The sequence below is a fragment of the Agromyces mediolanus genome (assembly GCF_014648575.1).
Classification (GTDB): domain Bacteria; phylum Actinomycetota; class Actinomycetes; order Actinomycetales; family Microbacteriaceae; genus Agromyces; species Agromyces mediolanus.
This window is the reverse complement of sequence record NZ_BMRJ01000005.1, coordinates 22,457-113,070: the sequence shown is the minus strand read 5'-3', so window position 1 is coordinate 113,070 and position 90,614 is coordinate 22,457. Positions and strand designations below refer to the sequence as shown.

General features: G+C 71.6%; 82 protein-coding genes, 3 tRNA genes, 1 other RNA gene and 1 pseudogene. 48 read left to right on the top strand and 39 right to left on the bottom strand.

Annotated features, from left to right (window positions below; translation table 11 throughout):
• Positions 1 to 47: 47 nt before the first annotated feature.
• Positions 48 to 716: a trimeric intracellular cation channel family protein gene (locus IEY71_RS16485; RefSeq protein WP_189086527.1), complete on the bottom strand. Its 669-nt coding sequence runs from the start codon at positions 714 to 716 to the stop codon at positions 48 to 50.
• A 98-nt stretch (positions 717 to 814) separates the two neighbouring features.
• Here IEY71_RS16485 and recO point away from each other — a divergent pair, with 98 nt between their 5' ends.
• Positions 815 to 1,612, top strand: a complete 798-nt coding sequence (gene recO / locus IEY71_RS16480) for a DNA repair protein RecO (RefSeq protein ID WP_189086467.1) — start codon at positions 815 to 817, stop codon at positions 1,610 to 1,612.
• The gene (locus tag IEY71_RS16475) at positions 1,609 to 2,415 is read left to right on the top strand and encodes an isoprenyl transferase (protein WP_189086466.1); all 807 of its coding nucleotides are present in this window, start codon (positions 1,609 to 1,611) and stop codon (positions 2,413 to 2,415) included. Before recO ends, IEY71_RS16475 begins: the two co-directional genes overlap by 4 nt.
• Positions 2,416 to 2,440: 25 nt before the next feature.
• Here the strand turns inward: IEY71_RS16475 and IEY71_RS16470 are convergent, their stop codons facing one another.
• The 7 genes from IEY71_RS16470 to IEY71_RS16440 all read right to left on the bottom strand — a co-directional run bounded on the left by IEY71_RS16470 (position 2,441) and on the right by IEY71_RS16440 (position 10,844).
• Positions 2,441 to 5,722, bottom strand: coding sequence for a DUF7824 domain-containing protein (locus IEY71_RS16470; protein WP_189086465.1), 3,282 nt, complete (start codon positions 5,720 to 5,722; stop codon positions 2,441 to 2,443).
• Positions 5,719 to 7,059, bottom strand: a complete 1,341-nt coding sequence (locus IEY71_RS16465; RefSeq protein ID WP_189086464.1) for an SWIM zinc finger family protein — start codon at positions 7,057 to 7,059, stop codon at positions 5,719 to 5,721. The genes IEY71_RS16470 and IEY71_RS16465 overlap by 4 nt, the downstream gene beginning before the upstream one ends.
• Positions 7,060 to 7,080: 21 nt before the next feature.
• A complete protein-coding gene (locus IEY71_RS16460) occupies positions 7,081 to 8,835 on the bottom strand; it encodes an ABC1 kinase family protein (RefSeq protein WP_189086463.1) in 1,755 nt (584 codons plus the stop codon).
• A gap of 4 nt (positions 8,836 to 8,839) precedes the next feature.
• Positions 8,840 to 9,403, bottom strand: coding sequence for a PadR family transcriptional regulator (locus IEY71_RS16455; RefSeq protein ID WP_189086462.1), 564 nt, complete (start codon positions 9,401 to 9,403; stop codon positions 8,840 to 8,842).
• 73 nt (positions 9,404 to 9,476) lie between these two features.
• Positions 9,477 to 9,644, bottom strand: a complete 168-nt coding sequence (locus IEY71_RS16450) for a hypothetical protein (protein ID WP_189086461.1) — start codon at positions 9,642 to 9,644, stop codon at positions 9,477 to 9,479.
• Complete coding sequence (locus IEY71_RS16445) at positions 9,641 to 10,306, bottom strand: DsbA family oxidoreductase (RefSeq protein WP_189086460.1); 666 nt, start codon at positions 10,304 to 10,306, stop codon at positions 9,641 to 9,643. Before IEY71_RS16445 ends, IEY71_RS16450 begins: the two co-directional genes overlap by 4 nt.
• A 55-nt stretch (positions 10,307 to 10,361) precedes the next feature.
• Positions 10,362 to 10,844 carry an aminoacyl-tRNA deacylase gene (locus IEY71_RS16440; RefSeq protein WP_189086459.1) on the bottom strand — a complete coding sequence of 161 codons (483 nt, stop codon included), beginning with the start codon at positions 10,842 to 10,844 and terminating at the stop codon, positions 10,362 to 10,364.
• 91 nt (positions 10,845 to 10,935) lie between these two features.
• On the opposite strand from IEY71_RS16440, the gene dusB reads away from it, so the two are divergent.
• From dusB to IEY71_RS16385, 11 genes are all read left to right on the top strand, one after another.
• Positions 10,936 to 12,105, top strand: coding sequence for a tRNA dihydrouridine synthase DusB (gene dusB / locus IEY71_RS16435; protein ID WP_189086458.1), 1,170 nt, complete (start codon positions 10,936 to 10,938; stop codon positions 12,103 to 12,105).
• Positions 12,106 to 12,152: 47 nt separating this feature from the next.
• Entirely contained in the window at positions 12,153 to 13,415 is a 1,263-nt protein-coding gene (locus tag IEY71_RS16430; protein ID WP_189086526.1) for a deoxyguanosinetriphosphate triphosphohydrolase, read from the top strand.
• A gap of 62 nt (positions 13,416 to 13,477) precedes the next feature.
• Complete coding sequence (gene dnaG / locus IEY71_RS16425) at positions 13,478 to 15,367, top strand: DNA primase (RefSeq protein WP_189086457.1); 1,890 nt, start codon at positions 13,478 to 13,480, stop codon at positions 15,365 to 15,367.
• A 201-nt stretch (positions 15,368 to 15,568) separates the two neighbouring features.
• Positions 15,569 to 17,203, top strand: coding sequence for an ABC transporter substrate-binding protein (locus tag IEY71_RS16420; protein ID WP_189086456.1), 1,635 nt, complete (start codon positions 15,569 to 15,571; stop codon positions 17,201 to 17,203).
• Between the two features lie 96 nt (positions 17,204 to 17,299).
• Positions 17,300 to 18,391, top strand: a complete 1,092-nt coding sequence (locus tag IEY71_RS16415) for an ABC transporter permease (protein WP_189086455.1) — start codon at positions 17,300 to 17,302, stop codon at positions 18,389 to 18,391.
• Position 18,392: 1 nt separating this feature from the next.
• Positions 18,393 to 19,478, top strand: a complete 1,086-nt coding sequence (locus IEY71_RS16410) for an ABC transporter permease (protein WP_189086454.1) — start codon at positions 18,393 to 18,395, stop codon at positions 19,476 to 19,478.
• On the top strand, positions 19,475 to 21,163 hold the full coding sequence (locus IEY71_RS16405; RefSeq protein ID WP_189086453.1) for an ABC transporter ATP-binding protein: 1,689 nt from the start codon (positions 19,475 to 19,477) through the stop codon (positions 21,161 to 21,163). Before IEY71_RS16410 ends, IEY71_RS16405 begins: the two co-directional genes overlap by 4 nt.
• 2 nt (positions 21,164 to 21,165) lie before the next feature.
• Positions 21,166 to 22,020, top strand: coding sequence for an ATP-binding cassette domain-containing protein (locus tag IEY71_RS16400; protein ID WP_189086452.1), 855 nt, complete (start codon positions 21,166 to 21,168; stop codon positions 22,018 to 22,020).
• Positions 22,017 to 23,036, top strand: coding sequence for an NAD(P)-dependent oxidoreductase (locus IEY71_RS16395; RefSeq protein ID WP_189086451.1), 1,020 nt, complete (start codon positions 22,017 to 22,019; stop codon positions 23,034 to 23,036). Before IEY71_RS16400 ends, IEY71_RS16395 begins: the two co-directional genes overlap by 4 nt.
• A 69-nt stretch (positions 23,037 to 23,105) precedes the next feature.
• Positions 23,106 to 23,178 (top strand) — tRNA-Asn (locus IEY71_RS16390).
• A gap of 113 nt (positions 23,179 to 23,291) precedes the next feature.
• Positions 23,292 to 23,459, top strand: coding sequence for a hypothetical protein (locus IEY71_RS16385; protein ID WP_189086450.1), 168 nt, complete (start codon positions 23,292 to 23,294; stop codon positions 23,457 to 23,459).
• Between the two features lie 64 nt (positions 23,460 to 23,523).
• Here IEY71_RS16385 and IEY71_RS16380 read toward each other — a convergent pair whose 3' ends face one another.
• From IEY71_RS16380 to IEY71_RS16355, 6 genes are all read right to left on the bottom strand, one after another.
• On the bottom strand, positions 23,524 to 24,060 hold the full coding sequence (locus IEY71_RS16380) for a gluconokinase (protein ID WP_308426166.1): 537 nt from the start codon (positions 24,058 to 24,060) through the stop codon (positions 23,524 to 23,526).
• A gap of 88 nt (positions 24,061 to 24,148) precedes the next feature.
• Positions 24,149 to 25,789, bottom strand: coding sequence for an amidohydrolase (locus IEY71_RS16375; protein ID WP_189086449.1), 1,641 nt, complete (start codon positions 25,787 to 25,789; stop codon positions 24,149 to 24,151).
• Between the two features lie 22 nt (positions 25,790 to 25,811).
• Positions 25,812 to 26,663, bottom strand: a complete 852-nt coding sequence (locus IEY71_RS16370) for an ABC transporter permease (RefSeq protein ID WP_189086448.1) — start codon at positions 26,661 to 26,663, stop codon at positions 25,812 to 25,814.
• Positions 26,660 to 27,616, bottom strand: coding sequence for an ABC transporter permease (locus tag IEY71_RS16365; protein WP_189086447.1), 957 nt, complete (start codon positions 27,614 to 27,616; stop codon positions 26,660 to 26,662). Before IEY71_RS16365 ends, IEY71_RS16370 begins: the two co-directional genes overlap by 4 nt.
• A gap of 5 nt (positions 27,617 to 27,621) precedes the next feature.
• The gene (locus IEY71_RS16360) at positions 27,622 to 28,773 is read right to left on the bottom strand and encodes a polyamine ABC transporter substrate-binding protein (protein ID WP_189086446.1); all 1,152 of its coding nucleotides are present in this window, start codon (positions 28,771 to 28,773) and stop codon (positions 27,622 to 27,624) included.
• Between the two features lie 20 nt (positions 28,774 to 28,793).
• Positions 28,794 to 29,885 carry an ABC transporter ATP-binding protein gene (locus IEY71_RS16355; protein ID WP_189086445.1) on the bottom strand — a complete coding sequence of 364 codons (1,092 nt, stop codon included), beginning with the start codon at positions 29,883 to 29,885 and terminating at the stop codon, positions 28,794 to 28,796.
• A gap of 164 nt (positions 29,886 to 30,049) precedes the next feature.
• Here IEY71_RS16355 and IEY71_RS16350 point away from each other — a divergent pair, with 164 nt between their 5' ends.
• Positions 30,050 to 30,778: a FadR/GntR family transcriptional regulator gene (locus IEY71_RS16350; RefSeq protein ID WP_189086444.1), complete on the top strand. Its 729-nt coding sequence runs from the start codon at positions 30,050 to 30,052 to the stop codon at positions 30,776 to 30,778.
• Positions 30,779 to 30,806: 28 nt separating this feature from the next.
• Here IEY71_RS16350 and IEY71_RS16345 read toward each other — a convergent pair whose 3' ends face one another.
• The gene (locus IEY71_RS16345; protein ID WP_189086443.1) at positions 30,807 to 31,796 is read right to left on the bottom strand and encodes a LacI family DNA-binding transcriptional regulator; all 990 of its coding nucleotides are present in this window, start codon (positions 31,794 to 31,796) and stop codon (positions 30,807 to 30,809) included.
• A gap of 157 nt (positions 31,797 to 31,953) precedes the next feature.
• Between IEY71_RS16345 and IEY71_RS16340 the strand changes: the two genes are divergently transcribed.
• The 12 genes from IEY71_RS16340 (at position 31,954) to IEY71_RS16285 (ending at position 43,723) form a co-directional block, all read left to right on the top strand.
• Positions 31,954 to 33,627, top strand: coding sequence for an amidohydrolase (locus tag IEY71_RS16340; RefSeq protein ID WP_229781811.1), 1,674 nt, complete (start codon positions 31,954 to 31,956; stop codon positions 33,625 to 33,627).
• Positions 33,628 to 33,686: 59 nt separating this feature from the next.
• Positions 33,687 to 34,601: an ABC transporter substrate-binding protein gene (locus IEY71_RS16335; protein ID WP_189086442.1), complete on the top strand. Its 915-nt coding sequence runs from the start codon at positions 33,687 to 33,689 to the stop codon at positions 34,599 to 34,601.
• A 5-nt stretch (positions 34,602 to 34,606) separates the two neighbouring features.
• Positions 34,607 to 35,632, top strand: coding sequence for an amino acid ABC transporter permease (locus tag IEY71_RS16330; protein WP_189086441.1), 1,026 nt, complete (start codon positions 34,607 to 34,609; stop codon positions 35,630 to 35,632).
• Entirely contained in the window at positions 35,629 to 36,393 is a 765-nt protein-coding gene (locus IEY71_RS16325) for an amino acid ABC transporter ATP-binding protein (protein ID WP_189086440.1), read from the top strand. The genes IEY71_RS16330 and IEY71_RS16325 overlap by 4 nt, the downstream gene beginning before the upstream one ends.
• Positions 36,394 to 36,634: 241 nt before the next feature.
• Positions 36,635 to 37,681, top strand: coding sequence for an ABC transporter substrate-binding protein (locus IEY71_RS16320; RefSeq protein WP_189086439.1), 1,047 nt, complete (start codon positions 36,635 to 36,637; stop codon positions 37,679 to 37,681).
• Entirely contained in the window at positions 37,678 to 38,448 is a 771-nt protein-coding gene (locus IEY71_RS16315; protein ID WP_189086438.1) for an ABC transporter ATP-binding protein, read from the top strand. Before IEY71_RS16320 ends, IEY71_RS16315 begins: the two co-directional genes overlap by 4 nt.
• Complete coding sequence (locus tag IEY71_RS16310; RefSeq protein ID WP_189086437.1) at positions 38,445 to 39,326, top strand: ABC transporter permease; 882 nt, start codon at positions 38,445 to 38,447, stop codon at positions 39,324 to 39,326. Before IEY71_RS16315 ends, IEY71_RS16310 begins: the two co-directional genes overlap by 4 nt.
• Positions 39,327 to 39,337: 11 nt before the next feature.
• Positions 39,338 to 40,342: an Ldh family oxidoreductase gene (locus tag IEY71_RS16305; RefSeq protein WP_189086436.1), complete on the top strand. Its 1,005-nt coding sequence runs from the start codon at positions 39,338 to 39,340 to the stop codon at positions 40,340 to 40,342.
• Positions 40,339 to 41,670: an acyl-CoA thioesterase/bile acid-CoA:amino acid N-acyltransferase family protein gene (locus IEY71_RS16300; RefSeq protein ID WP_189086435.1), complete on the top strand. Its 1,332-nt coding sequence runs from the start codon at positions 40,339 to 40,341 to the stop codon at positions 41,668 to 41,670. The genes IEY71_RS16305 and IEY71_RS16300 overlap by 4 nt, the downstream gene beginning before the upstream one ends.
• 63 nt (positions 41,671 to 41,733) lie before the next feature.
• On the top strand, positions 41,734 to 42,615 hold the full coding sequence (locus IEY71_RS16295; protein ID WP_189086434.1) for a DUF1684 domain-containing protein: 882 nt from the start codon (positions 41,734 to 41,736) through the stop codon (positions 42,613 to 42,615).
• A 59-nt stretch (positions 42,616 to 42,674) separates the two neighbouring features.
• Entirely contained in the window at positions 42,675 to 43,421 is a 747-nt protein-coding gene (locus IEY71_RS16290) for an AzlC family ABC transporter permease (RefSeq protein ID WP_189086433.1), read from the top strand.
• Positions 43,418 to 43,723: an AzlD domain-containing protein gene (locus IEY71_RS16285; protein ID WP_189086432.1), complete on the top strand. Its 306-nt coding sequence runs from the start codon at positions 43,418 to 43,420 to the stop codon at positions 43,721 to 43,723. Before IEY71_RS16290 ends, IEY71_RS16285 begins: the two co-directional genes overlap by 4 nt.
• Positions 43,724 to 43,726: 3 nt before the next feature.
• Here IEY71_RS16285 and def read toward each other — a convergent pair whose 3' ends face one another.
• Positions 43,727 to 44,293 (bottom strand): peptide deformylase, encoded by a 567-nt coding sequence (def, locus tag IEY71_RS16280; RefSeq protein ID WP_189086431.1) that lies wholly within the window; start codon positions 44,291 to 44,293, stop codon positions 43,727 to 43,729.
• Between the two features lie 41 nt (positions 44,294 to 44,334).
• On the opposite strand from def, the gene IEY71_RS16275 reads away from it, so the two are divergent.
• The 4 genes from IEY71_RS16275 (at position 44,335) to IEY71_RS16260 (ending at position 47,156) form a co-directional block, all read left to right on the top strand.
• Entirely contained in the window at positions 44,335 to 45,252 is a 918-nt protein-coding gene (locus IEY71_RS16275; protein WP_229781810.1) for a DMT family transporter, read from the top strand.
• A gap of 159 nt (positions 45,253 to 45,411) precedes the next feature.
• Entirely contained in the window at positions 45,412 to 46,662 is a 1,251-nt protein-coding gene (locus IEY71_RS16270; protein ID WP_229781809.1) for a glycosyltransferase, read from the top strand.
• A 9-nt stretch (positions 46,663 to 46,671) separates the two neighbouring features.
• Positions 46,672 to 46,745: transfer RNA gene (locus tag IEY71_RS16265), tRNA-Ile, on the top strand.
• Between the two features lie 60 nt (positions 46,746 to 46,805).
• Positions 46,806 to 47,156 (top strand): metallopeptidase family protein, encoded by a 351-nt coding sequence (locus tag IEY71_RS16260; RefSeq protein WP_189086430.1) that lies wholly within the window; start codon positions 46,806 to 46,808, stop codon positions 47,154 to 47,156.
• A gap of 83 nt (positions 47,157 to 47,239) precedes the next feature.
• Here the strand turns inward: IEY71_RS16260 and IEY71_RS16255 are convergent, their stop codons facing one another.
• Both IEY71_RS16255 and IEY71_RS16250 read right to left on the bottom strand, forming a co-directional pair.
• Entirely contained in the window at positions 47,240 to 48,703 is a 1,464-nt protein-coding gene (locus IEY71_RS16255) for a flotillin family protein (protein ID WP_189086429.1), read from the bottom strand.
• Between the two features lie 86 nt (positions 48,704 to 48,789).
• Entirely contained in the window at positions 48,790 to 49,260 is a 471-nt protein-coding gene (locus IEY71_RS16250; RefSeq protein ID WP_189086428.1) for an NfeD family protein, read from the bottom strand.
• A gap of 108 nt (positions 49,261 to 49,368) precedes the next feature.
• On the opposite strand from IEY71_RS16250, the gene IEY71_RS16245 reads away from it, so the two are divergent.
• Positions 49,369 to 49,686, top strand: a complete 318-nt coding sequence (locus tag IEY71_RS16245; RefSeq protein ID WP_189086427.1) for a hypothetical protein — start codon at positions 49,369 to 49,371, stop codon at positions 49,684 to 49,686.
• 62 nt (positions 49,687 to 49,748) lie between these two features.
• Here the strand turns inward: IEY71_RS16245 and IEY71_RS16240 are convergent, their stop codons facing one another.
• Positions 49,749 to 50,516 carry a putative endonuclease domain-containing protein gene (locus IEY71_RS16240; protein WP_189086426.1) on the bottom strand — a complete coding sequence of 256 codons (768 nt, stop codon included), beginning with the start codon at positions 50,514 to 50,516 and terminating at the stop codon, positions 49,749 to 49,751.
• A gap of 37 nt (positions 50,517 to 50,553) precedes the next feature.
• Here IEY71_RS16240 and IEY71_RS16235 point away from each other — a divergent pair, with 37 nt between their 5' ends.
• Positions 50,554 to 52,356 (top strand): bifunctional 3'-5' exonuclease/DNA polymerase, encoded by a 1,803-nt coding sequence (locus IEY71_RS16235; RefSeq protein WP_189086425.1) that lies wholly within the window; start codon positions 50,554 to 50,556, stop codon positions 52,354 to 52,356.
• Here IEY71_RS16235 and IEY71_RS16230 read toward each other — a convergent pair.
• Entirely contained in the window at positions 52,335 to 52,952 is a 618-nt protein-coding gene (locus tag IEY71_RS16230; RefSeq protein WP_189086424.1) for a PadR family transcriptional regulator, read from the bottom strand. The two genes, IEY71_RS16235 and IEY71_RS16230, sit on opposite strands and share 22 nt — an antisense overlap.
• 220 nt (positions 52,953 to 53,172) lie before the next feature.
• Here IEY71_RS16230 and IEY71_RS16225 point away from each other — a divergent pair, with 220 nt between their 5' ends.
• Positions 53,173 to 53,694 carry a DUF3145 domain-containing protein gene (locus IEY71_RS16225; RefSeq protein ID WP_189086423.1) on the top strand — a complete coding sequence of 174 codons (522 nt, stop codon included), beginning with the start codon at positions 53,173 to 53,175 and terminating at the stop codon, positions 53,692 to 53,694.
• Positions 53,695 to 53,841: 147 nt separating this feature from the next.
• Here the strand turns inward: IEY71_RS16225 and IEY71_RS16220 are convergent, their stop codons facing one another.
• The 6 genes from IEY71_RS16220 to aceE all read right to left on the bottom strand — a co-directional run bounded on the left by IEY71_RS16220 (position 53,842) and on the right by aceE (position 61,503).
• Entirely contained in the window at positions 53,842 to 55,077 is a 1,236-nt protein-coding gene (locus IEY71_RS16220; RefSeq protein ID WP_189086422.1) for a beta-ketoacyl-[acyl-carrier-protein] synthase family protein, read from the bottom strand.
• 76 nt (positions 55,078 to 55,153) lie between these two features.
• A complete protein-coding gene (locus IEY71_RS16215; RefSeq protein ID WP_189086421.1) occupies positions 55,154 to 55,402 on the bottom strand; it encodes an acyl carrier protein in 249 nt (82 codons plus the stop codon).
• 67 nt (positions 55,403 to 55,469) lie between these two features.
• Positions 55,470 to 56,474, bottom strand: a complete 1,005-nt coding sequence (locus IEY71_RS16210; RefSeq protein WP_189086420.1) for a beta-ketoacyl-ACP synthase III — start codon at positions 56,472 to 56,474, stop codon at positions 55,470 to 55,472.
• Positions 56,475 to 56,515: 41 nt separating this feature from the next.
• Positions 56,516 to 57,439: an ACP S-malonyltransferase gene (locus IEY71_RS16205; protein WP_189086419.1), complete on the bottom strand. Its 924-nt coding sequence runs from the start codon at positions 57,437 to 57,439 to the stop codon at positions 56,516 to 56,518.
• A gap of 106 nt (positions 57,440 to 57,545) precedes the next feature.
• A complete protein-coding gene (locus IEY71_RS16200) occupies positions 57,546 to 58,763 on the bottom strand; it encodes a PucR family transcriptional regulator (RefSeq protein WP_229781807.1) in 1,218 nt (405 codons plus the stop codon).
• 13 nt (positions 58,764 to 58,776) lie between these two features.
• A complete protein-coding gene (aceE, locus tag IEY71_RS16195; RefSeq protein ID WP_189086417.1) occupies positions 58,777 to 61,503 on the bottom strand; it encodes a pyruvate dehydrogenase (acetyl-transferring), homodimeric type in 2,727 nt (908 codons plus the stop codon).
• A 159-nt stretch (positions 61,504 to 61,662) separates the two neighbouring features.
• Between aceE and IEY71_RS16190 the strand changes: the two genes are divergently transcribed.
• Complete coding sequence (locus IEY71_RS16190; protein WP_189086416.1) at positions 61,663 to 62,121, top strand: peroxiredoxin; 459 nt, start codon at positions 61,663 to 61,665, stop codon at positions 62,119 to 62,121.
• Between the two features lie 31 nt (positions 62,122 to 62,152).
• Here the strand turns inward: IEY71_RS16190 and IEY71_RS16185 are convergent, their stop codons facing one another.
• On the bottom strand, positions 62,153 to 62,887 hold the full coding sequence (locus tag IEY71_RS16185) for a hypothetical protein (protein ID WP_189086415.1): 735 nt from the start codon (positions 62,885 to 62,887) through the stop codon (positions 62,153 to 62,155).
• A 65-nt stretch (positions 62,888 to 62,952) separates the two neighbouring features.
• Between IEY71_RS16185 and IEY71_RS16180 the strand changes: the two genes are divergently transcribed.
• Positions 62,953 to 63,025, top strand: a tRNA-Val gene (locus IEY71_RS16180).
• Here the strand turns inward: IEY71_RS16180 and IEY71_RS16175 are convergent.
• Positions 62,985 to 63,470, bottom strand: a complete 486-nt coding sequence (locus IEY71_RS16175) for a winged helix-turn-helix transcriptional regulator (protein WP_189086521.1) — start codon at positions 63,468 to 63,470, stop codon at positions 62,985 to 62,987. The genes IEY71_RS16180 and IEY71_RS16175 overlap by 41 nt on opposite strands.
• 453 nt (positions 63,471 to 63,923) lie before the next feature.
• Here IEY71_RS16175 and IEY71_RS16170 point away from each other — a divergent pair, with 453 nt between their 5' ends.
• The 5 genes from IEY71_RS16170 to rnpB all read left to right on the top strand — a co-directional run bounded on the left by IEY71_RS16170 (position 63,924) and on the right by rnpB (position 69,002).
• Positions 63,924 to 65,618 (top strand): DUF262 domain-containing protein, encoded by a 1,695-nt coding sequence (locus IEY71_RS16170; RefSeq protein ID WP_189086414.1) that lies wholly within the window; start codon positions 63,924 to 63,926, stop codon positions 65,616 to 65,618.
• Complete coding sequence (locus tag IEY71_RS16165) at positions 65,615 to 66,829, top strand: type II toxin-antitoxin system HipA family toxin (protein ID WP_189086413.1); 1,215 nt, start codon at positions 65,615 to 65,617, stop codon at positions 66,827 to 66,829. Before IEY71_RS16170 ends, IEY71_RS16165 begins: the two co-directional genes overlap by 4 nt.
• Positions 66,830 to 66,971: 142 nt before the next feature.
• On the top strand, positions 66,972 to 67,790 hold the full coding sequence (locus IEY71_RS16160) for a Nif3-like dinuclear metal center hexameric protein (protein ID WP_189086412.1): 819 nt from the start codon (positions 66,972 to 66,974) through the stop codon (positions 67,788 to 67,790).
• A gap of 43 nt (positions 67,791 to 67,833) precedes the next feature.
• Positions 67,834 to 68,571: a zinc ribbon domain-containing protein gene (locus IEY71_RS16155; RefSeq protein WP_189086411.1), complete on the top strand. Its 738-nt coding sequence runs from the start codon at positions 67,834 to 67,836 to the stop codon at positions 68,569 to 68,571.
• Between the two features lie 55 nt (positions 68,572 to 68,626).
• Positions 68,627 to 69,002, top strand: an RNA gene (gene rnpB / locus IEY71_RS16150) — RNase P RNA component class A.
• 37 nt (positions 69,003 to 69,039) lie between these two features.
• On the opposite strand, the gene ppgK is transcribed toward rnpB, so the two are convergent.
• Positions 69,040 to 69,792, bottom strand: coding sequence for a polyphosphate--glucose phosphotransferase (gene ppgK, locus IEY71_RS16145; RefSeq protein ID WP_189086410.1), 753 nt, complete (start codon positions 69,790 to 69,792; stop codon positions 69,040 to 69,042).
• Between the two features lie 30 nt (positions 69,793 to 69,822).
• Positions 69,823 to 70,686: a type I methionyl aminopeptidase gene (gene map, locus IEY71_RS16140; protein ID WP_189086409.1), complete on the bottom strand. Its 864-nt coding sequence runs from the start codon at positions 70,684 to 70,686 to the stop codon at positions 69,823 to 69,825.
• An 11-nt stretch (positions 70,687 to 70,697) separates the two neighbouring features.
• Here map and IEY71_RS16135 point away from each other — a divergent pair, with 11 nt between their 5' ends.
• A complete protein-coding gene (locus tag IEY71_RS16135; protein ID WP_189086408.1) occupies positions 70,698 to 70,883 on the top strand; it encodes an SPOR domain-containing protein in 186 nt (61 codons plus the stop codon).
• Positions 70,884 to 70,959: 76 nt separating this feature from the next.
• On the opposite strand, the gene panB is transcribed toward IEY71_RS16135, so the two are convergent.
• Positions 70,960 to 71,802: a 3-methyl-2-oxobutanoate hydroxymethyltransferase gene (panB, locus tag IEY71_RS16130; RefSeq protein ID WP_189086407.1), complete on the bottom strand. Its 843-nt coding sequence runs from the start codon at positions 71,800 to 71,802 to the stop codon at positions 70,960 to 70,962.
• A gap of 74 nt (positions 71,803 to 71,876) precedes the next feature.
• Here panB and IEY71_RS16125 point away from each other — a divergent pair, with 74 nt between their 5' ends.
• Together IEY71_RS16125 and IEY71_RS16120 are read left to right on the top strand one after the other, a co-directional pair.
• The gene (locus IEY71_RS16125) at positions 71,877 to 73,214 is read left to right on the top strand and encodes a glutamine synthetase family protein (protein ID WP_189086406.1); all 1,338 of its coding nucleotides are present in this window, start codon (positions 71,877 to 71,879) and stop codon (positions 73,212 to 73,214) included.
• A gap of 4 nt (positions 73,215 to 73,218) precedes the next feature.
• Entirely contained in the window at positions 73,219 to 76,239 is a 3,021-nt protein-coding gene (locus IEY71_RS16120; RefSeq protein ID WP_189086405.1) for a bifunctional [glutamine synthetase] adenylyltransferase/[glutamine synthetase]-adenylyl-L-tyrosine phosphorylase, read from the top strand.
• A gap of 69 nt (positions 76,240 to 76,308) precedes the next feature.
• Here IEY71_RS16120 and IEY71_RS16115 read toward each other — a convergent pair whose 3' ends face one another.
• Positions 76,309 to 76,485, bottom strand: coding sequence for a YegP family protein (locus tag IEY71_RS16115; protein ID WP_189086404.1), 177 nt, complete (start codon positions 76,483 to 76,485; stop codon positions 76,309 to 76,311).
• Positions 76,486 to 76,627: 142 nt separating this feature from the next.
• Here IEY71_RS16115 and IEY71_RS16110 point away from each other — a divergent pair, with 142 nt between their 5' ends.
• Positions 76,628 to 77,005, top strand: a complete 378-nt coding sequence (locus tag IEY71_RS16110) for a cupin domain-containing protein (protein ID WP_189086403.1) — start codon at positions 76,628 to 76,630, stop codon at positions 77,003 to 77,005.
• A 78-nt stretch (positions 77,006 to 77,083) separates the two neighbouring features.
• Here the strand turns inward: IEY71_RS16110 and glnA are convergent, their stop codons facing one another.
• Positions 77,084 to 78,508 carry a type I glutamate--ammonia ligase gene (gene glnA / locus IEY71_RS16105; protein WP_189086402.1) on the bottom strand — a complete coding sequence of 475 codons (1,425 nt, stop codon included), beginning with the start codon at positions 78,506 to 78,508 and terminating at the stop codon, positions 77,084 to 77,086.
• 147 nt (positions 78,509 to 78,655) lie between these two features.
• Here glnA and IEY71_RS16100 point away from each other — a divergent pair, with 147 nt between their 5' ends.
• Positions 78,656 to 79,093: an RDD family protein gene (locus IEY71_RS16100; protein WP_189086401.1), complete on the top strand. Its 438-nt coding sequence runs from the start codon at positions 78,656 to 78,658 to the stop codon at positions 79,091 to 79,093.
• A 96-nt stretch (positions 79,094 to 79,189) separates the two neighbouring features.
• Here the strand turns inward: IEY71_RS16100 and IEY71_RS16095 are convergent, their stop codons facing one another.
• The 3 genes from IEY71_RS16095 to lipB form a co-directional block, all read right to left on the bottom strand.
• Positions 79,190 to 79,903 carry a DUF4191 domain-containing protein gene (locus tag IEY71_RS16095; RefSeq protein WP_189086400.1) on the bottom strand — a complete coding sequence of 238 codons (714 nt, stop codon included), beginning with the start codon at positions 79,901 to 79,903 and terminating at the stop codon, positions 79,190 to 79,192.
• A 98-nt stretch (positions 79,904 to 80,001) separates the two neighbouring features.
• Positions 80,002 to 80,991 (bottom strand): lipoyl synthase, encoded by a 990-nt coding sequence (gene lipA, locus IEY71_RS16090; protein ID WP_189086399.1) that lies wholly within the window; start codon positions 80,989 to 80,991, stop codon positions 80,002 to 80,004.
• Positions 80,988 to 81,623, bottom strand: coding sequence for a lipoyl(octanoyl) transferase LipB (gene lipB, locus IEY71_RS16085; RefSeq protein ID WP_189086398.1), 636 nt, complete (start codon positions 81,621 to 81,623; stop codon positions 80,988 to 80,990). The genes lipA and lipB overlap by 4 nt, the downstream gene beginning before the upstream one ends.
• Positions 81,624 to 81,747: 124 nt before the next feature.
• Between lipB and IEY71_RS16080 the strand changes: the two genes are divergently transcribed.
• Complete coding sequence (locus IEY71_RS16080) at positions 81,748 to 83,460, top strand: hypothetical protein (protein WP_189086397.1); 1,713 nt, start codon at positions 81,748 to 81,750, stop codon at positions 83,458 to 83,460.
• On the opposite strand, the gene sucB is transcribed toward IEY71_RS16080, so the two are convergent.
• The 3 genes from sucB to IEY71_RS16065 all read right to left on the bottom strand — a co-directional run bounded on the left by sucB (position 83,457) and on the right by IEY71_RS16065 (position 87,992).
• Entirely contained in the window at positions 83,457 to 84,989 is a 1,533-nt protein-coding gene (gene sucB, locus IEY71_RS16075; protein WP_189086396.1) for a 2-oxoglutarate dehydrogenase, E2 component, dihydrolipoamide succinyltransferase, read from the bottom strand. The two genes, IEY71_RS16080 and sucB, sit on opposite strands and share 4 nt — an antisense overlap.
• A gap of 60 nt (positions 84,990 to 85,049) precedes the next feature.
• The gene (gene lpdA, locus IEY71_RS16070; RefSeq protein WP_189086395.1) at positions 85,050 to 86,423 is read right to left on the bottom strand and encodes a dihydrolipoyl dehydrogenase; all 1,374 of its coding nucleotides are present in this window, start codon (positions 86,421 to 86,423) and stop codon (positions 85,050 to 85,052) included.
• A gap of 102 nt (positions 86,424 to 86,525) precedes the next feature.
• Positions 86,526 to 87,992 (bottom strand): leucyl aminopeptidase, encoded by a 1,467-nt coding sequence (locus IEY71_RS16065; protein WP_189086394.1) that lies wholly within the window; start codon positions 87,990 to 87,992, stop codon positions 86,526 to 86,528.
• A 95-nt stretch (positions 87,993 to 88,087) separates the two neighbouring features.
• Between IEY71_RS16065 and IEY71_RS16060 the strand changes: the two genes are divergently transcribed.
• Together IEY71_RS16060 and IEY71_RS16055 are read left to right on the top strand one after the other, a co-directional pair.
• Complete coding sequence (locus IEY71_RS16060; protein WP_189086393.1) at positions 88,088 to 89,011, top strand: proteasome assembly chaperone family protein; 924 nt, start codon at positions 88,088 to 88,090, stop codon at positions 89,009 to 89,011.
• A 208-nt stretch (positions 89,012 to 89,219) separates the two neighbouring features.
• Positions 89,220 to 90,614: pseudogene (locus IEY71_RS16055) on the top strand (RNA polymerase sigma factor); the annotation flags it as partial.

Below are 90,614 nucleotides of genomic sequence, written 5' to 3'. Positions count from 1 at the left end.
TGCCCGACTTCCATGAAAGTCGGGCAACTCGAGGTTTGGCTGGGCGGTCAGCGGCGGATGACGGGGAGCACGCCGGTCTCGGTGGCGACCTTGCGGCGGTTGAGCATGCGCTGCTCCGGGAGCGAGAGGTCGAAGATCACGGCGAGCCAGCGGATGATGCTCGTCACCACGACGCAGGCGATGCCGGCGATGAAGATCGGCACGTGGAAGAGGTCGAGGACGACCAGCACGAGGCATCCGGCCGCCGCGGCGACCGCGTAGAGCGAGCCGACGTGCATGATGGCGACCGGGAGGCTCATCAGCATGTCGCGGAGGATGCCGCCGCCGACCGCCGCGGCGACGCCGACGAACACGGCAGGCAGGATCGGCAGGCCGAGGCCGAGCGCCTTCGAGGTGCCGAAGGCGCCGAACATGCCGATCACCACGGCGTCGAGGCCGACGATGACGCCGTTCAGGCGGGTGAGCGGTCCGGCGAGCAGCATGCCGACGAGCGAGGCGACGACCGCCGTCACGAGGTACCAGTTGCTCTGCAGGGCGCCGATCGGCTGATTCAGCAGCAGGTCGCGGATCACACCGCCGCCGAAGCCCATGACGATGCCGACGATCGCGACGCCGAGCAGGTCGAGCCGGCGTTCGCCGCGGAAGCCGGACGCGAACAACGCCCCCTGCACGCCGCCGAGGCCGACGGCGGTGAGGTCCAGCCAGAGCGGGATCATGAACTGCGAGGTCTCCACCCGCCTATTCTCGCAAGCGGATGCCGCGGATGGCCCCGTGTTCCGGCGGTTCGTCGGGCCCGAGGTGGGAGAATCGTCTGGTGCCCGTGTACCGAGATGAAGCCGTCGTGCTGCGCACCCACAAGCTGGGTGAGGCCGATCGCATCGTCACGCTGCTCTCGCGACGGCACGGCAAGATCCGCGCCGTGGCGAAGGGCGTCCGCCGCACGGCGTCGAAGTTCGGGGCGAGGCTCGAGCCGTTCATGGTCGCCGATCTGCAGCTCTACGAGGGCCGCACGCTCGACGTGATCACCCAGGCGGAGTCGCTCGGCTCCTACGGCGCCGAGATCTCGCAGGACTACGCGGCGTACACCGCGGCGAACGCGATGGTCGAGACCGCAGACCGCGTCACCGAGGCCGAGGGCTCGCTGCAGCAGTACCTGCTGCTCGTCGGGGCGCTCCGCTCGCTCGCCCGGCGCGAGCACGGGCCGGGCCTGACCCTCGACTCCTATCTGCTCCGCGCCCTCGCCCTCGCCGGCTGGGCGCCGAGCTTCGAGGACTGCTCCCGCTGCGCCAGGCCCGGCGAGCACCGCGCGGTCGTGGTGCAGCTCGGCGGCATCGTCTGCGACGAGTGCGCGCCGCCCGGCTCGCCGCGCATCGAGCGCACGACGATCGCGCTGCTCGGGGCGCTGCTCACCGGCGACTGGGCGCGCGCCGAGGCCGCGCCCGAGCGCGACCGCAACCAGGCCTCCGGCATCGTCGCGGCCTACGCCCAGTGGCATCTCGAGCGGGGGCTCCGCTCCCTGCCGCACGTCAGCCGCGACGCCGACGAGCCCGCCGGCCGCGCGGCGCCGGACCGCACGGCTCCCGACGCACCAGCCCAGACAGGAACTCCGTGACCCCGAAGCCCTACACGCACCGCGATGCGGTGCCGTACCGTCCCATCGACTGGACCGGCCTCTACCCGCCGGAGCTGCCGCGCGGCGCCGTGCCGAATCACGTCGCGGTCGTCATGGACGGCAACGGCCGCTGGGCGAACCGCCAGGGCCTCACCCGCATCGAGGGGCACAAGGCGGGTGAGGCCGCTCTGCTCGACGTCGTCGCCGGCGCCGTGCAGATCGGCGTGAAGCACCTCTCGGTCTACGCGTTCTCGACCGAGAACTGGAAGCGCAGTCCCGACGAGGTGCGCTTTCTGATGGGCTACAACCGCGACGTGCTGCACCGCCGGCGCGATCAGCTGAACGAGTGGGGCGTGCGCATCCGCTGGGCGGGGCGCAAGCCCCGGCTCTGGAAGTCGGTCATCGAGGAGCTGCAGTTCGCCGAGCGGCTGACCGCGGGCAATGACGTGCTGACCCTGACGATGTGCGTGAACTACGGCGGCCGCAACGAGATCACCGACGCCGTCCGGGCGATCGCCGACGACGTCGCGGCCGGTCGCCTCCGGCCCTCGGCCGTGAGCGAGAAGCAGATCGCGAAGCGGTTGTACCAGCCCGACATGCCCGACGTCGATCTCTTCGTGCGCAGCTCGGGGGAGCAGCGCACCTCGAACTTCCTGCTCTGGCAGTCGGCCTACGCGGAGATGGTCTTCCTCGACACCCTCTGGCCGGACTTCTCCCGCGTCGATCTCTGGCGCGCGGTCGAGCTGTACGCGCGGCGCACCCGGCGCTTCGGCGGCGCCGTCGACGCCCCGAGCGCCGGGTAGCGCCGGCGGTTCGTCGGCGGCCGGCTCAGCCGAGCCCGAGCTCGCCGAGGAGTGCGCGGGCCTTCACGAGCGCGGCGGACGAGCCCTTCCGCGCGGCGAGCTCCGCGAGACCGGGCCACGCCGCGTCGTCTGCGGGGATCCGGCCGGCGGCTGCCGCGGCCCGCAGCACCGGCGCGCGCAGCAGCGCGACGTCGAGCACCCGGTTCAGCCAGGCGGGCGGCTTCGGCTGGCCGGCGGCGAAGCGCACCGACTCGGTGAGCAGCGGCCAGAGCACGGGCAGCGCTCGCAGCTCGCGTTCGATCGAGCCCATCATGCGCGCGGGCGTCAGTTCGGGCAGCGGCACGAGGCGTCGGGCGGCGAGCCGCACCGAGGCCGCGGAGAACTTGCGGGCCGCCACCATCGCATCGACGCTGTAGCGCGACTCGACGTCCGAGCAGAGCGAGCCGAGCACGACCGCGACCATGAGTGAGGTGAGCGGTGGTTCGAGGCCGTCGCTGCGGGGGCCGGTGCCGCCGGTGCTGCGGTCGCGGAACTCGGAGACGGAGAGCCGGCCCGCGGCGGCATCCCACTCGATCCACCGGCGCTCGTCGCCCTCGACCGTCTCCGCGTCGAGCTGTCCCTCCCGGTCGAGGGCGTAGGCCCAGGTCATGAGCGCGCGGTATCGCACGCCCGGATCCTCGGCGAGCGCGAACTCGAGCGGCACGAAGCGCTTCGAGCCGCGGCTCTGCACCGTCGCGCTCAGTTCGACGCCGTCGTCGATCGCGAGGCCCTCGCCGTCCCCTGACGGCCAGACGGCGTCGAGATCGATCCCGGGCTCGGTCTCGGGGGCCGGGGGAGCGGCCGGCGCGCTCGGCTCGGGGAGGCGGGCGACGACCGCGCGGGCCGCAGCGACGGCGCGCGAGGAGCCGTCCCGCGCGGCGAGCGCGCGGACGCCAGGCAGTTCGAGCACGGATGCCTCGGCGATGCCGGCGTCGACGGCCGCCTGGGCCGAGGGCAGGAGGCTGTCGATCGCCTCGACGAGCTCCGCCGTGCCCGGGATCATCCGGACGCCGGCGAGGGAGGCCTCGACGGTGCCGTCGAGCAGCGGCCAGACGAGCGATCCCAGTCCGGCCCCGGCGAGCTCCCCGGCGACGCGGGCGAGCTGCGCCGCGCCACTCGGGCCGCCGCGGTCGACGAGTCGGAGCTCGGCCACACCCGGGATGAGGAGCCCGCGCTCCCAGGCCTCGAGCACGGCCTCGAACATCGCGCCGGCGGCCTGCTCGTGCGGCGAGCGGAGGCCGCCGATCAGCGCCGCGGCCTGCCGTGGCCCGAACGGTCGGGCGCGCCGGGCGAGCTGACGCCAGGTGTACCCGCTCGCCGCTTCGAGCCAATCGCCCGAGTGCGTGCCGTCGCCCCAGCCCGGCAGCTCGACCGGGGAGCCCCAGCCGTAGCGGCTCGGGTCGAGCCGCGGTGGGAACCCGGCGAGCGAGGCCGGGATGGCCGTCTCGGCGCGCGACCAATCGCCGTCCTCGTCCTGCACGAGCGCCGGCTCGCGATGCGGGTCGAGCAGATAGGCGCGAGCGGCGGGACCCGCGTCGCGCTCCATCCGCTCGCCGGACTGCAGCAGCACCGGCACCTCGAGCGCGGCGAGCTCGTCGAGCTGCGCCGGCGTGACGAGCGAGAGCTCGACCCGGAGCAGGGCGAGCAGCAGGTCCGCCTCGCTCGCGGCGGCGTCGGCCTCACGGTAGGCGCGCAGGCGGGCGAGCAGCTCCTCGGGGTCGATCCGAAGGTCGTCCCAGCTCGGGGTCGACAGCAGCGTCGGCACCTCGCCGAGGCGCTGCGCGACGGCGGCCTCACGGGCGGTGGCCGGCGGGTAGTGCACGTCGTGGCGCCAGTCCTCGCCGCCCGGGCCGACGAGGCGGTCGAGCGAGCGGATCGGCGCCTCGGCGACCCAGTCGGCCACGGCTCCCACACCGGCCCGCCAGCCCGGCTTCAGCCCGCGGAGGGCGAGGCGCGTCCGATCGGGATCGCTGCGGGCGACGGCGTTCGCGAGCTCGAGGAATCGATCCACCTCGAGGTCCATGGCGTTCTCCGGGCGGGAGGCGAGCCGCTCGGCGGCGGCAGACAGCGCCTCGATCGTCGCCGGTGCCGGGGCGAACCTCGGCACCTCCCAGAGCGGCGGCGTCGGCGTCCACGGCGTGGGCGCCTCGACGGGATGCGCCGGCGGCTCCTCGTCCGTCAGGCCCCAGCGTGCGAGCAGCGCCGTGGCGGATGTCGCGAGCCCCGTGTCCCGCCCGGCCGCCACGGCGGCGAGAGCGGGTCGCGCGGTCTCGCCCGCCGCGCCGGTGAGCGGCCGGGGCCGCCGTTCCGCGGCGTCGAGGACCGCGCGGCGAGCGGCCTTGGGCTTCGTCGCGAGGGCGAGCGACAACGCCTCGGCCGCGTCGTCCTCGTCGCCGTGCTCGATGAGTGCCGGCGCGAGCGCGACGACGACCGGCGCCTCGGCATGGCTCAGTGCGCCCAGCAGTGAGCCGGCATGCGCGACGAGTTCGGCGTCGCTGAGGGCGAGCGCTCCGACGAGCGTGCCCGCCCACACCTTCCGGTCGCCCGGGCGCTGGGCCGCATCCAGTGCGAGGAGCACGAGCGCGACCGCCTCGTCCCGGGCGATCCAGCCCGCCGCGACCCCCGCCGCGACCGCCCGCCCGAAGGGGCCCGTCGCCGGGGCGCCGACCGCGATTCCCACGCGGACGTGCTCGGCGAAGCGGGGGCGGAGGAGCTCGGCGCCGATCGCGCCGCGGTCCTGCGGGAAGAGCTCGGCCTCCTCGCCGAGGGCGAGCGCGGCGTAGACCGACCAGTCCTTCAGGTACTCGACGCTCTCGGGCACCGGCAGCTCGTGATGGTGCACGAGCCGCACCGCGCGTCCGGCGTGCACCGAGGTGGAGTGCTCCCAGGCGCGGCGGTTCGAGCGGCACGCGCGGGCCACGAACGCCGTCGCGAACTCGGGGCCGCGGGTCGCGAGCACCTCGGCCGCCAGCTCGTCGGGCACGGTGCCGGCCCCGCCGAGCAGGTCCTCGGCCCGCCTGGCGTCGACGCCGGTGCGGATCGCGAAGAGGGCGAGCATCCCGTGGTCGGCGTCGCCGACGAGCGAGGCCCGCACGAAGCCGCCGTCGTGCTCGGCCCATTCGGTCCAGTCGCCGCGGCGGAGCCCGGCCCGCGCGTCCCGCTGCTGCGCCTCGGTGCCGACGGGCAGCGCGGGGGCGTCGGCGAGCGGAGCGCCGTCCCAGCCGAGCTCGCGGAACAGTTCGAGCGAGCGGGCGAGGGCGTCGGTCATGCGGTCTCCTCCATCAGGATGCGGACGGCGAGCACGTGCGCGCAGGGTCCTCGGTCGCGACTGCCGCCGAGCTGCCAGGTGCAGCTGCATCGGCCCCCGTCGTCCCCGATGCGCACGAGGTAGCGCATCGGCTCCGCCTCGCTCCCGCTCTCGACGAGCCATTCGCCCGCGGCGTCGGCCGGTGCGACGCGCCGCTCGGCGGCGAGCCGCCGGGCGGTCCGCACGCGGGGGTGGTCGCGCGTGACGCGCTCGGGGTCGTCGGGCAGCTCGCGGTGGAAGTACGCGCCGCTGCGCACGTCCCAGCCGACGCGCCCCGAGGCGGCGAGCACGGCGATGCCGGACTCGGTCTGGGCTCGGCTGAGGCCGGACTCCCGCTGCAGGCGATCGACGTCGATGACGGGCTCGAAGGCGAGCAGCGCGGAGAGCAGTGCCGCGTGCTCCGCGACGTCGGCGGGCGCGAGGGCGCTCACGAGCGACCCTTCGCCGGAGAAGCCCCGCCACGATTCGACGGTGAGCCCGAGCAGCAGGCGCGCGTGGGGGAGCGAGACCTCGACGGCGGTGGGCCCCGGCTCGCCGTCCGCCGGCCCGTACACGGCGAGCCCCTGCACGTGGGGGAGCAGCCGCTTCAGCGCGGCGAGCCGGTGCAGGCCCTGCACGTGCACCGCGCTGCCGGTTCGGCGAGGGGCGAGCCGCGCCCCGCTCGGGGTCGGGGTGAGCCAGCCGCTCGCGCCCGAGGCTGTCGTCGCCGGGAGCGAGCCGAGCAGCGCCCGGGCGCCCGCGCGGTCCAGCTCGAACGCGGGGCGCAGGCGGTGGTGCAGCTCGGCCACGTTGCCGAAGGCCGGGATCCAGCGGGCCGGCATCTCGACCGGTCGTTCGACGGCGGTCGTCCGCGGGGTCGAGAGCTCCAGGCCTTCGGCGCCGACGTCGAGATGGAACAACTCGGCGCGCCCGACCGCGGCGAGGGCCTGCCTCGTCGCGAGGCCGAGGTCGACGTTCGTCGTGCCGCGCGACACCTCGCCGCCGTCGAGCCCGCTCGCGAGCAGGTCGAGCTGGGCGTAGACGCTGTTGCAGGCCGAGAAGACCTCGGCGCGGAGGCGGTCGCCGTGGGCCGTCAGCACCGGGTCGCGCTGCGTCGTCGGCGTGTACTTGAAGTACCGCGTGGCGGTGAGGTCGGCGAGGGTCAGCAGGCCGCGGGCGACGAGTTGCGGCTCGGTCGCGAAACCGTGGAAGAAGCTCGGCCGCGGATCGGGGCCGTCCGGCGCGAGGCCGGGGGCGAGCGCGAGGGCGAGTCCGTTCGCGGTCGCCGCCGACGCCGACGCGAATCCGCGATCCCCCATGCAGGCAGCCTAGCGGAGCGGCTACCTCGGGCCGCGCCGGGCGAAGAGCCCAGCCAGGAGCGCGTGCAGCAGGGGCAGCGCGGAGAGCCCGACGAGGGTCCACCCGAGCGGCGGGTTCGGTGCGACGAGCACCGCGCCGCCGATGAGGAGGGCGGCGAACAGCACGGCCGATACCACGCGGCGGGCGACGCCTTCGAGTCGATCGAGACGCCGCTCGAGCCGCGAGGTGTCGAAGGAGAGCCGGCCCTGCTCGACCTTCGTGACGACGGAGTCGAGCCGCTGCGGCATTCCCCACATGATGCCGGCACTCGACATGGCCTGGTCGACGAACCCGCGGGCCATCCCGCCGCCCTCCTCGCGGAGCAGCTGCGTCGCGTACGGTTCGACCGCGTCCCAGACGTTGAACTCGGGGTCGAGCCCGCTGCACATGCCGGAGGTGAGCGCCATCGCGCGGATGAGGAGCAGCAGGTGCTCGGGCAGCTGCAGCGGGAGGGAGCGCACGACGTCGCCGAACTCCTCGCCGAACTCGCGGAACTCCCTCGGATCCACGTCCTTCAGCTGGGCGAAGCCCATGCCTCCGAAGCGGTCGAACAGCTGGGAGAGCGCGCGCTCGAGCTCGCCGGTGTCCGCGCTCGGCAGGAGCACGCCGATCTCCCGCGCGGCCTCGATCATGCCGCGGCCGTCGCGTGCGGCGACGGCGATCACGAGGGTGCGCAGCCCGCTGCGGAGCTCGGTGGGCACCTCGGCCATCATGCCGAAGTCCACGAAGGTGAGCCGCCACGCGGGCGGCGCGGCGTCCCCCTGAGGATCCGAGGGGTCCGGGGCGCCGCCGGGCGTGACGAAGAGGTTGCCGGGGTGCGGATCGGCGTGCACGAAGCCGTGCGTGAACACCTGGTCGAACATGACCTCGGCGAAGAGGTGCGCGACCTCCGAGGGGTCGATGCCGGCCGCGCGCAGTGCCGCTGTGTCGTTGATCTTGATCGCGGTGACGTCCTCGAGCGTCAGCACGCGTCGGGTGGTGCGCGCCCAGACGACGGCGGGCGCGTCGACGCGCGGCTCCTCCGCGAACGACTCGGCGAAGCGTTCGGCGTTGGCCGCCTCGTGCAGGTAGTCGATCTCCTCGAGGCTGGTCTGGGCGAACTCCTCGACGAGGGCCGGGGCATCCACACGGTCGGCGACGATCCGCACCCGGCGCAGCCAGCCCGCGATGCGGCGGAGCGCCGCGAGGTCGACCGCGACGATGCGGTCGATGCCCGGGCGCTGCACCTTCACGACGACCTCGGCGAAGCCGGCGTCTTCGGCATCGGGTGCGGCGAGCCGGGCGCGATGCGCCTGGCCGAGCGAGGCCGCCGCGACCGGGGTCTCGTCGAAGGCGGCGTACACCGAGCCGAGCGGGGCGCCGAGCTCCTGCTCGGCGAGCGTCCGGATCTCGGGGAACGCGACCGCGGGCACCTCGTCCTGCAGCCCCTCCAGTTCGGCGGTGATCTCGGGCGGCAGCACGTCGAGCCGGGACGAGAGGAACTGGCCGACCTTGATCATCAGGCCGCCGAGCTCGACCGCGAGGCCGCGGAAGCGCGTGGCGAGCCGCCGCATCCGTGCGGCGCGGGTGCGCTCGGCGACGCCGCCGAACCCGAGTTTCGGCAGCGCGAGCTCGAACCACCAGAGCTGCACGAGCTGCCGGGCGGCGAAGCGCAGGATGCGGCGCGAGCGAGCACGCCGGGCGCGCTCGTCGTCCGCGGCGGACGGTGCGGGGCCGCCGGCGACGCGCGGTGTCACCCGGTCAGTCCTGGGCGAGGATCGAGTAGAGCCGCCGCCGGGTGTCGTCGAGCTCTCGCACCGCCTGCTCGAGCTGCTCCGGCGTGCCGGTGCGGCCGAGCTGGGCGGCCGCGGAGGCGAGCTCGATGCCCGCCTTGGACAGCGCCGCGTGCGGGGCGGCGCTGCGGGTGCCCGACTCCCAGGGCGCAGGCCGATCGGCGCCCGCCTCGGCCTCGGCGCGCCCCGACTCGGTGAGGGAGTAGGTCTTGCGGCCGCGGAGCTCCTCGGCCGTGATCAGCCCCTCGTCGGCGAGCAGCTGCAGGGTCGGGTAGACCGAACCGGCGCTGGGCTTCCAGCTGCCGCCGCTGCGCTCCTCGATCTCGCGGATGATCTGGTACCCGTGCATGGGCTCTTCGGCGAGCAGTGCGAGCACGGCTTGGCGCACGTCGCCGCGCGCCATGCGGGAAGCGCCGCCGCGCGGGTCGAGGGAGGAGCGCAACTGCGACATCGCCTCCCAGAGCAGCTGGCCGGGGCCGTCGCCCGGGAAGCCGGTGCCGCTGAATCCGCCGCTCGGGCGCTGTCCGTTCATGGTGACCTCCATGCTGAGTTAACGAACGATACTCAACGATATATCGTTCGGCTCGGCGAAGAAAGGGGGTCGGCTATTCGGCGTCGGCGCCGGCACCGGGCACGAAGCAGACGTCGCCCTCGCAGACCATCGCGCCAGGGGCGCCGGTCACCATCGTGAAGGGCGAGACGGATGCCTCGGCGGGCGCGCCGCTCGAGCCATCCGTCGCGGCCACCGCGGACGCAGCGTCGGCCGCGGTCACGCGACTGCCCCGTCCCGCTCGCCGGCCACCTGGGTGAGCACCTGGCCGAACACCTCGGCGGGCTGGGCGCCGGAGACGCCGTACTTGCCGTCGATGACGAAGAAGGGCACCCCGTTGATGCCGTACGCACCCGCCTGGGCGATGTCGGCCTGGACGGCGGCGGCGAAGCGACCGGACTCGAGTGCCTCGCGCGCGGCGTCGGCGTCGAGCCCGGCGTCGGCGGCGAGCGCGACCAGGTCGTCGACGCGGCCGACGTGCCGGCCCTCGGTGAAGTAGGCGCGGAACAGGCGCTCGGCGAGCTCGAGCTGGCGGCCCTCGGACTTCGCGAAGTGCAGCAGCTCGTGCGCCTTCAGGGTCTTGGTGTGCTGGAGGGCGTCGAAGTCGTAGTCGAGGCCCGCGTTCGCGGCGACACCGGTGACGTGCTGCAGCATCTGCTGCACCCGCTCGGCCGGCATGCCCTTGTGCTTCGCGAGGAAGTCGATCTCGCTGCCCTGGAAGTCGACGGGCGTGTCGGGTGCGAGCTCGAAGGAGTGGTACTCCACCTCGATCTCGGGGGCGTCATCGCCCAGGGCGGCGACGCCCGCTTCGAAGTGGCGCTTGCCGATGTAGCACCAGGGGCAGGCGATGTCGGACCAGATGTCGATCTTGATGGGAGTGCTCACATCGATGCGAACGCACGGACCGCGCGCGGCATTCCCGCCCGTCCGCCGGGCCGGGCTACTCCGGGTCGCTGAGGTCGGCGACGGTCGCGCCGTACGCCGCGATGAGGGCGTCGGCGTCGACGAAGAGGCTGCGGCCGTGCTCGCCGGCGCCCATCGAGACGCGTCGGCCGGCGATGGTCTCGTCGGCGTACACCGGCCAGGCGGTCGTCGATCCGAGCGGCGTGATGGTGCCGCGCTCGTAGCCGGTCGCCGCGAGCGCGAGGGAGGCGTCGGGCAGCTGCAGCTTGTTGACGCCGACGAGGGCCCGCAGCTTCGGCCAGCTGATCTTGCGGCCGCCCGGCACGAGGGCGAAGAGGTAGCTGCCGTCGCTGCGCTTCACGACGAGCGACTTCACGATGTCGCCGGGGGAGATGCCCAGCAGCTCGGCCGCCTCCTCGAGACTCCGGGCGGCAGGTCGCTCGATGACCTCGATCTCGAGTCCGCGGGCGGCCGCGTCGGCTCGCACCCGCTCGACGCCGGAAAGGGGCGCGTCCGTCATCTCGTCCTCCACATCGCTCGATCCGGTTCGAATCCTACGCGCCGCGCGGGAACGGGCGGCCCGCAGGCCGGGATCTGGAAGAATCGAAGGGATGTCAACGATCCCCGCCACCGTCACGCCGCTCACGATCGGCGCGCTCGAGCTCGACGTGCCCGTGGTGCTCGCCCCGATGGCGGGCATCACGAACACCGCGTTCCGCCGGCTCTGCCGCGAATTCGGCGCCGGGCTCTACGTCTCCGAGATGATCACGAGCCGCGCGCTCGTCGAGCGCACGCCCGAATCGATGCGGCTCATCACGCACCACGAGTCCGAGACGCCGCGCTCCATCCAGCTGTACGGCGTCGACCCGAAGACCGTGTCCGAGGCGGTCACGATGCTCGTCGCCGAAGACCGGGCCGACCACATCGACCTGAACTTCGGCTGCCCGGTGCCGAAGGTCACCCGCAAGGGCGGCGGCGCCGCCCTGCCGTGGAAGAACGGGCTGTTCCGCGACATCGTCGAGGGCGCGGTGCGGGCCGCGGGCGACGTCCCGCTCACGATCAAGATGCGCAAGGGCATCGATGCCGACCACCTGACCTACCTCGAGGCGGGTCGCATCGCCGAGGGCGCCGGCGTCGCCTCGATCGCGCTGCACGCGCGCACCGCGGCCGAGTTCTACTCCGGGCACGCCGACTGGTCGGCGATCGCGAAGCTGAAAGAGACGGTCACCTCGGTGCCCGTGCTCGGCAACGGCGACATCTGGTCGGCCGACGATGCGCTGCGCATGGTCGCCGAGACGGGGTGCGACGGCGTCGTCGTCGGGCGCGGATGCCTCGGCCGCCCCTGGCTCTTCGGCGATCTCGCGGCGGGTTTCCGGGGCCAGCTGGCCGACGGCAGCGCGAGCCTCTTCCAGCCGAGCCTGGGGCAGGTCGCGCAGACCTTCCGCCGGCACGCGGAGCTCCTCGCCGAGTTCTTCGACAGCGAGGAGCGCGGCTGCCGCGACATCCGCAAGCACGTCGCCTGGTACTTCAAGGGCTACCCGGTCGGCGGCGAGCTGCGCGCCCGGCTCGCCACCGTCGAGTCGCTGCAGATGCTCGACGACCTGCTCGGCACGCTCGACTGGTCGATGCCGTACCCGGGCGAGGGGGCGGAGGGCCCGCGAGGCCGTGCCGGCACCCCGAAGAACCCCGCCCTGCCCGACGGCTGGCTCGACTCGCAGGAGCTCGCCGGGCACGACCGCGTGACGCTCGTCGACGCCGAGCTCGACACGAGCGGCGGCTGAGCGTGACGATCCCGGCCTTCGGCGACCGCCTGTTCGGCGGCGCAGAGCTGCTCGGCGACGCGAGGCTCTTCGGCGGCTACGGCGAGGCCGACGCCGAGCGGCTGCTGCCCGAGCAGCACTCCTCGCGGCGCAGCGACTTCGCCCGCGATCGGGCCCGCCTGCTGCACTCGAGCGCGCTGCGGCGCCTCGCGGCGAAGACCCAGGTGCTGAGCCCCACCGCCGGTCTCGACTTCGCCCGCAACCGGCTCACCCACTCGCTCGAGGTCGCCCAGATCGGTCGCGAGCTCGCCGCCAACCTCGCCCTCGATCCCGACGTCGTCGACACGGCCTGCCTCGCGCACGACCTCGGGCACCCGCCCTTCGGGCACAACGGCGAGAAGGCGCTCAACGCCTGGTCGGCCGACATCGGCGGCTTCGAGGGCAACGCGCAGACCCTCCGCATCCTCACGAGGCTCGAGCCGAAGGTGTTCGATGCCGACGGCCGCAGCTACGGGCTGAACCTCACCCGGGCGAGCCTCGACGCGAGCTGCAAGTACCCCTGGCCAGAAGAGCAGGGCGTGGCCGACCCATCCGGGCGGCAGAAGTTCGGCTTCTACCACGACGACGTCGCGGTGTTCGAGTGGCTGCGGGCCGGGGCGCCCGAGCGGCGGCTCTGCATCGAGGCGCAGGTGATGGACCTCTCCGACGACATCGCCTACTCGGTGCACGACTTCGAAGACGCCGTCGTCAACGGCTACCTCGACGTCGAAGCGCTCGGCCGCCGCGTCGACCACGACGAGCTCGTCGCCTCGATGTACGAGTGGATCGGCGGGCAGCACTCGCACGACGAGCTCATGGCGGCGTTCGACCGGCTCGATTCGCTCGACGTCTGGCTCGACACGTGGAGCGGCAGCCGGCTCGACCAGGCACGGCTCAAGAACCTCACGAGCCAGCTCATCGGCCGCTTCGCGCACGCCGCGACCGAGGCCACCCGGGCGGCGTTCCCGGTGGCGAGCCTCATCCGCTTCGACGGCGACGTCGTGGTGCCCCGCGAGATCCAGGCCGAGATCGCGGTGCTCAAGGGCATCGTCGCGGCCTTCGTGATGTCCCGCAACACGCGGCAGCCGATCTACCGGCAGCAGCGCGAGGTGCTGACCTCGCTCGCCGACGTCCTCCTCGAGACGGGGGAGCAGCACCTCGACCCGGGCCTCGCCGAGGACTGGCGGGCCGCGGCCGACGACGCCGCGCGCAAGCGGGTCGTCGTCGACCAGGTGCAGAGCCTCACCGACCAGTCGGCGCTCGCCTGGCACGAGCGGCTCGTGCAGCGCTGACGCGCGACGGTGGCGCGGTGGCATCGGGCCCCGGAGGGTCCGGCGGAGCATAGGATGTGAGCATGGCGGGCCGAATTCGACAGAGCGATGTCGAAGAGGTGAAATCCCGCACGAACATCGCCGACATCATCGGCGAGTACGTGAGTCTGAAGTCCGCCGGCGTCGGCTCGATGAAGGGCCTCTGCCCCTTCCACGACGAACGCAGCCCGAGCTTCAACGTGCGCCCCGGGGTCGGCTTCTACCACTGCTTCGGCTGCGGCGAGTCGGGTGACGTCTACAGCTTCCTGCAGAAGATGGACCACGTCTCCTTCACCGAGGCCGTCGAGCGCCTCGCGGGACGCATCGGCTACGAGCTGCACTACGAGGACGGCGGCCAGGCGAGCGACCACGGCAACCGCGCCCGGCTCCTCGCGGCGAACCAGGCGGCGGCGGAGTTCTTCGCCGAGCAGCTGCTGCAGCCCATCGCCGAGGTGGGTCGCCGGTTCCTCGGCGAGCGCGGATTCGACGCCGAGGCCGCCAAGCGCTTCGGCGTGGGCTTCGCGCCGAAGAGCTGGGACGCGCTGACGAAGCATCTGCGGGGGCGCGGCTTCTCGACCGAGGAGCTCGCGGCGGCCGGTCTCGTCTCGCAGGGCGACCGCGGCGTCTATGATCGCTTCCGCGGCCGTCTCGTCTGGCCGATCCGCGACGTCACCGGGCAGACCGTGGGCTTCGGCGCCCGGCGGCTGCTCGACGACGACAACGGCCCGAAGTACCTGAACACCCCCGAGACCGCGATCTACCACAAGGCGCAGGTGCTGTACGGGCTCGATCTCGCCAAGCGAGACATCTCCCGCTCGCAGCGCGTCGTCGTCGTCGAGGGCTACACCGACGTCATGGCCTGCCACCTCGCGGGGGTCACGACGGCGATCGCGACGTGCGGCACCGCCTTCGGCGTCGACCACATCAAGGTGCTCCGACGGGTGCTCGGCGACGACTCCGGCGTGGGCGAGGTGGTGTTCACCTTCGACGGCGACGAGGCCGGGCAGAAGGCCGCGATGCGGGCCTTCGCCGAGGAGCAGCGTTTCGCCGCGCAGACCTTCGTCGCCGTCGCGCCCGACGGGCTCGACCCCTGCGACCTGCGGCTCGCCCGCGGCGACCACGCGGTGCGCACCCTCGTCGACACCAAGGTGCCGATGTTCGAGTTCGTGCTGCGCCAGATCGTCGGCCGGTACGACCTCGACACCGTCGAGGGCCGGGTGTCGGCGCTGCGCCAGTCGGCGCCGGTCGTCGCCGAGATCCGCGACCCCGCGCTGCGCCCCGGCTACTCGCGCGAGCTCGCGCGCATGCTCGGCATGGACCTCGGCGAGGTCGGCCGCGCCGTCAAGGCGGCGACGAGTCGCAGTCGCTCGGGGGAGCGCGACCGCGGCCAGGGGGAGCGCCGCGCCCCGAACGCGAACGAGGGCGTCCAGACCGAGACGCGGGCGGATGCCCCGGCGCGCCCGTTCTCGATCTCCGAGTTGCCCAACGATCCCTCGACCCGGCTCGAGCGCGAGGCGCTCCAGGCGATGCTGCAGTACCCGGGCTCCGCCGAGCCGGGCCTGCTCGCGCACGCCGCGGAGGCGCGCTTCGAGAACCCCTCGCTCGCGGTCGTGCGCGACGGGATCGCGGCGGCCCTCGGCGGGGGCGTCGAGGCGATCACCGTCGACCGGGTCATCGGCCAGGTGCCGGCCCCGTTCGCGAGCATCGTGCAGCAGCTCGCGGTGCTGCCCGTGCCGCAGCGCAACGAGGCGGCGATCGCCGGCTGGGTGCGCGGCGTGCTCTCCTCGCTCGTCGACCGGGAGCTGCTGCGGCAGAAGGTCGAGCTGATGGGTCGGCTGACGCGCCTCGCCGCGGAGGACCGGGCGAGCTACGAGATGCTGCAGCGCGCGATCGTCGAGATCGACCGCGAACGGGTGGCCCTCCGCGCCGAATGAGGCGGGCCATCCGTCCATCCGTGCAATCACGCGCATCCCTTGCGCGCTTGGTTGCAGATCGGTAAACATTCCTCCGTCGCAGCTCCCCGCCGTGCACGTTTCCATCTGCCGTGTGCTAGGTGTTGGGGATATCGAATCGCGGGCAGGCGCCGGACCGGGCGCTGGTCCGCGATGAACTCTGACAGGAAGAGGGACCCGGATATGACATCCGCATCCACTACCGCGCGTCGCGGCATCGTCGCCGTCGCCGGCCTCTCGATCGCGGCGCTCGCGCTCGCGGGCTGCTCGGCCGGCGGTTCGAACGGCTCCAGCGGCGGCGGTGACTCGATCACCATCGGCACGACCGACAAGATCACGACGCTCGACCCGGCCGGTTCGTACGACAACGGCTCGTTCGCCGTGATGAACCAGGTGTTCCCGTTCCTCATGAACACCCCGTACGGCAGCCCCGACGTCGAGCCCGACATCGCGGAGTCCGCGGAGTTCACCGCGCCGACCGAGTACACCGTGAAGCTCAAGCCGGGCCTCAAGTGGGCGAACGGCAACGACCTCACCTCCTCGGACGTGAAGTTCTCCTTCGACCGGCAGCTGAAGATCGCCGACGAGAACGGCCCGTCGTCGCTGCTCTACAACCTCGACTCGGTCGAAGCGGTCGACGACACCACCGTCGTCTTCCACCTGAAGAGCGAGAACGACCAGATCTTCCCGCAGATCCTCTCGAGCCCGGTGGGCCCGATCGTCGACGAGGACGTCTTCTCGGCCGATGCGCTCACCTCCGACGACGAGATCGTCAAGGGCGAGGCGTTCGCCGGCCAGTACGTCATCACGAGCTACAAGATGAACGAGCTGATCTCGTACGCGGCGAATCCCGACTACGAGGGCATCCTCGGCGCGCCGAAGACCGACAAGGTCAACGTCAAGTACTACGCCGACTCGTCGAACCTCAAGCTCGACGTGCAGGAGGGCAACATCGACGTCGCGTTCCGGAGCCTCTCCGCGACCGACATCGACGACCTCAAGAAGAATGACAAGGTGAAGGTCGTCGACGGCCCCGGCGGCGAGATCCGCTACATCGTCTTCAACTTCAACACCCAGCCGTACGGCGCGACGACGCCCGAGGCCGACCCGGCCAAGGCGCTCGCCGTCCGCCAGGCGGTCGCGGACCTCATCGACCGCGACGAGATCGCCACGCAGGTCTACAAGGGCACCTACACCCCGCTGTACTCCTACGTCCCGGCGGGCCTCACCGGCCAGGTCGACGCGCTGAAGCCGCTCTACGGCGACGGCAACGGCGGCCCCGACGCGGACAAGGCGAAGGCGAGCCTCGAGGCCGCCGGCGTGACCGTCCCGGTCGAGCTGAACCTGCAGTACTCGAACGACCACTACGGCCCGTCCTCGGGTGACGAGTACGCCCTCATCAAGGACCAGCTCGAGGCATCCGGCCTCTTCAAGGTGAACCTGCAGACCACCGAGTGGGTGCAGTACTCGAAGGACCGCAGCTCGGACGTGTACCCGGCCTACCAGCTCGGCTGGTTCCCGGACTACTCGGACGCGGACAACTACCTCACGCCGTTCTTCCTGATCGAGAACTTCCTGGCGAACCACTACAACAACCAGGAGGTCAACGACCTCATCCTGCAGCAGGCGGTCACGGCCGACCCGGCGGAGCGCACCGCGCTCATCGAGCAGATCCAGGAGAAGGTGGCGGCCGACCTGTCGACCGTGCCGTACCTCCAGGGCGCGCAGGTCGCGGTCGTCGGGGCCGACGTGACGGGCGCCGAGGACACCCTCGACGCGTCGTTCAAGTTCCGCTACGCCGCGCTGGCCAAGGGTTGATCCCCGACAGCCGGTAAGGTTTCCGAAGAACCGAACGGGCGGCCCGCCTCTTCCGAGGGCGGGCCGCCTTTCGTTCCGTCCCGACGATAGGCGAACATGAGCTCAACGACGACCGCGCCGCCGACCACCCCGGGTGGCGCCCCCCGACGCCAGGAGAGATCCTCCGGCGGCAGCCTCGGCAGGTACATCGCGATGCGCGCCCTGCTGGTCATCCCGACGGTCTTCATCCTCGTGACGGTGGTCTTCATCGTCATGCGGGCGACCGGCGACCCGATCACCGCCGCCCTCGGCGGCAAACTGCCGCCCGCGCAGCTCGCCGAGGCGATCCACAACGCCGGCTACGACCGGCCCATCATCGTGCAGTACTTCGAGTACCTCGGCCAGATCTTCACCGGCAACTTCGGCACGACGCTGTCCGATAACCGCCCGGTCGTCGAGGTCCTCGTGACGTACGGCACCGCCACCCTCGAGCTCGCCTTCTACGCGCTCCTCGTGGCCTTCATCGTCGGCATCCCGCTCGGCATGGTCGCCGCGTACGTGCGCGACCGCTGGGGCGACGCGGTGCTGCGCGTCTTCGCGATCCTCTGCTACGCCACCCCGGTGTTCTTCGCCGGCATGCTCCTGAAGCTCGTCTTCTCGGTCTGGCTCGGCGTGCTGCCCGTCGCGGGGCGCGCCTCCACCGGCTCGGAGCTCGAGATGCAGTTCCTGCCGTTCAGCACGGGCATCTACACGATCGACGCGATCCTGACGGGCGATCCGGCCGTCCTCGGCGACGTGCTCCGGCACGCCGTGCTCCCCGCGATCGCGCTCGGCCTGCTCACGGCCGGCGTCTTCCTCCGGCTCGTGCGCACCAACGTGATCGGCACGCTGTCGACCGACTACGTCGACGCGGCCCGCTCCCGCGGCGTCGCCGAGCGGCGCCTCGTGACGAAGCACGCCTACCGGCCCGCGCTCATCCCGATCGTGACGGTCATCGGCCTGCAGATCGCGCTGCTCCTCGGCGGGGCGGTGCTGACCGAGACGACCTTCGAGTGGAAGGGGCTCGGCTTCATGCTCGCCGAGTACCTCCAGGCCCGCGACTTCGTCGCCGTGCAGGGCATCGTCGCCATGCTCGCCGTCATCGTCGCGCTCACCAACTTCGTCGTCGACATCATCGCGGCGCTCATCGACCCGAGGGTGAGGTACTGAGATGACCGCCACCACCACTTCCGCGACTCCCGTCGCCGTGCCGAAGCGCCGGCTGCGCGACCGCCTGCCGGTCGCGCACCAGCTGCGCCAGAGCGTCGGCCTGCAGCGCGGCATGCTCGTCGCCGGCCTCGTCATCACGGGGCTGTTCGTCCTGACCGCGATCTTCGCCCCGCTGCTCGCGCCGTACGGCTTCGCGCAGCTCCGCGGCGAGGACGGCGCCTTCGGCAGCCAGCAGGCCCCCTCGGCCGAGCACCCCTTCGGCACCACCGTCGGCGGCTACGACGTGCTGTCCCGGGTGATCTGGGGCGCGCAGACCGCACTGCTCGTGATCATCGTCGCGGTGATCGCCTCGATCATCGCGGGCGTGCTGCTCGGCCTCGTCTCCGGCTACTTCGGCGGCTGGTTCGACCGGGTGCTCGTCGTCGTCTGCGACGCGATCTACGCCTTCCCCTCGCTGCTGCTCGCGATCGCCTTGTCGATCATGATCTCCGGCGGCCAGTCGAGCCTGTGGGGCGGCATCCTCGCCGCGGCGCTCTCGATCACCGTCGTGTTCATCCCGCAGTACTTCCGGGTGGTCCGGGCGGAGACCGTGCGGATCAAGGCGGAGGCCTACGTCGAGTCGGCCAAGGTGCTCGGCGCGTCGAACGGCCGGATCATGTTCCGGCACGTGCTGCGCAACGCCACTCGCACGCTGCCGCTCATCTTCACGCTGAACTCCTCGGAGGCGATCCTCACGCTCGCGGGCCTCGGCTTCCTGGGCTTCGGCATCGAGCCGACGGCCGCCGCCGAGTGGGGCTACGACCTGAACAAGGCGCTCTCCGACGTCACGAGCGGCATCTGGTGGACCTCGCTCTACCCGGGTCTCGCCATCGTCCTTGCGGTGCTCGGCATCACGCTCGTCGGCGAGAGCCTGAACGACCTCGCCGATCCGCGCTTGCGCGGGCGCCGCCGCGTCGCGCAGGCCGCCGGCCAGGTCGCCGAGACCTCGGTCGTGCCCGGCGGCACCCTCTCGGCCGGCCCCGGGGGCCTCGACGGCCTCGAGAGCGGCGAATCGTTCGACGAGCACGGAATCGAGGTCAAGCGATGAGCACGGTCGTCGAGATCAAGCACCTGGGCGTCTCGTTCGCCACCGACTCGGGCGCGGTGAAGGCGGTCGACGACGTCTCGCTCGAAGTGGCCCGCGGCGAGGTGCTCGCCATCGTCGGCGAGTCCGGCAGCGGCAAGACCGTCACCGCCAAGACCATCCTCGGGCTGCTGCCGGAGACGGCGACGACGAGCGGCGTGGTGCTGCTCTCGAACCGCGAGGGCACCCGCGAGCGCGACGTCATCTCGCTCGGCAAGCAGCAGCTGCGCGAGATCCGCGGCACCGACGTCGCGATGGTGTTCCAGGAGCCCTCGACCGCGCTGAACCCCGTCTACACGGTGGGCTGGCAGATCATGGAGGGCCTCCGCGCCCACGGCGAGGTCTCGAAGAAGGAGGCGCGTCGCCGGGCGATCGAGATGCTCGGCCGGGTCGGTATCCCCGACCCCGAGGTGCGCATCGACCACTTCCCGCACCAGTTCTCCGGGGGGCAGAAGCAGCGCATCGTGATCGCGATGGCGCTCGTGCTCGACCCGGGGCTCATCGTCGCCGACGAGCCGACGACCGCGCTCGACGTGACCGTGCAGGCCGAGATCCTCGACCTGCTGCGGCGCTGCCGCGACGAGTTCGGCACGGCGATCGTGCTCATCACGCACAACATGGGCGTCGTCGCCGACCTCGCCGACCGCGTCGCGGTGATGTACCAGGGCAAGCTCGTCGAGCAGGCGCCCGTGCGCGAGCTCTTCGCCGCGCCGCAGGCCGACTACACGAAGGCGCTGCTCGCCGCGGTGCCGCACGTGGGCCACGGCACGGCGCGCGCCGCCGAGCGCGTCGCCGCCCGTGCCGAGGGGTGGGCGGGCGCCGCGCCCGTCGTCGAGGCCCGTGGGCTCGAGATCGTCTACCCCGGCCGGTTCGGCCGGCCCGGCTTCCGCGCGGTCGACGGCGTCGACCTCGTCATCCGACCGGGGGAGGTCCTCGGCCTCGTCGGCGAGTCCGGTTCGGGCAAGACGACGATCGGCCGCGCCATCGCGGGGCTCACGAAGGTGACCGGTGGCTCGCTGCAGGTGCTCGGCCACGAGATGAACGGCATCCGCGAGCGGGACTTCCGTCCCACGCGGAGCCGCATCGGCTTCGTCTTCCAGGACCCGGCGTCGAGCTTCAACCCGCTGCTCACGATCGCCGAGTGCGTCGCCGAACCGCTCGTGATCCACGGGCGCGCGGCGGACGCCGCGGAGGCCCGCGGGCGCGTCGACGAGCTGCTCGAGGCGGTGCAGCTGCCGCGCGCCTACGGCGACCGCTACCCGCACGAGCTCTCCGGAGGCCAGCGCCAGCGCGCCAGCCTCGCCCGCTCGCTCGCCCTCGAGCCCGAGCTGCTCATCGCCGACGAGCCGACGAGCGCGCTCGACGTGTCGGTGCAGGCACGCGTGCTCGAGCTGTTCCGGGAGCTGCAGCAGGAGTTCGGCTTCGCGTCGCTCTTCATCAGCCACGACCTCGCGGTCGTCGATCTGCTCGCCGACCGCATCGCCGTGCTCTACCACGGCGAGCTCGTCGAGGAGGGCACCGGCGCCGAGGTGCTCGGGGCGCCGTCGGATCCCTACACGAAGCGCCTGTTGGCCTCGCTGCCCGTGCCCGACCCGGTGGAGCAGGCCGAGCGCCGGGCGGAACTCCGTCGTCTCCGGGAGGCCCGCTGAGGATGCGCAATGCGGCACACACGAACCCCGTCGTCCTGAGCGACCTCTCGGTCGAATACCCGGCGAAGGGACCGAGCCCCGCGCACGTCGCGCTGCACGGCCTCTCCCTCTCGCTCGCACCTGGCGAGGTGCTCGGGCTCCTCGGCAGCGCCGGCAGCGGCAAGTCCACGCTCGCACGGGTGCTGTCGGGATCGTTCCTCGACGCCCGGGCCGGTGACGGCCAGCCGGTGATCACGGGCGGGGACGCGACGGTGCTCGGCCACGGGCTGCGGAAGCTCCCCAGGCGCAAGCAGGCGGCGTTCTCGCTGCACGTGGGGTATCTCGCCCAGGGCGCCGCCGACGCGCTGCCGGCCGATCGCTCGGTGCGCGAGATCGTGGCGGAACCGATCCTGGAGCGCGACCAGCACTACAACGCGCGGGCGCTCGCCACGCGGGTGGCGACGATGGTCGACTCGGTGCGGCTGCCGCTCGGCTTCCTCGACAAGTACCCGTACGAGCTCTCCGCAGGGCAGCGGCAGCGGGTGGCGCTGGCCCGGGCCCTCGTACTGGAGCCGAAGCTCCTGATCGCCGACGAGCCCACCGCCGGCATCGACCTGACGGTGCGCGACTCGGTCGCGCAACTCGTGAACGAACTCCGGCAGGGGCACACCTTCTCGGCGATCGTGATCACCCACGACCTGCCGGTGCTGCGGCGCATCGCCGACCGGATCGCCGTGCTCGACCACGGCGCGCTCGTCGCCCTGGGCACGATCGACGAGGTGCTCTCCGACCCGCGGCATCCGTACGTCCGCGCCCTCGCGGGCGCGCTGGACGACGGGCACGCCGTCATCGACGACCTCGAGCCGCCGCTCGCATGAGCCTGCTCGGGGACGGCGCGCGGCACCGCCCGGTGCGCGGGGCCGCCGACGCGGCGCCGCGCCGGGCGGCGGAGGCGGGGGCGCGCCCGGCGCCCGGCCCGATCGCCGTGCTGCCGGATGCCTCGGCGGGGCTTCGCGCCGCGGTCGAGTCCGCCGGCGGGCGGCTCGCGCCGCTCGCAGACGACACCCGCGGCCTCGTGTGGACCGCGAACGACGGCGCCGCCGAACTCGCGGCAATCCTGCGCGATCGGCCCGCCATCGGCTGGGTGCAGCTCCCGTGGGCGGGCGTCGACGCCTTCGCCGAGCTGCTCGCCGGTGCCCGCGGCGACGGCCGCACGTGGACGAGCGGCAAGGGCGCCTACGCGCAGCCCGTCGCCGAGCACGCGCTCGCCCTCGCGCTCGCCCTGCTCCGGGAGTTGCCGCGGCGCGCTGCGGCGAGCTCGTGGGAGCCCGACGAACGCGGACGCAGCCTCTACGGCGCGGAGGTCGTGGTGCTCGGCGCCGGCGGCGTCGCCGTCGAGCTGCTGCGGTTGCTGGAGCCGTTCCGCGTGCGTGCGACGGTGGTGCGCCGCCGCGACGGCGCGGTGCCCGGTGCGGTGCGCACCGTGCCGGTGGCGCGGCTCGCCGAGGCCGCGCGGGGTGCGGAGCTGCTGTTCGTCGCCGCGGCGCTGACCGACGACTCCCGGGGGATCGTGGATGCCGAGGTGCTCGCCGCGCTCGCCCCGGGCGCCGTCGTGGTGAACGTCGGCCGCGGGGCGGTCATCGACACGGCGGCCCTCGTCGCCGCCCTGGAATCGGGCGCGCTCGGCGGTGCCGGGCTCGACGTGACGGATCCGGAGCCGTTGCCGGCGGGGCATCCGCTCTGGGGGCTCGAGCAGTGCCTGATCACCCCGCATGTCGCCGACACCGAGGAGATGACGGCGCCGCTCTACGCCGAACGCGTCGCCGAGAACGTGCGCGCCTTCCTCGGCGACGGGGCGTTCGTCGGCCGGATCGACCTCGAGCACGGCTACTGAGTGGCGAGCTTCGCTCGGATTGGGAGAGTGGGCGCGGCTTTGCTAGAGTAGTCGTCGCTGAACAAGCGATCCTCCATAGCTCAATTGGCAGAGCAATCGGCTGTTAACCGATAGGTTCTTGGTTCGAGTCCAAGTGGGGGAGCATCTGCGGCCCGGTCTCTTCGGAGGCCGGGCCTTTTTCGTTGTTCCGTGCCACGCTTATGCGCCCTGGACCGTCCGTCGTCTCGGCGGCTACGGTGCTCATGAGGAGGCACCATGGCTGAGGAACCGATCGAACCCGCGCTGGATCTGGCCATCGAGCGGGCGCTGGAGGCGGCGAGCCTGCGCTCCGGCGACGCGTTGAGCGGGGTCACGGCGAGCGTCACCGAGCCGCCCGAGCTATCCGCCGCCGAGAACGGCGACGCGGGCGGCGACGCGGACTGAACGCGCGGAGCGCCGACGGTCCCGCGCCGCGCCAGAGCACTCAGCGGCGGCGAGTCAGGAGCAGTCAGAGCCCGAGCTGCGCGATCGTCTGCTCGACCACGTGCTCCGGAGTGCCCTGCGCATCGATCACGAGGCCGGATTCGCCGGCGCCGAGCGGTTCGAGCGTCTCGAACTGCGAGTCGAGCAGCGTCGTCGGCATGAAGTGCCCGGTGCGCTGACCGAGTCGTTCGGCGATGAGCTCGCGGGGTCCTGTGAGGTGCAGGAAGACGACGTCGGGGCGCGCCAGCCGTTCGCGGTAGGCGCGCTTGAGCGCCGAGCAGGTGATCACGGCGGGGCGGTCGGCGTCGAGGTGCGCGTCGATCCAGTCCGCGATCCGGTCCAACCACGGCTCGCGGTCGTCGTCGCTCAGCGGGATCCCGCTCGCCATCTTGGCGACGTTCGCGTCCGGATGCAGCCGGTCGCCCTCCTGGAAGTCCCAGCCCAGCCGGTGCGCGATGAGCTCGGCGAACGTGGTCTTGCCGCTTCCCGAGACGCCCATGACGACGAGCACGGGACCGCGCCCGGTGCGGGCCGAGCCCGCGTCGGACGAAGCGTGTGGCACGAGGTTGATGATTCTCCCTTCCGGCCGCGAGGCCGGGGATCTGCTGCTGGTGAGGTGCGTGCACGACGCCGACTGCGGCGCCAAGACGCTACCCCCGCTCGAAGACGACCGCACCCCGCGCGAGGGTGGTGTCCGCCTGCACGGCGTGGAGCTCGGCATCGGGCACCTCGCGCAGCTCGGCGTCGAGGAGCACGAGATCCGCGAGGAGGCCCGCTTCGATGCGGCCGCGCAGCTCGTCCTGACGCACCGCGTGCGCCGCGCCGCTCGTGGCCGCACGCAGCGCGGAGTCGCGCGACAGGGCTTCGTGCGGCAGGAACGGCTCGGTCGAGTCGCCCGGGTAGCTGCGGTTCACGGCGACGTGGATCCAGTCGAAGGGGCTCGGCGTGGTCACGGGCCAGTCGGAGCCGAAGGCGAGCGGCACACCCGCGAGCTCGAGCGAGCGGAAGGCGTAGTGGTGGTCGTGCAGCGAGGCGTCGAGGAAGGGCAGCGTCATCTCGACCATCTGCGCGTCGGCCTGCGCCCAGTAGGGCTGCACGTTCGCGATCACCCCGGCGTCCGCCATGCGCGAGATCAGCCCGGGGTCGAGCAGCTGCAGGTGCGCCAGCTGATGGCGGCGGTCGCGGGCGGGATTCTGCCGCTGCGCGGCCTCGATCATCGCGAGCACCTCGTCCGTCGCCCGATCGCCGATGACGTGCGCGTGCAGGTCGAAGCCGGCCCGATCGAGCTCGACGACGACGGGGGCGAGCTCCGCCGGGTCGAAGAAGGTGATGCCGCGGTTCGGCTCCGCCGAGGCGCCGTGCTGCCCCGAGGGGTCGAGGTAGGGCACGGACACGGCGCCGGTGAGGGTCTCGCAGACGCCGTCGTACATGATCTTCACGCCGCTGGCGCGGAACCGCTCGTCGCCGGCGAAGGCGGCGCGCCGGGCGATGAGCTCGTCGAGGGCGCCCGCGGGGTCGCTGCGGGGCAGCCAGAGGTTCCCGGTGACCTGCCCGAGCAGGGCGCCCGAGTCGATCGCCCGGCGGTAGCTGCGCTCGACGTCGGTGGTCGGCACGAAGTCGCCGACGATGGCCTCCTGCCAGCCCGTGATGCCGAGGGAGAAGAAGCGCTGCTGGCCGGCGAGGAGGCCGGCGAAGCGCGTCTCCTCGTCGAGCGGCGGGATGAGGTCGGCCACGAGCAGCATGGCGCCCTCGTGCAGCAGCCCGCTCGGGGCGCCGGACGCGTCGCGCTCGATGCGGCCGCCATCCGGATCCGGGGTGCCCGCGGTGATGCCGGCCCGACGCAGCGCGGCGGAGTTGACCCACGCGCTGTGACCGTCCTTGTTCGAGAGGTACGCCGGGCGCTCGCCGGTCAGCCGGTCGAGCTCGACGAGCATCGTGGCGGTGTCGGCGAAGTGGTCGAGCGACCAGCCCCGGCCGACGATCCACGGCTCGTTCGGCATCCGCCGGCAGTAGTCGTCGATGAGCTCGAGCGCGTGGGCGCGCGAACGGCTCGACGAGAGATCGCAGCGGGCCAGCTCGATGCCGGACTCCACGAGGTGCACGTGGGCGTCGGTGAAACCGGGCAGCAGGCTGCGCCCCGCCGCGTCGAGCACCTCGCCGGGCGCGGAACCGAGCTCCGCCATCGGCACCACCCGGGCGATGCGCTCGCCTTCGACGGTGACGGCGTGCCGCTGGTCGCCGCCGTCGAGGAGCGGCAGGGTGCAGTCGACGATCGTCAGCTTCGCGGTCATCGGATGATCCTTCCAGGCGTCGTCATTCGGAGCCGACCAGCGCGCGAGCCGTGCTCGACGCCGATCCTCCTCGGGCGAGGACGGCTGCCGCCAGGGCGAGCAGCGCGAGGGTGGCGATGAGCATCACGGCGGCCATCGCCGCGAGCTCCGGGCGCAGGCCCGAGCGCAGCGAGCTCAGCACGTACACGGGCCACGGCGTGTTGCCCGTGGTCTGCACGAACGCGGAGATGATCGTGTTGTCGAGGCTGAGGGTGAAGGCCATCAGCGCGCCGGCCCCGATCGCGGGCGCGAGCTGCGGCAGCAGGATCTGCCGGAAGCTGTTCCAGCGAGAGGCGTAGAGGTCCTCGGCGGCCTCGGTGAGCGCCGGGTCGAGGGCCCGCACCCGGCCGCGCACCAGGAAGGACACCACGGCCGTCGCGAAGAGCGAGTGGCCGATCGCGAGCCGGAGGATGCCGTCGTTGAGCGGGGCGATGCCCCAGTCCACGCTGAGCGAGGTGAGCCAGGGCATCAGCGAGACGGCCTGCACGATCTCGGGGGTGACCAGCACGAGGGCGAGCACGCCGACGATCACCGAGACGACGGTGCCGGTGCGGACGCCGATGGCGACGCCGAGCGCCGATCCGAGCAGCGTCGCGAACAGCGTCGCGACGACGCTCGAGCGGAGCGAGACGCCCACCGCGTGCAGGATGTCGGGGGAGCTGAACGCCGTCTGATACGCGTTCACCCCGAAGCCCTCCCACGCGCCGAGCAGACGTCCCGAGTTGAACGAGTACACGAGGATCACGAGGAGGGGTGCGAAGAGGAAGAGCAGCACCAGGATCCCGAAGATCCGCAGCGACAGGTTCGTGGCGCGGTCGCGCGTCGTGCCCGTCATGCCGGCACCTCCGTTCCGGTGCGTGCGGCCGTCGCCGCGGCCGCGGTTCGTTCGATCGGCAGCCGGCGGCGGGCCCGGAGGATCGCGCCGCAGACGATGCCGACGGCGCCCACGAGCACGACGCTGAGCAAGGTGATCAGGATCAGGGTCACGCTCATCGCCGACCCGAGCGCCCAGTTCTGCCCCTGCTGGAACTGGCCGGCGATCATCTGCCCGACCATGTTGCCCTTCGCACCGCCGAGCACCTGGGCGGTGATGTAGTCGCCCATCAGCGGGATGAAGACGAGCACGACGCCGCCGACGATGCCGGGGGCCGCGAGCGGCAGCGTCACCTGCCGGAACGTCCCCCAGCGCCCGGCGCCGAGGTCCTTGCTGGCTTCGCGCAGCGCCGGTGTGAGCCGTTCCATGGCGACGAAGATCGGCAGGATCATGAGCGGCAGGTAGTTGTAGACCACGCCGAGCTGCACCGCGCCCTTCGTGTAGAGCATCGAGAACGCGGCGTCGACGAGCCCGAGCTGCCGGAGCAGCACGGTCACCGGGCCCTCCGGCGCGAGCAGGATCTGCCAGCCGAGGGTGCGGATGAGGAAGTTCGTCCAGTACGGCACGAGCACGAGCGCGAGGACCACGTAGCGCCACTTCGGCGTCACCTTCACCGCGAGCCAGTACGAGAAGGGCACGGCGATCAGCACGCAGATGAGCGTGCCGATCACCGCGATCTGCAGGGTGTTCGCGAAGGTGAGCAGGAACGCCCCGCTCAGCGCCTCGCCGTAGCGGTCGAGCGAGAGCACGGAGTTGTCGTGCGTGCCGTAGAGGCCGGGCTTCTGCCCGAAGCTGTACCACACGACGACCAGGATCGGGACGATGAAGAACACCAGCATCCAGATCCCGCCCGGCACCGCGAGCAGCGTGGAGGACCCGCGCGGCCCGCGCCCGGAGGTCCGTGTTCTCGCCATCCGGCTCATGCCCCCGCGCGCGCCTTCATCTCGGCGACGATCTCCATGCGGGTCTGCTGCGCGGCGTTGATCTGGCCGGTGTACATGCGCTGCTTCTCCTCCTCGCTCGGGAAGATCATCCCGAGCAGCGGCGCGTCCGCGGCGGCGAGCTGAGCCTCGGCGGCGCCGATGCCGGTGCCGTAGCCGACGTACTCGGTGTTGCGCACCGCCTGCTCGAGGCCGAGGGAGTAGTCGATGAACTCGTAGGCCGCGTCGACGTTCTTGGCGCCCTTGACGATGGCCCAGTTGTCGGTCCAGAGGTTGGTGTCGGGCGTGGGCAGCACCCACTTCCAGCGGTCGGGCTCGGAGCTCGCCATGATGCCGCGCCGGGCTTCGCCGTTCCAGGTGTGCACGAGGGCCTGCGAGCCCTGCGGGATCGCACCGCTGCCGGGCGCCGAGTCGAAGGCCGAGATGTGCTGGGCCAGCTCGTCGACGAGGAAGGTGCGGATCTTCGCGAGCTCGCCCTCGTCCTGGGTGCTCTGGTCCCAACCGCGGGCGAAGCAGAGGATGGCGCAGATCTCGCCCGGGTCGTCCGCGAGCGAGGTGCGGCCGCTGGCCTCGTTCTTCGCCGCGTCGATGAAGTCGTCCCACGAGACGAGCTCGCGGGTGATCACGCGGGTGTCGTACGCGAAGCCGGTGGTGCCCCAGTACTTGGGCACCGTGTAGGTGTTGTCCGGGTCCCATGCCTGGCCGAGGAAGGCCGCGTCGACGTTGCCGAGGTTCTTGAGGCGGCTGAGGTCGAGCTTCTCGAGCAGCTGGTTCTCGGCCATCTGCGGCACGAAGACGCCCGTCGGGATGACGATGTCGTACCCGCTCGTGCCGCGCGCGGCGACGAGCTTGGCGATCATCTCCTCGTTCGAGGAGTAGGAGTCGATCGCGACGCCCGGCGCGAAGCCCTTCACGTTCTCAGGCGCGTCGTAGCCCGACCACGAGTAGACGCGCATGGTGCCGGAGCCGCCGCCCGAGCCGGAACCGCCGCCGTTGGCCCCGTCGGGCGCGCAGGCGGCGAGCGCGAGCGTCGCGCCGGCGCCGACGACGCCGGTGAGGAAGAGCCGGCGGGTGAACTCGGCCTCGCGGGAGCGCGGGACGAGGATCTTGGGGATGCGGTGCTCGGTCATGGTCGTGCGCTCCTTCGAGGTCAGGCTGCGGATGCCGCGGGGAAGACCGCGACGTGGTCGGGGGACCAGCTGGCGAGGACCCGCTCGCCGGGGCTGAAACGCTGGGGCTCGGTCACTCGGGCGGAGCGGGTCACCAGGGTGCGCCCGGAGGCGGCGCGGATCACGTACTGGCGGCTGTCGCCGAGCGTGTTGACGGCTTCGACGACGCCGGCGCAGGCGTTCACCGGGATCTCCGCCGACTCGGGGCGGAGCGTGATCGCCTCCGGTCGGATCGCGACGGTGGCGGCGGCTCCGGCCGGGGGCGCTGAGGCGGGCAGGAACCGGACGCCGTCAGCGTCGACGAGCACGCCCGCGTCCGTGCGCACGTCGTCGAAGAAGTTCTGCTGCCCGACGAAGCCGGCGACGAAGCGGGTGGCGGGCCGCTCGTACACGGTCTCGGGCTCGTCGAGCTGCTCGATGCGGCCGCCGTTCATGATGGCGACGCGGTCGCTCATCGCGAGTGCCTCTCCCTGGTCGTGGGTCACGAAGAGGAAGGTCGTGCGCAGCCGGGTCTGGATCAGGCGCAGCTCGATCTGGACCTCTTCGCGCAGCTGGCGGTCGAGCGCGGCGAGCGGCTCGTCGAGGAGCAGCACGCGGGGGCGGTTGACGAGGGCGCGGGCGAGCGCGACGCGCTGCTGCTGCCCGCCCGAGAGCTGCGCGGGCTTGCGGTCGGCGAAGCGGTCCAGGCGCACGAGCTGCAGGGTCTCGGCGACGCGCTCGGCGATCTCGGCCTTGGCGACGCGCCGCTGGCGGAGTCCGTACGCGACGTTGCCGGCCACGGTGAGGTGCGGGAAGAGCGCGTAGGACTGGAAGACCGTGTTGACCTCGCGCTTGTTCGCGGGGAGTCCGCCGATCTCCGCGCCGTCGAGCAGGATGCTTCCGGAGTCGGGCTGCTCGAAGCCGGCGATCATGCGCAGCGTGGTGGTCTTGCCGCAGCCGGACGGACCGAGCAGGGAGACGAACTCGCCGGGGCGCAGCACGAGGTCGAGGGAGTCGACGACGGTGCTGCCGCCGAATCGCTTCGTGACCCCTCGCAGTTCGAGGGTCGAACCGCCGCTCGCGTCCGTGCTCATCTCGTTCTCCCGTTGCGTCGTTGGAACTCAGGCCCTCGTGAGCGTCCAGCGGGGGAGCGATCAGTCCGGGGATTCTGATTATGGTTATATGTAGGTCATATTTCAAATCCGATCGAAACGGGTCCGACATTACTTCGTCACCGACAGTCCGAGATAATCGGGGGATGGATGCAGCGTCGCCCGGGTCCTCCGCCCTCCACGAGCGAGTGATCGAGACACTCGGCGCCGAGATCGTCTCCGGGCGGCTCGCGCCCGGTTCGCGCATCCTGACGACCGAGGTCGCGGAGCGCTTCGGCGCGTCTCGCTCGGCGCTCCGCGAGGTTGTGCGGGTGCTCGAGTCGATGGGGCTCGTCGAGGTGCGACGCCGGGCCGGCGTCGAGATCCTGCCGAGCGAGCGCTGGAACCCGTACGACCCCCGGCTGATCCGGTGGCGCCTCGCCGGCCCGGAGCGCCTCGACGTACTGCACGCCCTCTCGCAGCTGCGCAGCGGGGTGGAGCCGCTCGCGGCCGGCCTCGCGGCCCAGCACGCGACGGCCGAGCAGCGCGCCGCGATCTTCGCGGCGGTGACCGGCATGGCGGAGCAGTCCCGCGAGGCCGACGGGGCCCCGTACCTCGACCACGACATCGCCTTCCACGCCGCGGTCCTGGATGCCTCGGGCAACCACTTCTTCGCCGCGCTCGGCCCGGTGATCGGCGAGGTGCTCCGCGGCCGGACCGCCCACGACCTCATGCCGCACGAGGCGAATCCGGCGGCCCTCCGCCTGCACCAGGAGGTCGCCTTCGCGGTCGCCGAGGGGCGCGCCGAGGATGCCTCGCGCGCACTCGCCGAGATCGTGACGGAGGCGGACCACGCCGTGCAGACCGTCGTCGCGGCGGCGAGCGGCCGGGACTGACGGCGCCCCGCGCGCGGCGCGGCTCGGCTCAGGTGCCGCGCACGATGAGCGGCGCCGGGAGCTGCTCGATGCGGGGTGCAGCGGGCCGGCCCGGCTCGCGCAGCAGCGCCGCCATCATGCGGGCGGCGTGCATGCCGTAGCCGTAGGGGTTCAGATCGATCGCCGAGATCGGCGGCGTGTGGAACTCCATCATCGTGCTGTCGACGCCCGAGACGAGCGGGAATCCGCCGTCGGGGGAGCGGCCCATGGTGCGCAGCAGACCGGCGATGCGAGGGGCGACCGCGTCGCCTGCGACGAAGAGCCCGTCGCACGGGACCGGGGCACCGAGCTCCTGCCCGAGGAGCTCCAGGATCTCCTCGTTGCTCTGCCTCGCGCTGATCGCGATGACCGCGGGGTCGATGCCGTGTTCGGCGCACCAGCCGCGGTAGCTGGCCTCGATGGTGCGGCTCCACTCGGAGACGGACTCGATCGTGAGGAGCCCGGGGCGAACGGCGCCCCGGGCGACGAGATGCCGCAGGCTGTCGCGGGTGGCGGCCGGGGCATCCGCCTCGACGACGCCCCACGGCGCCTCGGCCGAGGCCGGCGGGGGGTCGATGCAGACCGTCGCTCGGCCGCTGCGCAGCAGCTCGAACATGCCGAGATCGTCGGAGTGCGGTTCGACGACGACGAAGCCGTCGACGTCCGGGAAGTCCCGCACATGTCCCGTGTCGCCCGCCGAGGGCAGGAGGAGAGGCGAGAGCTCGGTGTCGGCGAACCCGGCCACGATCCCGCGCATGATCTCGGCGAAGTAGAGCGAGTACTCCATGACGGTCGAGGGGAAGTAGACGCCGATGGTGTTGGTGCGGCTCAAGCGGAGCGCCTGGCCCGTACGGTTCGGCCGGTAGCCGAGCTCCTCGGCGGCGCGGCGCACCTCTTCGCGCGTCTGCTCGGACACCCCGGGCTTGCCGTTCAGCGCCATCGAGACGGCGGCGGCCGAGATGCCGAGGTGTCCTGCGAGGTCCTTGAGTGTCGTTCCCACGCCTGCCTTCCGGGGTGCCGAGGTCGAACTGCGGGGACCGGACGGCGTCGTCGAACGCGTTGACAATGCCGGTGCCCGTCAATAGGCTACCCGTCATTCCTTAAACGATTAAGTTCGCCGGAATGCCAACGGTTGTCAGAGTACCAAGGAGTCAGGGTTGACCGACGCACTCGATCTCGCGTTCACAAACGGCGCGCTGTTCGACGGAGAGCGCTACCACGCAGGGCCCACGCACGTGGGGGTCTCCGGCGGTCGCATCGTGCTCGTGGGCGAGGAGGTGCTCGCCGCGATCGGACCGGACACCGAGGTGGTCGAGCTCGACGGCCGGCTGCTGCACCCCGGCATGAACGACGCGCACGTCCACCCCGTCGAGGCCGGCATGGAGATGCTCGGCTGCGACCTCTCGGAGGGCTACACGCGCGAGGACTACCTGGAGCTCGTGCGCGACTACGTCGAGCGCAACCCCGACGTCGAGTGGATCGTCGGGGCCGGCTGGCAGCAGGCCGCCTTCCCGGGCGGCGCGCCGCTCGGCGCCGACCTCGACGCGATCTGCGCCGACCGCCCGATCATCCTGTCGAACCGCGACCACCACAGCGCCTGGGTGAACGCCGAGGCCCTGCGCCGCTGCGGCATCGACCGCGACACCCCCGACCCGGCCGACGGCCGGATCGAGCGCGACGCCGCGGGGGAGCCCACGGGCACCCTGCACGAGGGCGCGCGGATGCTGGCGCTCCGCCACGCGCCGGAGCCGAGCTTCGACGACATGTACGCGGGATTCCGCGTCGGCCAGCGGAAGCTCGTCGGCTACGGCATCACGAGCTGGCAGGACGCCCTGATCGGCCAGTACGGCAACCACAGCCCGCTCTTCTACGACGTCTACCGCCGCGCCGAGGCGCGCGGCGAGCTCATCGGCCGGGTGAACGGCGCGCTCTGGTGGGAGCGTTCGCTCGGGCTCGAGCAGATCCCGGCGTTCCTCGAGAAGCGCGCCGCCGTCGCCGGCGGCCGCTTCCGCGCCGACACGGTGAAGATCATGCAGGACGGTGTCGCCGAGAACCAGACCGCCGCGATGATCGAGCCCTACCTCGTGCCCGGCCGCGAGTGCCGCCACAGCGACAACAGCGGCATCGCCTTCGTCGACCCGGCGAAGCTGCCCGAGTACGTCACCGAACTCGACCGGCTCGGCTTCCAGGTGCACTTCCACGCGCTGGGGGACCAGGCGGTGCGCGGCGCGCTCGACGCGATCGAGGCCGCCCGGCGGGCGAACGGCCCGGCGTCCACCACGATGCACCTGCTCGCGCACATCCAGATCATCAACCCCGCCGACGTGCCGCGCTTCGCCGAGCTCAACGCCTCGGCGGACATGCAGCCGCTCTGGGCGAGCTACGACCCGCAGATGGTCGAACTCACCGTGCCCTTCCTCGGCGAGGAGCGCGTCGGGCACCAGTACCCGTTCGGCTCGCTGCACCGCGCCGGCAGCCACCTCTGCGGCGGCTCGGACTGGCCGGTCACCTCCGCCGACCCCTGGCTCGGCATCCACGTCGCCGTCAACCGGCGGATGCCCGAGGGTCATCCCGACTACAACCCGCGCGTGTTCCTCGAGGAGGAACGCCTCGAGCTCGACGTCGCCCTGCGGGCCTACACGCTCGGCGGGATCGAGGCGAACGGCCGGCACGAGGAGCTCGGGCGGATCGCGCCCGGGCAGCTCGCCGACCTCGTCGTCGCCGACCGGGACCCCTTCGCCGCGCCCGTCGCGGAGCTCCACCTCACCCGGGCGGCGCTCGTGTACGTCGACGGCGCCCTCGTGCACGCCGCGGACGCCGTCCCCGCCTGACCCCCGTCTCACCGCACCACCGACCTGCCCCATCCATCCCCCCAACCGAAGGAACTGAAATGAAGAAGCGCCTCATCGCCGCGGCCGCCCTCACCGCGCTCGCCCTGAGCGGCTGCACGGCCGCGGCCGACGCCGAGCAGCAGGCCGCGGAGGGCGGCACCGCCTCGGCGAACTCGGCCGTCGACCTCTCGAAGATCGAGAAGAGCGAGGCGGCGGCGAAGCTGCTGCCGGCCGACATCGTCGAGCGCGGAACGTTCGTGCTCGCCGTCGACGCGACCTACCCGCCGAACGAGTTCAAGGACGACGCCGGCAACCCGATCGGGTGGGAGGTCGACCTCATGAACGCGGCCATCGTGAAGCTCGGCCTCGAGCCCAAGAACGAGATCTCGAAATTCGAGAACATCATCCCGAAGATCGAGCTCGGCACGTACGACTCCGGCATCGCCGGGTACTACGACACCGTGAAGCGCCAGGAGAACTTCGACATGGTCGACTTCTTCCTCGCCGGCAACCAGTTCGGCTCGCTGAAGGAGAACCCGATCAGCGACGAGCTCGACATCTGCGGCCAGAAGATCTCGGTGCCGAACGGCGGCTCCGCCCCGCTCTACTACCTCCCCGAGGTCGAGAAGCGTTGCGCCGCCGAGGGCAAGGGCTCGATCGAGGTCATGGGCTACGACACGACCGACGAGATGGTCGCCGCGGTGACCCTCGGCCGCGCCTTCGCGTTCGTCGCCGACTCGCCCGTCGTGAGCTACGCCGTGAAGAACAGCGGAGGCAAGCTCGTCGCCTCGGAGATCTACGAGACGCTCCCCGCCGGCGCACCGTTCAAGAAGGGCAACGACGAGCTCGTCGCCGCCTTCGCGGCCGCCGTGCAGGAGCTGCACGACGACGGCACCTACGACGAGATCCTCGAGTTCTGGGGCGTCGAAGCCGGGCGTCTCGACGCCATCACGGTCAACGCCGGCACCGAGTAGTCCGCGTGTCCGAGATCACCCGCGCCGTCCCGGTGGCGCGCCCGAAGCCGATCCAGGCGGTGCCGCTGCGGCATCCGTGGCGGAACCTCCTGGCCTTCGCGCTCATCTTCCTGCTGCTCGCGTTCATCATCGACGCCGCGCAGCGGGAGGCGTACGACTGGCCCGCGTTCGCGCTCTACCTGTTCGACGTCCGGGTCATCCAGGCGGCGGGCGTGACGCTCGCCCTGACCTTCCTCGCGATGATCGGCGCGGTCGTCGTCGGCATCGTGCTCGCGGTCATGCGCGAGACCGACAACCCCGTGCTGCGGGCGATCGCCTGGGGCGTCATCTGGTTCTTCCGCGGCACCCCGGTGTACGTCCAGCTCGTGTTCTGGGGCCTGCTCAGCTCGATCTACCAGACGATCAACCTCGGCCTGCCGTTCATGGAGCCGTGGCTCGTGCTGGAGACCGCGGACGTGATCCCGCTGTTCTGGATCGCCGTGCTCGGGCTCGCGCTCAACGAGGCCGCGTACATGGCGGAGATCGTGCGGGCCGGGCTGCTCTCCATCGACCCCGGCCAGACGGAGGCCGCCTCCGCGCTCGGCATGGGCTGGTGGCTCACCATGCGGAAGGTCGTCATCCCGCAGGCGATGCGCGTGATCATCCCGCCGACGGGCAACGAGGTCATCTCCATGCTGAAGACGACCTCGCTCGTCACGGCCGTGCCGTTCAGCTGGGATCTCTACACGCGCACGCGGGACATCTCGGCGGCGACGCTGAACCCGATCCCGCTGCTGCTGGTGGCCTCCGTCTGGTACCTGTTCTTCACCTCGATCATGATGATCGGCCAGAGCCGGCTCGAGAAGCACTTCTCGCGCGGCCAGCTCGGGCACGGCGCGACGCCGAAGCGCCGCAGGCGCCAGGATCGCGCCGATCGGGCCCCGGTCGTGCTCGCGAGCCCGGAGACCGTCGCCGCACCGAGCGGCGCGGGCGCACCGGAGGGCGCGGGGATGTCGGACGTCGCGGGGATGACGGAAGGAGACGCTCGATGAGCGACATCAAGGTCAGCGCGCAGGAGGTGCACAAGTCCTTCGGGGACACGCACGTGCTCAAGGGCATCGACCTCGAGGTGCGTCGCGGCGAGGTGAGCTGCCTGCTGGGCCCGTCCGGCTCCGGCAAATCGACGTTCCTGCGCTGCATCAACCACCTCGAGTCGATCGACTCGGGCCGCATCGAGGTCGACGGCACGCTCATCGGCTACCGCGAGCACGGGGAGCGGCTGCACGAGCTGAAGCCCGCCGAGGCGGCCGCGCAGCGCGAGAACATCGGCATGGTGTTCCAGCGGTTCAACCTGTTCCCGCACATGACCGCGCTCGAGAACATCACCTGCGCCCCGGTCTTCGTGAAGCGCGCCCAACGCTCGGAGGCGCGGCAGCGCGCGATCGAGCTGCTCGAGCGGGTGGGACTCGCCGACAAGGCGGATGCCTACCCGCGCGAGCTCTCCGGCGGGCAGCAGCAGCGCGTCGCGATCGCCAGGGCGCTCGCGATGACCCCCGACCTGATGCTCTTCGACGAGCCGACCTCGGCGCTCGACCCGGAGCTCGTGGGGGAGGTGCTCGACGTCATGAAGTCCCTCGCCGAGAGCGGCATGACCATGATCGTCGTGACCCACGAGATGGGCTTCGCCCGTGAGGTCGCCGACACGGTGACGTTCATGGACGGCGGGGTCGTCGTCGAGCACGGCACCCCGGAGGAGGTGCTCGTGCGGCCGCAGCATGGGCGCACGAAGGCGTTCCTCTCGAAGGTGCTGTGAGCGGGGCGGCCCGGATCGGGACTCGTGCGTCCGATCCGGGCCGTGTCGTCGCTGCCGGGTCGCGGGGCATCCACCGTGAAGGAACGTTCCACCGCGTGACCCAATGTGACATGCGCGCCAGCCTGGGCCGCGCGCGATCGGTAGATTCCTGAGTGACCGCTCCACGCGCCGGGCCCGCCCCGCTGGAGCGGTTCGCCGTCGGGCCCCCGCCCACGGTCATCCCCCGATCCTGGAGTTTCACATGCGCACTCGCCGCCGTCTCGTCGGAGGCCTCGCCCTCCTCGCCAGCGCCGCCCTCCTCACCGCATGCAGCGCGGGCGGCGGAGAACCGGCGAGCGAGACCGCCGAGGACGCCCCGAAGATCACCTTCCTCTACTCGCCGTACGCCGACTACGCGCCGTTCTTCCTCGCGGAGGAGAAGGGCTACTTCGAGGACGCCGGCGTCGACGTCGAACTCATCTCGAAGAGCGGCAGCTCGGGGGAGACCTACCAGCAGGTCTCCACCGGCAACATCGTGGCCGGCGGCGCGACCTGGGGCGCGGGCCTTTTCAACGCCACGAAGGCGGGGGCATCCCTGTCCGTCATCGCGAGCGTCTCGCGCATCCCCGAGTCCGGCAAGAACCCCTCGCCGCTCCTCGCCTCCGAGCAGTCCGGCATCACCGAGGCGGAGCAGCTCAAGGGCAAGAAGATCGGCATTCCCGGCGATGGCGGCTTCGGCATCTACTCGGTGCACCTCGCGCTCGAGTCGGCCGGCCTCTCGCTCGACGACGTCGAGCTCGTGAACCTGAGCCCGGGCGACATCCCGCCGGCGCTCGCGAACGGCTCCATCGACGCCACCTGGTCGATCGAGCCCATCTCCTCCGCGGTCATCGCCCAGGGCCTCGCTCACGAGATCCTCGACGTCGACTACCAGGCGGGCGTCGAGCTCGGCGCCCTCGTGTTCAACACCGACTACGTCGAGAAGCACCCGGCTGCGGTCGTCGCCTTCACCTCCGCCTACCTGAAGGCCGTGCAGGAGCTCGCCGACGGCGGCTGGCAGGACGCCGACGACCAGGCGGTCATCGCCGAGTACACCGACCTCCCCGTCGAGACGCTCACCTCCATCGGCCTCACCGTGCAGGACCCCGAGGGCGCCATCGACTGGAAGGACGTCGCCCGCCAGGAGGCGTTCTTCCGCGACCGCGGCGCACTCGAGTTCCAGGGCGACTCCGGCATCGAGCAGGTGTTCCGCGCCGATCTGCTCGAGCAGGCCTCGGCCGAGGCGAGCTCGGCGGCCGCCTCGAAATGAGCGGCATCTCCGTCCAGGGGCTCTGGAAGGCCTACCCGAGCGCCGAGGACCGCGATGAGGTGCTCGTCGCGCTCGAGGACGTCTCGCTCGAGGTCGGCGAACGCGAGTTCGTCTGCGTGCTCGGGCCCTCCGGGTGCGGCAAGAGCACCCTGCTGCGGATCGCGGCGGGGCTCGAGAAGCCGAGCCTCGGCACGGTGGAGACGCAGAGCCGTCCCTCGGTGGTCTTCCAGGAGCACGGGGTCTTCCCGTGGCTCACGGTCGCCGAGAACGTCGCCTACCCGCTGCGCCTCCGCCGGGTGCCTCGGGCCGCGCGCCGCGAGCGCGTCGCCGAGCTGCTCGAGCTCGTCGGGCTGACGGAGTTCGCGGGGTACTACCCTTCCCAGATCTCGGGCGGCATGCGCCAGCGCACCTCGGTGGCGCGCGCCCTCGCGGACGACGGCAACGTCCTCCTCATGGACGAGCCCTTCGGTGCGCTCGACGAGCAGACCAGGGTCGCGCTGCAGCAGGAGCTGCTGCGGATCTGGGAGCAGACGGAGAAGTCCGTGCTCTTCATCACCCACAGCGTCGACGAGGCGCTGACCCTCGCCGACCGGGTCGTGGTGATGTCGCACCGGCCGGGTCGCATCATCGCCGAGGTGGAGATCCCCTTCGGCCGGCCGCGCGACATCATCGAGCTGCGCCGCGATCCGCGGTACGGCGAGATCACCTACCAGCTGTGGAACCTGCTCGAGGGCGACACGGCGGCCGCGGAGGCGGTGGCGCAGTGAGCACCGACACGCAGACGTCCGACACCCAGGCATCCGCCGCCCGAGCGGGCCTCGGCCCGGCCGTCACCGCCGCCGATCGCGAGGAGATCCGGGCGCGGCTCGCGTCCGCGGTGCAGGCGGAGCGCGGCTCGCCGTGGAACCGCCGGATCGGCCCGTACACGCCGCTGCTGCTGCTCGTCGCGTGGGAGGCGCTCAGCCGGCTGGGCGTCCTCGACGCCCGCTTCTTCCCGGCGCCGACGGCGATCGTCGAGACCTTCGTGAACCTGCTCGTTTCGGGGCAGCTCGTCACGGACATCCTGATGACCCTGTCGCGCATCGCCGTCGGCTTCGTGCTCGGCGCGATCCCGGGCGTGCTGCTCGGCCTGCTGCTGGGCTCGGTGCGCTCGGTGCGCCTGCTGCTGGAGCCGGTGTTCTCGAGCCTCCTGCCCATCCCGAAGGTCGCGATCTATCCGCTGCTCCTGCTGATCTTCGGACTCGGCGAGACGAGCAAGTACGTCATCGTCGCGATCGGCGTCTTCTTCTACCTCTTCTTCAACACGATGAGCGGCGTCATGCAGACGCCGCCGCTGTTCGACGACGTCGCCAGGGCGAACGGGGCGTCGCGCATCCAGCGCCGGCTCACCGTCTCGCTGCCGTACGCGCTGCCCTCGATCTTCACGGGCATCAAGCTCGCCACCGGCGGCGCGTTCGTGATCATCGCGGCGTCCGAGTTCGTCGGCGCGCAGAGCGGGCTCGGCTACCTCATCTGGAGCTCGTGGTCGACCTTCGCGGTCTCGAAGATGTACGTCGGCATCGTGACGATCTCGGCGCTCGGCTACGGGGCGACCGCACTCGAGGGCTACCTCGAGCGCCGGCTCGTGCCGTGGGTGAAGTACTGAGCGGGGCCGGGATGTCGCACCACCTCGACGCCGGCGCCGCGCAGGCGCTCGTCACCGGCCGGCTCCGGGAGCACTCGCCCGAGACGTCGGCGGCGGAACTCGCGCTCGCCTCGCGCTGGCTCGTCGAAGCGGAACTGCTCGGGCTGCCGGACTTCGGGATCGGGATGCTCCGCCGGGACCTCGACCGCCTGGCGGCCGCCTCGACCGCAGTCGCGCCGGCCGAGCCCTCGGGCCCGGTCTCCGACGCGCCGACGGCGAGCATCGACGCCACCGGGCGGCCCGGCATCCTGGCGCTCGCCCGCGCGACCGTGGCCGCGGCGCAGCGCGCGACGACCCACGGCTCGGCCATCGTCGGCATCCGGGGCGCGGGCGCGCTCGGCGTGCTCGGCCTCGCCGCCCGCGAGCTGGCCGAGCGGGGCTTCGTCGCGTTCCTCGCGGCACAGGCGCCGCCGATCGTCGCGCCCTGGGGCGGCACGCAGCCCGTGGTGGGCACGAATCCCATCGCGATCGCCGTGCCCCGGCCGGACGCGTCGCCGCTCGTCGTGGACTACGCCACGGCGCCCGCCACGATGGCCGCGCTGCGCCGCCACCGCGCGGACGGCAGCCGACTGCCGGCCGGGCTCGCGATCGACGTCGACGGCGCCGAGACGACGGATGCCTCGCGCCTCGCCGCGCTCGTGCCGGCGAGCCTGCTCGGCTCCCTCACGGGGCTCGTCGTGGAGCTCCTCGCCGGCGTCGTGACGGGCGGCCGCGGAGCCGCCGACGGCACGCGGGGAGCCATCCTGATCGCCGTGGACGCCCGCGGGACCGGTGCGGCGGACGTCGCCGCCGGCGCCGCGCGGCTCGCGGAGGACTGGCGGGCGGCGGGCGGCCACCTGCCCGCGCGATTCGACGCCCTGCCGACCCGGGCGAGCGCGCTGGCCGAGCCGCCCGCACCGGCCGGCACGGTCGCGCTCGACCAGCCGACCGCGGACTGGCTCGGACTCGGCATGACCGCCACGGACGGCGCCCGATGAGCGGGGGGCTCGAGCTCCGGGTCGATCCGCCGGTGGCGCCGCTCTGGCAGCGCCGTGCGATCACCGTCCGGGGAGCCGCGCCAGGGGCGCTCGTCACCATCCGGGCGACGACCCGTCGCAGCGGCGGTGATTGGGCGGCGCAGGCGAGCTATCTCGCCGATGCGGACGGCCGAATCGATCTCGACCGCGACGCGCCCGTCTCGGGGGACTTCCGCACCGCCGACGCGATGGGCCTGTGCTGGGCGCAGCGCCGAGAGCCCGGCACGAGCGGCCCCGCGGAGCCGCTCGACGTCGGCGAGTCCCTCGTCACCCGGCTGCATGCCCGGGAGGAGCCCGGCACGGGCCTCCCGGAGCTCGGAGATACGGGGGCGAGGGGAGCCGAGGCGCACGCCGAGCTCGTGCAGCAGCTCCTCGTGCCCGGAGTCGAGCGGCGTGAGCTCCGGCACGACGGGCTCGTCGGCACGCTCTTCCGCCCGACCGGACCGGGACCGTTCCCGACCGCCATCGTGCTGAACGGCTCCGGCGGCGGCATCAACGAAGCGCGGGCTGCGCAGTACGCCGCGCGCGGCATCCAGGCGCTCGCGCTCGGCTACTTCCGTGCACCCGGCCTGCCCGAGTACCTCTCGCGCACCCCGCTCGAGTACTTCGAGCGGGCGATCGAGTTCGTGCGCGACGGGCTCGACCCCGCGGGCGGGGCGCCGATCGTCACCGGGCAGTCGCGCGGCGGCGAGCTCTCGCTGTTGCTCGCGGCGAGGTTCCCCGAGCGGATCCTCGCGATCGCCGGATTCGTGCCCGGCGCCTACGTCTTCGGCGCGCAGGGCGCGGCCGATCCGGCCGAGGGCTGGGACGGACCGAGCTGGACCCACGGCGGGGAGCCCCTCGAGCACCTCTGGCACGACAACGCCGAGGTCGAGTGGCAGCCCTGGAACGATGAGCCGCCGCCGACGCGGCACGCCGATGTCTACGTGGACGGGCTGCGCGACCGCCGGCTCGCGCTCGCCTCGCGCATCCCGATCGAGCGCTTCGCCGGACCGGTGGCGTTCGTGTCCGGGCTCGACGACCGGGCGTGGCCGTCGAGCGGCGCATCGCGGATGGCCCTCGCGAGCCTCGCCCGCCACGGGCACCGCGCCGAGCGCCTGCACCTCGACTACGAGGACGCCGGGCACGGCATCGGCCTGCCGCACCTGCCGAGCACCGACATCGAGCGCGTGCACCCGGTCTCCGGCGTGCGCTACTCGAACGGCGGCACCCCGCGGGGCAACGCCCGCGCGGGCGCCGACTCCTTCGAGCAGATCTGCGCCTTCATCCACCGCGCGGCCGCCGCCTGAGGGCTGCCGCCGGCTGCCCATTCTGCATCCCACGCCCCACCACGAGAGAAGGAACCACCTCCGATGCCAGCGATCGAACACCTCGAGGGACAGTGGCGCGAGTGGCGCCACGCGCGCGTCGCCGAGCTCGCCCGGCCCTACGGCTGGACCGCGCTCGTCGCCCAGTACTGGCTCACCGACGCTTCGCGGGACGAGACGTTCGAGCTGCTGCCCGGCACCTGGTCGGTGGAGCAGGGGCGCATCATCTACACCCCGCCGGTCGCGGGCCCGAACCTCGTCGTCGACGGCGAGTACCCGAGCGGGCCCGTCGAGATCCGGCCGGGCCGGAACCAGACCTACGGCCACGGGTCGAGCGCTCCCGTCTACTTCGGCCGGAGCGAGGTCGAGACGATCGTGCGCACGAGCGACGGCGGCGACCCGCTCTACGCCATCCGCGTTCGTGACCCCGAAGCGTCGGCGGGCGTCGACCTCTCGGGGTTGACCGCCTACGACTACGACCCCGCCTGGCGGCTCCCCGCGAGCTTCACGCCGGCCGCGCGCGAGGACGTCGAACAGCCCACCGTCGAGACGGGCGTGCGTGAGACGACCGCGCGCATCGGCACGCTGCGCTTCGAGTTCGACGGGCGCGGCTACGAGCTCGCGCTCATCGGCAAGGACACCGCGCACGGGGTGCAGCCGGTCGCCCACCTCCGCGACCTCACGAGCGGGCGCACCACCTACGGCGCCGGTCGCGTCGTCGAGCTGCAGTTCGCCGACGAGGCGGGTGAACGCATCGACGTCATCGACTTCAACTACCTGCACGCCCTGCCCTGCGCGTTCACGAACTTCGTGACCTGCCCGGTGGTGCCGCAGCAGAACCACCTCGACTTCGAGGTGCTCGCCGGCGAGCAGCGACCCGCCACCGACATCGCGCGCGTGCTCACCTTCGAGGCCCCGGCCGCCTGAGGCCGGCCACCGGCGCCGGGTATGCTGCGAACCGGCGCGCGGGCGCCCGAGGAGGTGCAGTGGAGGAACGTCCAGCCGGCGACGACGCGGCCGCGCGCACGCCCGACGACGCCGTCGACGAGGCGGGCGAGCGCGCCCGGGCGATCCGCGAGAGCGTCGCCGTCGGCGTCGCGACGGCGATCTACGGCATCTCCTTCGGCGCGCTCTCCGTCGCGGCCGGCCTCGACGTGTGGCAGACGGTCTTCCTGAGCCTCGTCATGTTCACCGGCGGCTCCCAGTTCGCCCTCGTCGGCGTCCTCGCCGCGGGCGGTGCGGCCGCCGGGGGCTCGGCCATCGCGACGGCGGCGATGCTCGGCATCCGGAACGTCGTCTACGGCATGCGGATGAAGCCGCTCGTCGGCGGCAGCCCGGCACGCAATGTGCTCGCCGCGTGGATCACGATCGACGAGTCCACGGCCGTCGCGCTCGCGCAGAAGCTGCCGGGCAACGCCCGCCTCGGCTTCTGGCTGACCGGGGCGATCGTCTTCGTCGGCTGGAACCTGACGACGCTCGCGGGCGCACTCATCGGCGATGCGATGGGCGACACGAGGGCCTGGGGACTGGATGCCGCGGCGGGCGCGGCCTTCCTCGGCCTCCTCTGGCCGCGCCTGAAGCGGTTCCAGGCCGGCGCCGTGGCCGTCGGCGCGGCCGTGGTCGCGGCGGTCGTGATGCCCTTCGTCATGCCCGGACTGCCCGTGCTGATCGCGGCGCTCGTGGCCCTCCTCGTCGGCTGGTTCAACCTCTTCGACCGGAGGCGCCGCGCATGACGACCTGGCACCTCATCCTCATCGCCTCCGCCGCCACACTGGCGCTGAAGCTCGGCGGCTACCTCGTGCCGGTCGGCTTCCTGGAGCGCGAGCGCCCCGCTCGCATCGCGGACCTCCTCACGGTCGCGCTGCTCGCCGCACTCATCGTCGTGCAGACGCTCGGCGCCGGGCAGGCGCTCGTCGTCGACGCGCGGGTGCCCGCGCTGATCGTCGCCGCCGCGCTCTACGCCATCCGGGCGCCGTTCATCGTCGCGGTCGCGGCGGCCGCGGTCGTCGCGGCGGCCATCCGCGCCTTCGGCTGAGCCTCAGCCCTCGAGGTCGTCGACGCCCGGCATCCAGGAGACGCCGGGGCGGCCCCAGCCGAGCTTCTTCGTGATCTTCGTCACGATCCTGCGGTCGGCGTGCGAGAGCCGGTCGGTGTAAAGCACGCCGTCGAGGTGGTCGTACTCGTGCTGGAAGATCCGCGCGAGCCACCCCTGCGCGTCGATCTCGTACCGCTCGCCGTCGAGGTCGGTGGCGCGGAGCACCGCGCGCTCGGCGCGGCGCAGCCCGAAGCGCTCGCCCGGGAACGACAGGCAGCCCTCGGACTCTTCGTCGAGGTCGGGCTCGCCGGGCGGCGGGGGAGAGATGAGGAGCTCGGGGTTGATGGCCACGCCGCGCCAGCGGACGCCCTCCTCATCGGTCCAGCCGTATGTGAAGACCCGCAGATCCACGCCGACCTGCGGGGCGGCGAGACCGACGCCCGGGGCGGCATCCATCGTCTCGAAGAGGTCGGCGACGAGCGTGCGGATCTCGTCGTCGATCGTCTCGACGGGGCGGGCGGGGGAGTGCAGCACCGGGTCGCCGGTGATTCGAATGGGGAGCACGGCCATTCGGCAAGGATATCGAGGCGCGAGCGGGTAGGGTCGAGGTCGTGGATCCGGACCTGAGCGAGCTCACCGAGCAGATCGCCCTCGACCCGCAGCAGTTCATCGGCATCCCGCTCGCGATCGCGGGCGCGGTGTTCCTGTCGCTCGGAGCTCAGTTCCAGCACCGCGGCGTCGTCAAGGTCGAGTCGCGCACCACCGACAGCCTCGGCAAGGGCCTGAGCGTCAAGCAGCTCGCCCTGCTGCTCGCCCGGCCGTCCTGGGTCCTCGGCACGCTCATGCTCGGCCTCGCGGTCGTCTTCCAGCTGTCGAGCCTGTACTTCGCGCCGCTCATCGTGGTGCAGCCGCTCGGCGCGATCGCCCTCGTGATCACCTCCATCGTGAACTCGAAGGTGAACCACGTGAAGCTGAACCGCAAGGCGATCACCGCGATCGCGCTCTGCGTCGGCGGCGTGTTCCTCTTCGTCGGCGTCGCCGCCTTCACCGCGGTCGACAAGCCCGTGACCGAGCAGCAGCTCATCACGATCCTCGTGATCCTCGCCGTCGTGCTCGTCCTCGCCGGCCTCGCGTTCGTCTTCTTCCGGCACCGCGTGCGCGCCATCTTCTACGTCATCATGGCGGGCGTCGTCTACGGCTTCGTGGCGACCCTCGCCAAGGTGGTGCTCGGACGTATCCAGCAGGGCGACTTCGAGTGGATCACGCTCATCTGCGTCATCGCGCTGCTCGCGGCGACGGGCCTCGGCGCCTACTTCGTGCAGAACGCCTACGCCTCGGGCCCGCCGGACCTGGTCATCGCCGGCCTCACCGTCGTCGATCCGATGGTCGCGGTCGCGATCGGCATCATCGTGCTCGGCGAGGCGTCGCAGGCGCCGATCTGGGCCATCCCGGTGTTCATCGTCGCCGGGGCGATCGCCGTCTTCGGCGTGTTCATGCTCGCCCGCAATCACCCGCAGACGCGGCTCTGAGCCACGCGCGACGGCCCGTCATCCCGAGGGATGACATGCGCGCGGCGAGCCGTTCGCCGCGCCCTGCGTAGACTAAGGTCGGTTGCAGCCGCGCCGACCTCGCGCGCCCACCTGGGGGACGAACCGTTCCCGACGCTCGAACTGTGAGGAACCTCCCACGTGTCAGATTCTTCCGATCCGGCGCCCGCCGAGCTCGGCACCGCCTCGAAGCGACCGCTCCGCATCCTGATCGGGGCCGACACCTTCGCCCCCGATGTGAACGGCGCCGCCCGCTTCGCGGAGCGCCTGGCCGCCGGGCTCGTCGAGCGCGGGCACGAGGTCCACATCGTCGCGCCGGCCGCGAGCCGCAAGCACGGCACGTGGAACGAGGTGCACGAGGGGCAGGAGATGGTGGCCCATCGCCTCTACAGCTGGCGCTGGTACCCGCACGACTGGCTGCGCTTCGCGCTGCCGTGGCGCATCAAGCGCAACTCCGCTCGCATCCTCGACGAGGTGCAGCCCGACGTCGTGCACTTCCAGTCGCACATCGTCGTCGGCCGGGGCCTCTCCATCGAGGCCGAGAAGCGCGGCATCCGCATCATCGGCACGAATCACTTCATGCCCGAGAACATGCTCGAGTTCACGCTCATCCCGAAGGCGTGGCAGGAGTGGGCCGTCGGCCTCGCCTGGAAGGCGGCGAAGCGCACCTTCGGTCGCGCCGAGTCCGTGACGACGCCGACCCGTCGCGCCGCCGAGTTCCTCGAGCGCTACACCGGCCTCCGCGGCGTGCACGCGATCTCCTGCGGCATCGACGCGCACAAGTACTCCCCGAACTGGGAGCCGCGCACCGAGAACCGCATTCTCTTCGTCGGCCGGGTGACGGGCGAGAAGCAGATCGACGTGCTGCTGCGCGCCGCGCTGCTGCTGCCCGCCGAACTCGACGCGAAGATCGAGATCGTCGGCGGCGGCGACCAGCTGAAGGCGCTGCAGCACCTCGCCGACGAGCTCGGCATCGCCGATCGCGTCACCTTCACCGGGCGCGTCACCGACGAGGAGCTCCGCGACGCGTACCACCGGGCGACCGTGCTCGCGATGCCGTCGATCGCCGAGCTGCAGTCCATCGTCACGATGGAGGCCATGGCCTCCGCGCTGCCCGTCGTCGCGGCGAACGCGATGGCGCTGCCGCACCTCGTGCACGACGGCGAGAACGGCTACCTCTTCGAGCCGTCGAACCCCGAAGACCTCGCGGCGAAGCTGCGCACCGTCCTCGAGGCCGACCCGGCCGAGCTGCGCCGCCTCAAGGAGGGCTCCATGCGGCTCATCGAGGCGCACGACATCCAGCGCACGCTCGCGACGTTCGAGAGTCTGTATCGTGGTGAGGCGGTGGCCGACCCGGCCACCGATCCGGCGTCGGCGGCCCGCGAGGACTGACCGGCGCAGGGGGCGGTAGCTCAGCTGGTCAGAGCAGTGGACTCATAATCCATCGGTCACGGGTTCAAGTCCCGTCCGCCCTACCCCGTCCGCGCGTCCGCCGCGGGCTCGCCTCATGCTCCGCTCCGAGGCAGAATCGAGCCATGGTCGAGATCTCCGAGGACGACATCGAGCGGATGGTCGGCGAGGTCTACGACTCGCTGCCCGAGGACATGGTGCGGGGGCTCGAGAACGTCGCCATCCTCGTCGCGGACCAGCCGCCGGGGGAGCGGCCGCGGCTCTACGGGCTCTACAGCGGCCGGCCGTTGAAGACCCGCGGCGCCTACGGCTTCGGCGAGCTGCCCGACCGGATCACCCTGTTCCGCAACACCATGCAGGAGCACAGCGCCGACCTCGACGCCCTGCGGGAGCGGGTGCGCATCACCCTCGTGCACGAGATCGGCCACTACTTCGGCCTCGACGACGCGCGGCTCGGCGAACTCGGCTGGGCGTAGCTGGGAGCGCGGACGGCGGCACGCCGACGCGAACGGGCCCCGGCGACGATCGTCACCGGGGCCCGCGCTGCGCGTGCGTCGCGCTACTTCGCGACCGCAGGCTCCTCGGCCTGCTTCACGACCGCGCCGCCGGCCAGGCCGGCGAGGATCGACGAGACGTCGAGCCCGGTGAGCGACTTCACGACCTCGGTGCCCTCGCCGAGCACCTGTCCGACGGTCTTCGTCACTGCGCTCGCGCCGTCGGTGGAGACGACCGTGAGGGTGTCGATGTTCGAGATCGGCTCGGCGGCGGCGCGCACGATCTCGGGCAGCCGCGAGATGATCTCCTGCGCGAGGGCGGCCTCGCCGTACTTCTTGAGCGCCTGCGCCTTCGCGTCGGTCGCGGCCGCCTCGGCGAGACCCTCGGCCTGGATGGCGGCGGCCTTCGCCTCGCCGTCGGCGCGGATACCGGCGGCGAGGGCCACCTGACGGTCGCGCTCGGCCTCACCGGCGAAGCGCACCGAGGTCGCGGCGGCCTCGGCGTCCTGCACCGCGGCGACCTTGTTCGCCTCGGCGATCTTGGTGCGCTTGTAGGCGTCGGCCTCGGTCGCCGCGTTCGCCGCGTCTCGCTGCGCGTTCGCGCGCTGCACTTCGGCGTACGCCTCGGCCTCGGCGGGCTTGCGGACGTCGATGTCGAGGCGCTCCTGGGTCACGAGCGCCTGCTCGGCGAGCGCCTCGCGCTCCTCGGTGGCGACGAGCTTGTCCTGCTCGGCCTTCGCGAGCAGGCCGGATGCCTCGGCTTCAGCGTTCGCGCGGTCGGTCTCGGCCTTGATCGACGCCTGGCGCAGGCTCAGGGCCTTCTGGCGTTCGGCGATCTGCTCGGCGGCCTCGATGCGCGCGAACTCGCTCGCGCGGGCGGCCTCGGCCTCGCTGATCTCGGCGACCTGGCGGGCGCGGGCGGCCTCGGCGCGGCCGAGGTTCGCGAGGTAGTCGCTGCCCGGGGTCGAGATGTCGGAGATGTTCAGCAGATCGACCTGCAGGCCCTGCTCGACGAGGTCGGCCTTGGTCTCGGAGACGACCCGGTCGGAGAGGCTCTTGCGGTCGGAGATGATCTGCTCGATCGTCATGTCGCCGACGATGGAGCGCAGCGAGCCCTCGAGCGATTCCTTGATGATCTCGGTGAGCAGCTGCTGCTGCGAGAGGAAGCGCTGGGCCGCGCGGCGCACGCCGTCCTCGTTGCCGGAGACCTTGAAGTTGATGGACGCCTTGATCGCGATCTTGATGCGGTTCTTGTCGACGCCCTCGACCGTGATGCCGATCTGGCGCTGCTCGAGCGAGATCGAGAAGCCCTGCTGGAGGATCGGCCAGACGAAGGTGCGGCCACCGATGACGACGCGCTGGCCGCTGGCCTGCTCCGGGGAGGCGCGGCCGGCGCCGCGGCCGACGATGACGAGGGCCTCGTTCGGCGGCACGCGGCGGATGCGCCGGGCGATGAAGACGAGCAGGCCGAGCAGGGCGATGACGAGCGCGATGATCGCGATCACCTGGATGAGGGTCGGGTCGAGCATGGGGGCTTCCTTCTCGGTTCGGGGCGGGGATCGGCGCGCGGGGGCGCCCGGGGGAGTCTCTGGTGTGCCGTGCGGGCACGCGGGGGCTAGTCGGCGACGACCTTCACCCGGCTGCCGGCCTGCTCGACGACGCGCACGCGCGAGCCCTCGGCGATGGGCTCGGCGGAGTACGCCATGCGGCGCTCGAGCTCGCCGGGGCCGTCGAGGCTGACCTCGCCGCCGGCGGGGGAGATGTCGGAGCGGGCGACGCCGCCGAGGCCCACGGCGGAGACGGGGGCGCCGTCGGAGCTGCGGGTGAGATTGCGCACCACGAGCACGCTCAGCACGTAGGCGACGACGGCGAGCGCGGCCGCGAGCACGTAGGCCCAGACGAGTTCGAGGCCGAGCGAGGCGGTGAGTGTGCCCGCGGCGCCGAACACGACGAGGCCGACGGCGAGCGCCGTGCCGGAGATCGCGCCGTCGCCGATCTCGAAGTGATCGAGGATGTCGCCGAGGATCAGTGAGACGAGGAGGAGGGCGAGGCCGACGCCTCCGACGATGAGGAAGGGGAGGAGCACGTCGCCGGGCCTCTCTGGTCGGGTGGAAGTGGGAGTGCGTTCACCCTATCGGCAGAGCTCCGGCCCCGCATCGCTGATCGGACGGGCCGGTCCGGATAGGGTCGAGGCGTGACGGTCGAATCGATGCCGAAGACGGTGATCTCCTGGGGGATCGGGATCGCCCTCCTCGGCGGGATCCTGATCGCGACCGCACCGTTCCTGGTGAGCGGTCCCTGGTGGGCCGTCAACACCGAGGAGTGGTCGCTCGTCATCGGCGTCTACGAGATCGTCATGGCGCTCGCCCGAGCGCTGCTCGCACCGCTCGGCGCGGCGCTCATCGGGGCCGGGCTCGTGATGAAGTACCTCGACCGTCGCCTCGCCGGAGAGCGGATCGCGGACCGGCCCCGGCGCTGGCGGTTCCCCGACCGGGCCGCCGACCACGACTGACGCGCGGCAGCTCGCCCGCCGCGAGCTCGTTCGCCGGACCCGTCGCCTCAGCTCGGCGCGGCTCAGGCCGGCGCGCCTCCGACCGGCGTGACGACGGCGAGCGCCTCGACCGCGTCGGCGCCGCGGAGCCGCACCATGCGCTCGACGATCTCGTCGGCGACGCGGCCGTCGACCGTGCGGCAGACGACGTCGTTCGGGCCGAGCGGCTCGAGCCCGCCGCCACGGACGCGGATGACGTCCCAGCCGACCTCGGCGAGCGCTTCGTCCTTCTCCCGGTCGGACGCCTCCTTCAGCCCCAGATGGGCCCGCCGCGAGCGTCCGGGGTCGTCGTACTCGATCGCGATGCGCAGCTGCGGGACGAGGATGTCGGGCCAGACCTCGTTGCGCCCGAAGAAGGTGCGCGCGACCCGGACCGCGTTCACGCGGTGGTGCAGCCGGATGCGTTCGCCGAGGAGCCCCTTGAGCCGCTGCTCGGTCATCGAGGTGCGGGTGCGCAGGCCGGGGTTCATGAAGGCGACGCCGGCCTCGCGCCGTGCGGCCGGGGCGCCCGCGCTCGTACGGCACTTCGCGCACGCGGTGCCGGTGAGCTGCTCGCGCACGCTCGCCCGGTAGCGGTCGTGCCCGCGTTCGCAGCGCCACTCGTACTCGGCGCCGATGCGGGTCTCGCGGGCGAGCCGCCCGCGCTCGGGCGGAGTCGCGCGGCGCAGCAGTTCGCCGCGCGAGCGCTGGGTCTCGGCGATGAGCATGCACAGCGGGCAGACGCGGGAGAGGCGGACGGCGCCCCGCTCCGGGTCGCCGCCGTGCCCGCAGCGGAAGCTCACCTCAGCCATGCCGGGCCTCCGGGTTCGCACTCGTCCTCATGCCGCCATGCTCGGGGGCACCACCGACACGCGCGCCGGCGATGTCGCCGGCGTGGGCCACACTGGGAACGTGCGCATCGCGATCGGCCCCCGCGACGACGGCCTGATCGCCCTCGTCGACCCCGACGCGCCCGGGCAGCCGCTCGCAGCGGTTCCCGCAGGCGAGCTCCCGGCGACGGTCGCCGCCTTCGAGCGCGACGAGTCCCCGCGCTGGGTCTGGAGCGACACCCGGCAGTGGTACCCGAAGCTGCTCGCCGCGGGGGTGCGCATCGAGCGATGCGACGACCTGCTGCTCGCCGCGGCGATCCTCGACCACTCCACCGACACGGCGACGGTGCGCGAGCACGGAGCCGCCGCGGCGCCCGCATGGATCGCCCGGCTCCGCGCCGGGCAGCTCGCGCCGGCGCCCGCCGCGCTCGGCACCGCACTGTTCGACTTCGACGACTTCGATGGCGACCAGGGCGGAGCCGGCGCTCCCGGGCCGAGCCTCGACGAGGTGCTCGCCGAAGACGCCCGCCAACGGGCGCTCACGGCCGACAGTGCGCGGCCGCGGGCCATGCGTCTGCTGCTCGCGGCCGAGTCCGCTGGGGCGCTGATCGGGGCCGAACTGCACGCCGCAGGTCTGCCGTGGAGCCGCGAGGTGCATGAACGAGTGCTCGAGACCACGCTCGGGCCGAGGCCGCGCCCGGGGGCCAAGCCCGAGCACATGGAGCGGTTCGCGGCCGCCGTGCGTCGTGAGCTCGAGGCGCCGGGGCTGAACCTCGATTCGCAGCTCGAGGTGCTCCGCGCGCTCCGCGCGGCGGGCATCCCCGTCGAGTCCACCAGCCGCTGGGAGTTGCGCGAGCACGAGCACCCCGCCATCGAGCCGCTGATCGCCTACAAGAAGCTCGCCAGGCTCGCGAGCGCGAACGGTTGGGCGTGGCTCGACGAGTGGATCGTCGACGGCCGGTTCCGCCCCGACTACGTCCCGGGTGGCACTGCGACCGGGCGTTGGGCGACCTCCGGCGGTGGCGCGCTGCAGCTGCCGAAGCTCGTCCGCAGCGCGGTGGTCGCCGATCCCGGCTGGCGGCTCGTGGTGGCCGATGCCGCGCAGCTCGAACCGCGCGTGCTCGCCGCGCTCGCCCGCGACGAGGCGATGGCCGACGCGGCCCGCGGTCGCGACGTGTACCGCGGCATCGTCGAGGCCGGCGTGGTCGAGGAGCGCGACCAGGCGAAGATCGCCGTGCTCGGCGCCATGTACGGCGCGACGACGGGCGACAGCGGAAGGCTCGTGCCACGACTCGCGCGGGCCTTCCCGCGGGCGATGGCGCTCGTCGACCGGGCCGCGGCCCAGGGCGAGCGCGGCGGCAGCGTCACGACGAACCTCGGCCGCTCCTCCCCGCTGCCGCCCGCGAGCTGGCGGGAGGTGCAGCAGCGTGCGAGCGAGCCGGAGGCCAGCCCGGCCGACGAGCGCCGCGCCCGCAGCTCCGCGCGCGACTGGGGCCGCTTCACCCGCAACTTCGTCGTCCAGGGCAGCGCCGCGGAGTGGTCCCTGTGCTGGATGGCGGCGCTCCGCTCTCGCCTCGCCGCGATGGAGCCGTCCGCGAACCGAGCGGCGGCGTCCGGCCCGGTGTTCGAGGCGACGCCGCATCTCGTCTACTACCTGCACGACGAGATCATCGTGCACACGCCGGCCGAGCGTGCCGAGGAGGTCGCGGCGGCGGTCGCCGAGTGCGCGGCCGAGGCGGGTCGCCTGCTCTTCGGCGACTTCCCCCTCGACTTCCCGCTCGACCTCGCCGTCGTCGACAGCTACGCGCTGGCCGAGGGCTGAGCCGAACGGCGTCGACCGCGCTTCGGGCGCACGTCCGAGGGGGCGAACGCGAGCGCTGCGGCGTCCTCCGCGGCGTCGACCTCGTCGAGCCACGCCAGGGCGGCCCGAGCGCGCGCCGCATCGGCAGCGGCGGCCAGCCGGCCCAGACGGGCGCCGGCCGAGGCATCCGCCTCAGGCTGTTCGCCGGCCGAGGCGGCGTTGGCGGCCACCTCGCTCGCGGCGGCGAGCCGCGCGAGCCAGCGTTCGCGTTCGGCCGCGAGCACGGGGGAGAGCGGCACCTCGGGCAGCGACGCGGCGATGAGCACGCGGTCGAGGCTCTCGTCCCACGGGTCGGCGCCCGAGGCATCCGTACCGGAGAGCCATCCCGCGACCACCGTCTCGCCGCTCGCGGTGAGCCGGTGCAGCGGCAAGCCGTCGTCGGTCGCGCCGGCCGAGGTGATCAGCCCCGCCTTCGAGGCGCGCTCGAGCGTGGCGTAGCTCTGGCCGACGTTGATCGCACGCCGGCCGCCCGTGCGTTCGGCGAGGCCGCCGTGCAGGGCGAAGCCGTAGGCCGGGCCCATGCCGAGCAGTGCGAGCAGTGCTTCGCGAACGGCCACCGTGCGCCTCCGATCCTGAGCTGAAGAACTCCTCACCGAGCATAGTGTTCCCGGGGAGGGGTCCGCCACGCCGTCTCCGGCCGCGACGCGCCGGGAATTCTTGTCATTCCGCCTGATGCGAGGCATAATCGCGGGTGACGGCAGTGCCGTCGGCAATCGAAGATCCGCCCGTTCGTTCCGAGGTCGTAGGGGAAGACGCACCTCAGAGAACGGAGTAGAGATGGCGGAGCAGCTCACGCGGGCCACGCGCGCCGCGCGAGGAGTGCTGTTCGTGCACTCCTCGCCACGAGCGATCTGCCCCCACGTCGAGTGGGCGGTAGGACGCACGCTCGGCGTGCCCGTGAACTTCGACTGGCAGGAGCAGCCGGTGCTGCGCGGCAGCATGCGCGCGGAGTACTACTGGGAGGGCGCGCAGGGCGACGGCGCGCGGCTCGCCTCGGCGCTGCGCGGCTGGGACCATGTGCGGTTCGAGGTGAGCGAGGACCCCGGTGCCGGCAGCGACGGCGCGCGCTGGATGCACACGCCGGACCTCGGCATCCACTTCGCGCAGACCGACAGCGCCGGCAACGCCGTGGTCCCCGAGGACCGCGTCCGGTACGCGCTCGAGCTGGCCGGGCACGACCCGGTCGAACTGCACCGCGAGCTGCGCCTCGCACTCGGTCAGGCGTGGGACGACGAGCTCGAGCCGTTCCGCCATGCGAGCGACTTCGCTCCGGTCGTCTGGTTGCACCAGGTGGGCTGAGCGGATGCCGCGGGTCGCCTGCGGCGCGACGCGGAGGTCGGATGAGATTCCCGGCGACCGTACGAGCGAAGCGGGCGGCCCGATGTCGACGGCCCCGGTGGGAATCCCACCGGGCCCGTCGTCATGCGCCGTGCGAACGGCGTCGGATCATGCGGAGCGGAACGCGATGACCGCGTTGTGCCCGCCGAAGCCGAAGGAGTTCGAGATCGCGAGCTGGTCGCCGGCGCCCAGATCCTGCGACTCGCCGGAGACGCGGAACGGGACCTCGGGGTCCTGCTCGGTGAGGTTGATCGTCGGCGGCGCCTGACGGTCGCGGATCGCGAAGATCGTGAAGATCGCCTCGAGCGCGCCCGTGCCGCCCAGGAGGTGGCCCGTCGACGCCTTGGTCGCCGACACGGGGATGTCGTCGATGCGGCTGCCGAACACGTTCTTCAGCGCCTGGTACTCGTTCGGGTCGCCCACCGGCGTCGAGGTCGCGTGCGCGTTGATGTGCGTGACCTCGTCGGGCGTCGCGCCGGCCTGGGCGAGTGCGAGCTCGACCGCCCGGGACGCACCGCGGCCCTCGGGGTCGTTGGCCGTGATGTGGTACGAGTCGGCCGTGACGCCGCCGCCGACCACGTAGGCGTAGATCTTCGCGCCGCGGGCCTTGGCGTGCTCCTCGGTCTCGAGGATGAGCGCTCCGGCGCCCTCGCCCATGACGAAGCCGTCGCGGTCGATGCTCGTCGGACGCGAGGCGTGCGCCGGGTCGTCGTTGCGGCGCGAGAGGGCCTGCATCGACGCGAAGGACGCGATCGTGATGGGGTGGATGGCCGACTCGGTGCCACCCGCGATGACGATGTCGGCGAGGCCGTCCTGCAGGTGCTTGACGGCGTTCACGAGCGACTCGGTGCTCGAGGCGCACGCGCTCGCATAGGTGCTCGCGTAGGCGCGGGCGCCGAAGTGCAGCGAGAGATTGCCCGCGGCGGCGTTCGGCATGAGCATCGGCACGGTCATGGGCAGCACGCGGCGGGGGCCGCGCTCGCGCAGCGTGTCCCAGGCGTCGAGCAGCGTCCAGACGCCGCCGATGCCGGTCGCGAAGTCGACGCCGAGACGCTCGGGGTCGACCTCGGGGGCGCCGGCGTCGGCCCAGGCCTCCTTGGCGGCGATGAGCGCGAACTGGGAGGCGGGGTCGAGCCGCTTGGCGACGGGGCGCTCGAGGACGGCCTCGGGGCGCACGATGGCCTCGGCCGCGAAGGTGACGGGAAGCTCGTACTTCTCGACCCAGTCGTGCTCGAGGCTGCGGGCGCCGGACACGCCGGCGCGCAGGGCGTCCCAGCTCTCGGGGGCGGTTCCACCGAGCGGCGAACTCGCACCGATGCCGGTGACGACGATGTTCTTGGTCATGACGAAAACACTCCGGGAGGAAACGGGACGAGGACCGTGCGAGCGGGCCGCCTGGGCGGCCCGCTCGTCGCGATGCCTAGGCCTGGGCCTTGACGATGAAGCTGACGGCGTCGCCGACGGTCTTGAGGTTCTTCACCTCTTCGTCGGGGATCTTGACATCGAACTTCTCCTCGGCGTTGACGACGATCGTCATCATCGAGATGGAGTCGATGTCGAGGTCATCGGTGAACGACTTGTCCAGCTCCACCGTGTCGGTCGCGATGCCGGTCTCGTCGTTGATGAGCTCGGCCAGGCCGGCCAGCACTTCTTCGTTGGACAATGCCATGGTTCTTCTCCTTGCAGGGGTGTCTCGTTTGACCGAGACACAGTCTAGAGGGACGGGGACCGGTGGTTCAGGGAAGAACCACCACTTGGGCGCCGAACACGAGTCCGGCGCCGAAGCCGATCTGCAGCGCGAGGCCGCCGGACAGCTCGGGGTGCTCCTCGAGCAGGCGGTGCGTCGCGAGCGGGATGGACGCGGCCGAGGTGTTGCCCGTCGTCGCGATGTCGCGGGCGATGACGACCGACTCAGGCAGCTTCAGCTGCTTGGCGAACTCGTCGATGATGCGCATGTTCGCCTGGTGCGGGATGAAGGCCGAGAGGTCGGCGCTCGTGATGCCGGCGGCGTCGAGGGCCTGCTTCGCGACCTTCGCCATGTCCCACACGGCCCAGCGGAAGACCGTCTGGCCCTCCTGGCGCAGCGTCGGCCACTCGCCCTCGCCGTCGCGGTACTCGACGAGCGTGCGGTTCATGCCGACCGCGCCGGCCTTCGACCCGTCGGAGCCCCAGACGGTGCGGGCGATGCCGGGGAAGTCGCTCGGCCCGATCACCGCGGCGCCCGCACCGTCGCCGAGCAGGAAGGAGATGCTGCGGTCGGTCGGGTCCACGACGTCGGAGAGCTTCTCGGCGCCGACGACGAGTGCGTAGTGCGCGACGCCGGTGCGGATGAGCGCGTCGGCCTGGGCGACCGCGTAGGCGTAGCCCGCGCAGGCGGCATTGGCGTCGTAGGCGGCCGCGGGGTTCGCCCCCACCCGGTCGGCCAGCACCGCGGCCATCGACGGCGTCTGCTGCACGTTGGAGATCGTGGCGACGATGACGAGGTCGATGAGCTCGGGGGAGATCCCGGACTTCGCGATCGCCTCCTGTGCGGCCTCCGTCGCCAGGTCGAGCGCGCTCACGGCGGCGCTCGCGCGGGTGCGGGTGACGATGCCGGTGCGCTGCTGGATCCACTCGTCGGAGGAGTCGATCGGACCGATCAGCTCGTCGTTCGGCACTGCGTGCTCGCCGCGGGCGGCGCCCATCGCGTAGATCCGCGTGTAGGCGGGGCCGTGCGACTGCTGCAGGGTCGGCTTGGTCATGCGCTTCGACTCTTCTCTGCTTCTTCTCGGGGGTCGGGGGCTCAGGCGGCCTGAGCGGCGATCAGCTCGGCCGCGGCGGCGAGATCGTCGGGCGTCTTCACGGCGACGGTCGGCACGCCCTTCAGCCCGCGCTTGGCGAGCCCGACGAGCGCGCCCGCGGGGGCGAGCTCGATGATCCCGGTGACGCCGGCGTCGGCGAAGGCGGTCATGTCGAGGTCCCAGCGCACGGGCGAGGAGACCTGGCCGACGAGGAGTTCGACGAAGGCGGCGCCCGACTCGACCCGGCTGCCGTCGCGGTTCGTCCAGAGCGGGAGCACGGGGTCGGCGGGGGAGAGCGTGGCCGCGACCTCGGCGAGCCGGTCGACGGCGGGGCGCATGTAGCGGGTGTGGAAGGCGCCGGCGACCTGCAGTGGGATGACCCGGGTGCCGGCGGGCGGTTCGGCCTTCAGCTGCTCGAGGGCGTCGAGCGCGCCGGCGACGACGATCTGGCCGCCGCCGTTGTAGTTCGCCGGCTCGAGGCCGAGCTCGGCGAGGCGGGCGAGGAGCTCCTGCTCGTCGCCGCCGAGGACGGCGCTCATGCCGGTCGCGACCTCGGCTGCGGCATCCGCCATGGCCCGACCGCGGGCCGCGACGAAGCGCATGGCCTCGCTCGCGTCCAGCACGCCGCTGCCTGCTGCCGCGGTGATCTCGCCGACCGAGTGCCCGGCGATGCCGCCCACGCCGGTGGCGCGGCCGCCGTCGAAGAGCGCCTCGAGCGTCAGGATGCCGGCCGCCACGATGAGCGGCTGCGCCACCTTCGTGTCGCGGATGGTCTCGGCGTCGCTCACCGTGCCGTGCTCGGCGAGGTCGAGATCGGCCGCGGCCGAGAGCTCGGCCAGGCGCGCGGCGCGCGCCGGGTCCTCGAGCCAGGGGGTGAGGAATCCGGGGGTCTGCGAGCCCTGTCCAGGGCAGACGACGACGATCACCCGACTAGTCTGCCAACGCCTGGACGGTCGTGGGTGTGCACACGCCACAAGGTCTGCGGAAAACCCTTGTGCGCGGGGCACAGATGCCGCGCTCGGGCGGCTGCCGTCAGTTCGCGCTGCGCCGGCGCGGCTGCGCCTCGTGATCGCTCATGGAACCGACGATGAGCGCCGACTGCAGGATCAGCGCCTCGCGCGCGCCCGTCGCGTCGTAGCCGATCACGTCCGAGACGCGCTTCAGCCGGTAGCGCACGGTGTTCGGGTGCACGAACAGCTCCCTGGCGGTCGCCTCGAGCGAGCGGCCGTTGTCGAGGTAGCTCCAGAGCGTCGTCAGCAGCTCGGTCGAGTGGGCCTGGAGCGGCCGGTAGATGCGGTGCACGAGCGTCGCCCGGGCGAGCGGGTCGCCCGCGAGCGCCCGTTCGGGCAACAGGTCGTCGGCGTGCACCGGTCGCGGGGCGTGCCGCCATGACCGCGCGACCGCGAAGCCCGCGAGGGCCGCCTTCGCGCTCTTCGAGGCATCCACGAGGTTCGGCACCTCGTGCCCGAGCACGAGGTGCCCCGCGCCGAACTGCGGTTCGAGCTGCGTCGCGATCTCGAGGAAGCTGAGCGCCGGGGCGGTGCCGATGGTCTCCTCGCCGCCCTCGCGCGCCTGCGGGTCGGCGCGGCCGATGACGACGACGAGCCGGTTGCCCTGCACGCCGATCAGCACGTCGGCGTGCATGTGCCGCGCGGCGCGGCGCACCTGGTCGACGTCGAACTGCTTCGGCGCCGTGCCGACGAGCACCGCGACCTCGCCGTGGCCGTGCCAGCCGAGGGCCGCGATGCGGCTCGGCAGCTCGTCGTCGTACTCGCCCGAGAGGATCGAGTCGACCACGAGCGCCTCGAGCCGCGCGTCCCAGAGCCCGCGCGCCTCGGCGGCGCGCGCGTAGACGTCGGCCGCAGCGAAGGCGATCTCCCGCGAGTAGAGCAGGATCGCCTCGCGCAGCGGCTCGCCGCCGTCCTTCACCCGCTCCTCGACGACCTCGACCACGACCCGGATGAGCTGCAGCGTCTGCTGCAGGCTCACCGAGCGGAGCAGTTCCCGGGGCGCCGCGCCGAACACGTCGGCGGCGATCCACGGCGTGGAGCGCGGGTCGTCGAACCAGGAGATGAACGAGGTGATGCCCGCCTGTGCGACGAGGCCCACGGCCGAGCGTCGGCTCGGCGGCATGTCACCGTACCAGGGGAGCGTGTCCTCCAGTCGCTTCAGCGTCTGGGTGGACAGCTCGCCCGAGATGGTGCGCAACCACGCGAGCGTCTCCGCCTTCGTCCGGGGCCTCGTCGCCAATGCCGGTCGCCCGTCAGCTCTCGCCGCCGGCCGACCCCGTGGTGCCGGCGTTGACGTCGTGCAGACGGTACTTGGCGATCGCCTGGCCGGCGAGCGAGCGGTCGACCTCGCCGCGCTCCGCGAGGAGCTCGAGCGTGCGGACCACGACCGAGGGGCCGTCGATCTTGAAGAAGCGACGGGCCGCCGGGCGGGTGTCCGAGAAGCCGAAGCCGTCGGCGCCGAGCGTGGCGTACTGACCCGGGACGTAGGGGCGGATCTGCTCCTGCACGCCGTGCATGAAGTCGGACACCGCCACGAACGGGCCGGCCGCGCCCGAGAGCTTCTGCGTGAGGTACGGCACGCGGCGCTCGGCGTCGGGGTTCAGGAAGTTGTGCTCGTCGGCGGCGAGGCCGTCGCGGTTGAGCTCCGACCAGCTGGTGACGCTCCACACGTCGGCCGCGACGCCCCAGTCCTCGGCGAGGAGCTGCTGCGCCTCGAGGATCCACGGCACCGCGACGCCGGACGCCAGCAGCTGGGCCTTCGGCCCCTGCACCGGCGACTGCGAGATGCGGTGGATGCCTCGGACGATGCCGTCCACGTCGACGCCCTCCGGCTCGGCGGGCTGCACGATCGGCTCGTTGTACACCGTGAGGTAGTACATGACGTTGGGGTCGGGGTGCGAGCCGCCGTACATGCGCTCAAGGCCGGAGCGCACGATGTGCCCGATCTCGTAGCCGTACGCCGGGTCGTAGGAGACGACCGCCGGGTTCGTCGCCGCGAGCAGCAGCGAGTGGCCGTCGGCGTGCTGCAGGCCCTCGCCGGTGAGCGTGGTGCGGCCGGCGGTCGCGCCGATCATGAAGCCGCGCGCCATCTGATCGCCTGCGGCCCAGATCGCGTCGCCCGTGCGCTGGAACCCGAACATCGAGTAGAAGACGTAGATCGGGATCAGCGGCTCGCCCTGCGTCGAGTACGAGGTGCCGACGTTGGTGAACGCGGCGAGCGCCCCGGCCTCGTTGATGCCGACGTGGATGATCTGGCCCTGCGGGCTCTCCTTGTAGGCGAGGAGCAGCTCGCGGTCGACCGAGGTGTAGTGCTGGCCGTTCGGGTTGTAGATCTTCGCGTTCGGGAAGAACGCGTCCATGCCGAAGGTGCGCGCCTCGTCGGGGATGATCGGCACGATGCGGTGGCCGAAGTCCTTCGAGCGCATCAGGTCCTTCAGGAGCCGCACGAACGCCATGGTCGTGGCGATCTCCTGGGTGCCGGAGCCCTTCTTCGCGATCGCGTAGGCGGAGTCGTCCGGCAGCGAGATCGCGGTGTGCGAGGTGCGCCGCTCGGGCGTGTAGCCGCCGAGCGCGCGCCGGCGCTCGTGCAGGTACTGGATCGCCTGGTCCTCGCCGCCCGGGTGGTAGTACGGCGGGAGGTAGGGGTTCTCCTCGAGCTGGGCGTCGCTGATCGGGATGCGCATCGAGTCCCTGAAGGTCTTCAGGTTGTCGAGGGTCATCTTCTTCATCTGGTGGGTCGCGTTGCGGCCCTCGAACGCCGGTCCGAGCCCGTAGCCCTTGATCGTCTTCGCGAGGATGACGGTCGGCTGGCCCTTGTGCTCGGTCGCGGCCTTGAACGCCGCGTAGACCTTGCGGTAGTCGTGGCCGCCGCGCTTCAGGCCCCAGATCTCGTCGTCGCTCAGGTGCGTGACGAGGTCGAGGGCGCGCGGGTCGCGGCCGAAGAAGTTCTCGCGCACGTAGGCGCCCGACTCGGCCTTGTAGGTCTGGTAGTCACCGTCGGGGGTGACGTTCATGAGGTTGCGCAGGGCGCCCTCGTCGTCGCGGGCGAGCAGGTCGTCCCACTCGCGGCCCCAGATGACCTTGATGACGTTCCAGCCGGCGCCGCGGAAGAAGCTCTCGAGCTCCTGGATGATCTTGCCGTTGCCGCGCACCGGGCCGTCGAGCCGCTGCAGGTTGCAGTTGATCACGAAGGTGAGGTTGTCGAGCCCCTCGTTCGCGGCGACCTGGAGCTGACCGCGGCTCTCGACCTCGTCCATCTCGCCGTCGCCGAGGAACGCCCAGACGTGCTGGTCGGAGGCGTCCTTGATGCCGCGGTTGGTGAGGTACTTGTTGAGCTGCGCCTGGTAGATCGCGTTGATCGGGCCGAGGCCCATCGACACGGTTGGGAACTGCCAGAACTCCGGCATGAGCCGCGGGTGCGGGTAGCTGGAGAGGCCGTTCGGGGCGTGCGACTTCTCCTGGCGGAAGCCGTCGAGCTGGTCGGCGCTGAGCCGGCCCTCGAGGAACGCGCGGGCGTACATGCCGGGGGAGGCGTGGCCCTGGTAGAAGACCTGGTCGCCGCCGCCGGGGTGGTCCTGGCCGCGGAAGAAGTGGTTGAAGCCGACCTCGTAGAGGGCAGCGCTCGACGCGTAGGTCGAGATGTGGCCGCCGACGGCGATGTCCGGTCGCTGGGCGCGGTGCACGAGCACGGCGGCGTTCCAGCGGATCCAGGCGCGGTAGCGGCGCTCGATCTCCTCGTCGCCCGGGAACTCGGGCTCGTTCTCGGGGGCGATCGTGTTGAGGTAATCGGTGGTGGGCACCATCGGCACGCCGAGGTGCAGTTCCTTGGAGCGCTTGAGCAGGCTCAGCATGATCTCGCGAGCCCGCTGGTGGCCCTTCGCCGCGACGAGAGCGTCGAGGGATTCAGCCCATTCACCCGTTTCGTCGGGATCGGAGTCCATGGCGTCGACCGAGTAAGGGTCCTGGTCGTTGACAGTCACACTCGACCTCTTTCAGTAGTCTCGAAGCGGTTCGTGCGTGTGCGCGCCGAGCGGACTCCTCGCCCGAGCGGCACCACGCCATCCTAGTGATTCTATGCCCGCAGCCCACCGGTCCGACCGGCCATGGCTCGGGCGCCATCACCGAAAGCGACGCTATCAATGATCCTGCCGTCAGGGGCCCAGGCACCCGATTTCACCCTGCCCGACCAGCACGGCGCGCCGACCTCCTTGGCCGCGCTCACCGCGCGGTCGCCGGTCGCGTTGGTCTTCTTCCCGCTCGCGTTCTCGGGCATCTGCCACGGGGAGCTGTGCGAGCTCCGCGACCATCTGCCGCTCTTCCAGGACGCCGCGGTGCAGCTCGTCGGCGTGTCGGTCGACTCGAAGTTCGCGCTGCGCGCCTGGGGCGAGCAGGAGGGCTTCGACTTCCCGCTGCTGGCCGACTTCTGGCCGCACGGCGAGGTGGCGCGTGCCTTCGGCGCGTTCCGGGAGGATGCCGGCACGGCATCCCGTGCGACCTTCGTGATCGACCGCGAACGCCGAGTGCGGGCGTCCTTCGCCAGCGCGCCGGGGGAGCCGCGGCCGCTCGCCGCCTACCGCGAGGCCATCGCGGCGCTCTGAGCTGGCGTCGTCGGCCGAGGAGCGCCCGGCGTCAGGCGAGGATGTTCACCGCCCGCGAGATCACGAGCGCGAGCAGCACGAAGCCGGTGAGCGCCTGCACCGACATCAGCAGCTTCGTGCGGCTGCGCAGCGGCATCGCGTCGGTCGGGCTGAACGCCATCGTGTTCGTGAGCGAGACGTAGAGGTAGTCGACGAAGCCGGGGCGCCAGTCGCCGCGTCGGGAGGAACCGGCGGCGACCTCGCGGGCCGCATCGGCCTCGTCGTCCTGCGGGAACGCGAAGTCCGCGAGCGGCAGGGCGCTCCGGGGCAGCGTGCCGCGGGCGACCGGGCCGCCGCGATCGAGTTCCCAGTAGAGCAGTCCGAAGGCGATCACGTTCGTCACCCAGACCTGTCCGGCGGCGAGCAGCACCGTCGCGCCGTCGGCGCTGCCGTCGACCAGGCGCACGATGACGTTCACGACGCCGAGCTGGTTCACGAGCACGAGGACCGATGCGAACGCGATCGCGAGGGCCCGGGACCACTGCGTCTGCCGATCGAGCCGATGCGGGTTGATGACGAACAGCGGCACCGCCATGGCCGCGAGCGCGATCAGTCCGACGGTCCGCCCAACCGCGGTGTCGGGCTCGTGCACGAGCGCGGTGAGGGCGGCCGCCACGACGATGCCGGTGAACGCCGCCCAGCGCGTCTCGGCCCGTCGCTCCTGCACCGGCGAGGCGGGGGCGTCGTCGGCGGACGAGGCGGTCCCGTCGTCGGCGTCGCTGCGCATACCGCGAGTGTACGGCCCGGCTCCTCGCCGGCCGGTAGGATTGGGCCTCGCCGCGCTTCGCGTGCGGGCCTGTAGCTCAGTTGGTAGAGCGCCACGTTTACACCGTGGATGTCGTCGGTTCGAGCCCGGCCGGGCCCACCGCCGCTCGTGCGGAGGCCTGGGCGAGCTCCGCCATCACGCTGTCGGCCGCCGACGGCTTCCCATGGAGATGCACGTCGCGGAGCTCGTTCATGAAGCGGTCCCACAGCTCGGGACCGCCGTCGGCGAGGATCGCAGCGCGGATCGCGAGTTCCGGCGCAGTGGGCAGCCAGCGATTCCCCCACGCGCCGAGCTGCGCGAGAACCGGGACCAACTCGATCGCCGCTTCCGTGCGCCGATAGTCGATCTTCTGCCGGTGGCTCGCGTCTTCGTTGCGGGTGAGGAGGCCCGCCTCGACGAGTTTCGTCAATCGCGAGGACAAGATGTTCGAGGCGCTCCCCTCGAGCGAGTTGCCGAGGAGCTCCCGGAAGTGCCGATGGCCGCCGAAGACGATGTCCCGCAGGACGATCAGGGACCAGCGGTCGCCGAGCAGTTCCACGGTCATGTTGATGGGACACTCCGACCGTCCGCTCGGCACCGGAAGGTGTTCGACAGCTGCAGAAACTGATGGTGGCACGCAATCAGTCTCCGAGGCACGGACCCGCGTGTCCGGCGCGGCCGGGATAGCTCATGCTCACGCGCGCCGGATCTGAATGCCAGTCAGAGGCATTCTCGGTGGGTCCGCTCTCCGGCTTCGAACTCGAGTTCAACAAGGCAGATACTCGGGCTCGATATCGACGAGCTCTCCAAGTGTTTCGACTCCCCTCGGAGACCCGAAACTGTGTATGCCATCGACTCCTAAGGATGCGCCCCACGACACTCGGACCGGATTCGTGTTCGGTAGTCGAGGATTGGTGCAGACTTGGCAGGAGTCGTCGATGCGCCCAGACTCCTGGTGCGCTTCGCGACATCTGCGCCGATGGAGTCGACGATGCAGTGCCTCGAGATAGGAATCTAGATGCCCGAGATTGCGACACGTACAACAGCGGGCGTTTATCGAATCGAGGACCTCGTCGGGCTGGTGTCACAGGGGCGACTGAGGGTGCCGGAGTTCCAGAGGAACTTTCGTTGGGACCGAAGAGATGTCTTAAGCCTCTTTGACAGCATCCAGAAGGGATACCCGGTGGGCAGCCTTCTCTTGTGGAGGCGTCGCGCGGAGGCAGCGGAAGTGAGCCTGGGTGAGCTGCATATTGAAGCACCCGAGGTGACGGAGGCCATGTGGGTGGTTGATGGACAGCAGCGGATAACCGCGATCGCGAACGCGGTAACCCAACAGGCGTACGATGCATCCGAGCGTTTCAGGATTGACTTCGATCTGTCGAAACGAGCGTTTGTCCTTGGCGGTGGCGAGGATGATCTTCGCGTGCCGCTTCCGACACTCTTTGACCTGCGACAGCTGCTCGAGTGGGCTCAGGCCCGGCCGGACGCCTCTGAGTACATCGGGGAGATAAACAACGTAGCCGTCCGGCTGAGGGATTTCTCCGTCCCAGCTTCTATCGTTGACGAGAGCGATGAGGAGACTCTTCGAGAGATCTTTGACCGGACAAACAACGCCGGGCGAAAACTGCGGCGTGCTGAGGTTTTCCATGCTCTGTTTAGCGAGCGCAGCGACGATGGGATGACGATCCAAGCGATCGCTGACGATCTCGCGAACACTGGCTTCGGAACGATCGACGGAGACACTGTTCTCCACGCGATTCTGGCTCGCCGCCACGCAGACTTTTCTCGAGATCTCCGGCAGGAGTTCGCAGAGGAACGGGGCGCCAGTCTCGATGTTGCCTCCGACGAGAGTCGTGAGGAGGCTTTCCAAGGCGGTCACGAGGCGCTTCGTCGTGCAATCGCGTTTCTGCAAGAGCGTGCAGGTGTCCCGCACATCACATTGCTCCCCTACAAGTACCTCCTTGTCACGCTCGCGCGCTTCTTCGCGCACTTCCCGGACCCTTTGGAGCGCAACAGTGATCTCCTTGTGCGTTGGTTCTGGCGAGCTGCCCTTGCCCCGACAATTTTCAGCGGCAGCGCCACTGCGATGGGCCGAGGATTCGCGAGCCGCGTCAACCCTCAGAGTGAGTCAGGTTCTGTCCAGGAGCTGCTCGCGTTGGTGCCGGATGACTTCTTGTTCATCAAGCCGAACGTCAATCAGTTTCGGACCAATACCGCAGCGACGAAAGTGATGCTCTGTGCGATGTACGAGCACGGGCCACGAAGGTTCTCTGATGGGGAAGTAATCGAGCCGCTGTCGCTTGCCGAAAGCTTGGACGGGGCGGAGACCGCGCATGGGATCATTTCCGACGTGGTACCCAGAGGACGGATTCAGGCCCCAGTGCTCGCTGCGGGGGTTGGGGGGAGATTCATCTTGACCGAGGAGGACGTCGCCGTTGAAGAGGCTCGGACCGTACTTGCCCGGACGGCGAGCCTGTTCATTGATGCGGACATGATCGCCTCCTCGCATTTTGTTAGCGGAGGCGCTTCGCTCGCTCTCCTGGAGCGGCGGTTCGACGACTTTCTCGTGCTCAGGCGAGACGCGATCGCCGCATCCGTGACGAAGTTTCTTGAAGCGCGCATGGGATTGAATCTCCCGGCCAACGCGCCCCTAGCTGAATATGACCTGGATGACCTGGACGACCTGGATGATCCAGGATTCGACGTCGGATGAGGGATGATGCTCGCCACGCTGTGATGCTGGCTGGGCAAGAAGTCGGTGTGCTTCATCAGCGCGGCGACTTTGTCCGCTTCAGTTTTCTCCCGGAGTACTGGGAGGATCCGGGCCGGAACATACTGGGGCTTTGGTTCGAAGATCACAAGCGATCCAATGTGGCTTCGGCGCTGCGACTTCCAGCCTGGTTTGCGAATTTGCTTCCAGAAGGGCGATTGCGCGAGCTGATCGCTCGCGATCGACGGGTCTCGCCGGCACGGGAGATGGAACTCCTCGCTCAAGTCGGTCACGACCTTCCAGGGGCTGTGCAGATCGTCGATGGGAAAGGGGCCGACATTGCTTGGCAAGGAGGCCTTCCTGTTGACAACGTCGCCGGAGTGATCCTCCCTTCAGGGCCAATCAAATTCTCTCTTGCCGGTGTAGGGCTGAAGTTCTCGATGGCGAGACAAGGTGATCGGTTCACAATCCCTGCGCACGGCGCCGGTGGGCATTGGATTGTCAAATTGCCGCACCCAGTCCACCGATCAGTGCCCGAGAACGAGTTTGCAACGATGGCGTGGGCTGCTGCTTCCGGCCTCGAGGTACCAGAGATCCACCTTCTCCACCGTGATGATGCATTTGAAATCTCGATGGGAATGTGGCCATCGAACGAAGAGTTCGCGTACGCGATCAAGAGATTTGATCGCCGAGACGACGGGACGCCCTTGCACATCGAGGACTTTGCACAGGTGCGTGGGTTCGCGGCGGATCGAAAGTATGACGGTGCCTACGAAACGATTGGGGCGCTCTGCTTCCGCGGGCATGACACGGCCTCGCTAGAAGAATTCGTGCGACGGATGGTCTTCAATATCGTTTCCGGCAACGGTGACGCTCATTTGAAGAACTGGTCGCTTCTGTATCCCGATGGTCGCAATCCACGGCTGTCGCCTGCGTATGATCTGGTTTCGACTGCTGCGTACTCGAAGGAAGAGAATCTCGGACTTCGGTTTGGCCGCAGCCGTCGCTTTGAGGATGTTTCGCTCTGGGGCTTTGAGCGACTTGAGCGCCGAATTCGGGTGCAGCCAGGGCTCCTTGTCGAACTGGCAAGAGTGGCGTTTCTAGACGCGCGCGACGCTTGGTCCGAGTCCTTCTTCGGTAGCAATGTCAAGTTTGTTGAAGACTGGACCGCGGGCTCGATCGACCGGTTGTCGAGAGTGTTTGGCGTCGCCTGAACGGACGCTCGATTGGCGGAGTGCACTCGGCGATACGATGGTCCGAGGCACGGACCCGCGTATCCGGCGCGGCCGGGAAGGTGAGCACGACCGTGGACCATTGCGAGCGCTCCACCGGCGCCGAGCACCGGGCCCCGCGCGCATGAGCCGCACGCTCGCCGAGGTGCTCGACGTCGTCGAACGACGCTGGCCGATCTCCGGCATGGAGCCGTGGGACGCCGCCGGGCTCGTCGCCGGCGACCCGAAGGCCGAGGTCCGACGCATCTTGCTCGTCGTCGACGCCGTGCAGGCGACGGTCGACGAAGCGATCGACGGGGGCTTCGACCTCGTGATCGCGCACCACCCGCTCCTGCTCCGCGGCGTCACGACGGTCGCCGAAGACCGCTACAAGGGCGCCGTGCTCGCGAAGCTCATCCGCGGCGGCTGCGCGCTCGTCGCCGCCCACACGAACGCCGACGTGGTCGAGACGGGCACCTCCGCGGTGCTCGCCGAGCGTCTCGGGCTGCTCGACGTCCGCCCGATCGTGCCGTCGCCCGACGGCCGCACCGGCCTCGGCCGGGTCGGCCGCCTCCCCGAGCCGACGACGCTCGGCCGCTTCGCCCGCCGGCTCGCCGAGCTCCTGCCGCCCACCGCGACCGGGGTCCGGGCCGCCGGCGGATTCGACGAGCCGGTCGAGACGGTCGCGCTGTGCGGCGGTGCTGGCGACTCGCTGCTCGGCGACCCCGCGGTCCGCGCGGCCGACGTCTACGTCACCGCCGACCTCCGCCACCACCCCGCCTCCGAGGCGCGCGAGCAGGCGCTCGTCGGCGGCGGGCCCGCGCTGCTCGACGTCTCCCACTGGGCGAGCGAGTGGCTCTGGCTCGACCGCGCCGCCGCCGAGCTCCGCGAAGATCTGCCCGGGCTCGACGTCGTCGTCTCCGAGCTGCGCACCGACCCCTGGGACTTCCAGGTCGTCCAATGACCCGTCCAGCCATCCCGACCGCCGACCCCACGAGGAGCAACACGTGAAGGCCAGCCCCGCCGACCAGGAGACGCTGCTGCGGCTCCAGGCGATCGACACCCGCATCGCCCAGCTCACGCACCGACTCGGCAACCTGCCCCAGGCGGCGCCGCTCGCCGAACTCGCGAGCCGCGACGACGGCGTGCGCCGCTCCCGCGCCGAGGCGCACGGGGTCCTCGAGGACACCCGCGCGGAGCTCAAGCGCATCGAGTCCGACGTCGAGATGGTCGAGGCCCGTATCGCGCGCGACAGCGAGCGCCTCACGCAGACCTCCTCGGTGAAGGACGTCGCGGCGCTCGAGTCCGAACTCGTCTCCCTCCGCCGCCGCCTCTCCGACCTGGAGGACCAGGAGCTCGTGGTGATGGAGCGCGTCGAGGGCGCGGAATCCGCGGTCGCGGCGATCGACGACGAGCGCGCCGGCATCGCCGTCGCGCAGCAGCAGCTCGAGTCCGAGCGGGCCGAGGCCGCCGCCGGCCTCGAGACCGAGCGCGAGCAGGCCGTCCGCGATCGCGGCACGGTCGCGGCCACGGTGCCCGAGGCACTGCTCGCCTTCTACGAGCAGCGCCGCGAGCGGGGAGCCGGGGTGGGTGCGGCGCTGCTCCGCCAGCGCACCTGCGGCGGCTGCACGATGACGCTCACGGGCAGCGACCTCGAAGCGGTGCGCCGTTCGGCGCCCGACGAGGTCGTGCAGTGCCCCGAGTGCGACCGCATCCTGGTCCGCACCGAGGAGTCCGGGCTCTGAACCGCGCCGGGCGGCAGGGCGTCGGCGCTCCCGCCCGGTAGACTGGCCCGGCGAGCGGGTCGGCAAGACGGTCGCGTCGCCCGAGCGATCGGGCGCCGAGGAACGTCCGGGCTCCGCAGGGCAGGACGGTGGGTAACGCCCACCCGGGGTGACCCGCGAGACAGTGCCACAGAAAACAGACCGCCTCGGGCTTCGGCCCGCGGTAAGGGTGAAACGGTGGGGTAAGAGCCCACCAGCGGCCGCGGTGACGCGGTCGGCTCGGTAAACCTCGTCCGGAGCAAGGCCAGACAGGGAACGATGGGGCTGCCCGTCCCGTTCCCGGGTAGGCCGCTAGAGGGCCGTGGCAACACGGTCCCGAGAGAGATGGCCGTCCAGCCGGTGTCGCGCAAGCGCCCGGTGAACAGAACCCGGCGTATCAGCCGGCCCGCTCGCACCTCATCCGCCCGGCCCCCTGTGGCGCGCGATCGCTCAGTCGGCCGCGAGCGAGGCGGCGCCGAGGATGCCCGCGTTGTTTCGGTGCACGGCGGGCACGATCGGCGTGGTCAGCTCGAGCAGCGGCAGGAACTGCTCGTGGTGCTTCGAGACGCCGCCGCCGACCACGAACAGGTCGGGGGAGAAGAGCATCTCGAGGTGGGCGTAGTAGCGCTGCAGGCGCTTCGCCCACTCCGCCCAGTCGAGGTCCTCGCGCTCCATCGCCGAGTACGCGGCGCGGTGCTCGGCGTCGTCGCCGTCGAGTTCGAGATGCCCGAGCTCCGTGTTCGGCACGAGCACGCCGTCGTAGAGGAACGCCGAGCCGATGCCGGTGCCGAGGGTGGTCAGGATGACGAGGCCGTCGGCGCCGCGGGCGGCCCCGTAGCGGAGCTCGGCGACCCCCGCCGCGTCGGCGTCGTTGATGAAGTGGATGTCCCGGCCGAGCGCCTGCTCGAAGAGCTCCTCGGCGTGCAGGCCGATCCACTCGTGCGAGACGTTCGCCGCCGAGAGGGTGAGCCCCCGCTTCACGACGGCGGGGAAGCACACGCCGAGGGGGAGCCCGTCGCCGCCTGACTCGGAGAACTCTTCGAGGAGCGTGCTCGCGGCCTCGACGATGTCGGCCGGACGGCCGCCCTCGGGGGTGGCGACCTTTCGGCGGGGCGAGACGAGCTCGCCGCTCGCGAGGTCGACGACCGCCCCCTTGATGCCGGTGCCGCCGATGTCGATGCCGATCGCGAGGTCCTGCGTCATGGCGTTCACCCTACCCGGCGGTCCCGTGGTTCAGGGGAGCGTGAGGATCTCGGCGCCGCGCTCGGTGACGACGAGGGTGTGCTCGAACTGCGCGGTGAGGGAGCGGTCGCGGGTGACCACGGTCCAGTCGTCGGCCCAGAGGTCCCACTCGGTGGTGCCGAGGGTGAGCATCGGCTCGATCGTGAACACCATCCCCGGCTCGATCACCGTGTCGTGCTCGGGCGCGTCGTAGTGCGGGATCACGAGACCGGTGTGGAAGGCCCGTCCGACGCCGTGGCCGGTGTAGTCGCGCACGACGCCGTAGCCGAAGCGCTTCGCGTAGGCCTCGATGGCGCGCCCGATGACGTTCACCTGGCGCCCCGGGGCGACCGCTTTGATGCCGCGGGCGAGCGCCTCGCGCGTGCGCTCGACGAGGAGCCGCGTCGCCTCCGCGGCGTCGCCCACGAGGAACGTCGCGTTCGTGTCGCCGTGCATTCCGTCGAGGTAGGCCGTGACGTCGAGGTTCACGAGGTCGCCCTCGTCGAGCACGGTGTCGTCGGGGATGCCGTGGCAGATCACCTCGTTGACCGAGGTGCAGCTCGAGGCGGGGAACCCCCGGTAGCCGAGCGTCGAGGGGTAGGCGCCGTGGCCGACCACGTACTCGTGCACGATGCGGTCGAGTTCGGCGGTCGTGACCCCGGGGACGATCGCGGCGGATGCTGCGTCGATGGCGCCGGCGGCGATGCGGCCGGCCGCGCGGATGCGCTCGACCTCCGCGGTCGAGTAGCGGTCGCCCTCGGAGTTCGGGCGGGGCGCAGCCCGCCCGACGTACTCGGGGCGGGCGATCGCGCCGGGCACCGTGCGGGGGGCGGGGAGGCGGCCGGGGATCAGGTGGCCGGCGGAGTCCTTGGGCATAGGATCAGCCTATGACGGAGGACATCGAGCACCGGTTCTGGTACAACATGCGCACGGGCGAGGTCGAGCAGGGCTTCGTCTCGCAGTCGGCGGATCGCGTCGGCCCCTTCGATACCCGCGAGGAGGCCGAGCACGCGCTCGAGAAGCTGCGCGCCAACAGCGAGAAGTGGGCCGCGGAGGACGCCGCGGAGGACTGAGACGACGAGGGGCGGGCGCCGAAGCGCCCGCCCCTCGATCATCGTGTCCGGCGTCGCCGGGCCGCGGCTTCGGCGGCTACTCGTACGAGTGCTCGGGGCCGGGGTAGACGCCGGCCGAGACATCCTGCTGCCAGGCCTTCGCGGCCGCGCCGAGGATGCCCGAGAGGTCGGCGTACTGCTTGACGAACTTCGGGATCCGGCCGGGGGTGAGGCCGGCCCAGTCGGTCCAGACGAGCAGCTGGCCGTCGGTGTGCGGGCCGGCGCCGACGCTGATGGTCGGGATGTCGAGGCGCTCCGTGATCTGACGGGCGGCGTCGGAGGGGACCATCTCGAGGACGACCGCGAAGGCGCCCGCCTCCTGCACCGCGATGGCGTCCGCGAGCAGCTGCTCGAGTCCCTCGCCGCGACCCTGGATGATGTGCCCGCCGAGGCCGTGCTCGCTCTGCGGGGTGTAGCCGATGTGCGCCATGACGGGGATGCCGGACTGCACGATGCGGCGGATCTGCTTGTGGCTGCGTTCGCCGCCCTCGAGCTTGACGGCGTGCGCCCCGGTCTCCTTCATGAAGCGGACGGCCGTGTGCAAGGCCTCCTCGGCGCCGCTCTCGTAGGAGCCGAACGGCATGTCGGCGACGACGAAGGCGCGCTGCACGGCGCCGGCGACGGCGCGCGTCAGCGGGATCAGCTCGTCGACCGTGACCGGGAGGGTCGTCTCGTACCCGAGCACGTTGTTCCCGGCGGAGTCGCCGACGAGCAGGAAGTCGATGCCCGCCTGGTCGAAGATGCGCGCCGTGAGCTGGTCGTAGCTCGTGAGGCCCGTGATCTTGATGCCGTCGCGCTTCGCGTTCTGGAAGTGCCTGGTGCGCACGCGCTTGGGGCCGCCCGAGGCCGAGGCCCCGCCGTACGGGTTCTGCTCTGACATGCCGTCAGTCTGGCACAGCCGCAGGCCCCGCCCGGCCCGACCCAGTACGCTGAGAAGCGCGAGAAAGGGTGTGGATGGATAAGCAGCGCGACTTCGTTCTCCGGACCATCGAAGAACGTGGGGTCAAGTTCATCAGGCTGTGGTTCACCGATGTCGTGGGCACCCTGAAATCGGTCGCGATCGCTCCGGCGGAGGTCGAGGGCGCATTCACCGAGGGCATCGGCTTCGACGGCTCCGCCATCGAGGGCCTCAGCCGCACCTACGAGTCCGACCTGCTCGCGTACCCCGATCCCTCGACGTTCCAGACCCTGCCCTGGCGGGGCGACATCGACCCGACCGGGCGCATGTTCTGCGACATCACGACCCCAGACGGCGAGCCGGCGGTGTCCGACCCCCGCAACGTGCTGAAGCGCACGCTCGCGCGCGCCGCCGACCGGGGCTTCACGTTCTACACGCATCCTGAGATCGAGTTCTACCTGCTCAAGTCGTCGAAGTACGGCCCCGAGGGCCCGCAGCCGGTGGACTCCGCGGGCTACTTCGACAACGTGCCCGGCGGGACCGCGCACGACTTCCGCCGCCGCTCGGTGCGCATGCTCGAAGACCTGGGCATCTCGGTGGAGTTCAGCCACCACGAGACCGGTCCCGGTCAGAACGAGATCGACCTGCGCTACGCCGACGCGCTGACCACGGCCGACAACATCATGACCTTCCGCACCGTCGTGAAGGAGGTGGCGATCGAGCAGGGCGTGTACGCGACGTTCATGCCGAAGCCGTTCTCCGAGTTCCCGGGCAGCGGCATGCACACCCACCTCTCCCTGTTCGAGGGCGATCAGAACGCGTTCTACGAGCCCGGTGCGCAGTACCAGCTCTCGAAGATCGGCCGGCAGTTCATCGCCGGCTTGCTGCGCCACGCGGGCGAGATCTCCGCGGTCACGAACCAGTTCGTGAACTCGTACAAGCGGCTCTGGGGCGGCGGCGAGGCGCCGAGCTTCGTCTGCTGGGGCCACAACAACCGCTCGGCGCTCGTGCGGGTGCCGCTCTACAAGCCGAACAAGGGGCAGAGCGCGCGCGTCGAGTACCGCGCGATCGACTCGGCCGCGAACCCGTACCTCGCCTTCTCCCTGCTGCTGGCCGCCGGCCTCAAGGGCGTCGAGGAGGGCTACGAGCTTCCGCCCGAGGCCGAGGACGACGTCTGGATGCTGAGCGACCGCGAGCGCCGGGCGCTCGGCTACAGCCCGCTGCCCGCGAGCCTCGACCACGCGATCGAGGAGATGGAGCGCTCCGAGCTCGTCGCCGACACCCTGGGCGAGCAGGTCTTCCGCTACGTGCTCGCGAACAAGCGCGCCGAGTGGCAGGACTACCGCTCGCAGGTGACGCCCTTCGAGCTGACGCGCAACCTCGAGATCCTCTGATCGGATGACTCGGCAGGCGGCGCCGTACAGCGGGCTCGCCCGGGCCGGCTTCGACGACTTCGAGCGCGCCCGTTCGGGACTCGCCCGACTCGCGGAGGCGACGGAGGTCGAAGGGCCCGAGCTGCTGGAGGCCCTCACGGTCGCAGCCGATCCCGACGAGGCGCTCGCCACGCTCGAGCGTCTCGCCGAGCGGGCCCCCGCCGAGGTGCGCCGGGTGTTGGAACGCCCGACGGCCGCCGAGCGCGCGGCTCGGCTGCTCGGCGCCTCACGAGGGCTCGGCGAATTCCTGCTGCGGAACCCCGACGAGCTCGTGCTGCTCGAGCGCGAGCCCGAGCCGCCCCTCGGCGAGCGCGAGGCGCGCGCGGTCCTCGTCGGCGCGCTCGACGAGCTCGGCGACGGCGCGGTGGAGCCGGAGCAGGCGGCCCGGGCGATCCGCCTCCGCTACCGCCGCCTGCTCGCGGGCATCGCCGTCTACGACCTGAGCCGGGCGAGTGCGATCGAGGCGGTCGACACGGTGGCGGCGGGCCTCGCCGACCTCGCCGGCGCCGCGCTCGACGCCGCCCTCGTCGCGGCGCGCCGGCTGGTCGGGCGACGCCCGGACGAGGCGGCTGCCCCGGGGCGGTACCCGGCCGATGAGGTCGCGGCGACCCGCCTCGCGGTCATCGGCATGGGCAAGGCCGGGGCGCGCGAGCTCAACTACCTGAGCGACGTCGATGTGATCTTCGTCGCGGAGTCCGCCGACGAGGAGCGCCTCGCCCAGGGGCGCGCGGTCGAGATCGCGACCCGACTCGCGGTCGTCGCGAGCCGGCTCATCGACGACGCCGGGGTCGAGCCGCCGCTCTGGGAGGTCGACGCGAACCTCCGACCGGAGGGCAAGGACGGGGCGCTCGTGCGCACCCTCGACTCGCACGTGCAGTACTACGAGCGCTGGGCGAAGAGCTGGGAGTTCCAGGCCTTGCTGAAGGCCAGACCGCTCGCCGGCGACGCTGAGCTCGGCGCCCGGTACCTCGCGGCGCTCTCGCCGATGGTCTGGGCGAGCTCAGCACGTGACGGCTTCGTCGAGTCGGTGCAGCAGATGCGCGAGCGGGTCACCCAGCACATCCCCGCCGACGAGGTCGATGTGCAGTTGAAGCTCGGTCCCGGCGGACTCCGCGACATCGAGTTCACCGTGCAGCTGCTCCAGCTCGTGCACGGCGCGAGCGACGACGAGATCCACCAGCGCGGCACGCTGCCCGCGCTCGGCGCGCTCGCGAGCCGCGGCTACGTCGGCCGCGAGGAGGCCGGAGAGTTCGCGCACGACTATCGCCTGCTCCGCGTGCTGGAGCACCGCCTGCAGCTGTCGCGCCTGCGCCGGACGCACCTCATGCCGCGCGACGAGTCCGAGCTCCGCGTCCTCGCGCGCGCGAGCGGGCTCGCCCGCAACGCGGCCGAGCTGACCGCCCTGTGGCAGGCGACGCGGCAGCGGGTGCGCGGCCTGCACGAGCGGCTCTTCTACCGGCCGCTGCTCTCCGCCGTGGCGGCGCTCCCGGCCAGCGGGCTCGAGCTCACGAGCGCACAGGCGGAGGCCCGGCTCGCGGCGATCGGCTTCCGCGATCCGAAGGGTGCGCTCGGGCACATCGCCGCCCTCACGTCCGGGGTCTCCCGACGGGCGACGATCCAGCGGCACCTCATGCCCGTGCTCATCTCCTGGTTCGCCGAGGGCGCCGACCCCGATTACGGCATGCTCGCCTTCCGAAGGCTCTCCGACACGCTCGGCACGACGCACTGGTACCTGCGACTGCTCCGCGACTCGTCCGACGCCGCGCTGCGTCTCACCCGCGTGCTCTCCGGGTCCCGCTTCGTCGGTGAACTCCTCGAGCGCAGCCCGGAGGCGGTCGCGTGGCTCGAAGACCTCGACGAGCTGCGACCGCGCTCGCTCGCGGCGCTCCGCGACGAGTCCGCGGCCGTCCTCGCGCGCCACGGCGAGGTGGAGGCCGCGGCGAACGTGCTGCGGGCCATCCGTCGCCGCGAGGTGCTGCGCCTCGCGCTCGCCGGCATTCTCGACGTCTGCAGCGTCGAGGAGCTCGGCCACGGGCTCAGCGACGTCACCGAGAACCACCTCGCGGCGACGGTCGCGGCCATCCGGCGCGGCGACGACGGCGACGGCGACGGCATCGAGTTCGCGGTGATCGGCATGGGCCGCTTCGGCGGGCGCGAACTCGGCATCTCCTCCGATGCCGACGTCATCTACGTCTACCGCCCCGCCGCGCTCGAGGGCGACGCCGCCCACCGGGTCGCGCTGCGCATCGTCTCGGAGCTCGGTCGGCTCACCGAGGACGCCCGCCTGCCCTTCGAGCTCGATGCGGACCTGCGACCCGAGGGGCGCAACGGGGTCATGGTGCGCTCGCTCGAGGCGTACCGCGCCTACTACGCGCGCTGGTCGCTGACCTGGGAGGCGCAGGCGCTGCTGCGTGCTCGCGGGGTGGCGGGGGATGCCGCGCTCCTCGACGAGTTCCGCGAGCTCGCCGACGGCGTACGCTATCCGGGGTCGATCGCCGAGCAGGCCGTGCGCGAGGTGAAGCGCATCAAGGCCAGGGTCGAGAACGAGCGGCTGCCGCAGAACGCCGATCCGGCGAGGCACCTGAAGCTCGGACGCGGCTCGCTCAGCGACGTCGAGTGGTTCGTGCAGCTCATCCAGCTGCAGCACGCCGCGGCCGTGCCCGCCCTCCGCACGACCTCCACCCTCGATGCCCTGCAGGCGGCCGTCGACGCCGGGCTCGTCGCCGCCGACGACGCGGAGACGTTGCGCGCCGCCTGGATCTTCGCCTCGCGGGCGCGCTCGGCGCTGACCCTCTGGCTCGACCGCACCACCGACGTGCTGCCCGTCGAACGCACCCAGCTCGAGGGCGTTGCCCGCCTCATGGGCTATCCGCCCGGCTCCGCGGCGCAGCTGGAGCAGGACTACCTGCAGCTCACCCGGCGCTCGCGCGCGATCTTCGACCGCGATTTCTACGGGATCGAACCGGGGCGCGAGCCGACCCGCTGAACCGCGCGGCCGCCCGACGGGCCGGAACCCCGCGCGGCATGGGGCGGCGCGGGGTTCCGGAGTCGTGGGTCAGGCTTCGACGACCGGGGCGTCCGGGGCGTTCTTCTTGACGGACTCGATGCCGTTCTGGGCGGCCGACTTCGAGCTGTAGCCCTCGGAGACCGCGATCGTTTCGCCGTTGCCGGCCTTCAGACGGAAGCGCCATTCGCCTCGCGCGTCGGTGTAGAGCTCGAACTTCCCAGCCATTCTCGGCCCCTTCTCGAAACGGGCGCCGGCGTGCGCCGACTCGTTCACATCGTGGCGTCCAGACGCCCGCGCGCACAAGGGGGCAAACGCGCGCGCTCGAGGCATCCGCTCCAGCTCCCGGCCGCCGCCCTACGATGGCGGGATGAACGACGACGTCCGCAATGTGCTGACCGCCCTCGCCGCGGTCGGCGAGCCCTGGCAGCCGCACCGCCTCACGAGCGTGAACGACTACGACGTGAAGGTGGTGAAGCTCCTCGGCGAGTTCGTCTGGCACAGCCATCCCGAGACCGACGAACTGTTCCTCGTCGTCGCGGGCGAACTGACCATCCAACTGCGCGACCGGGACGTCGTGCTCGGGCCGAACGACGTCTTCGTCGTGCCGAAGGGCGTGGAGCACTGCCCGCGGGCCGACGAGGAGGTGCACGCGATCCTCATCGAGCCGAAAGGCACCGTGAACACCGGCGACGCCGGGGGAGCGCGGACCGCCGAGGTGCGGGAGATCCCGGCCGCCGCCGAGTGAGGATCGGGCGAACCCCGACGACGACGAACGCCCCGGGCGGCTGACGCTGCCCGGGGCGTTCGGATCGAGAACTGCGGCTCAGACGCCGTAGTACAGCTCGAACTCGAAGGGGTGCGGACGCTGGGCCAGCGGCTTCAGCTCCTTCTCGCGCTTGTAGTCGATCCAGGTCTCGATGAGCTCCTTGGTGAACACGCCGCCCTCGAGGAGGAAGTCGTGGTCGGCCTCGAGCGCGTCGAGCACGGCGTCGAGCGAGCCCGGCACCTGCGGGATCGTCTTGGCCTCTTCGGCGGGAAGCTCGTAGAGGTCCTTGTCGACCGGCTCGTGCGGCTCGATGCGGTTCTTGATGCCGTCGATGCCGGCCATGAGCTGCGCCGCGAAGGCGAGGTACGGGTTGCCCGAGGCATCCGGCGCGCGGAACTCGATGCGCTTCGCCTTCGGGTTGGTGCCCGTGATCGGGATGCGGATAGCCGCCGAACGGTTGCCCGCCGAGTAGACGAGGTTCACCGGGGCCTCGAAGCCGGGCACGAGGCGGTGGAACGAGTTCACCGTCGGGTTCGTGAAGGCGAGCAGCGCCGGGGCGTGCTTCAGGATGCCGCCGATGTACCAGCGGGCGATGTCCGACAGGCCGCCGTAGCCGGCCTCGTCGTAGAACAGCGGCTTGCCGTCGTTCCAGAGCGACTGGTGCGTGTGCATGCCCGAGCCGTTGTCGCCGAACAGCGGCTTCGGCATGAACGTCGCCGTCTTGCCCCACTCGTTGGCGGTGTTCTTGACGATGTACTTGAACTTCAGGATGTCGTCCGCGGAGTGGACCATCGTGTCGAACTTGTAGTTGATCTCGCCCTGGCCGGCGGTGCCGACCTCGTGGTGGCTGCGCTCGAGCTCGAGGCCCGCGTCGATCAGCTTCAGGCAGATGTCGTCGCGGAGGTCGGCGTGCTGGTCGACCGGCGAGACGGGGAAGTAGCCGCCCTTGAACGGGGTCTTGTTGGCGAGGTTGCCGCCTTCTTCGACGCGACCCGAGTTCCACGCGCCTTCGCTGGAGTCGATCGAGTAGAAGCTCGTGTGCTGGTTCACCTCGTAGCGGACGTCGTCGAAGATGTAGAACTCGGCCTCGGGGGCGAAGTAGGCGGTGTCGGCGATGCCGGTCGAGGCGAGGTACTTCTCGGCCTTCTTCGCGACCTGGCGCGGGTCCTTCGAGTAGATCTCGCCCGTGCGCGGGTTGTAGATGTCGAAGATCATGATGAGCGTGCGCTCGGCGCGGAACGGGTCGATGTACGCCGTCGACACGTCGGGGATGAGCTGCATGTCGGACTCGTGGATCGACGCGAAGCCGCGGATCGACGAGCCGTCGAAGAGCTGACCGACGGTGAAGAAGTCCTCGTCGACCGTCGACGCCGGGATGTTGAAGTGCTGCTGCACACCCGGGAGGTCGGTGAAGCGGATGTCGAGGAACTTGACCTCGGTCTCCGTGATGAACTTGAGGACTTCAGACGAATCACTGAACATGCGACGACTCTCCAAGGGGGCGGGCGGGAAGTCCGGAATCTCCGGGGCGGCCAGCAGCCGTCACCGACGGTATCCCCGGGCCGTTTCCCGGCCATGACGTGAGTGTTTCCGGCATGTTACACAGCGGGCGCTCGGTAGGATCGAAGGATGCCCGACGCGAAGCCCACCACCTTCGGAGACCTCCAGCCCAGCAAGTGGCCGGGGGAGCGGCTCGGACTCCCCGAGTCGGGCCGCGGTTCCGTCGGGCGGGTCGGTCGTCGCATCGCCGCCCTCCTCATCGATTGGGCGAGCGCGATGCTCCTCGCGCTCCTGTTCACGCCGTACGACTCGGTCGCCTACAACTTCGTGACGCCGCTCGTGTTCGTCGTGCTGCAGATCGTCTTCATCCCGACGATCGGCGGCAGCATCGGCCACCGCCTGCTCGGCATGGCGGTCGTCCCGCTCGAGGGCGGCTGGATCGGCATCCGTCGCCCCGTCGTCCGGTCGCTGCTGCTCATCATCGTCGTGCCCGCGCTCGTGTGGGACTCCGACCAGCGCGGCTTCCACGACAAGGTCGCGGGCACCGTCCTCATCCGCAGTCGCTGATCGCGGCATCCACGTCGACGCACCGCTTCCGGGGAGCGGAACGGGGCGGTCTCCCGAAGGAGACCGCCCCGTTCGCGTCGTGGGGACCCGTGCGGGTCAGCGGAGCTTGCCTCGCTGCGGACGCACCTTCAGCGGGTCGATGCCCTTCGGGATCGGGAGCGAGCTCTGCAGCGAGTTCAGCCGGTTCGACACCGCCATGACCTCGGGCTTGGTGAGCGTCTTCTTGAGCTTGCGCAGCGTCGCCGCGAGGCGGTGCAGCTCGACGTCGCCCTCCTCATGACCCACGGAGATGAGCGTGACGTCGACGGTCGGGAGCACCCGCGCGACCTTGCGCTGCTCGTCGTCGAGCATGCGCTGGGTGCGGCTGGCGGGGCCCTCGCTGATGAGCACGACGCCGCCGCGGCCGACGGCGCGGTAGACCGCATCCTGCGTGCGGCCGTTGACGGCGACCGGCATCTCATTGCCGACCCAGCCGCCGCGGAGGCCGCTGCGGAGCACGGCGCCGACCGCGCCGGGCTGCCCGTCGATCTGGGAGTACGCCGCCCGCTCGGCACGACGACCGAGGATGATCATGGCGATCAGCAGGCCGGCGAGCACGCCCGCGACGACCCAGAGCGCGATGGTGAAGCCGTTGCCCTCGCTGAGCCACAGCGCGAGTCCGAGCGTCACCGCGATGGGGGCGAGGAAGCCGAGGAGCATGAGCCACTGCGCGGTCGAGTCGTAGCGGCGGGTCATCTGGAAGACCTGCCACATCTGCTTCAGACGGCCGGGCTCCTTGGGGGAGGACGCGGAGTCCTTGGTGCGTGCCATGCGTCAAGGATACCGGCGGCGGGGGCCGCCGCGGACCGTGTTCGCGGCCCGCGTGCGACCCCGGTCGAACCCGGCGACGAGCGCGGGCGGAGCGGGGCTCAGCCGACCGCTTGGGCGAAGCCGAGCTCAGGGTCCGCGAGGTGCGCGAGCCCGGGCGGGAGCTCGCGCCCCTTCGCCCGCATCGACTGGGCCCAGAGGCGGCCCGCGCGGTACGACGATCGCACGAGCGGGCCGGCGAGCACGCCGAGGTAGCCGAGCTCCTCGGCCTCGGCCTTCAGCTCCACGAACTCCTCGGGCCGCACCCACCTCGCGACCGGCAGATGCCTCGGGCTCGGCCGGAGGTACTGCGTGATCGTGATGATGTCGGTGCCGGCCTCGAGCAGGTCGCGGAGCGCCTGCGACACCTCGGCGCGCTCCTCGCCCATCCCGAGGATGAGATTGGACTTCGTGATCAGCCCCGCCTCGCGACCCTGCGCGATGACGTCGAGCGAGCGCTCGTAACGGAACGCCGGGCGGATGCGCTTGAAGATGCGCGGCACCGTCTCGACGTTGTGCGCGAAGACCTCCGGCCGGGCGTCGAAGACCTGCCCGAGCAGCTCCGGCTCGCCGTTGAAGTCGGGCACGAGGATCTCCACGCCCGTGCCCGGGGAGTGCGCGTGGATCTGCCGGATCGTCTCCGCGTAGAGCCAGGCGCCGCCGTCGGGGAGGTCGTCGCGGGCGACGCCGGTGACGGTCGAGTAGCGCAGCTGCATCCGGACGACGGACTCCGCGACGCGGCGCGGCTCGTCGGCGTCGAACTCGGCGGGCTTGCCGGTGTCGATCTGGCAGAAGTCGCAGCGCCTGGTGCACTGCGAACCGCCGATGAGGAAGGTCGCCTCGCGGTCCTCCCAGCACTCGTAGATGTTCGGGCAGCCGGCCTCCTGGCAGACGGTGTGCAGCTCCTCGCTCTTGACGAGGGACTGCAGGGCGCGGTACTCCGGGCCCATCTTCGCCCGGGTCTTGATCCACTCGGGCTTGCGTTCGATGGGCGTCTGGGCGTTGCGGACTTCGAGGCGCAGCAGACGGCGCCCCTGCGGTTCGGCCGTCACGCGGCGACCGCCGCCTCGGCCGCCTCGAGGTGGCGGAGCACCGGCTCGACGACGTCGATCGGGCGCACAGTGCGGCCGAGGACGCGCGAGATCGTCGTGACGCCGGCGTCGCGGATGCCGCAGGCGACGATCTTCTCGTACGGCTCGAGCGAGTTCGAGCAGTTGAGCGCGAAGCCGTGCATGGTCACGCCGTCGGCGACGCGGATGCCGATGGCGGCGATCTTCTCGTCGATGCCGTCGCCGACCCAGACGCCGGAGCGACCCTCGACGCGGCGCCCGGCGATGCCGAGCTCCGCGAGCACGGCGATGAGCACGTCCTCGAGCCGGCGGACGTAGCCGACGACGTCGATGGGCTCCGGCAAGCGGAGGATCGGATAGCCGACGAGCTGCCCCGGACCGTGCCAGGTGATCTTGCCGCCGCGGTCGACATCGACGACGGGCGTGCCGTCGATCGGCCGTTCGTCTGGACTCGTCCGTTTGCCGGCGGTGTAGACCGCTTCGTGTTCGAGGAGGATGACGGTGCCCGGGCTGGTTCCGGAGACCACCGCCTGATGGACGGCGCGCTGGAGGGAGAGTCCCTCTTCGTACGGCACGGAGTTGGCGCTTAGCCCCGTGACGACAGAGTCGAGCATGCGGATCAGTCTAGACACCCGGCGGACGATGACGACGGTCGTCCACAGGCGCGCCGCGGGCGTCGGCGTCCACCGATGCCGGTGATCGGCGGTCGCGGCGCCGATCCCGGGCGAGCATCGAGGCATGGAACAGCAGACGCAGCAGACACGACGAGGGCGACGTGCCCGCGGCGACGCCGTGCGCCGGCACGGGAGCCGCGCGGTGCCACAGCCGCGCACGGAGCGCGCGCCGCGCACGGCGGCCGCACCGTCGGGCCACCGGGGCGAGTCGCCGTGGGCGGAGCCGGCCGCGACATCCCCGGGTCGAGTGACGATCGCGCCGGGCGGATGCCTCGGCGGCTACCGTCTCGTGCGGAGACTGGCGACCGGGGCTCGCGCGCAGCTCTTCCTGGTGACGGCGGAGCCGGCCGGTGAAGAGCTCGACGACCATGAGGCCGCCGAGCGTCCGCTGCTGCTCCGCGTGTACGACGAAGCGGCCGAGCAGGAGACCGTCACCGCCGAGCTCGAGGCCCTCGAAACGCTCGGCGGCGGGCCGCTCCCGGCGATCGTCGACCTCTTCACCGCCGGGTCGTCGATCTGCCTCGTGGTCGAACTGATCACCGGCCGCCGGCTCTCGAACGTGCTCGACGAACGTCGCCTGACCCAAGGCGAGGCGGTGACCGTGCTGGCGCCGATCGTGGCCGCAGTGGGTGAACTCGCGCGGGCGGGATTCGCCCATCCTGCGCTGACCGCGGCCGATGTGCGCTTCGATGCAGCGGGACGTCCTCGGATCACCGGGCTCGGGCGTCTGCAACGGCTGGGAGCGGCATCGGCCGAGCGGACCGCGCTCGAACGGCACACGCACGAGGCACTCGTCGACCTGCTCGAGCTGGTCGCCGGGGCGACGAATCCCGCGACGGCGCTGCAGCAGCTCGTGGAGCTCGCCCGGTCTCGGCTCGCTGCGCGCCCGTTCGAGCCGTTCGCCCGCTCGCTCGAGCAGGAGCTCTTCCGCGTCGCAGTCGCGGCCCCGGTCCGCGGCGTCGGCGAAGACCACCGGGCCACGGGCATCGTGGCTCCGCCGCCGTCGGTGAGCGGTGCGCCCGGTGCCTGGCCGAACGGCGTCGCACCGGTGCCGCCGGGTGCTCCGTCGACTCGCTCGGCGAGCGTCGGGCGCGGTCGCTTCCGTCGAGGGACGCGACCGCAGGCGGACGGTGCGGCACCGAGGACGGCGCTCAGCGAGTTGCTCGCGGCCGAGGTCCCGGTGCTCGAGCTGCTCCGGAGCGGGCACTGGCGGAGGCGCCTCGCGGAACGGCTCGGGCGGCGGCGCGGAGCGCTCGTCGTCGGGGCGCTCCTCTCCGCTGCCACCTCGGTCCTGCTGCTCACTCTGGTCCCGCCGGACCGGGGCGACTCCGTCGAGCGCGCGGCGGAGTCGCGCCCCTCGGTCGCGGAGGCTCCGTCGTCCGAGCGCCTCATACCCCCGGACGACGCGGAGCCCACCGACGTCGAAGGAGAGACCCGCGCTGAGGAGCCGCCGGCGAGCGGCGACGGCGAGGCGCTCGCGGCGACGGCCGCGGAACTCCTGGCCGACCGCGCCACGTGTCTCGCGGCCGCAGACCCAGAGTGCCTCGCGCAGCTCGTGCAGCCCGGATCCGCGCTCGAGCGCAGCGATCTGGCCCGCATCGCGGGGGAGCAGCCGGTGGAGCAAGCGCCGTACGATCTCGATGCCGTGGCGGTGGTCGGCACCATGGGCGGTGCGGTGCTGCTCGAGGTGCCGCTCAGTGGGGCGGAACGCGAACCGGCCTCGCTCCTCATGATTCGGAGCGAGGCCGGTTGGCGTCTGCGGGAGATCTTCGACTAGATGCCGAGGTCGGCGTCGAACGCGCCCTCCTCGAGCCGCTCCTTCACCGCGGTGAGGAAGCGGGCCGCGTCGGCCCCGTCGATGATGCGGTGGTCGTACGAGAGCGCCAGGTACACCATCGAGCGAACTGCGATGGCGTCCGAGCCGTCCTGCGAGACGACGACCGCGCGCTTCACCACGGTGCCGGTGCCGAGGATGGCCGTCTGGGGCAGGAACACCACCGGAGTGTCGAACAGTGCGCCGCGCGAACCCGTGTTGGTCAGCGTGAAGGTGCCGCCGGAGAGCTCGTCGGGCTTCAGCTGGTTGTTGCGGGTGCGCTCGGCGAGATCGGCGATCTGCGCGGCGAGGCCGGCGAGGTCGAGCTCGCCCGCGTCGCGGACGACCGGCGTGAGCAGGCCGCGCTCGGTGTCGACCGCGATGCTCATGTTCTCCTGTGCCGGGTAGACGATGGAGTCGCCCTCGACGGTGGAGTTGATGATCGGGTACGCGCGGAGCGCCTCGGCCGCGGCCATCGCGAAGAAGGGCAGGAACGAGAGCTTGTTGCCGGTCTTCTGCAGGAACTCGTCCTTGACGCGGTCGCGCAGCTTCGCGACCTTGGTCACGTCCACCTCGACGACCGTGGTGAGCTGCGCGGTCGACTGCATCGAGACGACGGCGCGCTCGGCGACCACCTTGCGCAGGCGGGTCATCGCCTGCGTGGTGCCGCGCAGCGGCGAGGTCTCGAGCGGGGTGCGGGCCGGTGCAGCTGCACCGCTCGCCGCGGGCGCGCCCTGGGCCTGCAGCACGTCCTGCTTGCGGATGCGGCCGCCGACCCCGGTGCCGGTGACGCTGGCCAGGTCGACGCCCTGCTCGCTCGCGAGCTTGCGGACGATCGGGGTCACGTACCCGCTGGGGCCGGCGTGCGAGCCGCCGGCGGCCGGAGCAGCGGCGGGCGCGGCCGGTGCCGGAGCAGCCGGTGCGGCGGCGGGGGCCGGGGCAGCGGGTGCGGCGGCGGGGGCCGGGGCAGCAGCCGGGGCCGGTGCAGCAGGAGCCGGGGCCGGAGCAGCAGCGGGGGCCGGTGCAGCAGGAGCCGGAGCAGCAGCAGGAGCCGGAGCAGCGGCCGGGGCCTCAGCAGCCGGGGCAGCCGGTGCCGGGGCAGCGGGCGCTTCGGCAGCCGGTGCCGGGGCGGCGGGCGCCGGGGCAGCGGGCGCCTCGGCGGCCGGTGCAGCGGGCGCCTCAGCACCCGGAGCAGCCGGCGCCTCGGCGGCCGGTGCCTCAGCGGCCGGGGCGGCGGGCTCCTCGGCGGCGGCCGAACCGTCGCCGATCGTGACGAGGGCAGTGCCGACCTCGACGGTCTCGTCCTCCTGGACGAGGATCGCCTCGATGACACCGGCGACCGGCGACGGGATCTCCGTGTCGACCTTGTCGGTGGAGACCTCGAGCAGGGGCTCGTCCACCTCCACGCGGTCGCCGACGGCCTTCAGCCAGCGCGTGACCGTCCCCTCCGTGACACTCTCACCGAGTGCCGGGAGGCTGACTGATTGGCTCATTCGCTTGTCTCCTTCACAGCGTTGGACGCCTTGTGTGGTCCGATTTTGGAGCGGGTGGGGTCAGATCGCGTGCAGCGGCTTGCCGGCGAGCTTCAGCACGGCCTCGCCGAACGCTTCGTTCTGCGTGGGGTGGGCGTGGATGAAGGGCGCGATGTCCTCGGGGTACGCCTCCCAGTTCACGGCGAGCTGGGCTTCGCCGATGAGCTCCCCGACGCGGCCGCCGATCATGTGGACGCCGACGATCGGGCCCTCCTTGACCTGCACGACCTTGATCGAGCCGCTCGTGCCGAGGATGCTGCTCTTGCCGTTGCCGGCGAGGTTGTACTCGTAGCTCGTGACCTGCTCGGCGCCGAACTTCTCCGCGGCCTTCGCCTCGGTGTAGCCGACCGAGGCGACCTCGGGCTCGCAGTAGGTGATCTTCGGGATGTTCACGTCCTCGACGACGATCGGGTTCAGGCCCGCGATCTCCTCGGCGACGAAGATGCCCTGCTGGTAGCTGCGGTGGGCGAGCTGGAGGCCGGGGACGATGTCGCCGATGGCGTAGACGCCGGGAACGTTCGTCTGGAGGCGCTCGTTCGTGGGCACGAAGCCGCGGTCGAGCTGGACGCCGACCTCTTCGAAGCCGAGCCCCTGGGTCGAGGGGCCGCGACCGACGGCGACGAGCAGGAGCTCGGCCTCGATCGTGGTGCCGTTCTCGAGCGTCACGACGACGCCCGACTCGTTCTGGGTCACGCTCTGGAAGCGGATGCCGAGCGAGTAGTCGATGCCGCGCTTCTTGAAGGCGCGCTCGAGCTGCTTCGAGATCGACTCCTCCTCGTTCGGCACGAGGTGGGGGAGCGCCTCGATGACGGTCACCTCGGCGCCGAAGGAGCGCCAGACGCTCGCGAACTCGACGCCGATGACGCCGCCGCCGAGGACGGCGACCTTGCCGGGAACGAAGTCGAGCTGCAGCGCCTGCTCGCTCGTGATGACGCGCCCGCCGATCTCGAGACCGGGCAGCGAGCGGGAGTAGGAGCCGGTGGCCAGCACGACGTTCTTGCCGACGTAGCGCTCACCGGCGACCTCGACGGTGTTCGGCGAGACCAGGCGGCCCTCGCCCTCGACGACGGGGATGCCGCGCGCCTTCAGGAGGCCCTGCAGGCCCTTCCACTTGCTCGCGACGATGCCTTCGCGGTAGGCGGTGACGCCGGGCATGTCGATGCCCTCGAACGCGGTCTTGACACCGTACTTCGCCGCGTCCTTGGCGGACTCGGCGACCTCGGCGGCGTGGAGCAGCGCCTTCGTCGGGATGCAGCCGCGGTGCAGGCAGGTGCCACCGAGTTTGTCCTTCTCGATGACCACGGCGGTCATGCCGAGCTCGACCGCTCGGATGGCCGCCGCGTACCCGGCGCTCCCGCCGCCCAGGACGACGATGTCAAAGTTCTGCTCGGACAAACCGGTATCTCCCTCGCGCATCAGATCTGCGACACGGACCGCACCGGGTTCGTGCCCGGAGCGGGTGACCGGGGCGAGTGTTTTCGCCCCGGTTCGACCTTACTACCCCGCGGCGAGCTCCTCGCCAAGGCGGACGAGCGTGCGCACGGCGACGCCGGTCGGCCCGCCGCTCGTGAAGCCCCAGGCCGCTCCGCCGTTGTCCGCGGGGCCGGCGATGTCCAGGTGCGCCCACGGGATCCGCTCGCCGTCGCGTTCGCCCACGAATTCCTGGAGGAAGACGCCCGCGAGCAGCATGCCCGGGACGATGCCGCCGAGCTTGGTGTTCGTCAGGTCGGCGACGTCGGACTTCAGGAGGGGGAGGAGATGCGCCGGCAGCGGCATCGGCCAGACCGACTCGTCGACGGCGGACGCGGCGTCGCGCACACGCTGCACGAGGGCGTCCTCGCCCATGAGGCCGGTGATCCGACCGCCGAGCGCGACCATCTGCGCGCCCGTCAGGGTGGCCACGTCGACGATGGCGTCGGGCTGCTCCTCGCTCGCGGCGACGATGCCGTCGGCGAGCACGAGCCGGCCCTCGGCATCCGTGTTGAGCACCTCGACGGTCTTGCCGCCGCGGATGCGAAGCACGTCGTTCGGCCGCATGGCGGTGCCCGACGGCAGGTTCTCGGCGAGGCACAGCCAGGCGGTGACCCGGATCGGCACGTTCAGGCGGGCGAGCGCGATCGTCGCGTTGAGCACGGCCGCGGCACCGGCCATGTCGCCCTTCATGCCCACCATCGACTGCATGGGCTTCAGGCTCAGGCCGCCGGAATCGAAGGTGATGCCCTTGCCGACGAGGGCGAGCGAACGGGTCGCGCCCTCGGGCGCGTACTCGAGGCGGACGAGCCTGGGGCCGCGGGTGGAGCCCTGTCCGACGCCGAGGATGCCGCCGAAGCCGCCGGCCTCGAGCTCGTCCTCCGCGGAGACCCGCGCATCGACGCCGGCCGCGCGAGCCGCCTCGACCGCGCGCTCGGCGAAGCTCGCGGGGAAGAGCTCGGAGGGCGAGAGGTTCACGAGGTCGCGGGTCGAGGCGACCGCCTCGGCGACCGCGCGCACGCGCTCGGTGCCCAGTTCCTCGTCGTCGAAGCCGGTGTGCAGGGTGATCGAGGCGACGGGCGCCTTGGGCTTCGAGCGGTACTCGTTGAAGCGGTACGCCCCGAGCGCGGCGCCCTCGAGGAGCGCGGCGGCCTCGGCCGCGGATGCGGTGGGCACGCCGAGCGCGACCGATTCCACGTCGCTGAGCTGGCGGAGCGCGCTTCCCGCGGCGAGCCGGAGCGCGTCGGCATCGGCGGTGGGCCCGGTGCCGGCGACGGCCACGACCCGGCCCTCGACTCCCGGGTCGGCGAGCCGGACGAGCTCGTCGGCCGCGCCCTTCGCCCCCAGCGCGCGCAGCTGCCCCTCCGCCCACTCGAAGCCGTCGGGCGCGAGCAGGACGACCCCGTCGTCGCCGCTCCGCGACGCGAGGACGACGACGTCGGCGGTGGCGTCGACGGCAGGGGAGGAGGAGAGCGAGATCACGGGAGTGGGCATGCCATCGATGCTACGCGGAGCGGTGTTCGCTCTGAGCGTTCGCGGGAGGCATCCGCGCCGGCGGTGGCCCGGATCCCTCTCAGTAGTCTGGAATCATGCGCGACCCCCGATCCCTGTACGAGCCGAACCCCGCGGTCGACGTGCCGCTCGGCCTCCCGCTCGTGGCCGGGCTCACCGGCTTCGCCGACGCCGGCGGCGCGGTCGCGCAGACCACGGAGTACCTGCGCTCGACGCTCGACACGACGGTCGTGGCCGAGTTCGACGCCGACGAACTGCTCGACTACCGGGCGCGCCGCCCGATCATCGTCTTCGACGGCGATCACCTCACCGAGTACCGGCCCGCGCGGCTCGCCCTCGACCTCGCGAAGGACGAGCTCGGCCGCCCCTTCCTGCTGCTCACCGGCTTCGAGCCGGACTTCCAGTGGGAGCGGTTCTCTCGCGCGGTGCTCGAGCTCGTCGAGCGCTACCAGGTCGCCTCCTTCAGCTGGCTGAACGCCATCCCGATGCCGGTGCCGCACACGCGGCCGATCGGCGTCACCGTGAGCGGCAACCGCAGCGAGCTGATCGAGACCATGTCGGTCTGGCGGCCGACGACGCAGGTCCCGTCGAACGCGCTGCACCTCGTCGAGTACCGGCTGCACGAGCGCGAGCTGCCCGTCGCCGGCTTCGTGCTGCTGGTCCCGCACTACCTCGGCGACACCGAGTACCCGGCGGCGGCGATCGCGGCGCTCGAGGCGATCAGCGCGGGCACCGGGCTGATCTTCCCGACCGAGGTGCTGCGCGAGCAGGGGCGCGACTTCGTGGCGCGCATCGACGAGCAGGTCGCCGAGAACGGCGAGCTCGCGAAGCTCGTGACGACGCTTGAGCACCGCTATGACGCGTACATGGCCGGTACGAGCCTGCGTTCCCCGTTGACCGACGAGGACGGCGAGGTGCCGACGGCCGACGAGATCGCTGCGGAGCTCGAGAAGTTCCTGGCCTTCCGCCGCTCCGACGAGGAGCCGCCGCACCCGGTGTGACCCCGGCGCCGACTCGCCGTACGGCGGAATAGCGGCGGATGCCGAGGCGTTCTCACTCTTCGAAGGGCGCGCGTGGCTGATCGGCACCGAACGTGCGAGGAACCGGCGGCTCGCTGGTATAATTGTAGGCAGGACCCGTTCTGGTCGGCCGAGGCGATCTCGATCGCATTCGCTGCGGACTTGACATGGGTCCTCGTAGTGTCCGAAAACATCGGGCAGGGTCCGAGAATACCGGGCAGCCGAACATGCCGAGCACCGTCGTCGTGTCGCGAGCGCACCGACGAGGAGAGGGTCAACACCTATGGCAACCAAGTCCACGAAGGCTGCGACGGCCGAGGCCGAGGCGACGGCCGAGAAGCCGGCCGCAGCCGGGACGAAGCGCCCCGCCGCGAAGGCGGGCACGGCGAAGGCCGCGCCGAAGGCGAAGACCGCGGCGAAGACGCCCCGCACCGCCACCGCGAAGGCGACGAGCAAGCCGAAGGGCAAGCGCAAGGGCGACGACGAGGACGAGGAGCTCGACGAGGGCGACGAGCCCGTCGTCGACGAGGTCGAGATCGACGAGACCGACGCGGCCGGCGATGAAGCCGACACCGACGAGGAGGCGAAGCCCATCCCGGCCGACCCGCACCCCACCGGTGCGCTCGTGCTGCGCGCCGCCGACGACGAGGACGAGGTCCCCGTCTACTCCGCGACCATCACCGGCGCCACCGCCGACCCGGTCAAGGACTACCTGAAGCAGATCGGCAAGGTCGCGCTGCTCAACGCGGCCGAAGAGGTCGAACTGGCGATGCGCATCGAGGCGGGCCTCTTCGCCGAGGAGAAGCTCTCGCACATGTCCGACGCCGAGAAGCGCTCGCAGCTCGGTCGCGAGCTGCAGTGGGTCGCGAAGGACGGGCAGCGGGCGAAGAGCCACCTGCTCGGCGCGAACCTGCGTCTCGTCGTCTCGCTCGCGAAGCGCTACACCGGCCGCGGCATGCAGTTCCTGGACCTGATCCAGGAGGGCAACCTCGGTCTCATCCGCGCGGTCGAGAAGTTCGACTACACCAAGGGCTTCAAGTTCTCGACGTACGCCACCTGGTGGATCCGGCAGGCGATCACCCGCGCCATGGCCGACCAGGCGCGCACCATCCGCATCCCGGTGCACATGGTCGAGGTCATCAACAAGCTCGCCCGGGTGCAGCGCCAGATGCTGCAGGACCTGGGGCGCGAGCCCACGCCGGAAGAGCTCTCGAAGGAGCTCGACATGACCCCTGAGAAGGTCATCGAGGTGCAGAAGTACGGCCGGGAGCCGATCTCGCTGCACACCCCGCTCGGCGAGGACGGCGACAGCGAGTTCGGCGACCTCATCGAGGACACCGAGGCGGTCGTGCCGGCCGACGCGGTCGGCTTCACGATGCTGCAGAAGCAGCTCGAGTCGCTGCTCGACTCGCTGAGCGAGCGCGAGGCGGGCGTCATCCGCATGCGCTTCGGCCTCGGCGACGGCATGCCGAAGACGCTCGACCAGATCGGCGACACCTTCGGCGTCACGCGCGAGCGCATCCGGCAGATCGAGTCGAAGACGATGGCGAAGCTGCGGCACCCGTCGCGCTCGCAGTCGCTGCGG

Bases quoted from the DNA above. Each gene is read 5' to 3' on its own strand.
- IEY71_RS16060 (WP_189086393.1), top strand. From the start codon at position 88,088: ATGCGCGACCCCCGATCCCTGTACGAGCCGAACCCCGCGGTCGACGTG.
- IEY71_RS16170 (WP_189086414.1), top strand. From the start codon at position 63,924: ATGCCCGAGATTGCGACACGTACAACAGCGGGCGTTTATCGAATCGAG.
- IEY71_RS16440 (WP_189086459.1), bottom strand. From the start codon at position 10,844: ATGACGGACGCGCCCCTTTCCGGCGTCGAGCGGGTGCGAGCCGACGCG.
- IEY71_RS16260 (WP_189086430.1), top strand. From the start codon at position 46,806: ATGGTCGAGATCTCCGAGGACGACATCGAGCGGATGGTCGGCGAGGTC.
- IEY71_RS16455 (WP_189086462.1), bottom strand. From the start codon at position 9,403: ATGAACGGACAGCGCCCGAGCGGCGGATTCAGCGGCACCGGCTTCCCG.
- ppgK (WP_189086410.1), bottom strand. From the start codon at position 69,792: ATGACGCAGGACCTCGCGATCGGCATCGACATCGGCGGCACCGGCATC.
- IEY71_RS16375 (WP_189086449.1), bottom strand. From the start codon at position 25,789: ATGACCGCGAAGCTGACGATCGTCGACTGCACCCTGCCGCTCCTCGAC.
- IEY71_RS16175 (WP_189086521.1), bottom strand. From the start codon at position 63,470: ATGACCGTGGAACTGCTCGGCGACCGCTGGTCCCTGATCGTCCTGCGG.
- IEY71_RS16410 (WP_189086454.1), top strand. From the start codon at position 18,393: ATGACCGCCACCACCACTTCCGCGACTCCCGTCGCCGTGCCGAAGCGC.
- IEY71_RS16210 (WP_189086420.1), bottom strand. From the start codon at position 56,474: ATGACCAAGCCGACCCTGCAGCAGTCGCACGGCCCCGCCTACACGCGG.
- IEY71_RS16320 (WP_189086439.1), top strand. From the start codon at position 36,635: ATGCGCACTCGCCGCCGTCTCGTCGGAGGCCTCGCCCTCCTCGCCAGC.
- IEY71_RS16100 (WP_189086401.1), top strand. From the start codon at position 78,656: ATGCCCGACGCGAAGCCCACCACCTTCGGAGACCTCCAGCCCAGCAAG.
- IEY71_RS16240 (WP_189086426.1), bottom strand. From the start codon at position 50,516: ATGGCTGAGGTGAGCTTCCGCTGCGGGCACGGCGGCGACCCGGAGCGG.
- dnaG (WP_189086457.1), top strand. From the start codon at position 13,478: ATGGCGGGCCGAATTCGACAGAGCGATGTCGAAGAGGTGAAATCCCGC.
- IEY71_RS16485 (WP_189086527.1), bottom strand. From the start codon at position 716: ATGATCCCGCTCTGGCTGGACCTCACCGCCGTCGGCCTCGGCGGCGTG.
- IEY71_RS16220 (WP_189086422.1), bottom strand. From the start codon at position 55,077: ATGACCAAGAACATCGTCGTCACCGGCATCGGTGCGAGTTCGCCGCTC.
- IEY71_RS16315 (WP_189086438.1), top strand. From the start codon at position 37,678: ATGAGCGGCATCTCCGTCCAGGGGCTCTGGAAGGCCTACCCGAGCGCC.
- glnA (WP_189086402.1), bottom strand. From the start codon at position 78,508: ATGTTCAGTGATTCGTCTGAAGTCCTCAAGTTCATCACGGAGACCGAG.
- IEY71_RS16415 (WP_189086455.1), top strand. From the start codon at position 17,300: ATGAGCTCAACGACGACCGCGCCGCCGACCACCCCGGGTGGCGCCCCC.
- IEY71_RS16420 (WP_189086456.1), top strand. From the start codon at position 15,569: ATGACATCCGCATCCACTACCGCGCGTCGCGGCATCGTCGCCGTCGCC.
- IEY71_RS16470 (WP_189086465.1), bottom strand. From the start codon at position 5,722: ATGACCGACGCCCTCGCCCGCTCGCTCGAACTGTTCCGCGAGCTCGGC.
- IEY71_RS16120 (WP_189086405.1), top strand. From the start codon at position 73,219: ATGACTCGGCAGGCGGCGCCGTACAGCGGGCTCGCCCGGGCCGGCTTC.
- IEY71_RS16370 (WP_189086448.1), bottom strand. From the start codon at position 26,663: ATGACGGGCACGACGCGCGACCGCGCCACGAACCTGTCGCTGCGGATC.
- panB (WP_189086407.1), bottom strand. From the start codon at position 71,802: ATGTCAGAGCAGAACCCGTACGGCGGGGCCTCGGCCTCGGGCGGCCCC.
- IEY71_RS16165 (WP_189086413.1), top strand. From the start codon at position 65,615: ATGAGGGATGATGCTCGCCACGCTGTGATGCTGGCTGGGCAAGAAGTC.
- IEY71_RS16405 (WP_189086453.1), top strand. From the start codon at position 19,475: ATGAGCACGGTCGTCGAGATCAAGCACCTGGGCGTCTCGTTCGCCACC.
- IEY71_RS16110 (WP_189086403.1), top strand. From the start codon at position 76,628: ATGAACGACGACGTCCGCAATGTGCTGACCGCCCTCGCCGCGGTCGGC.
- IEY71_RS16465 (WP_189086464.1), bottom strand. From the start codon at position 7,059: ATGGGGGATCGCGGATTCGCGTCGGCGTCGGCGGCGACCGCGAACGGA.
- IEY71_RS16095 (WP_189086400.1), bottom strand. From the start codon at position 79,903: ATGGCACGCACCAAGGACTCCGCGTCCTCCCCCAAGGAGCCCGGCCGT.
- IEY71_RS16235 (WP_189086425.1), top strand. From the start codon at position 50,554: ATGCTCGGGGGCACCACCGACACGCGCGCCGGCGATGTCGCCGGCGTG.
- IEY71_RS16160 (WP_189086412.1), top strand. From the start codon at position 66,972: ATGAGCCGCACGCTCGCCGAGGTGCTCGACGTCGTCGAACGACGCTGG.
- sucB (WP_189086396.1), bottom strand. From the start codon at position 84,989: ATGAGCCAATCAGTCAGCCTCCCGGCACTCGGTGAGAGTGTCACGGAG.
- IEY71_RS16350 (WP_189086444.1), top strand. From the start codon at position 30,050: ATGGATGCAGCGTCGCCCGGGTCCTCCGCCCTCCACGAGCGAGTGATC.
- IEY71_RS16225 (WP_189086423.1), top strand. From the start codon at position 53,173: ATGGCGGAGCAGCTCACGCGGGCCACGCGCGCCGCGCGAGGAGTGCTG.
- IEY71_RS16400 (WP_189086452.1), top strand. From the start codon at position 21,166: ATGCGCAATGCGGCACACACGAACCCCGTCGTCCTGAGCGACCTCTCG.
- def (WP_189086431.1), bottom strand. From the start codon at position 44,293: ATGGCCGTGCTCCCCATTCGAATCACCGGCGACCCGGTGCTGCACTCC.
- IEY71_RS16285 (WP_189086432.1), top strand. From the start codon at position 43,418: ATGACGACCTGGCACCTCATCCTCATCGCCTCCGCCGCCACACTGGCG.
- IEY71_RS16115 (WP_189086404.1), bottom strand. From the start codon at position 76,485: ATGGCTGGGAAGTTCGAGCTCTACACCGACGCGCGAGGCGAATGGCGC.
- IEY71_RS16125 (WP_189086406.1), top strand. From the start codon at position 71,877: ATGGATAAGCAGCGCGACTTCGTTCTCCGGACCATCGAAGAACGTGGG.
- IEY71_RS16080 (WP_189086397.1), top strand. From the start codon at position 81,748: ATGGAACAGCAGACGCAGCAGACACGACGAGGGCGACGTGCCCGCGGC.
- IEY71_RS16325 (WP_189086440.1), top strand. From the start codon at position 35,629: ATGAGCGACATCAAGGTCAGCGCGCAGGAGGTGCACAAGTCCTTCGGG.
- map (WP_189086409.1), bottom strand. From the start codon at position 70,686: ATGCCCAAGGACTCCGCCGGCCACCTGATCCCCGGCCGCCTCCCCGCC.
- dusB (WP_189086458.1), top strand. From the start codon at position 10,936: ATGTCAACGATCCCCGCCACCGTCACGCCGCTCACGATCGGCGCGCTC.
- IEY71_RS16255 (WP_189086429.1), bottom strand. From the start codon at position 48,703: ATGCTCGACCCGACCCTCATCCAGGTGATCGCGATCATCGCGCTCGTC.
- IEY71_RS16300 (WP_189086435.1), top strand. From the start codon at position 40,339: ATGAGCGGGGGGCTCGAGCTCCGGGTCGATCCGCCGGTGGCGCCGCTC.
- IEY71_RS16185 (WP_189086415.1), bottom strand. From the start codon at position 62,887: ATGCGCAGCGACGCCGACGACGGGACCGCCTCGTCCGCCGACGACGCC.
- IEY71_RS16215 (WP_189086421.1), bottom strand. From the start codon at position 55,402: ATGGCATTGTCCAACGAAGAAGTGCTGGCCGGCCTGGCCGAGCTCATC.
- IEY71_RS16355 (WP_189086445.1), bottom strand. From the start codon at position 29,885: ATGAGCACGGACGCGAGCGGCGGTTCGACCCTCGAACTGCGAGGGGTC.
- IEY71_RS16305 (WP_189086436.1), top strand. From the start codon at position 39,338: ATGTCGCACCACCTCGACGCCGGCGCCGCGCAGGCGCTCGTCACCGGC.
- IEY71_RS16135 (WP_189086408.1), top strand. From the start codon at position 70,698: ATGACGGAGGACATCGAGCACCGGTTCTGGTACAACATGCGCACGGGC.
- IEY71_RS16365 (WP_189086447.1), bottom strand. From the start codon at position 27,616: ATGGCGAGAACACGGACCTCCGGGCGCGGGCCGCGCGGGTCCTCCACG.
- IEY71_RS16065 (WP_189086394.1), bottom strand. From the start codon at position 87,992: ATGCCCACTCCCGTGATCTCGCTCTCCTCCTCCCCTGCCGTCGACGCC.
- IEY71_RS16395 (WP_189086451.1), top strand. From the start codon at position 22,017: ATGAGCCTGCTCGGGGACGGCGCGCGGCACCGCCCGGTGCGCGGGGCC.
- IEY71_RS16190 (WP_189086416.1), top strand. From the start codon at position 61,663: ATGATCCTGCCGTCAGGGGCCCAGGCACCCGATTTCACCCTGCCCGAC.
- IEY71_RS16295 (WP_189086434.1), top strand. From the start codon at position 41,734: ATGCCAGCGATCGAACACCTCGAGGGACAGTGGCGCGAGTGGCGCCAC.
- IEY71_RS16385 (WP_189086450.1), top strand. From the start codon at position 23,292: ATGGCTGAGGAACCGATCGAACCCGCGCTGGATCTGGCCATCGAGCGG.
- IEY71_RS16335 (WP_189086442.1), top strand. From the start codon at position 33,687: ATGAAGAAGCGCCTCATCGCCGCGGCCGCCCTCACCGCGCTCGCCCTG.
- IEY71_RS16360 (WP_189086446.1), bottom strand. From the start codon at position 28,773: ATGACCGAGCACCGCATCCCCAAGATCCTCGTCCCGCGCTCCCGCGAG.
- lipB (WP_189086398.1), bottom strand. From the start codon at position 81,623: ATGCTCGACTCTGTCGTCACGGGGCTAAGCGCCAACTCCGTGCCGTAC.